Raw genomic sequence first — 115343 nt, forward strand, 5'->3', positions numbered from 1 at the left:
TTGTGAAGTTTGGACTGGGATTCCTCTTCTTAGGATTAGGTTTCTACGCACTTTACGCAACGAAATTCTTTGCCAACCTACAAGGCATCACCTCTCTTAACATCTTCGCCATTGCCCTACTTATCATTACTTTTGGTGAACTTTGCCTTTCTCCGATTGGGCTTTCCATTATGACTAAACTGTCCACCAAAAATTTGCAAGGGATGATGATGGGACTGTGGTTCTTAGCCTCTGCTTATGGTCAGTATGTGGCCGGAATCATTGGGTCAAAAATGTCTCAAGCAAAAGAGGGAGCCTCCAACTATGAAGCATTGATTACGTACACTGAAGGATACAAACAGCTTGGAATATATGCGATCATTGCGGGTGTGGTTCTTATTTTAATTTCTCCTTTAATTAAAAAATTAATGCAAGAAGTCCGCTAAGGACCTTTAACTTTCAGAGCTAAACTCTATCCAAACAACTATGGTACGAATCTTTGCTTTTGTTTTATTTTTCTTCTTCGCAAAAAGCTATGCTCAAGTGGACTGGGTTCCTATTACAAAAGCATTTGAGCTTCAACAAAAAGTGCCCAAAAAGATTCTGATTCTATTCTATGAGTCCGATTGCAATTCTTGCCAAATGCTTGAAAAGCAAACCTTTGGTTCGCTTGAGATTCAAAGCTATATCCGTGAGTATTATTATGCTGTAAAATTTGACATCCACAGCACGCAAAGCTTTAGTGTCTTCGGGAAAGACTTTTCTGGTGCGGATTCACGCGAGAAGAACCCTACTAAGTACCATTCTTTTGCTAGGTTTATGAACATCACCTCCTTGCCTAGTATCGCTTTTCTCGACGAACAGAGTATGCCCATCACGACTATTCAAGGTTCATGGAATGCAAAAGAATTAGAACCTTATTTGATCTTTTTTGGTCGAGGAGATTATTTGAAAATCACCTCCAGCGAAGAGTGGGAAAACTACCGAAAGAAGATCAAATCTAAAATTAAGAACTAGTCCTTCCCTAGTTTTCGTTTTCTAACTTTCTCTAAGTGCCAAAGGCTTTTGGTACTTGAAGTAAAATTTCCGAAATTCGAACCTTAATCTATGCCCTTGACTCTAGATACTTCCATTGAATACCTTAAAGGCATTGGCCCCGAACGAGCAAAACTATTGCACTCTGTTTTGGGGCTTCGAAGCGTGGAAGATTTTCTTCAGTATTATCCTCTTCGGTACATCGACAAAAGCAAAATTTACCTCATCTCGGAACTCACGGATAATCTTCCTGAAATACAACTGAAAGGAAAAGTTTCGGAATTAAGTGAAGTGGGTGTGGGTAGGGCCAAGAGACTTCGGGCCAAATTTCAAGATTCTACAGGCACGATGGAACTCATCTGGTTTCAATACTCCAAATGGTTGAAAGAACAAATACCCATCGGAAAGGAACTCTATATTTTTGGGAAAGTATCCAAATTCAATCAAAGCTATTCCATGGCTCATCCTGAAATCGAAATTCAAGAGAGCCAATCCAGGCCTTCCTATTTAATTCCAATTTATCCAAGTTCGGATAAGCTTACCAAACGAGGGATCACTCAAAAGTTCTTTCGAGGCATCCTTAAATCCATTTGCCAAGAACTCCCCACCCTTGTGGAGGAAAACCTTCCTACAAAGGTGCTTTCTCATTACGAATTGCTATCGCGCGAAAAAGCCTTTCGGCACATTCACTTCCCTACGGATCTAGAATGGCAGCTGAAGGCCGACAATCGATTGAAATTTGAAGAAGCCTTCTTTTTTCAACTGTCCTATGGACTGAAAAAGAAACATCATGATACCACTGCAGTAGGCCATGCCTTCACAAAGGTGGGCACTCATTTCCATAACTTTTACAAAAACCATTTGCCCTTTGAGCTCACCTCCGCGCAAAAAAAGGTTCTGAAAGAAATACGTTCTGATTTAAAAAGACCCATACAAATGAACCGTCTCTTGCAAGGAGATGTAGGTTCCGGAAAAACCATCGTCGCACTTCTCTCCATGCTTCTGGCCATGGACAATGGATTTCAAAGCTGTCTTGTCGCTCCTACAGAAATCCTTGCTCAACAACATTTTATAGGAATTTCTGAGCTCCTTAAAAACACAGAAATTAAAGTGCACCTCCTTACAGGAAGTACAAAGAAAGCACAGCGAGAAGTGATTCACCAAGATTTAAGGGAACAAACCGTAAGCATCCTAATTGGAACGCATGCCGTCTTTGAACAAACCGTGCAATTCAAAAATCTAGGCCTTTGCATTATTGATGAGCAGCATCGTTTTGGCGTTGCGCAGCGCGCCACGCTCTGGACAAAGAATAAAATCGCGCCGCATATCTTAGTAATGACGGCAACCCCAATTCCACGAACACTTGCCATGAGCTTTTACTCAGACTTAGATGTGTCGGTCATCGATGAACTCCCAGCAGGTCGAAAGCCCATTATTACAGTGCATCGCAAAGAAAAAGACCGACAAAGTGTATTCCAGTTCTGTCGAGATGAAATCCGAAAAGGAAGACAAATCTATTTTGTTTATCCCCTGATCGAAGAAAGCGAAACCTTAGCCTATAAAAACCTACAAGAAGGCTACCAGATTGTCACGGACTATTTTAAAGAGTATAAAGTGAGCATGCTTCATGGAAAACTCCTACCCAAAGAAAAGGAAAAGGCTATGGAGGTGTTCGCAAGCGGTGAAAGTCAAATCATGGTAGCTACCACCGTGATTGAAGTAGGAGTCAATGTACCCAATGCTTCGGTCATGGTCATTGAGAGCACGGAGCGCTTTGGACTTTCGCAACTACACCAGTTGCGAGGTCGTGTAGGACGAGGCGCCGATCAAAGTTTTTGTATTTTAATGAGCTCTGAGAAACTTAGCAGCGAAAGCCGCAAACGAATTTCCACCCTTTGTCAAACGAACGATGGGTTCAAAATATCGGAGGTCGATTTAGAAATTAGAGGTCCTGGGGATATGTTAGGCACGCAACAAAGTGGCGTAGTTGATTTTAAAAGACTAGACCTTTTGAAAGACTATCCCATTATCAAACAAACCAAGGAACTTGTCTCAGCCTTACTAAAAAAAGACCCTCAGCTACAGAGCCTTTCGAATCAATCGATGAAAGCCTTTTACTTGAAGAACTATCGAGACAAAACCAAATGGAGCAAAATCTCGTAAAAAGAAAATGCACTTGAGCCGAGAGTCCAAGTGCAAATTTCAATTTAAGTATAAGATTTAAAGTGAAGGCGTATTACGATCTAATTTTTATTTCCACCCCCTCTTGCGACAAGTGCAATGATCAGAATTAAGACAAGGGCTCCAATGACCCATACTAGAGGATTAGACATCCAATCTCCGCTTGCCAATTCATCCCCAGGTTTGTCAATATCGACATCTACTTTCAAATCTGAAGCTTCCTGAGCAAAACTGTACACACTCATCAAAACCGTGAAGGCAAACATTTGCAGCTTGCTAACTAAATTTAATTTTTTCATAATTCATTTATTGTTTAAGGTTGTATTAAAGATTTAATTTGTATTTCTACATTCGGAAACCAGCCTGTAGACAAGGACCAGTACTGCTAGCAAAAACACAAAATGAATTTCCTTGTCCACATCAAAAACCATGTAAGCTAAAAACCAAATCAAAAATAAAATACCCGCTATCCAAAAAGGAATATTTTTCTGATTTTCATCGTTATTTCCCCAGCCAAAATCCCCTAATTTCATGTTTTTGTACTTTTATTGGGTACTAAAAATTCCAAAAAAAAATTCTTCGAGATTTCCAGCGTTCAAAAGACTACTGCTTGCCCTGCCAGAGGTTAAGAGAATCTAAAATGATCCCATTGAACTAAACAAAAGTGATTAAAAAGAAGGGGATTTCCCTTACAGAATTTTGAGAATAACTTTCAATATTTGGGAAATTCGACACTTCCGCTAAGAAAATTACAAGAGAACTAAGCAGAAGAATGTTTTATTTTCAGACCTGCTCAGGAAGTAGTATTGTGAAAATTGAACCTTCTCCGGGCTCTCCCTGCGCATAAATATAGCCGTTGTGGTTCTCAATAACTTTCTTGCATATCGCAAGTCCTATCCCAGTTCCACGGTAGTCTTCACGCGAATGAAGGCGATTAAACAAGGTGAATATCTTCTCAGAATATTGATTTTCAAAGCCAATCCCATTGTCTTTAAAAACGAGTTTAAAATAATTGGTTTTGACTTCATTGCGAATCACAGGCTCTAGAGCGGAAGAGGTTTTTGTGCAGGTAATTTCAATAAGTGGTTTGCGATTTTCACTACTATACTTAAGGGAATTTCCAATTAGGTTCACAAACATTTGTTGGATTTGGAACGGAATTACATCTAAGGTTGGCAAATGCTCTGTGGTAATCACAGCTTTTTTTTCTTCCACCAGATGGGCAAGCTCTTCCTGGGCATTTTGCAGCAAAACATTCAGATCTGTAAATTCAAAACTCGCTTCTGAACGAGTGGATCTTGAAAAATGAAGCAAATCATCGATCAAACTTCGCATGCGATTGGCTGCCACAAGGGTACGATCCATGTACTGCTTGCCGTTCTCCGTTAAGTTCTCGTAATTGGTATCGCGAAGTCTAGAGAGGAAGGTTTCAATTTTACGTAGGGGTTCTTGCAAATCATGACTCGCCGCGTAATTGAATGCTTGGAGCTCACTGTTGTTCGCCTCCAAAACAACATTGTTTTGCTCGAGATCAAGTTTGATTAAAAATTCCTCGGTAATGTCTTGTGTAATCACAAGTAGATAATCTCCCGTGAAAGGATTTGAAATCCGTTTGCCTGTTGTAGAAAGATACCGCATTTGAGGATGGTCTTTGGGCATAATACGACTCACAAAAGGTTCAAATTCGTCGCCTTCGTATATCTTTTGAATGACTTGAGAAATAAGCTCTCGGTCCTCCGTATAAACGTAAGGAAGAAGATGCTTGATTTGCTGCGAAAATGTATCGGGTTCCACGCCGAAGAGACGTACTAAATTTTGTGAAAACACGAATTCCTTTTCATCGTAAAAGAACTGCCAAGTTCCAAAATAACCAATTTTCTCCGCTTCTAAGTAAGTCTCGTTTGCGACACTTAAATTTTTATTTCGCTCGGTGAGAACATAATTAATTCCTTCGAGTTTTAATTGATCTTCAATTTCGCGCGTCACATCGGTGGTCATTACAAGGAGGATCAGTTGGTTATTTCCGGTTCTTACAATACGACCTAAAGATTGAAACTGCCTTTGCTGTCCGTCAGGGTTCACTACGCGGTAACGAAACGAATCCACCTCTTTTCCTGATTTCAGACCCTCTATTTTTTCCTCGACAAAAGATTGATCCTCGGGGTGTAACTGACCAATGAATAGATCAAGTCCTGGTCTAGAAGACTCAGGCAGTCCGAGCAATTTAAAAAAATTGGTTGAAAATTTTAGCGCTCCTGAAAACAGATCAAGGGTCCAAATTCCGTTATTCCCTACGGTTTCCGCAAGCTCTAAAGTATCGATAGACAACTGAAGTTCCTGGTTGATCAGCTTTTGATTTTTAAAATCTTTATTGATTCGAAAGAAAGCAAAAGCAAGTAGACCCAGGGAGAAAAGAGAAATAATGTAAAGGTAAATCGGAGTGGATTTTTGACTAAAAAGAAGCTCTTCACGAAGTTCGCCCAGATGCTTATGCTCCAGCACCTGCATTTTTTCAATCTGCTCCACGATCTGGGACCTCATGTAGTTTCCCTCTTCTAAAACATCAGACAACTTTGTAGACGCGTCATTCTGCTCATTATGGTTTAGGGTCTCTTTTAATCGATTTAGATTTAAGAAAATCAAGCTTCTTAAATCCACCAGGTTTGTAAACTGGTGCTCATTCTCATAGGTGAGAACTGCAATTCGCTGCGTATACTTTCGAATACGGTCTTCATTTAGAGAAAAACTACGCTTGTATTGCTCCTGCCCAGTCAAGATGTAATTCCGCCGATCGACCTCCATCGAATTGACGCTTGACAAAAGTTCTTCTAATTTCAAGGAGATATCAAACGAGCGATTTACCTGAGAATTGGTTTGCCCGATTTGATCCATATGCTTATACGTTAGCCCCATCAAAAAGAATATTAGGGCCGTCGCAACGACAAAAATTAGTCTAAGTAAGTATAAAGAACGATCAAGGCGAATAGGCATTTTTAGAATCTAAGTAAAAAATTATCTTTGTTCATTCCTGACGTGTGAAATTGCCAATTCATAGTCACTACGTCGAGTAGAACTTTTTTTAGAACTTGAAAATCATTTGGTTTTTTTATGTAAATATTGGCTCCTTTTATGAATGTTTCCTCTATATGATCCTCTGAAGAAGAGGTAGAATAAATGGCCACTGCCATATCCGAAAATCGATTGGAGGCCTTGATTTCTCCTAAGCATTCCAGCCCGTTTTTTTTCGGCATATTTAAATCCAGAAACAAAATCTCTGGCAAAATCGCATTTTCGTCATTTAAATAGTCCATCAGTTCTGCACCGTCGTTAAAGGTTTTTACTTTGGTGGTGATTTTCAATTCTTCAAACGCATCTGTGAAAAGCAAACGATCATCTTCATCATCGTCCGCTAGAAAAATATAAGTGTACTCTTTTGTCATAATCTATTTTTGAATGGCGGCTTCCCTACGCTTGTTAATGATCTTTTGAAATTGGGAGGGGGTCATCCCAGTGGTATTTTTGAACTGTGTACTTAAATGGGCTACACTGGAATAATTGAGTCGATGGGCTATATCCGTTAAGGACAACTGTTCCAAAATGAGTAGCTGTTTCGCATATTCAATTTTTTGAAGGATAATGAAATTTTCGATGGACGTATAGGTCACTTGCGAAAAAATATTCGAGATATACCCGTAGCTATGTCCTAATTTGTCTGCTAAATAGACTGACACTTTCACGTGAACTACTTCTTCTGAGAAGATCATTTCCACGATTGCATCTTTTATTTTTTGTACCAAAAGTGTTTTTTGGTTTTCAATCACTTCGATACCGTACGTGCTTAGCACTTGTTTTAATTCTTCCTGCTTTTGAGGTGAGATTTTGTCTAAGAGTTCAATTTCACCGAAATTCAACATTTTGTACCTAATATCGAGCGAACTTAGCTTCTCTTCTAGAACCATTTTGCAAATGGTGTTAAAGTCGAACTTCACATTCATTTTCATTCCTATTTCTCTATTTTGATTAAGTAAATATACAAATACTTCTTTATAGAGGTGAATTTTTATTCATAATCCCTATTATCCCCTATTTCCTATCAGAATTTTCACAATTCCATTGCACAAAACTCAAAAGTGGTGCAATTCTCAAAAAGTATATTCCATCAAATAGTCGTCCATCACAAATCCGCTGCCAATGTCATAAACACCCTCTTCGTAAACCTGAAAGCCATTGCGCTGGTAATACTCTTTTGCGACATTATTCTTATTTACGTTTAAGACAATTCGAGAATCGTTATGCTTCTTTGTTCTATCTTTTAGAAACTCAAGTGACCTAGATCCATAACCTTTGCCCTGCATCGAGGGCAAAAGATAAATACGGTGGAGTTTGGTAGTCAATGGCTCATAATGGTGTTCAAACCCAAGAAATCCTACAGGAACTTTATCCTTGCGCAACACTAAATAATAACAATAGTTCTTTGCTACAAGCTGAGACGTAAGTACAGATTCGCTGTACATGGTTTCAAGCATATAGTGTATTTGCTCCTCACTTAGAATTGACTTGTACGCAGTTTGCCAAGATTCATGAGCTAACTCTTGAATTAAGGCAATATCGTTTAGATTAGCTTTCCTAAATTCCATGTCTTTTCCAATGGGAAAAAATTAGCTCGCTAATCCCTCCATTTGTTTTTTGATATCCGCTTGAAGCGAACTTGATGCTTCTACGAGTGGCAATCTCACAAAATTCTTAACCAGTCCTTTTTCTGCAAGGACGGTTTTTATCCCACAAGGATTGCCCTCAGCAAATATGAGACGTGTGATTTCTACAAGGCTATTGTGGATTTTATATGCCTCCTTTACCTTACCTTCCATTGCTAAACTTACAAGGGTTGAAAATTCTTTTGGATAGCCTTGTGCAATGACGGATATAACGCCATTTCCTCCGGCTAGTGTAACGGGAAGTGTATATTCATCATCTCCGGATACGAGTTCAAATCCTTCTGGTTTTTGCCTTATGATATCAAAATATTGAGAAATATTTGGAGAGGCTTCTTTAATCATGATTAAATTCTTGAACTCACGCGCTAAACGAAGGGTGGTATCCGCTTCTAAGTTTTGTCCTGTACGACTCGGTACGTTGTAAATAATGATGTTCTTGCCTGTCGAGGCAAGTGCTTTGTAGTGTTGATACAGCCCTTCTTGGTTTGGTTTGTTGTAATACGGAGAGACGGATAACACGGCTTCAAAACTAGACAAATCAGTGGATTCAATCTCCTCTCTAACAGCAAGAGTGTTATTCCCTCCAATTCCTAAGACCAGTGGTAGACGCCCTGCATTGACCTCAACAATATGATCTACAACCCTTCTTTTTTCCTCGGAACTCAAGGTGGCAGCCTCTGCTGTGGTTCCAAGTACCACCAAATAATTTGTTCCGTTTTCTATATTGTACTCAATGAGTCGGCTGAGAGAATCTAGATCGACCGACAAATCTTCGTTAAAAGGAGTGACAAGGGCCACTCCTACCCCTTTTAATCTATGCATTTTTTTCTTCGTTTAGAATTCAAATTTAGGAATAAATAAGCAAAGAATCGGGAATTTATTCTTAAGAATCTTTCGCTTTCCCTATCTTTGTCTAAAGCTTAAAGTTTATGAAAAACAAAATTTGGCTCTTTTATTTGCTCCCTTTCTTTCTAAGCAGTTGTACAAGTTCACTTGCCCTGGAAGAAATAAAGACACAGCCAAACTTAGAAATATCTTCCTCTTTACCGAGCGACTCGGCCATGGTTCGATTCATTTCACCCTACAAATCCGCTCTCGAACAAGAAATGAATGCCAAAATTGGACATACAGAGGTAGAATTAACCAAGACTGGAGAAAATAGCTCTCTAGGAAATGTCTTTGCTGATTACACCTTTGAAGGAGCAAAACAATGGGGGAAATCCCACGGTATTGCTGTGAATGCGGCTGTTATCAATATCGGCGGATTAAGAACATCCATCGGGAAAGGCGACGTGCTTTTAAAACATGTTTTTGAAGTAATGCCCTTTGAAAACGAACTGGTTGTGGTTAAAATGGACGCAAATGCGATGAAGGAACTTTTCGAGTACTATGCGAGCACTCAAACAAACAATCCGGTTTCCCATCTGTATATTGAAACTTCCAATTCCAAACTTGTAAAATCACTCGTGGATGGAAAGCCCCTTGATCCTAGTCAAACGTATTATATCGCCACTTCCGATTATTTAGCGTTTGGAGGAGACAATATGAATTTTTTTAAGAAAGGAGAAACCCTGCTAACAGGGATTAAACTTCGTGATCTATACATTGATCTGATTAAGCAAAATCCTGAAATCAAAGTACCCACAGATCTGCGATTACAATTTAACCCTAAGAAATCTACGGACTAATGCAAAGAAAAGAATTTCTAAAACTATCCGGAAAGGCGGCACTTGCTTTAAGTGTTGCCCCTCATTTATTGCAAGCAAAAAGCCCAGCAGACCTTTTTCAGCCTTCAGAAAAACGACTCACGATCCTGCATACCAATGATCAGCATTCGAGAATAGAACCTTTTGATCAAACCGGAGGTAGAAACGCAGGCAAAGGTGGGTTCGCACGCCGCGCTGCCCTTATTCAAAAAATCCGCGCCGAGCAGGCGCAAGTTTTAGTTTTGGATTCAGGAGATATTTTTCAAGGGACACCTTATTTCAACCTTTTTGGAGGTGAGCTCGAATTCAAATTAATGTCAATGATGGGGTATGATGCTTCCACCATGGGCAATCATGACTTTGACAACGGCCTCGATGGATTTCTAAAAGTCCTTCCCAATGCAAAATTCCCTTTCTTATGTAGTAATTATGATTTTTCAGATACAATATTGGAAGGAAGAACCACCCCGTATCAAGTATTCCATAAAGGAGGCATCCGCGTAGGAGTGTTCGGACTGGGAATTGAACTCGAGGGACTTGTAGGGAAAAAACAATATGCAGAAACCAAATATTTGGATCCCATAGAAATGGCTCACCATTACAGTGCAGTACTTCGAAAAGAGAAAAAATGCGATTTGGTAATTTGTCTCTCGCACCTTGGTTTTGATTATGGAGAAAAACCGAAAGTTTCCGATGTGGTACTCGCCCAGAAAACGAGCGGCATTGATTTAATTTTGGGAGGGCATACACACACGTTTTTAGAGCGTCCCAAAGAGTATCAAAACCTCGAGAATCAAAAAGTACTTGTGAACCAAGTTGGGTTTGCTGGACTTTTGCTAGGAAGACTCGATTTTATATTTGACGCCAAAAACAAAATAAAATCCATTGCCTCTAATGTGATTCCTATTGACCACACAAGTGATTCCTTCGTAGGGTAAAAGACAATAAACAATTGAAATAAGCCCCCATTTGCTCCCCTGAATCCTAACCATGCACATTGAAAAAGGGTATCTACTTTCCTACTTGAAATATTCTGATAAAGATGCAATATTGCACCTATTCAGTTTATCAGAGGGATATCAAAGTTATTATTTGCGAGGAGCCTACGCTCCTAAAAGCAAAAAAAAGGCCTATCTCACTCCACTAAACGAACTGCAAGTCACAGTCTTTCCGTCGAAATCAAACTCGGCACTGAAGCAATTGTCGAACATTGAAGGCCTCAAGTCCAGCGATTGGAGTGAAAACATAAAAGCTTCTTCTGTCGTATTCTTTGTCTCTGATTTCCTAAATCAAATCCTCCGCGAAGAATCTCAAAATCTTTCGCTGTATCGTGAAATTGAAAAATTCAATTGGGAATTAAGCCACGGCAACTTTCAAAGTCATCTCATTTTTCTAGCACGAATTCTTAAAATTCAAGGATTTTACCCGCTCGTAAATGATTTTCCTTACCTGGATCCAGAATCAGGCGCATTCGTGCAAAGGCAAACCCACCATTTATTTCACAAAGACCTTTCTGATTTATACCGCCAAATTCTCTTAAGCGAGTCGCCTTACGAAGTGAAAATTCCAACCTCCACTCGAAAGGAGTTTTTAGAAACGCTAATGGTCTACTATCAGTACCATCACGCTAACTTTAAAGTTCCTCGGTCGCTCGAGATTGTAAAAGAGTTATTTTAAGATTAATCTCTGAAAAATTACAGGGTGACCCTTAAAAATATACAGGCTCGTACATGACCCCTGCCTTAATTGAGATCGGCAATTTATTTTCTTCCGGCACAATGGGACAACTGTAATCGTATGCATTGTATGCGCAGTAGGGGTGATAGGATTTATTGAAATCAATTAAGATTTGATTTTTTCCGTCTTTTGGAATTCTTAAATCAATGTATTTGCCACCCCCGTAGGTGGTATCCCCGTTGGTTCCATCCCTAAAAGGCAAAAACAAATAGTCTTTGTATTCTTCTCTTTTCATAAGATCCATGCTTTGATAGAGAGTTAATTCTAATTCTCGTGCCTCAATTTCAAATTGGGCCACGGCATAAGGACGGTATACTTTTATTTTTCCGGAAGAGGTCGGAATTTCAAATGGCTTTGCGTCCTTCACTTTGGAAATCTTTGCAAGCACACGATACTTTAAATCCACAGGAAAGAAGGGATGAGCGGTAAACTTATCAAAATTTTCACCTCGCAGAGGCGTGGTGGCAGAATCTAAATATTCTTCATTTAAATCCGATTGAAAAGCGAGTACATCCTTCTCGATTTCCTTGCTATAAGCAGTTTGGCTAGTAGTACAAGAAATGAAAAGTGCAAAAAGCAAAAACAAAATTGGTTTCATAAGTCAATTAATTCTACCCGATATACATCGGACTTATTGCGTTTAATATTAGGAATTTCAAAGCCTCCGCTTTGGGGTATAAGTTCTAGAAAATCGAATTTATTGCATTCTTTGCTTAGTCCTGAAAAAACCAAAGTGAACTCATAATGAACAAAAGGTGGAATTTCGGTCCACACGGGATAAAAACTAATGTTTTCAGCATGAATAAGTTCGCTCCGATTTCCGGTGTCATGCTCTACTAGGTAACTCGACTTCCAAATGCGGATCAAACTACCAAAAAAAGCCGTATTTGCATAGCGCACATGCAGAATCACTTGCTTTTCTTGCTGGATGCTGCGGGAAAGGGACTCAAGTAAGTCCCTTTCTAAAAACGGCTTTTCTATACTAGGTTTCAAAACAGTAAATTCTGTTTAATACTCAAGTTCAAGTTTCTCCTTTGAGAAATCCCGAACCTGCTTAAGTAGTGCTGGATTTTCCGATAAGGACTGTCCAAAGGAAGGAATCATTTCTTCTAACTTATCTTTCCAAGGCCCTTTTACTTTCTCAGGGAAACATTTCTCTAGCACTTTCAGCATCGCGTGCACGGAAGTGGACGCACCAGGAGAGGCACCGAGTAGAGAGGCAATTGAACCACTTTCATTAACCACGACTTCCGTTCCAAATTCCAGTTTCCCTCCTTCCCTATCGTCCTTTTTAATAATCTGAACTCTCTGTCCTGCAATTTTAATCTCCCAATCTTCGTCTTTAGCCTCTGTAATAAAGAGTCTTAAATGACTCATCTTTTGCGCTTTTGTCATGGCTACTTGCTGAATCAAATACTTGGTTAATGGAAGGTTATGCCACCACGCGCCGAAAAGCGATCGAATGTTCTTGAAATTGATACTTTCCGGAAGATCCAAATAACTGCCTTCTTTCAAAAACTTTGTGGAGAACCCCGCAAAAGGTCCAAATAACAGCGCTTCCTTGCCATCTATAATCCGCAAGTCTAAGTGAGGAACAGACATCGGAGGCGCATCGACAGAAGCCAATGTATACACTTTTGCTTTGTGTTGCTGAATGAGCTCCTCGTTATGCGTAACGAGCCATTCCCCAGAAACGGGGAAACCTCCATAGCCTTCACTTTCTTTAACATCCGAGCTATCTAATAAAGGCAAAGCATATCCACCAGCACCGATGAACACAAAGTCAGCCGTAAGCTCATGTTTTTTATTCTTTAAGCGATCTTTCACTTCCACTTTCCACTGGTTGTTTTTTAAAGGATCAATGTCTTTTACCTCATGGTATAAAAAGACTTCTACCTTGGAATCCTGAATCAAAAATTGTCCCATTTTACGAGTTAGGGATCCAAAATTAACATCCGTCCCTAAGTCCATTTTGGTCGCAGAAAGCTTCTCGTTCTCTGGACGATTGGCCATAATTAGCGGCATCCACTTTTTTAAAGTCTCAAACTGCGAAGAAAATTCCATTTCTTCAAACAGCGGAGAGTTTACCATCGCCTTGTGTCGCTTCTCCAAGAAAACGGAGTCCTCTTTCCCAAATACTAAACTCATATGAGGACAAGACTTAATAAACTGTTTCGGATCTGAGATGTAATTTTTTGAAATTAAATAAGACCAAAATTGTTTAGAGATTTCGAATTGCTCTGCAATGGAAATAGCTTTGGATATATTCACATTTCCCTGAGAGTCCATGGGAGTGTAGTTGAGTTCACAAAATGCAGAGTGTCCTGTTCCCGCATTGTTCCAGGCGGCAGAACTTTCTTTTGCAAAGCGTCCTAGACGCTCAAAAATGGCAATATTAAGTTCAGGTTCTAGTTCATGCACAAGTGCCGCAAGGGTCGTACTCATGATACCGCCACCAATCAACACCACGTCGTATTTTGATTTAGGGGTCTTTGAAATTGACTTCATTTTGGTTTTTTTTCAGTTTTATCCTCTACGAAATTTTAAAAAGGATTAGCTCCTCCCCAATTCGTAGGAATCTCTTTTTCATTTCTTCTGAAATTGAGCAATTATCATGCAACTTTACGTAAGAATTGCAGTTAATTTTTTTATTTGATTCTCAGCACTTTTCTCTTCGTAGAGAATGTTGTAAATAGTATCTATAATCGGGGTGTTCATTCCTTTTTGCTTTGAAGTTGCAAAAATAGAATTGGCCGCGTAGTATCCCTCCGCTACCATCTGCATAGACTGAATGGCTGATTTTACGGTATACCCTTTGCCTATTAGATTTCCAAGATTTCGGTTTCTTGAAAAAAGAGAATAAGCTGTAACCAAAAGGTCGCCCAAATAAGCACTTTCGTTCACATCTCGAGGGGCTTGATATACAGACTCTAAGAACACTTCCATTTCGCGGATGGCATTGGAAACAAACACAGCCGTAAAATTATCCCCATAGCCTAGTCCGCTAGCAATCCCAGCACCAATGGCATAGACATTCTTTAATATGGCACTGTATTCATTGCCTAAAATATCTGTGGAATGGTTTACTTTAATAAAACGAGAGGTAAATAGTTGATCGAGAATGTTTGCTGTGGACTGATCCACCGTTGCAATGGTGAGGTAGGATAGTCTCTCCATTCCTACTTCCTCAGCGTGGCACGGTCCCGCAATCACGGCTTGATTTCGAAATCCAATCTCAAATTTATCACGAAGATAATGAGCCACGATGTCGTTATGCTCCGGAACAATTCCTTTGATGGCAGACACGAAAATTTTGTCTTCATAGCCACATGTAAGGTTTTCAAGTGCAGGCGCTAAATAAATCGATGGGGTTGCCAGTATGATGACCTCACAATTGGATACAAGCTCGTTCAAATCGGTTGTCACTTTCAAGTGCTTCGTATTGAAACTAACCGAAGTTAGATAAGAAGGATTATGTCCCCGTTGTTCTATAGCTCCCTTCACATATTCATTGCGAACACACCAATGAATCTCGGTGCAATTCTCCGATAACATTTTCACGATTGCTGTGGCAAAACTCCCACTGCCTAAAACACCCACGGAGGTAACTTGCCCTGTTTTTTTGGTAGATGTGGAGGTTTTTTTGTCTTTTGAATCTTTTGCTTTTGCTTTTGCCATGTCCAAAAAATGTCTTTTTTTCAATTGGTTATGGTAGCAAAGGTATTAAATTAATTATGCTGCCGCAATCTGCGCACTCTTGCTACTTCCAGCTTTGACTCTTCCCCTCAAGTCACGGGGACCAAGAGAATTCGAACTTTGAATTTTTTCCCATTGGGATTATCTTCCTCTGATCTAAGACTTCTTGATCTCTTTTTCGTAGGTAGTGAAAAACAGTCTCTCAAATTGATCTAAGAGCTTTTGGTGCAGTTCATTTTTCGGGTCGTTCACTCGAATTAAGGATTTATCTTTTCCATGGATCTCTGTACTCGATAGAGAAACTACGTACCCCTCTTTTAGAAAATCATATCGCACTCTGGTCGAAATCTCTCCTTTGTCGTAGGGTGCCATTAAATTCACATCGAGGTGATCATCCCCCGCTGAATTCGTCGTCATTTTGAATTTTTCAGAAGCGAGCACATTTAATAAAAACAGGTCGGTTTTCGCTTTAACAAGATCTCGGTCATTGGATGCATCGTAAGCGTATACGTGTCGAATAGGCTTTTCTTGAGCGGAGATCTTTGTACTTGTTCCAAGGCCAACGATCAGCATTATGGCAACAAGAAAAGTGGGTTGAATTTTCATAATTTAAAAATATCCTCATCTCTTGAAATTATTATGCCAAATCCTATGGTATCCCTTTCCCTAATAATAGATCCTCACAAATGTCTAAATTCTAGAGAGTATATTTTATATCGGATAAATTTGTCTTATTTAAAAATATTTTCTAAATTTGTATCCAATTCCAGACCGATATGCTTTCAAAAACCTGCGAATATGCTCTTAGAGCCCTTATATATCTAGCCAAACACTCCAATGAAAATGAGAAGATCAACATTAAAGAAATCTCTCAAAATATAGACTCCCCTGAGCTGTTTATTGCAAAAATTCTCCAACAACTATGTCGAGAGAATTTTGTGCAGTCCACCAAAGGACGCTCTGGTGGTTACTATTTAGCTAATCATCAGCTTGAAACCAATTTAGCACAAATTATTAAAGCTATAGACGGCGAAAAACTTTTTACAGGATGTGGACTCGGGCTATATGAATGCAGCGAAAGCTCTCCCTGTCCTATCCACCACAAATACAAAGGAGCTAGAGAAAAAATTTTCCTTCTCTACCAATCCACTTACTTAAAGGAATTTAAAGAGAATGAAAACTACTATGTCCTGAAGGTTTCCAGCGAAAAAAATTTGATCTAAAACAGGATATAAAAGTCCTGATATTAACTTAAGTATAATTTTTAATTTTATTATTATGTCAACAGAAAAAGTACTAGACGTCACCCAATTGGCTCCAAGAGAAAAACACCCTACCGTTTTTCAATATTTCGATGCCTTAACTAGCGGGGACACCCTTGTGATCGAAAACGACCACGATCCTAAACCACTTTATTATGAACTTCTTGCCGAACGTGGAGATATTTTCACTTGGGAATACCTAGAAAAAGGTCCTGAATGGTACAAAGTAAAAATGGCGCTTAAATCGAGCGACGATCAACCCAGCGACAAGGAAGCAGATTTAAAGAAAGCCCAGCTACTAAAGGACAAAGCGGTGCAATTTAAATGTGCAGAATAAATTCATGGCTCCATTTTACCAATAAAAATTCTTAATTTTAACGTAAAATAATATCCATATGATTGAGGGACCTATTAAAAGAGACTCGAACCTTGTACCTATTTCTAGAGAGCATCACGCCACACTTCTTTTTTGCTGGAAACTAAGATCCGGCGCAAAAAAAGGAATCGAAGTCGAAAGACTCAAGAGGTATGTTTTGTGGTTTTATCAAAACCACATAGTACCCCATTTTGATACCGAAGAGAGGCTTCTGTTTACCGACAGCACGGATTCTTTAGTAAATCGTGCTTTGCATGAGCATAAAGAAATCAAATGGCTTGTGGAGGCAATCGAGAAATCGGATGAGGATCCAAGTGAAAAAATTCAAGAACTGGCCGGTCTTGTGCACTCACATACCCGGTACGAAGAGAGAGAACTTTTCCCTTCGCTTGAAAAATCTCTCCATCGCAAGGATTTAATTCGAATTGGTAAAATCCTTGATCAGGAGGAGCATAATGCCGAAGAGAATTACGACGATCCCTTTTGGGAGATCGACAAAAAATAAAACTTTACAATGAAAGTAATTCTACCTTCAACAAAAATAGCAGAAGTGATAGCCCTCGATCCCAAAGCGATCGAGGCCATCGCTTCACTTTCCAAACCTTTAACTCGACTCAAAAACCCAATTCTTCGCAAAATCATGGCCTCTAGAGTAACCCTCTTAGAAGCTAGCCGAATGGGAAACGTCAGTTTAGAAGAATTCAAAACCGCCTTGCAGCCCTTGGGATTCGACCTCGACCTAGGAGACCCAAAGCAGGCAAACGAAATATCGCAAAAGCCCCAGTGGCTACTTTCTGCGAGCGAAAACGAAATCACCCTTTTCGATGTTCGAGATATCATTGAAAACGGAAGTGATCCCTTAAAAGAAATTCTAGGCAAATTTAAAACCATCGCTCCTGGAGAAATCCTGTGTGTTATTAATAAATTTATTCCGACTCCCTTAATTCATCTATTAAAGCAGCATAAGGCCCAAGATGGATACGTAGAAACCAAGTCCAAAGACCTTTTCTATACTTATTTCCTAAAGCAATCGGAAGGATTTTCGAATGCTCCTACAAACCCACAGGCTTCTACCCCTCAAACGAGCACGACTGAGTCAAATTCAAATGAGAATCTCACGTTCCATTCACCCGAATCGTTTGATGCTCTATTGGCAGATACTCCCCTATCTAGGCAAAAGCAGATTGATGTTCGCTCCCTAGAAATGCCAGGTCCGATGGAAGCTATCCTTCGTGAATTAAAAGAACTTCCCCCAACCCATTTGCTTTTTGTTTACCACAAACGTATTCCCATTTATTTACTAGAGGAATTAAGCGGACAAAATTTCAAAGTGCATGTACTTCAAAAATCAGAGTCAGACATTCAAATGATTTTCAAACATTCCCATGGCAGACATTAACATTGCAAAAGCGCCCAAAAATGTCGCAATCGCACCCTTTTATATTGCAGGAGCCCTCTGTTTCTTTACGCTTTGTGTAATGATGCTATTCTCCTCCAGGGTTTTCCTAGAACATTACTTCTCCCCACATCTCCTAGCCATCGTTCATATGGCCGCTCTGGGATGGGGAACCATGATCATCTTTGGAGCATCCTATCAGCTTTTGCCCGTTATTTGCGAAAGAAGCCTTTTCAGTGAAAAATTGGCCCTAAGTTCCTGGGCACTTCTTTTACTTGGTCTACTTATTCTGGTCTGCAGCTTTTGGCATTACCACACGGGATGGCTTATGGTTTCTGGTGGAAGCCTGGTCGTGCTTGCAGCCGTATGCTACCTCATCAATGTTTTGAAAACAGCATTGCTTTTCCGGACGTATTCCATTCAACGCCTATTCATGGCAAGTTCCGCATTTTGGCTTGTCTTTACAACAAGTGTTGGCGTACTTCTCGCGTACAACCTAGCCTTTCCCTATATTTCGAGAAGTCATTTAGACTTTTTAAAATTGCACGCGCACGCGGGTCTTGCAGGATGGTTTTTACAACTTATTACTGGGGTTAGCACCAAACTTGTTCCTATGTTTCTGCTCGGTAAATCTCAGAAAGACCGCTATCTTTTGGGTAGTTTTGTTTTGCAAAATTTAGCCTTAGTCCTTTTCCTAGTGGACGGGTTCTTTTTTGGAATCACCCTAAGGGTTTTGTTTTATGCAGCGATTGCCCTGCTGGGAATCATTTTTTGGATGCTTTACCTTTACGATGCATTTAAAAATAGACTTCGAAAAAAGATTGAGTTGCTAATGAAGCATACTTTTGTTTCCATGATGGTTCTACTACTTTCCGTAACCCTCATTCCTGTTATTTACTTTACGAGCTCTACCTCGATTGCCCTGCTTTACGGTACACTCCTTTTCATGGGCTGGATCACAGGAATTATTTTAGGCAAAACTTTCAAGACTCTTCCGTTCATTGTTTGGAACTCAAAGTATAAACATTTATCCGGCAAAAAGAACATCCCACTCCCCAAAACTCTTTATAGCGAGAAGCTCGTAAAATTTCAATTTATTCTTTATCTTGCGGCCCTTACGGTCCTATGTTTGGGGATACTTTTTAAAATCCACTTAATCGTTCAACTCGGACTCATCCTATGGGTAAGTGTCGCTGGAATTTATCTCGTAAACGTAAGTAAACTTTTTAACCATTTAATAATAACTACTCACCGATGAGTTCTCAAACTAACTTACCAAAAGACGAACGAGCCCTCAATGCTCTCTATGATGTTATAGACCCTGAACTTAATGTAAATATTGTGGATTTAGGACTTGTTTACGACATCACTTTTGCTCCCAGCACAGTTCATGTGCTCATGACACTTACTTCTCGTTTTTGCCCCATGGGGGATGCCATTAAAACCGGCGTAATCAATGCACTGGAGGCCGAGTTCCCAGGCGAGGAAATTGAAATCGAATTAACCTTTGAGCCTGCATGGAATATGGAGTTCGTTTCAGACCAAGGCCGTGAGGAGCTAAACAACCGCTAACCCCCAACTTTCCGCACAAAATGACAAAAGTCATATTCAAAAACTTTAGAATCTTACTTAAATCGGATAACTTTGTCCTATTAAATTAATCGTTATGAAAAAGACATTATTATTACTCGGTGCAAGTGCCCTACTTTTTGCGGCCTGCAAACAAAACATTGCGCAAGACGCAAACCAAATGACTGCCACGGAAGCACTCGAAATCAAAGCGACCGGAGCTCCAGAAACGCAGGCCATTACGAACCCTCCTTCCCTTCCTGCTCCTGTAGGAGATCGTGAAGCCAAAAAAGTAGTCGTCCACTTAGAGGCCACAGAAATTGAAGGGGAATTAGCGGACGGAGTAACGTACAAGTTCTGGACTTTTAACAACACCGTTCCAGGCACTTTTATTCGATTAAGAGTTGGAGACGAAGTGGAACTTCATCTTAAAAATGCCAGCAACAGTGTAATGCCTCACAACATTGACCTTCATGCTGTCAATGGTCCTGGAGGAGGAGCAGAAGCCACTAACGTAGCACCTGGGAAAACCGCGATCTTTAACTTCAAAGCGCTTCAACCTGGATTATTCGTTTACCACTGTGCGATGGCTCCTGTCCCAATGCACATCGCTAACGGAATGTACGGACTCGTACTTGTAGAACCTGCAGGTGGACTGAGAGAAGTAGACCGTGAGTACTACATTATGCAAAGTGAATTCTATACGACTGGAAAAACAGACGAAAAAGGACTTCAAGACTTTGACCAAGATAAGGGTATAGACGAAAACCCTACTTACGTCGTGTTCAACGGAAAGAAAAATGCACTGATGGGCCCTAATGCTCTTCAAGCAAAAGTAGGAGAAACCGTAAGACTTTTCGTAGGAAACGCAGGTCCAAACCTAGTAAGTTCATTCCACGTCATTGGAGAAATTTTCGACCGAGTGTACATGGAGGGCGGATCTAAAATCAATGAAAACGTTCAAACGACTGTCATACCAGCAGGTGGAGCTGCTATCGTAGAATTTAAAGTGGAAGTTCCTGGCGAATATGTACTCGTAGATCACTCCATATTTAGAGCGTTCAACAAAGGAGCCATTGGAAAACTTGTCGTGACTGGCGAAGAAAACCAAAAGGTATTTCATAAAGTACAATAACATTCATACCCTATTTAACTAACCTCAAAATGAGAAACCCAATGAAAACAATTACAAAATGGAGCTACATGCTAATGGGTTTCTCATTTGTCTTTCTCTCCTGCCATAAACCCTTGCAAAAAGAGGCTACTGAAATCAGTGCTGCCACTCATTCCCAAGGAATTAATCCCGCGGTAAAAATGGTTAAAATAGAAGGAGGACTTCTAGAGCCCTTCTATGGCGCTGATTCTACACTAGTGGAGGTTCAAGACTTTCTAATTGACGAGCGAGCAGTAACCCACGAGGAATACCTCGAGTTTGTTAGAAAAAACCCACAGTGGAGAAAAAGCCAAGTAAAAGCCCTTTTTGCGGATGAAGATTATCTTAAAGATTGGCCAGACGACTTAACTCTACCAAAAAACACCCACCCAAAATCCCCCGTGGTTTACGTTTCTTGGTTTGCGGCCTCCGCCTACGCGAAGAGTGCTAACAAACGCTTACCTACGCTGGACGAATGGGAATACGTAGCGATGGCGGACGAAACGTCAAAAAATGCAAGATCCAAACCGAAATACTCCGAACATCTCATTGAACTTTACAATCAGAAATACCGTCAAAAAGGCGAAGTCAAAAAAACTCGCCCGAATTACCACGGCGTCTACAATCTATTTGACCTTGTTTGGGAATGGACCAGCGATTACAATTCCATCATGACCACTTCTGATTCAAGAAAAGGAGCTTACGACGACAAAGGACTCTTCTGCGCAGGAGCTGCAACCTCTGCCGCCGACGTATTAAACTATGCTGCATTTATGCGCTATGCGTTTCGCGCAAGTCTTAAAGCAGATTATTCAATTGCAAACCTGGGCTTTCGCTGTGCGAAAGACATAAACCCTTAAATTATGAGAACCTTACTATTATTTATCACCTCCCTATTATTACTAGCCTGCCAGGACTCTGGAACTTCCAACACTAAAATAGATCCGCAATCTAATTCCGTTTTCTTACTGGATTCAGAGTGGCAGAATCAAAATGGTGAGACTTTCCAATTGGAACACTTAAAAGGCCAAAATACCGTGGTCGCCATGATCTTCACTTCATGCACCACCGCTTGTCCCATTCTCATTGCAGACATGAAAAAGATTTACAATGGAATAGACGCTAAACACCAAAAATCCACTTCTATGGTTTTGATTTCTATTGATCCCGAAACCGACACACCGGAAGTGCTTAAAGAATTTGCAAAGACCCAGAAAATGGATCAGGAACCTTGGCAGTTTTTAACCAGCGATAAGGAAAGCATCCGCAACTTAGCCAACGTGCTAGCCGTGAAGTATAAAGAAATATCTCCTATGGAGTTCTCTCATTCCAACATCATAAGTGTGTTTGATGAAAATGGAGTCTTAGTGAGTCAAGTAGAAGGTACGGTACAACACGAGAAAGTCATAAGCGCAGTGAATGCTTTGTAATTGGTACTGCCCCCCAACCGAGTAATTAATAACTCGTTTTTTTCATTTTTTTCAAGAGCAACTCTTAGACTCCTTCTAAGAGTTGTTTTTTTACGTGCAACTTTATTGATGACATCATTACAATAATCAAAAACGATTTATATATTAAATAATATCATAAATGTAAAGAAAAAATACATAAAAACGAATTAAAATTTTCTTATTTTAATTTAGAATAATTCTAATTAATTTCTAAATTTGCCACCGAAATAAGAAAACTATTCAGCTTTATGAGAAAAAAAATTCTTCCCGTTCTGCTTTTATTTGCTGTCATAGCGCAAGCACAAAAAGTGGACACGACACAGGTTCAAGACATCACCGAGGTCATTATCAACCAAACCAAATCCTATAAAAATGAAAATGCGTTTGCAGTTTCAAAACTCAATTTAAAAGACATTGAAAATCCACAAGTCTACATTAGCATACCGAAAGTGATGCTTCGAGACCAAGTGGCTACCAATTTCAAAAGTGTTCTCTCGAATGCAACCGGAATCACAAGGCTCTGGGAAAGCACTTCCCGCGGTGGCGATGGAGCTGAATACTACACTATGCGTGGGTTCTCCACTCAATCCCGTCTTGTGAATGGAATGGCCAGTTTTAACAACGGAGGACTAGACCCTGCGAACATTGAAAACATCGACGTTATAAAAGGACCCTCTGGAACCCTTTACGGCGGAAGCCTTGTTTCCTACGGAGGACTGATCAACATTCAGACGAAAAAACCAGAAGAAAACTTTAAGGGAAACATCAATTACATCACAGGAACCAATGCTCTGCATCGCGTTACCGCTGATATCAACACCTCCCTTGCAGAAGGACTATTTCTACGTCTTAACACCGCATACCATCAAGAGAATTCGTTCCAAGACGCTGGTTTTACTCGCTCCTTTTTTATCGCACCCTCTCTAAAATACAAAGCTAGTGAGCGGTTAACATTTCTTGTAAATACCGAGTTCAAAAGCAATGAGTCCGCGAATGCCCCAATGGTTTTTTTAAATCGCAATGCACCGCTCTCCTTCCATTCTATGGATCTTTTTGAAAAGAATTACAAAAAGTCCTACACAAGTAATAATTTGACCACTGAAAATCCTAGTTTCAACATACAGAGCCAGATGATTTACAAACTTTCTCCGAACTGGACCTCGCAGACGCTTGTTTCTTCGAGCTCGAGCAAAGCCCTTGGATACTATCACTATTTATGGGACAGTTCGAACGGTGATCAATTCAGTCGAATGCTCTCTAAGGCAAACAGTGAGACTTTGGCCACAGGAATCCAGCAAAACTTCATTGGAGATTTCTCCATTGGCACTATGCGAAATCGTCTAGTAGTCGGACTTGATTACTTAGGCACCAATGTTATAAATAACGACTCAGAATGGGTAGGGTATGGATTGGTCTCTTTAAAAAACCAAACGGACACTGGCATTCTAACTACACAAGGCGCTGATCAGGCATTAGCCAATGCGAAGGTGGTTCCGGCAGAAGCAAAAACAAACATTAAAAGCATTTACTTCTCAAATGTGCTGAATTTAACTCCAAAGCTTTCCGCTATGGTTTCCCTGCGTATGGATAACTTTAGTGGAAAACCGACCCAGTGGTCAGAGGATAAAATAGAAAACCAAACCTCATTTTCCCCCAAATTTGGAGTCGTGTACCAGCCCATTCTGGGCAAGCTTTCTCTATTCACTAACTACATGAATGGGTTTCAATACCTGACGCCAGTGAAAGTTACTGCACCTGGAGGAAGTACCCCGAGTCTGAAAATATTTGATCCCGAGCGAGCAAACCAATGGGAGGCTGGGGCAAAAGCAAACCTGGTTCAAAATAAATTATCCCTCACTTTAAGCTATTACCACATTAAGGTCAGCAACAAGATTATGACCGATCCAGAGAACATTAACAATTCTATACAAGGAGGAGAAGTCTTAAGCGAAGGAATCGAATTAAGCGCTGTGGGAAACCCTATCGAAGGACTAAGTTTAATTGGAGGATTTAGTAAAAACTATGCGACTCAGCTTAGTGGCGATCCTTCTTATGACAATCAGCGTCCTGAGGAAGCAGGACCCGAGCTTCTCGCTAATTTCTGGGCCCATTACAAAATTCCAGCCGGCTCACTTCAATACCTTTCGTTTGGGGCAGGGTTAAACTATGCAAGCGAACAACACACTTTAAATCGAACCACGACTGGTAGGTTTACCCTTCCAAGTTACACGGTTTTAAATGCAATGGTAGGATATTTTCCAGAGCGCTATAGCATCGCTTTGAAACTTGACAACTTTACAAACGAGCACTACTATTCAGGGTGGAGTACGGTTAGCCCGCAAAAACTGAGAACGCTTTCGCTTTCCTTAGGCTTTAACTTTTAGGTTTTAATTTTCACGTTGATTCTGGATGGTTAAACCATCCAGAATTTTTCAAACTTCCACCGTTCCCAAAAGCAAACTATTTCTCCGAAAAACAAAAACGAATGAATCCTCGAACCTCTAAAAAGAAAAAAAGTCGATTTAAATCCACTATCAAGCGCTTGCATTTATACTTCGGTCTCACCATTGGAGCGCTCATCCTTATTATCAGCCTTACCGGAGCGCTCTATGTTTTCAAAGAAGACTTTGAAAAAGTGCAGCGGCAAGAGATCACCTACCATGGGGAAGAAAACTATACCTCTAAAAACCCACTACCTATTGTCAACTTAGAGAAACAAATTGAATTGCAAGTGGGGGAGCCCTACCCTCTCCATTGGGTGGAAATCCCAATTAACAAAAGCAAGTCCTACAAATTCTTTTACTTCGAACGCAATCCTGAGGCTTGGAATTATTTTGATGAATACCCTATTTACAAATCCGTCTATATAAACCCCTATTCAGGAAAGGTACTTTCTGTACAGGACGAGAAAATGAATTTCTTCGCCCTAGTAAAATCCATCCACTGGAGTTATATGCTAAATTCCGACTGGGGCAAATATGTGGTTGGAATCCCCGTAATCTGCTTTTTGTTTATGCTTATTTCCGGTATTATATTATGGTGGCCGAAAAACAAAGCAGCACGTAAGCAGCGGTTTTGGTTTCAATGGAAAAACATGAAGAACTGGCGACGTAAAAACTATGATCTTCACAGTATTTTAGGTTTTTATGCCTCATTCATTGCCCTTGTCGTGACCATAACAGGCCTATTCTATAGCTTTTACTTTATTCAAGCTGCCCTCTACTTCGCCTTTTCAGGTGGTAGCACTGCCTATCCGGATTACTCGCATTTGAAATCCCTAGACAAACCGTTAGATACGACTGAGCATGTATTTGATCGAGTCGCAAGCCAGATCGATCAAATGTATCCAGAGGCAAGTGCCTACTCTTTTGACCTAGGACATGCCCATCCATTTGATCATGAAGACCCCGAGAACAACCTTGCGGTTTATGTTCGTGGATACGCTCAAAAATATTACAATTACAGTGAAGTTTTTTTTGACCAGAATTCAGGACGTTTACTGCTGAATAGACCCTATGAGACCCGAAACTTCGGCGAAAAATATATTGCTGCCAATTATGACATCCACGTGGGTGCTATCCTTGGTGTCTTTGGAAAAATTCTTGCCCTAATTTCAAGTTTGATATGTGCGAGTTTGCCCATTACCGGCTATCTCGTGTGGCGGGGTAGAACAAAAAAGAAGAAACGGACGTCCGATTTTCCAGTTTGACGAACTGAAGCAAGAATACACCCTCCCTTTGGAAACCTTATTTTCAAAGGGATACGACCGGCTTTTTTAAATCGTGATAAAAAAGGACCGTCCACTTCTTTTCATGGGCTTGCGCTTTCCATCTTTCTCGCAGATCGCTCGCGGTTTTCCCATCGTAATCCGACTTATACGCCACTTTGCGTCTCCAATAGCTATACTGAGGCAAATTGTCTCCGCCGTAAAAAACAATTTGCGAGGGAGAGACGATCCAAAATTCTTGATGATACTGCGTATGCCCCCCTGAAATCTCATAATAGATTTCCTTAGTGATCCAACCTTTTGGTTCTTCTAAAAACCGCACTTGGTCTGATTCCTTTAGAGCTTTTAATAATGGTAAAATATAGGAAGTACGGTCCTTACTTTGCAGCGCATTCTCTAAACCACCTCGTGATACATAAATCTCGGCCTTTTTGAAGTGCATCTCAAACTCTCCATGGGCAAAATGCCCTAGACCCATTACGTGATCTTTATGCAAATGAGAAAGTAAGACTTTGGTCACTTCACTTGGATTTATGCCCTGCATTTCCAACGCTTGCAGAAGTAGAGCGGAGGAAGAATCCTGCAATTGCACCCCCAAATCAATAAGAATTAAATCTAGCTTTGTTCTAATTAAAAAAGGCTGGACTGCCATCCTAAGTCCGGACCTTGGGGAATTCGAACTTAAAATAGAAAATTCGCCATTTAAATCCACATGAAAGTGGCCTAGAAGCAAGGGGATAATCTGCATTAGTTTAAACTATTTTCAGCGTACATCTTTGCAATTTACGACGAATTTTTGATCCTCAACGAAAGCGATACGCTTTCCTTTTGAACATCTTTTGGAACAATTCCGCAAAACTCGACTGTCTTCTGATGTATTCAGCTGAAAGCTGCTATTTAAAAACATCATATACCACTGATTATCAAGAAAATAATATTTACCATTTTATATCTTAATATTTTATATCTTTAATATCTCAAAATTAGACATTAAAACTTCTTAAATTTATTGACACTCAAACTTTTTAACGATAATTTCATGAAAAAACGATTATTGACGCTATGCTTTGCGGTCGGGTTCTTAGTAGGTGTAGGTGCACAGCAATCTCCAATTTACCTGGATTCCTCGCAACCTATCGAAAAACGTGTAGAAGATGCGCTCTCAAGAATGACGCTCGAAGAAAAAATCGGTATCATTCATGCCCAATCCAAATTTAGTTCTGCCGGCGTGCCACGCCTTGGTATTCCAGAGCTATGGATGACGGACGGTCCGCACGGAATTCGTCCAGAAGTTTTATGGGATGAATGGGAACAAGCCGGTTGGACCACTGATTCCTGCATTGCATTCCCTGCCTTAACCGCCCTAGCCGCAGGGTGGAATAAAGACCTTTCTTTGCTTTATGGGAAATCACTGGGGGAAGAAGCTCGTTACCGTAAAAAAGACGTTTTGCTAGGACCTGGGGTAAACATTTACCGTACGCCTTTGAACGGTAGGAATTTTGAATACCTAGGCGAAGACCCTTTTCTAGCTTCCCAAATGGTGGTGCCTTACATTAAAGGGGTACAATCGAACGGCGTAGCCACAAGTGTAAAACATTTTGCGCTTAACAACCAAGAAACCAATCGCCATGGATACGATGTCATTGTAAGCGACAGAGCACTTTACGAAATCTATCTTCCAGCCTTTAAAGCGGCTGTCCAAGAGGGAGATTCCTGGACTATTATGGGGGCCTACAATAAATACAAGGGACAACACGCTTCCCACAACAAATACCTTTTGATTGACATTCTAAGAAAAGAATGGAATTACAAAGGGGCAGTGGTCGCAGACTGGGGCGGAGCTCACGATACAAAAGAAGCAATTTATAATGGTCTTGACCTTGAATTTGGAACCTGGACGGACGGTCTTACCATGGGGCAAACCAATGCATACGATAATTATTACCTCGCAAAACCTTACCTTGATTTAATTAGATCAGGAAAAGTGGGCACAGAAGAATTGGATACGAAAGTTAGAAATGTCCTTAGACTGTCCTTTAAAACCACAATGGACCAAAACAAACCGTTCGGATCTTTTGGCACAGAGGAGCATGCCGAGGCAAGTAAGAAAATTGCTGAGGAAGGAATCGTACTTCTGAAAAACAAGAACAACCTCTTGCCACTAGATCTAAAATCCTCCAAAAAAATTGCCGTCATTGGAGAAAATGCAATCAAAATGATGACTGTAGGAGGAGGAAGTTCATCACTTAAAGTAAAATACGAAGTTCTCCCTCTGGATGGAATCAAAAACCGTGTAGGCTCGAATGCTACAGTAACGTACGCTCGTGGCTACGTAGGAGATCCCACTGGAGATTACAACGGCGTGGTTTCAGGGCAGAACCTAAAGGACGACCGCTCTGTAGAACAACTAACTAAAGAAGCAATCGATCTGGCCAAAGAATCTGACGTCGTTATTTTCGTTGGTGGACTTAACAAAAGCGATTACCAAGACAGCGAAGGATTCGACCGCAAAGAACTAGAATTGCCTTATGGGCAAAACGAACTTCTTGCGAAACTTGCCAAAGCAAATAAGAATCTAGTTTATGTAAATATCTCTGGGAACGCTGTGGCTATGCCTTGGGTAAATGAGGTAAACTCCATCGTACAAGGATGGTTTTTAGGGACAGAAGCAGGAAACGCCCTCGCGGCTGTTCTTTTCGGAGATGTGAACCCTAGCGGAAAATTGCCCTTTACTTTCCCTGTTAAACTGTCCGACAATTCAGCGCACGCCTTAGGCGAATTCCCTGGAGACGATACAATCCAGTACAATGAAGGCTTATTTGTGGGGTATAGATGGCATGACAAAGAGCATATTCGACCTCTATTTCCTTTTGGACATGGCCTTAGTTACACTAAATTCCAATATGGGAATGCTACGGTTGACAAAAAAAGCTTCACTCAAAACGAAACTTTTACGGTAACAACTACTGTTAAGAACACTGGGAAAAGAGCAGGATCAGAAATTGTACAGCTATATATCTCTGACCTTAAATCCTCCCTTCCCCGTCCAATTAAGGAACTAAAAGGATTTGAAAAGGTACAGCTTCAACCCGGCGAGCAGAAAACGATCACTTTTACGCTTGACAAATCCGCCTTAAGCTTTTTTGACGACAAAGAACACGAATGGGTCGCAGAGCCAGGGACATTCAAAGCCCTTATCGGTGCATCCTCCGAAGACATTCGTTCGGAAGTTTCATTTGATCTAAAATAAAAATCACTTCACAATTTCATATCAATTGAACCAGCTGTCATAGGCTGGTTTTTTTTATATGCTTTAATAGTTCAAGATAAGTTGCCTCACAAAGAAAAAAAAGGAAATTAAACAATCCCTTACTGAAGAAATCATTGGGATGGGACTACTTATATATGCTTGGTATTCATTGAATTAGATTAGAAAGCTAGAAATGCAACACTGTGGTTAATTGCAATTATTGGCCTTCCAGATTTAGGTTCTCTAGCTTATCATAGTTACAAACAAAATCGCAATTGCCATAGAAGTTAAACACCTATTCTCAAAGAAACCCAAAGCGCGTGTATTAATCTCGCTTACATAAGATTAAATTCTAAGACTTGCCCAATTTCTTCTAGAATATTCGTAGTGACATTTTACGTACCACTTAACCAATTCGCAATGGCTTTATTCTTTTGCCCCAATTTTTGGTTAGCTGGATTTTCGAGATATTTCAGTCTATCATTGCATCATCAACACCTGCAGCTAATCTCATACGTGCAGTCGTTTCATCAAGTACTTTCTGAGAAATTCCGGCAAGAAAATCAACCAGAAATCAGTAGTGTTAAGTTTTGAACTATTTCGATTCTTCATTCAGTTGATAAATTACTAATTTTTGATTTATTAAATAAAGTTCTTTTTGTCACTTGAAGGACAATACTCATTTCCGGTCTATATAGTCCTACTGAAAATTGAGACCTTAAAAAAAAAGCACTTACAGTGCTGTAAGTGCTTGATTTTCATGTAGTGGTCCCACCTGGGCTCGAACCAGGGACCACCTGATTATGAGTCAGGTGCTCTAACCAACTGAGCTATAGGACCTTAGTAATATATTACTTTTGTTGGATTGCAAAAATAACACTTTCCATCGACTTTTGAAAGAATTATTTAATTTCTTGACACAATTCAACGAGCACTCCTCCGGTTGATTTGGGATGAAGAAATACAACAAGCTTATTATCTGCACCTTTCTTTGGTTCTTCCGAAACGAATTCAAAACCTTCTTTTTTCAGCCTTTCAACCTCAGCCTCGATATTCTCCACTCCAAAGGCAAGATGATGGATCCCTTCCCCTCGTTTCTCAATAAATTTTGAAATTGCAGACTCAGGTTGGGTGGATTCTAAAAGTTCGATTTTACTCTCTCCTATTTGATAAAAAGAAGTAATCACTCCCTCCCTTTCCACTTCTTCTTTTTTGTAACTACCCTTCCCAAGGAGTCTTTCGAATAGTGAATCGGATTCTTTAAGCGATTTCACGGCAATTCCTAAATGTTCAATTTTCATGGTATCTAAGTTCTTAATGCTCCTTGACCAACACTTACAATAGAGTGCAGCCCAAGCGAGAGAATATTCAAACAAAAGTAGTAAATTTGCGCCATGAACGAAAGTAACAGACAAAGAAAAGTCGCCCAAATCATTCAGGAAGATTTTTCCGAATTATTTAGAAAACAAGCCTCTGAGAGCAAACAAAGTTTTCTTGTAAGTGTTTCGGATGTAAAAGTTTCTGCAGATTTAAGTATTGCAAAAATCTATTTAAGTATATTCCCGAACGATTACCGTAAAGCGATTATGAAAGAAATCGAAGAGAACAAGTCTCAATATCGAAATTTCTTAGGGAAGAAAATGGGAAAACAGGTACGTATTATTCCAGACCTTCAATTCTACTTAGACACTTCACTTGACGACGTGGAAAGAATTGAGAAAGAATTAAAGGGCGAAGGAGACAATCCCACACTATAAGGAAAGGTGGCAAGTACAGCATACTACATTGCAAAACGCTATTTAATAGCGAAAAAAGGCTCAACTGCAGTTACGTTTATTACGTGGCTTGCTGCTTTTGCAATGATGACCGCTGTAGCCTCCATGTTCATAATTGTATCGGTCTTTACTGGACTAGAAGACCTCAACAAAGCGCTTATTTCAGATTTGCATGCGGACATTACCATCTCAAGTTCTTCGGAAAAACAGCTTAAGGATCCCGTTTTAATTACGAAACTCTTAGAAAAACAAAAAGAAGTAGAAGCCTATTCCAAATTGATAGAAGAAAAAGTCTACCTCAACTACGGGGGTGTAGGCGAAATAGCCTACTTACGAGCGGTCGATTCAAATTACACAAAAGTAAATCCCATAGACAAACGAATTTTCTTTGGAAAACTGCCGGATCTCCGAAAAGGGAACGAAGTTATCTTAGAAAACAATTTGGACAACCGCCTAGCCATTCCTGTGGGAGAGACGCTAAAACCTGCGTTCATCTATATGCCCAAACCAGGAGTTGGACTCATCAATTCGGAGGCGGACATTTTTGAAAAACAAGAAATTATTGCCACGGGGGTATTCCCAGGAAACGATCAATTGGACAATTACATTATTGCCCCTATAAGTCTTGCTCAATCTCTTTTAGGAACTTCCAATGAAAGTGCTTATAAAATTGTCGCCAAACTCCACGATCCAACCCGGGCCTCAAGTGTAAAAGCAGCCCTTAAAAAACAAATGGGTAGCGAATACCAAATAAATACGAAAAACGAAGAAAACGCAGCCTTTTGGAAAATGATCAACACAGAGAAGCTTATGATCTATCTAATCTTTTCTCTTGTTATATTGATTACTACTTTCAACTTGGCAGGTGCGATCATCATTCTTCAACTCGATAAGAAAAGGCAAGCCATGTCTTTAATTTCTCTAGGCTTTCCAAGAGCGCATCTACGTAAAATATATTTCTATACAGGAGTACTTATTGTTGTGATTGGAATCCTCTTAGGACTAGCTATTGGGACTATTCTGTGTGTGATTCAAATGCAAACAGGACTTTTCAAAGCTGGCATAGAACTTCCATTCCCAGTGAGAATCACCCTCGAAAATTATTTTATAGTCGCGGGAGTCGCCCTTGTATTTGGTCTTTTGGTTTCTTGGTTGTTTTCAAAAATCAAGAAAGATCCCTTCCCAGCAGATTAACTTCAGCCCCAAGCCAAAGGTTCCAAAAAAAGCATTGAAACCATTCTCTTCGCGCAAATACGTGTGAAATTATGTATATTTGATTTATGGAATTACAGGCAAATTACGGACTCGTAGGAAAGGGAATCTCTTATTCTTTTTCACAAAAGTATTTTACCCAAAAGTTTAGAAAGTTATTTTTGAAAAATTACAATTATTTCCTACTAGACCTGGAAGACTTAAGCCATATCAAAGAGCGAATTCAAAAGGAAAACCTAAAAGGGTTTAACGTCACCATTCCATACAAAGAACAAATCATTCCCTTTCTTGATGGGCTAAGCCCAGAAGCGAAGGAAATCGGTGCTGTAAACACAGTAAAAATAACGGGCGGGCAATGGGTCGGATACAATACCGATGCTTACGGTTTTGAAAAAACGCTTGAATTGCATCGCAAAAAGCACCATAATTCCGCCTTAATCCTAGGCAATGGAGGTGCCGCGAAAGCGGTTAAATACGTTCTAGATAAACTTGAAATCCCTTACCAAGTTATTGAACGCAAATCGTCTCAAAACTTTGAATCCTTGACCAAAAGTCAAGTGGAGTCAGCCACTCTCATTGTGCAATGCACTCCCGTGGGTACCTATCCAGACCTAGAAAACAGTGTTCCCTTCCCCTTTGAAGCGCTAGGAACTAAGCATTTGGTTATCGATCTTATTTACAATCCAGAATATACGCAGTTTATTAAAAAAGCAAGCGATCAAGGAGCAAAATGCTTAAATGGCTATTTCATGCTGGAACAACAAGCAGAAAAAGCTTGGACTCTATGGAATAAGTCCCTTCCGTGAGCGAAAATAAGCCCAACTACGAAACAAATCGAAAAAATGTTTATATTTAACGGGCTATTCACACACGGCGCGTGAAAGAGACCACTAACATAAAGTCAGAAGTTATGAGTATGCAGGATTCCAATGCGACAAACCCCGAAAACAATACAAATCCGATCGAGCACACGCCTCAAAATTTAGATCCGAGCCAAAACATGGAGCAGCAAGAACCGTTCGAGATTCCAAAGGAAAAGGTACTTTCGGAAATCGACCCTAAAAAACAACAGCAGCTTACCGAACAGGTAGCCCCGGATTCCCCAAGTACCTCGCATACCGAGATCATGACTCAGCCCACTGCCAATGCCCAAAATGCAGAAACGCTTCCTTCCCTTGAAATTCCTGAGGAGAAAGTACTTTCAGAAATTGATCGTGAAGAAGAAAAAGACGCTCCGGCCTCCAAAATTAAAAAGCAAGATCCTATTGACAACAGAAAAAAAATTGGATCTCACGAATCGGACTCGGTCGAGCACCTTCTGAGCGACCTAGAAAAACTGGTGAACCTTCCCGATGCAGGAGAGAGAATTCGCGAATTCAATCAATTAAAAGACTGGTCTATTAAAAAAATATCGTTTGAAACAGATCAAAAACGAAAGCAGTTCCTTGCCGACGGAAGTCTTGAATCCGATTTTGATTATGAACACCCTTTTCAATCAAAACTCTCAGCCCTCACCTCCATTTTCAAAGAAAAACACGTAGAATGGGTGAAAGACCAAGAAAAACAGTTCGAAGAAAATCTAACTCAGCGACAAGCCATTCTAGAGAGACTTAAAAATCTATACACATCAAGCGAACCTGGAATTAACCTTTTTCATGAAATTCGCTCCATCAAAAAAGATTGGAATGATGCTGGGCAAGTGGCAAAATCTCAATTCAAATTACTGAATAACGATTATTACTATCATTTGAATCAATTTTATCAGGTTTTGGACCTGAACAAAGAATATTTAGAGCAAGAATATGTGCACAACCTTGAAAAGCGTCAGCACATCATTGAGCGCGCAAAAGATCTACTAAAAGAACCGGTTCAAAAAGCACTCAATGAGCTTCAGTATCTGCATAAATTATGGAAAGAAGAGGGCGAACCTGTCGCAGAAGAGTTCCGTGAATCTACATGGAATGAATTCCGAGCCATTTCCAATCAGATCCATGATCGACGCGTGGAACTTCACACCCAAATGGATGCGCTGCATGATGACAACTTAAAAAAGAAACTTGAGCTGATCGCTCAAATTAAAGGAATCACTACTACCATTGTTCCAGACAACAATATAAACTTCAAAGATACCTTGAGTAAGGTAGAACAAATACGATCTACTTTCTTGAAAATAGGATCCGTTCCAAAAGAGAATGTAAACGAAACTTGGTCCGAGTTTAAAGAAGCAGTACGTCAATTCAATTCAGCAAAAAACAAGTTTTTTAAAACCATTAAGAGTGCCCAGCAAGAAAACCTAGCGAAAAAATTATCGCTGATTGAAACGGCCAAGCAAAATATGAATTCGGAGGATTGGGACAAGATGGTACCCCTATTCAAAAACTTACAAAGTGAATGGAAGCGCATTGGACCTACCCCGCGCCATACCGTGCAGTCTACTTGGAATGACTTCCGTGAGGCTTGCAATATCTTCTTCACCAATTTCCGCACAAAAAGCCCTGCTGCTCAGGACAACTGGCTAGACAATTTCAAAGAGAAGAAATTGTTAATGGACGAACTCTCCTCGGTGACAAACCACGTGGACAGTGAGGCAAAAATAGAAGACATTAAAGCTCGCTGGAACGCCTTAGGCAAGGTTCCGAAAGACCGACTTTATATTCATAGTCAGTTCAACAAATTGCTACGTGAAAAGTTAAAGTTAAACAACTTAAATGAATACGATCTGAAGGATGAGAATCTATCCGAGAGCCAATTAACGGACAAAGCAAGAAAGATTAAAAATCAAATTGCCGACCTAGAAACACAAGTGACCAATTTAGAGACGAACCTAAGTTTCTTCAAGTCCCCAGGACGCGACAATCTTTTACTAAAAGACACGTACGAAAAGCTTGACGAGAAAAAAGAACAATTGGAACGACTTAAAGCAAGCCTCCATCATATCATCACAGGAGAATAACAACTACGATGGCGTCCCTTTTCCAAGGGTTGCTTTTTTGAATTACTATCATGACCGATCAAGCCTACATGACCCGATGCTTGGAGCTTGCCCGAAAAGCGCTAGGAGACACCTACCCTAACCCAATTGTTGGGGCCGTAATTACGCACAATGACAAAATTATAGGGGAAGGGTTTCACCAAAAAGCCGGATCACCACACGCCGAAATCAATGCCATTCGTCAAATTAAAAATTTATCCATTCTAAGGGACTCCACGATCTATGTTTCGTTAGAACCTTGCAGTCATTTTGGGCTTACACCGCCCTGCGCACTAAGACTAAAAGAACTTGGGTTTAAAAGAGTGGTGATCGCTGTTTTAGACCCCAGCGAAAAGGTCGATGGAAAGGGCGTCGCTCTTTTAAAAGAAGCGGGAATTGAGGTGTGCGTAGGAGTCCTAGAAGAAAAAGCGAAGGAGCTAAACAAACGCTTTTTTACTTCCCAAATCAAAAAAAGACCTTATATCACTTTGAAATGGGCAGAATCGGCAGACGGTTTTCTCGATGATCATTTAAAACCCACTCCCATTTCTAATTCACAGCTCAATCAATGGGTACATTTGCTACGGCATCAGGAACATGCCATCCTTGTGGGCACCCGCACAGCAGAAAGGGATCGGCCCAGTTTAACGGTACGGCACATAGAGGGTCAAAATCCCATTCGAGTGGTTCTTGATTTGGATTTAAAACTATCTACAGAATCTCCACTTTTTAATCTCGAAGCACCTACTCTTGTGTTCAACTCCAAAAAAGACCAATTACTCGGCCAGATCGAATACGTGAAAATAGATTCTTCAAATTTAATTCCGAACCTGTTGAAGGAACTTCATCGACGGGGTATCCAATCGGTTCTAGTCGAAGGGGGAGCCCAAATGCATAGACAATTCCTAGAGCTCGGTTTATGGGATACAGCCTATAAGATTCAAAACGCTGGACTCTATTTAGAAAAAGGGACTCCTGCGCCGCAGATAAATCATTCATCCACCCAAAAGTGGACCCTAGGCACAAACCTTTTGACCGAATACAGAAACGATTAGTTCTCTTTTATAAGCTTCTCTAGTAGAGCATATCGCTCCCCTAGTTTCTTTTTAAGTCGTTGAGCTGATTTTTTCACTGCCTCTTGGGTCACACCAAGAAGCTGCGAGATTTCTCGTGAAGACAGACCTAATTTACGTAGAAATACAAATCTTTTATTCGACTCGGTTAAATCTGGAAAATCCGTTTCGATGTCCTTGTAAAACCCTTTATGTACGATCATAAATTCTTGCTTGAACATTTCCCAATTTTCATGGGTCATAAGGTGGGTACTTAGCAAACTATCAATTTTCTTTTGACGGTCTACTAAGAGTTCATTTTTCGAATTATGTTCATTTTGAAGTTCACGACGTAAGTTAATGACGTGTATGTTCTTGTTTTTTAAATACCGACCGTGCAAAGTAAGATTCTGGTTTGCTTTAAAAAGTTCTGTTTCGGTCTGAAGGTTTATTAATTCTAAACTTTTCACTTTATCATCATAAACTAGCCGCTCGTTCTTCACCTTATTCCTTTGGTATTTCACAATATACATAGCCAAAAGGGACATGAGGGCAATAATGACACTATAGAAGAAAATCGTTCGTTTCAGCAAAACCTTCTTTTGTTCCGACTCACTGATGGCACTTTGCAAATTTAGTTTTTGAAGCAAAAGATGAGTGTTGTCCAGCGCTTTGTCTCCATCCAACGTCTCGACGAATTTCTCCAACTGGGATATGACTTTATACGTTTTTAATTGCTTGTCTTCTTGGCCTATCTCTTCGTATACACGAAGCTTTAATTTTTCTATATCAAGTCCATTGGTCGCATAATAAGGCTTCGATTTATACACCAAAGTGGCTAGTTCTAAGTTTTGCTCTGCCTTTTCTAAATCACCTAACTCGAAATACAGTTGGGCCAGTATCGTTCGGGCGAACATCAAATTCATCGACTCCTTAAAACGAATTGAGATGGCAATGTCTTCTTCTAACAAATTCATAGCCCGAGGAAAATTCTGTCGCTTCATTTCCACTCTTGCTAAATTTCCTAGGACTTTGGCATATCGAATTTCCTGCTTAGATTTTAAAGCGACTCTTTTGGCATCTTCAAAAAACGACTCTGCTTTGCCTAATTCTCCCGAATTCAAATAATAGTTTCCTAATGCATCGAGCACTGCGGCACGCTCTTTCCAATCGTTGGAAGAAAGCATAAGTGCCTCATTCAAATAATGAAGTTCCTCTCTACTCGCCCCGATCGTCCCATAAAAATAGCCTAAAGATCTTAAAGTGTACCGATATCGGATGGGATCTTTCAATTCCCCTTTCTTTATTGTCCGATCAATAGTAAGATAATACATTAGCGCCTTGGACATATTGCGATAACGATAGAGGTAATTTGCGTATTCGAGCTGGGAATAAATCCACAATTCATCAGAAATATTTTGACTTTTTCCAATCGCCTCGTGAAACAAAACCTCACTTTGTGAATTTATCCGATCGTAGCATTGCGAGAAGTCATCCGCTCTAAAGAGCAAAGAAAGAACTTGCAAATGGGGTTGATTTGAATCCGCAAGATTCTTATAATAGGTCTTATTCTTCTGGTCTTCGCAAGGTGTAGCCTTTTTTTCTTTAATTAAACGCTCCAAATCTTTGGTTGAATAACTCACCTGATTCAGAATGTGCAAACTCTGTGAAAAAAGAGGGGTTCCCGCGAGTAGGAATAGCAACAAAATTCTAAACATGTTCGTTGGTATTTAATGGCTTAGTTTTAGCTATGTAAAATAATCAATTTTACTAGACGAAGCATTATTTTATAAAGCCCTAAGTATTATTTTTTTTTGTTACCCGAGTGTACAGCCTTAGAAGCGGGTTTTGACATAATGTCCCCCCTTTGTCCCCTTCTATTTTAAGAGCTGTCCCCAATTCCTGCGTACATTTGAACTACTTGTAAAAGAGAATTGCTGATGACCTGCACCTTTTTGAACAGTTCAAAAACGATACGATACTCGACTCCTTTTGAACTAGTTAAGAAATTACGAACAAAGGATTTTCCCGAGCTTATTAGCAACGGAGAATGCATGAGGCATTTTGCTATGGAGCTAAACATCGAGGTCAACACCCAAAACGAAATGCAATTCCTTCATGATCTTGAACGATTAGGTCTGATCCAGATCAAAATGAGTTTCTTTGAGCGATACCTTAAAAAACCAAGCACTATTTAAAAAAAAACAGCCACCATGATTTACACATTACTAAGAAGAAGCCGAAGTGTCAAACGAAAAAGCAACTTTGATTTCGTTACCTGGATGCGCAACCATGACATGCAACATTGGGACAACAATCTAGACTTTATGCATGCCTACTCGCATCGCAAATCAACATTCGAAAAAATCTATTTGCGTTTTGAAAATGAAAATGATTTTACAGAAGATTTGCAACGTGCGAATTTACTTCGTATAGAACCTTCTCTTACCATTTGGAAACAATTTCAAGCCAAGGTTTTAGCGGCTAAATAATACACTTTGCACGACCGTGCGAAACAAAAACCAGGCTATAAAAACACCAAGTTAGTTAATAAATGATTTAGCCTTTCTCTGCCCTTTTTAAGGGCAGTTTTCTTTGGTCAAAAGTTTTCTTATTTTCGCAGTATGATCACGGAGTTTAAAACAGCAGCCTCAAAGGTCGAAAATATTTTAACAAAAGAGAGAGGAAGTAAATTCATTGGTTATTTGTTTCCTGTTGAAAACGAAGAAGAAGTACAAAAGGCCCTCAGTGAAATTAAAGCGGTCCATCCGAAAGCGACTCACCATTGTTATGCATATCGTCTTGGACTTGAGGGACAAAACCACCGCGCGAACGATGACGGCGAACCCTCTGGAAGTGCAGGACTTCCTATTTACAACCAATTGCTCTCCACGGAGCTAACCAATGTTGTCCTCGTCGTCGTACGTTACTACGGAGGAACAAAACTGGGCGTCTCTGGTCTTGTCAAGGCTTATAAGGAGTCGGCTATTTTAACTCTAGAAGAATGCAAAGTCGTCACTAAGGAATTGGAATCCCTTATACAAATCACATTTCCATTCGCTACTCAAAATGTAATATTTACAGTCTTAAACAAACTGCAAGCAAAAGTTCTTCAATTTGATGCAGACCAAAGCTGCCAGATCATGGCTAGAATCAAAACTTCACAAAAAGACGACATTTCAAACCAATTTGCTGAAATGCCGTCTGTTCAATTTGAGATAGAGGAACTTCTCTAAATTCAGTATAATTTTTTTTCTAATCATTACTTCTTCCGCCAAAAAGCAGAGAGGCAAAATAAATCAGTTGAGCAAGAGAGCCTAAGGCAGCAACCACATAGGTTCTTGCGGCCCACTTAAGGGAATCTTCAGCTCCTTCGTATTCCGTTTTGTTCGCTAAGGTTCCACTGCTTTTCAGCCAGGCCAAAGCGCGATTGCTTGCATCATACTCCACAGGCAACGTCACAAATGCAAAAGCAGTAGTTACCGCAAACAAAATTACTCCGACTAGAAGTACGGTTTTGTTTCCGCTCATCGCAAGAACCACAAGTCCAGCCATCAGGACAAACTGAAGTAGTCTTGAGGATATGTTTACCATGGGTACCATTTTAGAGCGAAGAGTAAGCATTGCATAAGCCGTCGCGTGCTGAACCGCATGGCCAGTTTCATGGGCAGCGACCGCCGCTGCAGCCGCATTACGTTGCATATAAACGCCTTCGGAGAGATTGATTGTTTTGTTCTGCGGATTATAATGGTCTGTCAATTGACCCGGCACAGAGATCACTTGCACGTCGTGAATTCCACTGTCTCGAAGCATTTTCTCTGCAATTTCTTTTCCAGAAAGTCCGTTTTGCAAATGAACCTTACTGTAGTGTGCAAACTTAGATTTTAGCTTATTTTGCACAATCATGCTGACAATAAACACCAGCCCTATAATCAAATAATAACTACCCATATTTCTTATTGTATTGCTTCATTATTTTCGAATGCCGAATATACTAAAAAAGAAGGAAAAACCGTGCCAAATACGTCCACTAAAAAATTAATAATTATCTTTGCCAATTCAATCTAGAAAAATGCCACAACTCTCTGTACAAGAAGTTAAATCTGAAGATGACTTGATGAAATTCATTCAATTCCCAATGGATTTATATCGAAATAACCCAAATTTCGTTCCTTCTTTAATTCAGGATGAAAAATCAATCTGGGATCCCGCCCAAAATCCGGCCCTCGCATACGCAGAAGCTAAGCAGTTCATTGCCTTAAAAAACGGTAAAGTCGTAGGTCGTATTGCCGTGATGATCAACCACAAAGAGAGAAAAGAATTGGGGGTAGAAAAAGTGCGTTTCGGATGGCTGGATTTCATTGATGATCTTGAGGTATCAAAAGCATTGCTTGACACCGCTGCTCAATACGCGAGGCAAAAGGGAATAAACACAATTGAAGGCCCAATGGGGATCACAAACCTTGACAAAGCAGGAATGCTTACCATGGGATTTGACCGTCTAGCCACTATGATTGGTCTCTATAATTTCGAATACTACCCTCAACATTTGGAGAGCCACGGCCTTCTAAAAGAAAAAGAATGGGTTGAATACGAACTAACTTTTCCGGAAATCCTTCCCGACAAGGTAGTCCGTTTTTACAACCTTGTCATGGAAAAATACGGTTTAAAAGTTTTAGAATTCCAATCCAAAAAAGAGCTGATTCCTTTAGTGGAGCCCATGTTTGAACTTCTTGACGAAACGTATCGAAATTTATCTACCTATACTCCTATCTCTCCTGAGCAGATCAAAATGTACAAGGAGAAGTATTTCAATTTCATCCACAAAGATTATGTAGTCTGTGTTTGCGATTCAAGTGGGAAATTGGTTGCATTTGCTATCACAATGCCCTCCTATTCCAGAGCATTGCAAAAATCAAAAGGGAAAATGTGGCCTTTCGGATGGATGCATTTTCTTTCCGCAGGACGCAAAAACGAACGAGCCAACTTTTACTTAATTGGCATCCACCCTGAATACCAAAGACGAGGAATCACCTCCATTATTTTTACAGAAATTTACAAATCGTTCAAAACGAAAGGAATCAAATTCTTAGAAACCAATCCTGAACTAGAAGAAAACAAAAACATTCAAGTTTTGTGGCAAGATTACCATCCCGTTAACCACAAACGAAGAAGGACATATAGCAAAAAACTTTCCTAGATGAAAAAGCACCTTCTCGTATATGCTGCTCTGGTCATACTTTACATTGCATACAACCTCTTTTTCGAGGTGGAGGATCCAAGAACCAATGCGGCGATCAACATTTTAGCCACGAGCGTGCTGTTTTTATACATCGCTATTCTCGCATTCGTTTTGATCACAAAGTTGAAAAAAAACAAAAAAGATTAGTTATTTATAACAATTCTAAATTGAACACCCTCTGTTCATTTAAAAAGTCTTTTCTATACCTCTTATTTTTTTTCTATCATTAATTCATTAAATTTGCATCTACTATTTAATGCAGTTGCTATGAATTTACCTGAAAATTATATCCCTATACTCTTCCAAGGATTGATAGGACTTAGTTTCGTGCTCTTATCTCTTCTCGGCACCCATTTTCTTGGACCCAAACAAGTAAAGGGCAATACGAAGAAAAACGAAAGTTTCGAATGCGGTGTGGATGTCGAAGGAAATGCAAGAACACCCTTTTCTGTTAAATATTTCTTAACCGCGGTTCTATTCGTTCTTTTCGACATAGAAATCGTATTCTTTTATCCTTACGCGGTGAATTTCCGCGAGTTTGGAATCGAAGGCTTTTTAGCCGTACTTACGTTTGTCTCTATTTTCTTCTTGGCCTTTCTTTACGTTTGGAAACGTGGGGCCTTAGATTGGGACCGGTAAACATTAATTATTAAAACAAACATTATGTCAGATAACAAACCCGTAATTCGAATGGACGCAACTCCACCGGAAGGACTTGAAGGAGAAGGTTTCTTCGCTACCCAGCTTAGTAGTGTGGTGGGACTTGCAAGAAAACACTCCCTTTGGCCTCTTCCCTTTGCGACCTCTTGTTGTGGAATTGAATACATGGCGTTTCTGAACCCCACTTACGACGGAAGTCGTTTTGGTATGGAACGTAACTCCTTTTCTCCACGCCACGCGGATATGCTAATGGTCTGTGGAACTATTTCTAAGAAATTAGGCCCCGTGCTTAAGCAAGTATACACTCAGATGGCAGAACCTAGATGGGTTGTAGCAGTAGGTGCATGCGCCTCTAGCGGAGGAATTTTTGACACATATTCTGTGTTACAAGGAATCGACAAGATCATTCCTGTGGATGTCTATGTACCCGGTTGTCCTCCGAGACCAGAGCAAATCATTGAAGGAGTCATGCAGGTACAAGCCTTGGCAGAAAGTGAAAGCATTCGAAGAAGAGATTCGGACCAGTACAAAGCTTTATTAGAATCGTACGGAATCAACTAAACTATTTGAGGGCACAATAAAGCAGACCTCTTTAGGGAAGCCTGCGCAAATAAAGAAACAACATGAATAACGAATTCGTTTTAGAAGCTCTGCAAAGAGAATTTCAAGATAGCATACTCTCCTTTAGTGAACCCTACGGTATGTTAACGCTAGTAGTAAAGAAAGGGGATTTAAAAAAAATCGTCCATTTTTTACGCGATTCTTCGCTCGAGATTAACTTTTTAACGGACATTACGGGCATTCACTATCCAGAGGATACCGACAATGAGCTGGGTGTAATTTACCATCTTCATAACATGAAGGAAAACTTTCGTTTACGACTTAAATCCTTTACCAAAAAAGAAGGTGCCGAGTTTGAAACCCTTACTGATCTTTACGCAGGAGCCAACTGGATGGAAAGAGAGACCTATGATTTTTTTGGAATCAAATTCTCAGGTCACCCTGACCTTCGCGTGATCTTAAACATGGAGGATTTGGGATACCACCCTATGCTAAAAGAATACCGTCTCGAAGACGGAACCCGAAGCGACAAGGACGATAACATGTTTGGTAGATAATGCCTACCCATTAACAAGAGCCTATTATGAAAGACAATCAACTCTCCAATATAATTAACCAATTCGATGCCAAGGAACAAATAGACGGTCAACTCTATACGCTGAACCTCGGACCTACTCACCCGGCAACGCACGGTATCTTTGAAAACGTGCTTACAATGGACGGGGAACGAATTGTCCACGGTGAACAAACCGTTGGGTATATTCACCGCGCGTTTGAAAAAATTTCAGAACGACGGAATTTCGCACAAATCACGACCCTCACCGACCGAATGAATTATTGTTCGGCACCTATTAACAATATAGGTTGGCACATGACGGTGGAGAAACTAATTGGATGCAAAGTATCCAAACGTGTCGATTACATGCGAGTGATTATGATGGAACTCGCCCGAATTGCAGACCATATGGTTTGCAATGGGGTTACTGCAATGGATGCAGGAGCGATCACTGGACTTACCTACCTCTTTAGAGAGCGTGAAGCCATCTACGAAATGTACGAGCAAATTTGCGGAGCAAGGATGACCACTAACATGGGTAGAATTGGTGGTTTTGAAAGAGATTTCACTCCTAAATTCCACGAACTTCTTCAGACTTGGTTAAAAAAATTCCCAAAAATTTGGGGTGAATTTTGTGCCTTGAACGAAAGAAATAGAATCTTCATGGACCGAACCATTGGAACCGGACCCATTTCGGCAGAACGTGCCTTAAGCTATGGATTTACGGGCCCCAACTTAAGAGCGGCTGGTGTCGATTACGATGTACGTGTAAACTCTCCTTATTCTTCGTATGAAGATTTTGACTTTATGGTGCCGATAGGTTCCGCAGGTGATACGTATGACCGATTCATGGTAAGGCAACACGAGGTCTGGGAAAGTTTAAAAATCATTGAACAAGCTTATAAAAATCTACCGGAAGGAAACTTCCATGAAGATGTACCTGAATTTTATCTTCCAGAAAAAGCAGAAGTCTACAACAGCATGGAGGCTCTTATCTACCATTTCAAAATTGTCATGGGAGAAACAGAAGTTCCTAAAGGCGAGGTATACCACTGTGTAGAGGGAGGAAATGGAGAACTTGGATTTTATCTTGTGAGCGACGGCGGCAGAAGCCCTTACAGACTTCACTTTAGACGTCCTTGCTTTATCTTTTACCAAGCTTACCCTGAAATGATTAAAGGTCAAATGATTTCGGATGCCATTGTCACTATGTGTTCAATGAATGTCATTGCCGGAGAACTTGACGCCTAATAAAACGACGTATTTGAAAACCGTTTTGCTTTGAAAAACAAAGTCTTTGACTCCAAAGTAAAACACTATAGAATTCTATACCATGAGCGAAACAATTGCTTTTAAACCCGAATCTTTAGAAAAGGTTCATAAAATAATTGCCCGTTACCCTGAAGGGAGACAAAAATCGGGATTGATTCCAATTTTGCATCTTGCCCAAAAAGAATTTGGCGGATGGTTGGATGTTCCTGTAATGGACTACGTGGCAAGTTTACTTCAAATCAAACCGATTGAGGTGTACGAAGTTGCCACTTTTTACACGATGTTCAATATGAATCCAATGGGTAAGTATGTACTCGAAGTATGCAGAACAGGTCCTTGTTTAACAAGAGGAAGTGAGAAAATTTTAGACCACATCCGTACCACCCTGCAAATTAAAGACGGAGAAACTACGTCGGATGGAATGTTTACTCTTAAGCCTGTCGAATGCTTAGGTGCATGTGGGTATGCCCCAATGCTTCAGCTTGGCAAGTTTTATCATGAAAATTTAACTACTGAAAAAGTGGATGAGATTCTTGCTCTATGCAGACAGGGAGCCCTCGCTTTGGATTAATTTATAGAAGGAGAAATGGGTAAAAAACTTTTACTTAAAAACGCACATATAGAAGGAATTAGAAACTTCGACGTCTACCGCGAGCACGGAGGCTACGAAGCGGCTGAAAAAGCCTTCAAAATGACCCAAGAGCAAATTCTCGAAGAAGTAAAAACTTCGGGACTGCGTGGACGTGGAGGAGCCGGATTTCCAACCGGCTTAAAATGGAGCTTTTTGGCTAAGCCCGAAGGAGTTCCAAGACACCTTGTGGTTAATGCAGACGAATCTGAGCCCGGCACCTTTAAGGACCGATACCTCATGGAATTTCTACCTCACCTACTGATCGAAGGAATGGTTATCTCCTCCTACTGTCTGGGGGCCAACGTTTCCTATATCTACATTCGTGGAGAATACTCTTGGATACCTGACATTTTAGAACAGGCAATAGACGAGGCGAAAGCGGCAGGATTCCTGGGCAAAAACATTTTAGGTTCTGGATTTGATTTGGAAATCTATGTTCAAAGAGGAGCAGGAGCTTACATTTGTGGAGAAGAGACTGCCCTTTTAGAATCCTTAGAAGGAAAAAGAGGAAATCCAAGACTGAAACCTCCTTTCCCGGCTGTGAAAGGCCTTTGGGAAAGACCGACTGTAGTAAACAATGTGGAGTCCATTGCAGCCGTTGTTCCTGTTATTGAAATGAGCGGCGCGGAATACGCGAAAATTGGAGTGGGACGTTCCACGGGAACCAAGCTGATTTCAGCTTGTGGAAATATAAACAAACCCGGAGTCTACGAAATCGACATGAACCTTTCAGTAGAAGAATTCATCTATTCAGAGGAATACTGTGGGGGCATTAAGGATGGAAAAAAACTAAAAGCCTGCATCCCTGGTGGATCCTCCGTTCCTATTCTTCCAGCCAATCTACTTTTGAAAACCATCAACGGCGAACCCAGACTCATGAATTACGAATCTCTTGCGGACGGCGGATTTGCGACGGGTACTTCCATGGGGTCAGGAGGATTTGAAGTACTGGACGAAGATCAGTGCATCGTAGAGCATACCATGACCCTATCCCGGTTCTATGCCCATGAGAGTTGTGGACAGTGCACACCGTGCCGTGAAGGAACTCCATGGATGTATAAAATACTTAAGAAAATTGAACAAGGACAAGGAACCATGGAGGACATCGATCTTCTTTGGGATATTCAAAGAAAAATTGAAGGAAATACGATTTGCCCTCTAGGCGATGCAGCCGCATGGCCTGTTGCAGCTGCAATCCGTCATTTTAGAGACGAATTCGAATGGCATATAAACAATCCGGAAGCCCTAACAAAAAATTATGGACTTGCAAATTATGCAGATCCAATTCCAGTAGCGGCAAGTGCCGAATAAAATGAAGAAGATCTTTCAAATTTTTGTAATTCTTTTTGGAGCTGTGCATTTTGCTTATGCCCAAGAAACCGACACTCTGCAAAACCAAAAAGAATTGGATCTCGAGATTCAACCTTTATCCAAAAAAGGACAAATGTTTGTCTTTTGGGGGTGGAATCGAGCAGGATTTACCGATTCTGACATTCGATTCAAAGGAGCAGACTATAACTTCACTTTAGAAAATGTCGTGGCGCACGATCGTCCTTCGAAGTTAAGTTTAGATTATATCAATCCCGGAAAAATTTCCATTCCTCAATTTAATTTTAGATTGGGATATTTCCTCAAGGATGATTTGGCGCTTGTGATTGCTCAAGACCACATGAAATATGTGATGGACCAAGACCAAACCGTAGGATTCAAAGGAGAAATCACAGATCCTGTATATGCGGCAAAAGTGCAAAATGGAGAGGTTAATTTAAGCGACAGCGAATTTTTAACCTTTGAACATACAGACGGGTTAAATTACATCAATTTAGGTTTGGAGAAATACAAACCAATCCTCAAAAAGGAAAAGATTGATATCTTATGGAGTTACGGGGGTGGAATTGGAATGCTAATGCCCAAGAGTAACGTAAAATTGTTCGGAAACGAAAGAAGCGATCGTTTTCACGTGGCAGGTTTCGGTCTTGATGCGAGAACCAATATCAATGTCATCTTTTGGAAACGATGGATGGCCAGAGTAGAAGGCAAAGTCGGTTATATTAATATGCCCGATATAAAAACCACCTTAAACAACAAACCCGATAAAGCCTCACAAGACTTTATGTTTGGGCAACTTAATTTTGGGGTTGGCTATATTTTTAAAGTAAAATAATAATTAATTCATTTTAGAATTCAACTATAATGAGCGAAGAAGTTAAAAAATTCAAAATCACCGTAGACGGACAAAGTGTCGAGGTAGATCCTGGAACCACTATTTTAGAAGCGGCCAGACTCATTGGCGGCAAATCCGTGCCTCCGGCGATGTGTTATTATAAGCCCCTTGAAAGCAGTGGAGGGCGTTGTAGAACCTGTTTAGTAGAAGTCTCCAAAGGCTCCGATGCAGATCCTAGACCCATGCCCAAACTGGTTGCCAGTTGTAGAACCACCGTCATGGATGGGATGGAAATTAAAAACCTAACGTCGGAAAGAACCCAAGAGGCTCGAAGTGCAGTAACCGAATTCCTCCTTGTTAATCACCCTTTGGACTGTCCTGTTTGCGATCAGGCCGGAGAATGCCACTTGCAAGATTTAGGCTATGAACATGGAGTCTCACACTCTCGAACTGAATTTGAAAGACGCACGTTTGAACCCGAGGACATTGGACCTAACATCAAACTGCACATGAACCGCTGCATCCTTTGTGCACGTTGTGTACTTGCTGCAAACCAATTAACGGAGGGAAGAGAACACGGAATTCTATTCCGTGGCGAGCATGCAGAAATATCGACCTATCTAAACAAGGCCTTAGACAATGATTTTTACGGAAACGTGATTGATGTTTGTCCAGTAGGAGCCTTAACGGACCGTACCTCGCGCTTTGCTTCACGCGTTTGGTTTACCAAACCTATGGATGCATCATGTGATTGTGAGAAATGCTCTGGAAATGTAGTATTGTGGATGAAGGGAGAAGAAGTAATCCGTGTGACGGCTAGACAGAATCAGTATGGCGAAAGCGAAGAATGGATCTGCAACACGTGTCGTTTTGAGAAAAAAGACCTTAAGTTTTGGAAGGTAGAAGGACCTAGAGCTATCGATCGTCATTCGGTAATTTCACTCAACCATTACCAAAAACCGCAAGACGAACATCTTTTGTTAGACAATCCAGGAGCAAAAGAACTTAGTGCAGAAGACAAGAACTCCTCCTCTCACACGTAAATAGAAAAAAGAAAAAAATCCAATTGATAATTAATTGGTAAGTAAAGTACAGAACTATGGATTTAATCACCTTTAAGATCATACTAGTCGTCAGTCTCTTTGCACTTTCCTTGGGGATTGCAGCATATTCTACTTGGGGAGAAAGAAAGTTGGCCGCTATTTTACAAGACCGAATTGGCCCTAACCGTGCGGGTCCCTTTGGACTCTTGCAACCTTTAGCAGACGGAGGAAAACTCTTCTTTAAAGAAGGCTTTATTCCGCAAAATGCAGAACGCTTTCTTTTCATCTTAGGACCTTCTATTACCATGTTTATCGCCCTAATTACAGGAGCGGTTATCCCTTGGGGGAAAACACTAAACATCGGGGGAGATTCCTTTGCCTTGCAAGTCGCTAACATTGATGTCGGAGTTCTGTTTCTGATTGGAATGGTTTCCATTGGCGTCTACGGAATGATGATTGGAGGTTGGGCCTCGAATAACAAATATTCTCTTATAGGTGCCATTCGTGCTTCTTCACAGATGATCTCTTATGAGCTCGCCATGGGACTATCTCTTCTCTCCATTATTATGATGAGTGGAAGTTTAGATCTAATGAAAATAGTAACGGATCAAGGGACTGGAAAGCTTTGGGGACTTTTTTCCGTGGACGGCCTTAATTGGAATATCTTTTATCAACCCTTAGCCTTTATTATATTTTTTGTAGCGGCTATGGCAGAAACCAATCGACATCCTTTTGATTTGCCAGAATGTGAATCCGAACTTGTTAACGGGTACATGACGGAATACTCCTCGATGAACTTTGGGATGTACATGTTTGGAGAATACGTAAACATGTTCATTTCCAACGCTTTAATTGCCACCTTATTCTTCGGAGGATTTAATTATCCCGGAATAGAATGGGTCACTCAAAATTGGGGTGAAAACGTCGCGGGAATCTTAAGCATCGTATCCATTCTCGCAAAATCTGTGATTGGTATTATGATCTTCATGTGGATTCGTTGGACCATTCCAAGATTCCGCTACGATCAATTGATGCACCTGGGATGGAAATCATTAATCCCACTTGCCCTTTTAAACCTTGTTGTAACAGGAGCTGTAATTTTACTTGCAGGCGCTTAAAAAAAAATAACATTTTGTAGATCTAAGGGAGAAAGCCTCAGGATCCAAACCAAAATAGAATCAGATGAAATTAACAAACAGATCCAAAGTAGTTTCCAATAAGGAAATGACTTTTATGGAGAAGCTATACCTCCCGGAAATTGTAAAAGGAATGGCAATAACGCTGCGCCACGCAATTGAAGGTCCAAAGGGAAAAGTCTTTTCATATCCTGAGGTAGAAAAGCCTCGTGCGAAAGTATGGAGAGGTCTTCATGTCCTGAAAAGAGACGAACAGGGAAGAGAACGTTGTACCGCTTGTGGTCTTTGCGCTGTGGCCTGCCCAGCAGAAGCCATTACGATGACAGCCAGTGAACGTACCCAGGACGAAAAAAATCTTTACCGCGAAGAAAAATATGCTTCGGTTTATGAAATCAACATGCTGCGATGTATCTTTTGTGGTATGTGTGAAGAGGCCTGTCCAAAATCTGCCATCTATTTAACCGATCGACTCGTTGATGTGGAATTGAACCGTGGATCTTTTATCTATGGCAAAGAGAAACTAGTGGAGGATATCAACAATCGCATTGATATCACGGAGCGTCAAAGTGAACTTCAAAAAAAGGCCGTCAAGTAATGGAACAGTTTTTATTTTTCTTAGTGGCAGCAATTGCCCTAGCGAGTGCCTTCTACTTTGTCTTTGCTAAAAGTCCAATGTACGCGGTTCTTTCTTTAATCGTTACAATGTTCTCTATTGCTGGTATGTATGTGCTTCTAAACGCACAATTTTTAGGGATCGTTCAAATCATCGTGTATGCAGGCGCCATTATGGTCTTGTTCCTCTACATACTTATGATGCTTAATTTAAATGAGATGGACGAAAGTAAAAAGCAAAATACTCTTAAATTTATTGGGGTCTTTGCAGGAGGAATCCTGCTTATTGGAATGCTAGGCGCATTTAGAGGTGTGAGTGAAAACATTTATGCGGCCGAAGGAACTGACTACACGGTAGGACTTACAAAAAACCTAGGTCGATTGCTATTTAATGAATATGTACTGCCTTTTGAATTGGCCTCTATTTTAATCCTAGCTGGGATTGTAGGAGCGGTATTAATCGGTAAAAGAGAATTATAAGTTATGGGAGACGTTAATACATTTATTCAAACCGTGCCACTGAACTATTTCATAGTTCTATGCACACTGCTTTTTTGCTTAGGAGTTACAGGAGTGCTTCTGAGAAAAAATGCCATCATTATTTTAGGATGTGTAGAGCTGATGCTAAACTCAGTAAATCTTTTGCTTGCAGCCTTCTCTAGTTATAGTGGAGACGGACACGGTCAAATACTAGTGTTTTTCATCATGGTTGTAGCCGCTGCCGAAGTAGCTGTGGGACTCGCCATTATTTCTATGTTGTATCGAAATACAAAATCGGTAGACATAAGCATCTTTAACAAACTAAGAGGATAACAAACAATGGAAAATTTGGTTTACGCAATCGTTTTATTACCTCTCATTGGGTTTGTTTTTAACGGACTCTTTGGAAAAAACTTACCCAAAATAGTTGTGGGCACCCTTGCCTCACTCATGGTTTTAGGTTCCTTTTTAATAGCGGGGTATCTCTTTTTAAACTTCCAAGCGGACTCAGCGCCTGTGATTGTACGCGCTTTTGAGTGGTTTACCATTCATGGAATGCAAATTAATTTTAGCTTTCAAATAGATCAACTTTCCTTAATGATGATCTTAATCATCACAGGAATTGGATCTCTTATCCACTTGTATTCTATCGGATACATGCATACAGACAAAGGGTTTCATCGCTTTTTCGCGTATTTGAACCTGTTTATCTTTATGATGCTGCTGCTTGTCATGGGATCCAATTATGTAATTCTATTCATTGGATGGGAAGGCGTAGGACTTTGTTCTTACCTACTCATTGGATTCTGGTACGAAAACAAAGAATTTGGGAAAGCGGCACGAAAAGCCTTTATAATGAACCGTATTGGAGACTTAGGTCTTCTAATGGGTATTTTCATGATTGCCCAACATACCAATGCACTTGATTACCTATCGGTGGCTCAAAATGCATCCCTATTTCAACTCGATTCAGGTGTAATCATATTCATTTGTGCCTCATTGTTTATAGGTGCCGTAGGTAAATCCGCTCAAGTTCCTCTTTACACATGGTTACCCGATGCGATGGCAGGACCTACCCCGGTTTCGGCTCTAATCCATGCTGCAACGATGGTAACTGCCGGAATCTACCTAGTGGTTCGTTCAAACTTTCTGTATGTCCTTGCCCCTACTGTAATGGATGGAATCCTTTTCATAGGACTTCTCACCGCGTTACTTGCCGCGTTCTACGCATTGAGACAAAATGATATCAAAAAGGTTCTAGCCTATTCCACAGTTTCACAACTTGGATTTATGGTCGTTGCCTTAGGAGTCGGAGCTTACTCTGCTGCTATGTTCCATCTAATGACACATGCCTTTTTTAAAGCCCTTTTATTCTTAGGTTCAGGTTCCGTAATTCACGCGATGAGCGGAGAGCAAGACATGCGCCTAATGGGAGGACTTAAAGACAAAATTAAAATCACGCACATTACCTTCTTAATCGGTACGTTTGCTATTTCTGGAATGCCTCTTTTCTCAGGAATGATTTCCAAAGATGAAATCCTTGTGGCTACTTGGGCGAAAAGTCCACTTTATTGGGTACTACTCTTCGCCATTGCAGCGATGACCGCTGCCTATATGTTCCGTCTTTATTACTTGACCTTCCATGGAAGCTTTAGAGGAACAAAGGAACAAGAAGCGCATCTTCACGAAAGTCCTTTGAATATGACTTTACCTCTTGTGGTCTTAGCGGTCCTATCTGTAGTGGGTGGATTCTTAAACCTACCGCATCTCATTGCTGAGGGTAAATTTGCAAACCTAGAGCACTGGCTTAGCCCCGTTTTAACCGATACGGTCAAAAGCCAAATTCAGGCAAATTTACAGGGACTGAGTCATACCACTGAACTGATTCTTCTAGCCCTTACTATCGCCATGTTCTTTATTGTATGGATGGTCGTTAGACACCTGTATGTAACGAAGAATAAACTAGCCTTAGAAGATTCAAAATACACAGGCTGGGAGAAACTCTCTGCTCGGAAACTATACATAGATGAGCTATACAATGCCCTAATTGTACGCACGGTCGAGGGACTGGGTCGTGCAGGTAAAATGTTTGATGTTTCCATCCTGGACAAAGCGGTAGATTTCGTAGGAGAAGGTGCCGAAGAAAGTGGAAAATCCATGAAACGTCTACAAAACGGAAACGTAGAGAACTACGTACTCGTGATGGCTCTTGCCGTCGGACTTATTTTGATCGTTAACTTTATATTACAATAGTAATGTCGTATCATTTATTAGCATTATTACTGCTGCCCCTATTAGGCGCTATCGTTCTGTTTTTCTTGAAAGGAAAAAGCAGTAAGTTTATTGCCTTAGGCCTTTCCATCGTTCAATTAATTGTGACCTTGTGCACCTTTAGTGGTCTGGACTCGTCTTTAACGGTGAACCAAGTATTGCAGCATGAAATTAACTACCCGTGGCTGCAATTTGTAAAGAGTACCCTACATTTCGGGATCGATGGTATGTCTATGCTGTTGCTCTTACTTACCAACATTTTGGTGCCGCTGATTATTTATTCTTCGTTCAATGAAAAAAATCCGTACCGCTCTAGCTTCTATGCATTAATCCTATTGATGCAGTTCGGACTCGTTGGTGTGTTCACATCGTTGGACGGACTTTTATTCTACATCTTTTGGGAAGTTACTTTAATTCCGATTTGGCTCATCGCGGGTCTTTGGGGTCAAGAGGACAAAAAGCTTAAGTTTACCACGAAATTCTTCGTGTACACTTTTGTGGGCTCTTTGTTTATGCTTGGTGGATTTATCTACGTGTACCTCTACTCTCCTTCGTTTGCCTTAACCGACATGTACAATGCAGCTCTGAACTTAAATCAGCAAACCGTCGTTTTTTGGTTTATTTTCTTTGCTTTTGCCGTCAAATTACCGGTTTTTCCGTTTCATACATGGCAACCCGACACCTATACCTATTCTCCCACTCAGGGAACCATGCTTCTTTCTGGGATCATGCTTAAAATGGCGATTTACGGTATTTTACGTTATCTACTCCCGATCGCGCCGGACGCAGTTGCAGGTATATCCGGAACCATCGTTCTGGTTCTTGCCATCGTAGGAGTCCTCCACGGTGCCTTAATTGCTCTCATACAAACTGACATCAAACGAATTTTCACATATTCCTCGTTCTCTCACGTCGGCCTGATGGTCGCAGGTATTTTTGCCTCAGCCCTACTCGTACTTAAGGGTACGTGGACAATTGAAGGAGGAGAAGGAGCTTTGGTGCAGGCTTTTGCTCACGGATTCAATATCGTGGGACTGTTCTACTGTGCGGACATCTTAATTAAACGATTCCAAACCAGAGACATTCGCCAAATGGGTGGCCTTGCCAAAACGGCCCCTAAGTTTGCGGTGCTCTTTATGATTGTGCTACTTGGATCAGTAGGACTACCCTTGACCAATGGTTTTATCGGAGAATTTATTCTACTAAAATCCATCTTTGATTACAATGTCCTAGCAGCCATTATTGCGGGAATCACGATTATTTTAGCTGCGGCATATCTCTTTAGAGCCTACGGTCATACGATGTTAAATTCAGGAGACCCTTCTATCCTGGAGAGTACAAAAGATTTATCCACCTCTGAATTCATCGTCATGGCTACCCTTGCAGGGTGCGTGATTTTCTTTGGTGTCGTACCCGGACCCATCCTTGATTTGGTCGGAAGTTCATTGACGTTTATCTACCAATCCATGGTAAACTAATAAGTATAAAATGAGTGTATTAATTATTGTTTTCATAAGCGCAATTGCAGCCCTATTTTCTGGAGTTTTTAACCAAGGAAAATATGCACGTTACCTTGGAATCGCGGGACTTCTAGTCGCCCTCTATGTAAGTTATTTACCGGAACCTTCGTTCTTTCTTAAGTACCATTCGATGTACGAATACGGAGCCAATACGGCCCTGTTTACAAAACTTACCCTAGTCATTACCCTATTAATCTTCTTCTTAGGAGGTTTCTCCTTTAACAACCACCGCTCTCATCAATCTGAGCTATATGCATTGATGCTATTTTCGGTTTGTGGAGCTATTGTACTCTTTGGGTATCAAAACTTAGTTACTATATTCTTAGGAATTGAAATTCTCTCCATTCCACTTTATGTTCTGGCGGGAGCAAGCAAAACCAACTTACGATCCAACGAAGCCTCGGTTAAATATTTTTTAATGGGTTGTTTTGCAACCGGATTCCTACTCTTTGGTATTGCTTTAATTTACGGAACTTCCGGAAGCTTTGATCTCTATCAGATTCACCAATATGCAATTGAATATCCTTCGAACTTAATGCTTATCATGGGCGTGATAATGATGATTGCAGCGATGGGATTCAAAGTTGCACTCGCTCCTTTTCATATGTGGAGTCCGGACGTTTACCAAGGTTCTCCTTCGCTCGTCACCACTTTTATGATGAGTGTCGTTAAAATTGCAGGATTCTATGCCCTCTTTAGATTGATGACCATTGCCTTTATTGGAGTCTACGATCAATGGTTCAATATTTTAGGAATTATGGTGATCATCACCTTGTTACTGGCCAACACCATGGGTCTTGCTCAGACCAATGCAAAAAGAATGCTTGCCTACTCTTCTGTTTCCCACGCCGGGTATATAGCACTCATTTTTTATGGGCTCAACTCTCTCTCTACTTATAATTTGGCTTTCTACCTATTTGTTTATGCAATTGCATCGGTAGGGGTAATGCTCTGTCTAATCTGGGTCGAAAAACTAAAAAGAGAGACCTCGTACAACGCCTTTAAAGGCTTGGCGAAAACCGAACCTATCCTAGCCGTGGTTGCGACTGTTTCCCTACTTTCGATGGCAGGAGTGCCATTAACGGCAGGGTTTATGGGGAAATTTAGTCTCTTTGCTCAAGCCATGGATGGCGCAGTCTTTTTGGTGCTTGTCGCCATTCTAGGATCTGCCGTTTCGATTGCCTATTACCTTCGATTGATTATGGCAATGTTCTTCTTTAAAGAAACTACTTTCAAGACTTCCGAGACCTCCTCTTTGACGTACAAAATCGTGGCCTTATTTGTAATTGCTGTGCTCATTGCTTTAGGAGTCTACCCTGATCTCTTTGCCATGCAGTTTGCAAGCTAATTGGCTTACATAAAAGAAGAAATGGCCTTTCCAGATTGGAAAGGCCATTTTACGTCAAGAAGTACTGCGAATTTGAAGGGATTCCTCACTTAAAATTTGTAACTTTATCCTAGTTATAACCTAAAAACAAATCCCCATGAAAAAACTATTTCTACTAGCGATTAGTGCATTCTTTACGCTTAACGCTTGTCAAAAAACAGAATCCACCTCCTCTGAGCACATGCATGAAGCGGCGATGTCTCATGCACAAGATTCCTTCCAGGATCTAAGGACAATTGAACAGCAAGCCAAACTTGAATTAAACGGCACAGATCGCTGGGAAACCAACCCTGAAATGCTTCCCTTCATCCAAAAGCAAGAGACCCTGCTTGCAGATTTTAATGCCTCAGAAAAATCCTATTCTCAACTTGGGAAAGAAATGAATGAGGCCAACGAAGAACTCATCAAAAGTTGCACGATGGAGGGGAAATCTCACGAGGTTCTTCATGTATGGCTTACAGAGCATATGCATGGCTTGGAAGCGCTCGCTGGAAGCACAGATCAAGAGCAGGGAGAAAATGCTCTTAATAGCTTAAAAATATCGATGAGCACTTACCATAAGTATTTCAATTAAAATTTGAGTTTGAAATTGGAGTCGAAGCAGGATTCCTCTTTAAAGTGAAAGCCGTCCCGATAGTAGGTATCGAAACGGCTTTCTTTTTTGCTTTGTATGATTAATTTACCTTTCGAAAACAAGGTAACCAGAGACCGGTAAATCGAACTTGACTTTTCCAGTAAGTTCCTTTTGGCTTTTATCAAATACATTCGTAAATGTTCCCTTCACATTTGGATCCTCGAGTTCGAACTGAACCGGTTCCTTAGAAAAATTTAAAAGCGTAAGAACCTCTTTTTCCCCATTCACTCTTAAATACGCTAGGACTTTCTCTTCCTGCGTCGTGTTTAACCAAAAGGTTTTCACTTTTGGATCTCCCCCGCGAAGTGCAGGATTCGAAGCTTTCAACTCTAATAGCGTTTTATAAAAGCTATGTAGTTCGGGCTGAGAAGTCCAAGGAATTGGATCTTTCTCGAAAAACTCTAATCTTTTGGTTTTAAGTGGTAACTCTTGTCCGTTGTAAATTAACGGAACTCCGTTCCATGTGACTGAGAAGACGGCAAGCGGTTTGGCAAAAACACCGTATTTTTCGTATTCTGTTCCGTTCCAAGTATTTTCATCATGGTTGGATGTGAACCAGGCCCGCATAGAGTTATCTCCAATATCAGAGTAGCGCTGTAAAAGTGATTTCAGCTCACTTAGAGGTAAGTCTTTCTCGTTAAAATCTTTTGTTTTGTGCATCCAATTCCAAATGTAACTGGCATCAAAAACTTTTCCATATTCAGGCGTGTCTAATTCATCAAACTCTCCAAGCCAGAAAAGAGGTCTTACCTGATCTAGTTCCGCTCTAGCCTCCTGCCAAAAATCCACTTCAACCCAGGATGCGAGGTCGCATCGGAACCCATCAATGCCCGTGTTCTCTACCCAAAACTTCATTGCATCGATCATTGCTCTTCTCAACTGAGGTTTGCTATAATCTAACTCAATAATATCCTCCATACCGGAAGCGATTTGAAACGTATCCGTTTTAGGATCTATCAAATAATATTCGGGATGAGTTTTAGTCCACGTATGGTCCCAACCTGTGTGGTTTGCTACCCAATCGATAATTACTTTAAAACCCATGGAATGCGCCTCATCCACGAGATGCTTAAAATCTTCAAGACTCCCAAATTCAGGATTAATCGACGTGTAATCGGCTGCTGCGTATTGGCTTCCTAAAGTTCCCTTCTTTTGCTCCTGCGCAATGGGAGTAATTGGCATGAACCAAAGCGTCTTCACACCCATATCCTTTAGTCGTGGAAGATGCTTTTCAAAGGCTTTAAAGGTCCCCTCAGGAGTATATTGTCTAATATTTACTTCATAAATCGTAGTTGTGTGTTTCCACTCACTTGGTGTCTCACTCATGGTCATACTGTTTTTAGGGCTGTTGCAGCTTAAAAGCAAAAGGCTTAGTGCAGCAAAAAGGATCAATTTATTCATAATACATTTATTAAGTTTAAGTCGCTTAATTGCTTCTTCTTGGCGCAATCCGGCCAAAGCTTAACGCGCAAATCTACGGATTTGAAGCGAAAGTTACCCAATTAAAAAGCTGCACTCTTTAAAAAAGTGCAGCTTTATTTATGCTTGTGTTTATAGGCCTCTTAATCCAAATCCTCCTCAAAAGAGGAATCAGAATACCCCTCAGCTTCATCGTCTTCAAAGTCGAGCGAATCGTCATCAAAATCGGCATCCCCAAAATCATCGTCAAAACCGAATTCATCGTCTTCTCCACCTACCTTCGGACTTCCTTTTGCTTTGGCTGGACCCTGCTTACTCGGGGCTTTGAGAGGCACATTTCCAAATCGAAATACCGTTATGGGGTAGTTAACCGAAGGTTTCTCCTCGTTAATTTCAATGAGTTCCAAGAAAAACTCCCATAAATCTAAGAGTCCATATTGAAACTGTACTTTATCGCCCGCTGTTTCAAAGGCTTCACTTACGTAGATATCAGACATAATTTCCCCGTCACCTAAATCACTCATGTCTTCTAAAGGAACGCTTTTATAAACAGTCCCGTCGGATTCTAATAAGTTGAAATTGGACAGCTCTTCGCCTTGAAGAGAAAATGCACTTTTGATTCCTAAATGCAAGTTCCATAGAGTTTGTTTCCCTTTGATTTCAATATCGCGAAAGATGTCTTCCCTTGTATCTAAAATAATACGGATTTTGTAAACCATAGTCTTTTCAGCACTTTAATTTTTATTGATTCGTTTGCTCTGATTAGAGCTGCAAATATATAACAATTGCAAAATCCTTTTGGAGAATTTTGTAAAAATAAATTCAAAAAAAAGAATTAAATTCCGACCCTACACCGGGGCTTTTTCGAGAAAGAAGCCAAACTTAGTGCCCTCTAGATATACGCTTTCCACGTGAATCGACTCGTTATGAGCCTCCAAGATATGCTTCACGATTGCAAGTCCAAGTCCGCTACCGCCTTCGCGGCGATTTCGGCTGGATTCGACGCGGTAAAACCTTTCAAAAATACGAGGAAGAGCCTCCGGCTTGATTCCCATCCCATTGTCCTCGACCTCGATTAAAACTTTGCTTTTTAAAACGGTCGTACGGACACTAATTTGAGGTTTTTGGCGATTTGCGTAATGAATCGCATTGGAGATTAAATTGATCAGCACCTGCTCGATTTTTTGCTTATCGGCGAGCACATAGACCTGGGGTAAGGCTCCTGTAATACTTAATTTCGCATTGCGCGACTGGGCATCTAAATCAAGCATATCAAAGACTTCACGCGTTAAGCTATGGATTTCAAATTTAGACACCTTTAACTTTATCTCTCCCGCCTCAAAACGGTTAATCATGTCTAAATCATTCACAATGGTCAAGAGTCGCTCTACTGATTTCCCTACACGGGTTAAATACTTATCGCGAATACTTAAGTTCTCTACGGCACCATCAATCAAGGTCTCAATGTATCCTTGAATAGAGAATAGCGGGGTCTTAAGTTCGTGCGAAACATTTCCGATATATTCCTTTCGGTAGGTTTCCATCTCGTTAATCATATCGAGTTCACTCGCGCTGCGATTGAGCTTTTCCGAAAGCTCTTTAAATCCAATGTTATTTGGATCGGCAAAAAAATCCTTCGGAAGCTCTGTGGCCATTTTTTGAATTTGCTTCCGAGAATAGTAACGAACCAAATAATCCACACCTACATAGGTGATAAAGAATATGAGCAAAATACTGATAATAAAAAGCAGAATATTATCGTTAGGACCATCATAGGCACCTTTATAGTAATCATACATCAGCACGATAGCCGTAATAGCTAACGTCATGAAAAGGGCCGCGATGGAGGAGAGACGGTTCAAAACAGAAGTTGAAATTTAAATTAGACCACTAACTTATATCCAATTCCTTTTAGGGTTTGGATACGGCGGTCACCTAATTTTTCGCGTAGTCGGCGAATGTGCACATCAATAGTACGTTCCCCAACGATCACATCATTTCCCCAAACTTTCTCCAATATTTCTTCTCGCTTAAAAACCTTTTGTGTGTTAGAAGCCAGAAGGTATAGCAGATCAAATTCTTTCTTAGGGAGTAGAAATACTCTTCCTTCTTGCGTGACTCGGAAGTTATCCTTGTCAATAATTAAATCCCCTACTTCCAGTACATTATTCACCTCCTCACTTTTGCTTGTGAGTTGCAAAAGAGCATTAATTTTTGAAATAAGAATCTTTGGTTTTATGACTTTGACGACATAATCGTTTGCGCCAGCTTGGTAACCTGCTAGTTGGGAGAACTCCTCTCCTCGTGCTGACAAAAATACAATTAAGGTCGACTCTAATGATTTGATTTTTCGAAGTTCTTGGCAGGTTTCGATCCCGTCTTTCTCCGGCATCATCACGTCAAGTAAAATTAAATCTGGATTAATTTCCCGCGCCTTTTCAATCCCTTCGGTACCGTTATCGCAAGCAAAGACCTCGAAGCCTTCCTTTTCTAAATTATACGATAGAATTTCCAAAATATCGTGCTCGTCGTCAATTAAAAGAATTTTTTTTCGGCTCATTTTTAAAGCGGTGATGTATTAAAGAGGTAAAGTTAGCTAATTTCATTGAGTTGGGACACTGGCCTCGCCGTGTGTTTACAGAAACTTAACATTGCCCTAAATCTCGTAAAGGTTTATTAAAGATTATTTAAACATTCGTAAACCGCCTCAGACCTCCAAGTTGAGTTCCTTTGTGGCGAATTATAACAGAAACGAAAAGCAATGAAAAGAAGTACAATAAGTATCGCGGCGTTTTTTCTATCCGCCTCCTTTACTTACGGGTTTGCACAAACCCAGGACACAATCAGAACCGAAAAGAAAATTGAAGGGGTTGTGATCCGTGGAACCACGAACAAAGGCGCAGAAGCAAACCTTATTCAAACCCAACGACGCTCTTTAGAAGTCATCGAACGTGTAGGCTCCCTACAATTAGAGAAACAAGGAATTGGGGATGTTTCCCTTGCGGTAACCAAAGCAACAGGAACTCAAAAACAACAAGGATCTGGACAGATCTTCATCCGTGGACTAGGAGACCGTAGCAATGCAACGACCATCAACGGACTTTCGATTCCTTCAAACGATCCCTCTTTCAAAAACATCGATTTGAGCATTTTGAAAACGGACATGATTGATTACCTTTCCCTAGACAAGGTCTATCATCCGAAACTTTGGGGCGATGTCTCTGGAGCCACTGTCGATATAGTATCTAAAATTCATACGGGAAAACCTTATTTTAAAGTAAGCCTTTCCAGCTCTGCAAACCTCTCAACGCTTAAGCAAAATACATTCTACAAAGCACAAGGACTTAATTTCTTTGGCTGGAATGGCGCGACCAAGCCTACTGATAATGCTGTTTTAGCCCAAGGATTTGCCTTTACAAAAGGAACTCAAAACCAGGAAACCTTCACCCCTATCAATTCCTCATTGGCTGTCGACTTTGGTCGCAACTTCAAAATAGGATCAGAGGGCAGACTTTCCGTCTTTGGATATGGTGCTTTTGAAAATGATCATCAATATGCTCAAGGTACTTTCGGAGGCTCATACGATAGTGGCACTTCCTCCAACAAACTTTACTCTCGAAGCGAAGAATTCAAATATACGACAAACACTACGGGCCTTATCAATTTGAACTACCGTATGAATTCGAGAAACTCTGTTAATTTCACAGGGAATTACATCCACACAACAGACCAAAAATTAGGATTCTATGAAGGACACAACCGAGATTTCTTGGACGATCCTTCCGAAACCACAGGCTATACGCAGATGCGTCGTGCGGCTACGAAAGTCAACGACCTTCTTGTTCTCCAACTTAGAGGCGAGCATGCGCTAGCAGACGATTTAAAATTGAATTGGAATTTAGGATATAACAACCTAGACAGTAAACATCCAGACCGTCAACAAAACGTATCTGTATTTGATCGCGCAAGCTCCCAAAGCTATTTCGCGAGTAGTAACCCAGGTGTAAATCACCGATACTTTGACTCCTTAATTCAGTCTGACTACGTTGGAAACCTATCACTTGACTACCAGCTTAGCGACAGAGCAAAGGTATCCTTAGGATACAATACAAAATATCAGGACAGTGATTTCCAAGCTACGCAGTACAACTTCCGAGTGAAGCTTGCACCTTTCAACTACTATGTTGACCCTGGCAATTACGACTCGTTTTTCAATCTAGGGAATTACCAGACTGGCGCTTATTTTGACATTGTTACCTTTAGGGGAGACATCCTACACAATGGGCAGGCGGCTCTTATTCCTCAGTTTTACCAATCAGAAGTATTCAACAATGCTGGATATGCCAATTTAGACTATGAAATAAGTGATCGTTTCACTGGACAATTGGGAGTTAGAGTGGATCACCTGGACCAGCACATGGTTTACAACACCGCAATCTTTTCCAACGGAGGTGAAGTTCAAAAAAACTACACAAAAATCTTACCTGCACTTAACTTAAAGTATGTCCTAAACGATACGCAGAACTTACGATTTTCCGCTTCCAAAACCTACACATCCCCACTATTGCTGGAACTAGCCCCGTTTGAATATGAAGACATTGACGATTCTAGCTATGGAAATATCGATCTCTATCCTTCTGACAATTACAACGTGGATTTGAAATGGGAAATGTTTCCTAAGAAAAGTGAGTTAATTTCAATTACTGCTTTTGCGAAACTCATTCAAAATCCAATTGCGAGAGTGACGGTAGCCTCTTCGGCGAACTTATCCTCTTTTGTTAACGTAGGAGATACGGGGAAAATCTTCGGTTCCGAAGTAGAAATCCGTAAGGATTTGTATGAAAGAAATGGAACGAGGTTGTATGCTTTTGCCAATGCCACCTACCTCCACACCACGCAAGATCTTGATGCGGCCAAAGTGAGCAGGGAAAACACAACTGTTGCCGTGAACTTCATTAAAGACCAAGACAACATGACCGGCGCTTCTGATTTCCTTGCCAACGTAAATCTAGGATGGCAACAAAAAGGAAACCGTGGTGAAACTCTTGACTTTGTAGTATCCTACTCTCATATTTCTGACAATGTCTACGCTTTAGGTTATGAAGGACTTGGAAACCAAATCGACAAGTCAATCAATACTCTGGATGCGGTCGCTAAAATTAAATTCAACAATGGAATTGGATTAACCTTTAGTGGGAAAAACCTATTAAACCCTACTTTCTCGAGAATCCAAAGAAACACGACGGTAGACCACACCATCCGAGAGTTCAAAACAGGAATTTCTCTAGGCGCAGGCGTTTCTTATGAATTCTAACCCCCCTTTAATACAATCAATCAAACAAATAATTAATAAATCAAAATTTTAAAGTAATGAAAAAAAATCAACTAAAAGTATGGACCCTTGGCGCACTAATTGCCTCAGGTCTTGCCCTTCAATCTTGTGACAATTCAAACGATCCCGTAATTGCTCCCCCAACAGGGATTGCAACGAATCCAAGTGACTTTAAAGGAGAAGTTAAATCAGGAGAAACAGTAACGCTAGACGCTAGCCAAACCTATACAATTACAGGAGCTATTCACGTAAAAGAAGGTGGAAAACTTGTCATTCCTGCAGGAACTCAATTCAATGCAACCGCTGGAACTGCAGCATACCTAACCGTTGAGCAAGGAGGACAGATTTTCGCAAACGGTACAGCGACACAACCGATTGTCTTCACGTCAAGTGCAAAAACACCAGGAAGCTGGGGAGGTATCGTTTTAAGCGGCAGAGCACCAATCAACAAAGGAACTATAGCGACGGCAGAAGTTGGAAATACACAGTACGGAGGAACCAATGCTTCGGATAACTCAGGTTCATTGACCTATGTGAGAATCGAATATGCAGGAGCTTTATTTACCGCTGAAAAAGAATTTAACGGACTTTCTCTTTTCGGAGTAGGTAACGGAACCAAAATCGACAACGTATCTTTAATCAACGGATCTGATGATGGAATCGAATTCTTCGGAGGAACTGTGAATGTATCGAATATTGTCTCTGTTTACAACGAGGACGATGCCTTTGACTGGACAGAAGGATGGAACGGTACTGCTACGGGGATCTATACCAAAAGAAGAGCAGATAAAATCGGAAACCGTGGGATTGAAGCGGACAACAATTCTAACAACAACGATGCGGATCCAAGATCAAATCCTACTATCAAAAATGCAACCTTTATTGGATTTGCAGGAGTTGGAGAATCTGATGGAATTAAATTAAGAGTAGGTAGCCATGGAACCTTTGACAACATCGTACTAGACGGATGGAGCACAGGATTCAACTTTGAACACGACTCTACCTTAAGTCATTTCCTAGGAGGTAGCAAAATTACCAACGTAAAATATGTGAACATTGGAAAAGAAGCTTCTGCTAAAACTTCACTTGGAATATCTATGGACATTCCTGCATTAACCATTGGCGTGAATGCAAGCGCAACGGGCGCAGGTGCAGGTTCTGCAACACCAACTTGGGCTACCGGTTGGTCTGGACTTTAATCAAACTGTTATAATTCAAATGGTTTAGCCGTTGGAGCAATCTGGCGGCTTTTTTTGTGCCTTTGGATAAAGGCTCAATTTAAAGCCAAAACAAATAGGGAAAACCCTTTCGATCTTCCCTCCATTCTAAACTTAAAAAAGAATTCTCTTTAAAGCTAGTCTTCGTCCGAATACTGCTCCAAAAAATAGGAAAACTCGAAGTCATCTACTTCCTCCTCCAGATCTTCAAGCGTCTCAATAAGCCCTTCAAACGTCTCAAGCTGATCCACACTCATGTTGACAAACTCAATATGAAGAGGAAGCTTTACCTCGCTTGAAATGGAATCGTGGAGTGCATCTAAATTGTCCCCAAAATAATCTGGAAGAGTTAGTTTTTCCTTCAATTGACTATAGAATTCACTTTCTTCTCCAATGATGCTGAAGTCGATAAAGACTTGGTTTGTGTCCATAACTTAAAAAAGATTTTTGGCTTATTGTTTTTGAAATGATCTGTAATGGTCTTTGCTTAACCAAACCTCTCCTTTCTTGGTAAAGACAATCCGATCCTTCCCTCTTTGGCCACAGTTGTAGTTTACATCTGCTTCCATGTAGGTATTTTCAATCGGCAAGAGTTTTTCGCGGTTGCCAAATATGTCTCCTCCGATGGCCTGTCCAGGTAAAATTTCACAAAGGTTTCCCTCGCTGGCAATCCACCCTTTATGTTTTGCTTGCGATTTCGTGAGATAATAAGAGGGCAGCTGCCCATTTTCTTTCACATAAGAAATCACTAGGTCTTGCCGGGTTAATTCCTTTATGTCCTCGTTGGATTTTAAAACAACATCCTTATTTTCCATCGCGCTTTGAACGGGTTCAATTTGCTGTGGGCTTGCGTCGGGCACAATTATCGTCCCACTACTTTGGCCTGTAAGATCTCGAAAATCTCCAGAATTAATAAAAAACAGGGCGATGAACATGGTCATGGCTCCGATAAAGAAAAAAAGTATTTTTTTATTTCGATCTGATTTCATTTGTCAATTTATTTTAATCTCTCCACTGTTCCGGGATATCGCAAACAGGAATTGGATTCATTTTATGTTGCGCTTGAGAATTCATGCGCTTAAAAATCTGGTAGACTTCGAGCATTCGTCCCTGATAATCGTCTTGCGACTTTTCTCCCCATTCTTTTTGAATGGCTTCAAGCTCCTTGTAAGTAGCTCCAATTTGGTCCTCATCGGTACGCTCCACGTCCCATAGCCCATCAGTGGGAATGGCATTTTGAATTGAATCTACCAAATCCAATTCTCGCGCCAAGTTGTAGACTTCTGTTTTATAAAGATCTCCTATGGGAGAGACATCCACACCTCCATCTCCGTATTTGGTATAAAAACCGATGCCAAAATCTTCCACTTTGTTTCCTGTACCACAGACGAGCAACCCTTGAGTTTGTCCATAATAATAAAGCGTTAGCATTCTTAACCTCGATCGGGTATTGGCTAAGGCTAGGCGGTTGTCGCTTACCGGAAGATTCGATTCAAGCGTGCCCTCCAAATTCTCAAAGGGATCGGTTAAGTCCACTTTCAAAGCTTGCACATGACTATATTTCTTCTTTAAATCTTCTATATGCTCCCAAGCTCGGTTCACCTCAGACTCTTTCTGACGAATGGGAATTTCTAAAAGCAAAAGTTCAAGTCCCGTTCTTGCGCATAGTGCAGAAACTACGGCGGAGTCCACTCCCCCTGAAATACCAACCACATAGCCTTTCACACCCGCATTATGAGCGTACTCTTTTAGCCAGTCCACGATCCGATTAATTATTTTTTCGCTTTGCATCTTTTTTATTTGAACTTCGAACCTTGCGACGAGGCAAGTCCTTTTATTTTACTTAATTTTGTAAATTATATTACGTGGTAAAGATAACAAATGACATGCAGAGATTGGGTGGGATGTCTTATTTTTTTAATCAGAAATTTTGAATCTCTTGATTCTCATTTTGATTAAACTAATGGACAGAAATAAAAAATCCACATTTCCCAAGCAAGCCCACTTACTCTCACTAATCCCTAAGCAAATGCTTAGCAGAGAATTTTAATAAAATGAAAAAGACGCAAATCACACTTGATGTAGAACTAGACGAAAACAACGTGCCAGAATCCATCTTATGGAATGCCCAAGACGGCGGAGTTGAAAAACAGCCAACCAAAGCGACAATGATCTCAGTTTGGGACGATCGTACGATGGAGGCTTTGCGGATCGATCTGTGGACGAAAGATATGCCGCTTGATCAAATGAAGATGTTTATCCATCAGGTTCTAATTTCACTTGCTAGTACGTATTCGAGAGCTTCTGGTGAGGAAGACGTAGCCGCATGGATGGAAGAAATGGCCGAAGAATTCGCCAACAAATCAGCAATTAAAATGTAAAGAACGATGAAATTTAATACCAAAGTTATTCATGGCGGTCAACAGCATGAACCGCATACCGGGTCGGTAAATGTACCCGTTTTCTTAACCTCCACTTTTGCCCAGGAAACTCCTGGAAAATTAAAAGCAGGATATGAATACTCACGAGGCGCAAATCCCACAAGACAGGCCTTAGAAGATTCTCTTGCAAGCATTGAAAATGGCCACACGGGTCTAGCCTTCGGTTCAGGACTTGCTGCCATCGATGCCGTGTTAAAACTTTTAAATCCAGGCGATCACATTGTGGCTGTGGATGATTTATACGGCGGCACTTATCGATTGTTCACAAAATTGTTTTCTAAATACCAACTAGAGTTTTCTTTTGTAAGCTTCGAGAACGCAGAGAATTTAGACTCAGTGATTCAAGAAAACACAAAGCTTGTTTGGCTCGAGACTCCCACCAATCCGCTAATGAAGTTAGTGGACATTAAAAAAGTGGCAGCTCTTGTGAAAGGCAAAAATATTTTGGTAGCCGTGGACAATACCTTTGCTACGCCTTACATTCAGCGCCCACTTGATCTGGGTGCCGACATTGTAATGCATTCGGCTACCAAGTATCTAGGAGGGCACTCCGATGTGATCGCTGGAGCCTTAATTACCAAGACCAAAGAGCTTGGAGAAGAACTGCATTTCATCCAATTTGCAAGCGGAGGGATTTTAGGACCTCACGATTCCTATTTAGTTTTGCGAGGAATCAAAACGCTTTCCCTTAGAATGGAACGTCATAGCGAAAACGGAATGAAAGTCGCCGAATTCTTAGCGCAGCATCCCAAAGTAGACAAGGTATTTTACCCCGGACTGAAATCAAATCCTCAGTACGATCTTGCTCAAAATCAAATGAATGGTTTTGGCGGAATGGTCTCCTTTACTTTTAAATCCAATGACAAACAGCAGGCTGTGAAATTTTTAGAATCTATCAAGGTTTTCACCCTAGCAGAAAGTCTTGGCGGTGTGGAATCTCTAGCCAACCACCCTAGCACCATGACCCATGCCTCGATTCCTGCAGAAAAAAGACAAGAATTAGGTATTACAGACGATCTCGTGCGACTAAGTGTCGGTATTGAAGATGCAGATGATTTGCTAAGCGACTTAGAAAACGCTTTATCCTTTTAAAGTAAAAAGAACGGCCTTGCCGTTCTTTTTTGATCTAATTTTAGTACCATGACAGACTTTACTCAATATTTAGAGAACTATATTTCTTTAACCTCCAGTGAAAATTGGCAGCAACAACTCCTTCTTTCTAAACAAAAAACGCTAGACTTGCTTAGTCCACTTTCCGACCAGCAGGCCCTGTTTCAATACCAAGATGGCAAATGGAGTATCAAAGAAGTCTTGCAACATCTTATCGATGCCGAAAGGATTTTCCTTTACCGTGCCCTACGCTTTTCACGTAAGGATACGCAGCCACTGCAAGGATGGGACGAGGAACTTTATGCCCAAAATGCGGCGGCAAATGCTCGCCCTCTCTCTGAGATGCTAGAAGAATTTAAGTGTGTACGAAAATCTACTTTCCTATTTTTTCAAGCACTCCCAAAAGAGAGTCTGCATTTTTCCGGCGTAGCAAACGGCCACGAAATCCAAGTCGAACAACTTGGCAAACTCCTGTTAGGCCATCATTTGCATCATCATGAAATTCTTAAAACTCGCTATTTTCAAAAGGCACCATGGAACAAGTAATTGAGGTTTTAAATAACGACGGGGTCATTCTTTACCCCACCGATACAATTTGGGGTTTAGGCTGCAAAGCTACTAGTCTAGAAGCCATTCTTCGCATCTACGAGATTAAGTCTAGAGAAAAGAGCAAATCCATGATCATCCTAGTGGAAAACGAGAAAAGATTGATGGACCTCGTGGAAGTACCCTCCATTGCTTGGGAACTCATCGATCTTGCGGAGAAACCACTGACCCTAGTCTACGACCAGCCGAAGGGCCTTCCAAAAGAGCTTTTGGCACCCGACGGGAGCATAGGTATTCGCTTAACCAAAGAGCCCTATTTGAAAAAACTAATCTCAAAAATAAATTGCCCTTTGGTTTCCACTTCAGCCAATTTAAGTGGCGACAAAAGTCCTCTGCAGTTTTCGGACATCCATAAAGACATTGTCTCTAATGTTGACTTTGTTGTCAATCAGGACCAAGATCGCGTTTCTACGTTTTCAGGTTCTTCCATCATTCGCATTTGGAGTGACAATCGAATCCACGTGATACGTGAGTAATTTTCTAAAGGATTCGTATCTTTGCCAGGAAGGGAACTTTGCCACACCTGGAGCACCCATTGTCCTTACTAAATCCAAGGATTTTTGTCAATATGAAACTCAATTTAGTACAAAATAAAAATTTCAAGCTTTTCAAAACGATCTCGCAAATCGCCGAGCAACGGGGCCAATCCGCCTATATTGTGGGAGGCTATGTGCGTGATCTTTTATTAAAAAGAGACACACCTACAGATATTGATTTTGTCACGGAAGGCTCTGGTTTAGAACTTGCCACGGCCGTGGCATCGGAACTTGGACCCAATCTTAAGGTTTCACTTTTTAAAACCTATGGAACGGCTATGTTCAAGCACAAGGGGCTTGAACTTGAATTTGTTGGCGCAAGAAAGGAAAGTTATACGGAAAACAGCCGCAATCCCAATGTCGAATCTGGCAGTTTAAAAGACGATCAGATGCGTCGCGACTTCACCATCAATGCCATGGCGATCTCGCTTAATCCTGAGTCTTTCGGAGAGCTCATTGATCCATTCTTTGGCATTGAAGATCTTGAAAACAAAATCCTTCGAACCCCTTTAGAACCTGAGCAAACCTATAGTGACGACCCCCTTCGAATGATGCGTGCGCTCCGATTTGCTTCTACCTTGAATTTCACGATAGAACCCAAATCCCTAGCCGCCATTACGACGCAAGCAGAGCGAATAAAAATAGTCTCCATGGAAAGGGTCATGGTGGAATTCAATAAAATAATGCTTTCACAGAAACCGTCCCTTGGCCTACGCCTTATGGAAGAAACGGGTTTATTAAACCTAATTATTCCCGAACTTGTTGCGCTAAAAGGAGTAGAAGAAATTGAGGGACAAACCCATAAAGACAACTTCTACCATACCCTTGAGGTAGTGGACAACATTTCCTTGTTCACAGAGAATTTATATTTGCGCTATGCCGCTCTTTTCCACGATGTGGGAAAAGCACCCACTAAAAAATTCGTCGATGGAATAGGCTGGACTTTTCATGGCCATGAATACCTAGGTTCAAAAATGGTAAGAACGCTCTTTCAAAGACTTAAACTTCCACTAGGTTCAGACATGAAATATGTGCAAAAACTTGTCAAACTATCCTCTCGACCTATTTCACTGGTTACCGACGATACTTCTGACAGTGCCCTTAGACGTTTGCTATTTGATGCGGGGGAAGATATGGAGGATCTATTCACTTTATGCAAAGCCGATATCACCACCAAAAATTCAAAAAAACAGCGTAACTTTAAAAAGAATTTTGATTACGTGGCTAGCAAAATCAAGGAAGTCGAAGAGAAAGATCAGATTCGAAATTTTCAACCTCCTGTTTCTGGAGAAGAAATCATGGCACTTTTCAATCTATCCCCCGGACGTGAAATTGGAATCCTAAAGGAGAAAGTCAAAGAAGCTATTTTAGAGGGTGAAATTGAAAATGAAAAATCCCAGGCGATTTCCTATGTGATTAAGGAAGCTGAAAAACTAAATGTAAAACAGAAATAAAACAAACAAAACCACCAAATCATTTGATTCTGGTGGTTTTGTTGTTCTTCTTTATACTTCTTAAAATTGATATTCAACCCCTAGCATGTAGGAACGAGGAAGCGTCGTGTAGCCTGCAACGTCCGTGTAGGACTTATTAAAAAGATTTCCAATATTTAAATTCGCTTGTAAGGCCTTCGTGATCTTCTGATTCGCGCTTAAGCGAAACACGTGGTAGCTTTCCAAATTCACATCTTTCACACTTGCACTTTGATCATCCCAGTAGGAGTCACTGCGGGAGGAAACGAATTGATGCGAGAGAGCTAGTGAAGTGCTTTCAAAAGGATCGTACTGGATATAGGAATTTACCCTCTGTTTAGGTTGACGCAAACGAGTAAGCTCATTTTCTTTCTCAACAAAACTGAAATTGGCACCTAGTCTCCATTTCTGTTGCCATTTGGTGTCAAATCCCAATTCAAATCCGTTCACTTTGTTTTCATTCACATTAATAAATTGTCCTGTGAAATCAGGATTGTTCACGTAGGCGAAAACATCTTGTTCGTTTCGCATAAAGAAAGATCCGTTTAATACAAGAGACTGGTCCTTGCGACCTACACTAAAATTCACCTCGTGCGTGGAATTGGTTTCCGGTACGAGTTCTTTGTTTTCTACTGTATAGGGTAAGCTTCCATAAAATTGGTAGAGCGTAGGTGCAATGAATGCAGTGGCGTAAGAATATCCTATTTTATAATAGTTTGAACCAAATTCTTTGAGGACAAATGGATTTACACTGTATACCAAATGATTTCCAAATTCAGAATGGTGGGTGTTTCGGGCGCCTAGGTCCAAATGGAACAAACCCCAGTTTAAATTGGCATTGGCAAAGACATCAAAATTCGAAACCTTCGTTTCTTTCAAAACAAGGACGTCTTCCATCGATTCTCCACCCCAAGGAAGAGCTTTGGATCCCATTTTCTGAGTCTCGTAGGAAACTCCTGCACTTAGAGAAATGTGCTGATTAAATGTATAGTGATTTAAAAGTTCTACAAAGCTATTCTCACCCTTGTAAAAATACTCATCACGGTAGTGGTCCGAATTCCAATTCTGAATTGTTCTTTCAGAGCCAGACAAACGTGAATTGAGCACGAGTTGTCCACCTTTGTATTTGTAATACCCTCCAACACCCACGAATTGTTGGGAGTCGTCTCCTCTTCCTTTACCATCCGAAAAGGCCCCCTGATCATCCTCGTGGAAATGATGAGACATATTGCCTTGCGCATAGAATCCAAAAGAATCTCTGTCATAGCCGATTCGAGCCCCCAGACTTTGTCTTTCGCTTCCATCTTTATCAAACCCCTCTCCTTTTGCAGAAGAAAGTCCGTCCTGTTTCTCATTTGTTCCATTCAGATTGTAGCTCCAAGCCCCTAGTTTCCCACGAAGAGCTAGCTGTTGACCAAAATGACCAAATGAACCTCCTTTTAAACCTGCGACTCCCTGCAGTTTTTTCTGAGCGCTTTCAAGCGTTCGAATATTAATAACCGATACGGTCGCATTCGATCCATACAGAACGGAAGAAGACCCGTTAAGAACTTCGATACTTTCTATGGTCTCCAAAGGAATCAGACGAAGATCCGTAGCGGTATAGTCGTTTCCTGTCACATCTTTTAGGGGTACTCCATCGATTAGGATGAGTACATTGGCAAGTTTACCTCCTCGCACTTTTGGGAATTTGGGTTCTTGCGAGTTGTTCGAGGCACCAGTGAGTTGAATGCCGCTCACACTTTGAAGTACCTCGCCTAAGTCACTTCCCTTAAAGCGCTGTAAATCTTGGGAAGTTAAAAGCATCACGTTCTTACCGGTAGCATAAAGTTGCTGCTTCTGTTTACCTGCAATTGTTACCTCTTGAATTTCGCCAATTGCGGGTTGTTGTTGGGCATGCACTACTGATTGTACGACAAGCAGCGCTCCAACAAAAATTAATCGTTTTCTCATAATTGAAAAATTTTGGTTAAAGTTTACTTACCGGAAAAAATAAAGTCTAAGTCCTTTGCCGTAATGCAAGGGATATTCAGGCTTTTCCTCCGAAAGCGATAATAATTCGAGTGCTCTTAGATAGGTTTCCTGACTTTCACATTTTTAGGCCTTCTCCTTACGGGATGTAAAAATGGCTCTTCTAAAAATTAGACGACGGTGATTTACAGTTGCGGGGACAGTTGGTGAATTGCACACCATTCCCTGTTCTAGGAACGAGGCGAAGATACGAATAAAGAAAGAGTCTTACTTTAAAAAATTATAGGAAGCTGGAGTCAAATGAAAACGGAAGCAAATCCCGAATGGAGCGTGTTTTGCAGACCTCTCCAGTAGTGGACGCAAAATACACTTCAATCTCTTGTTCCTGCTTGCTTTCATATTCAAGAATGCTTTGTCGACAAGCGCCGCATGGAGGGGCAAGTACAGGATTCTCTACAGACCTTTCTGGACCGCCGATGACAAACAATTTAAGAATTCTTTCACTCGGATAGTTTGCCGAAGTCCAAAAGATGGCTGTACGTTCTGCACAAAGGCCAGAGGGATACGCAGCATTCTCTTGGTTATTCCCCAAAACAATCTCTCCATTTTCGAGTAAAAGTGCACAGCCCACTAGGAATTTAGAATAAGGGGCATACGCGTTTTTGCGAGCTTTTTGGGCCGCTTCGTAAAGTTTCTGTTCCATCGCATCTAGCTGCTCAACGGAATCGAAATATTCATAGTCGATGGTCAATTCTTTGTTCATCTAAAACATCTATAAAGTGGGAGTAAATGTAGGACTTTTTCTTCGAGAGTAAAGCCCAAGCCTAGGTTAATGAACGAAAAAAGGTTAATTTTACCTCTTATACAATCAAAAAATAGTACGAATGAAACTTTTCACTCCCTTAAAGCTACGAAATTTAGAATTGGAAAATCGCTGGGTGATGTCTCCCATGTGCATGTACAGTTGTGAGCATGGAATGCCCAATGATTTCCATTTTGTTCATTATGGATCTAGAGCCATGGGAGGTACAGGACTTTTAATTATGGAGGCGACCGGCGTTTTACCAGAAGGTAGGATAACTCATAAATGCCTTGGGCTTTGGAACGATAAGCAAAAAGTAGAGCTAGAAAAAATCGTTTCTTTTATTCATAAAAATTCGAATTCAAAAGTAGGCATCCAACTTGCGCATGCGGGAAGAAAAGCCTCCACTTGGGAAGGTGTTCAATTGCCTGCTTCCGAGGGCTGGATTCCTGTCGCACCTTCTCAAATCCCCTATAAAGACTCGGAACAGATTCCACACGAATTAAATGAACAGGAGATCAAAGAGATCGTTCAGGCCTTTAAAAAAGCAGCAGAGCGTGCGCTTGACGCGGGGTTTGACCTTCTTGAAATTCACGGTGCTCATGGATATTTGATTCATCAATTCCTCTCGCCTTTGTCCAATCAAAGATCGGATCAGTACGGTGGCTCCTTTGAGAACCGGATTCGTTTTCTACTTGAAATTATAGACCAAATCACTCCTTTGCTAGATCAGAAGCATCCCCTTCTTGTTCGGCTATCTGCGGATGAATATGCGCAAGAGGGTTGGGATGTATCGCAAAGCATTGCCCTTTCCAAAATTCTGAAATCGAAAGGGGTGGATTTAATTGATGTCTCAAGTGGTGGGAATATTCAGGGGGCTAGAATTTCCGTATTTGATTCTTACCAGGTACCCTTTGCAGAAGCCATTCGAAGTGAGGCATCGATTAAAACAGGAGCCGTGGGACTTATTCACAATGCATTGCAAGCAGAAGAGATTTTAATCCAAGACAAAGCAGACCTTATTTTTGTAGGTCGAGAAATCCTTCGAAACCCATATCTCGCAAGCCAAACGGCCATGGAGTACAATGAAAACTGCAGTTTTCCAGTGCAATACGAACGAGCTAAACGAGGATGAAATTAGAAGATTTTTTCTGGAGTTGTCCCTATAAAACTTACCTAGGCATTGAGTGCTATGGGTGTGGAGCGCAGACTGCCCTTGCTTTACTTTGGAAAGGAGAATGTGCCGAATCGTTTCGCACCTATCCCGCGCTCCCCACTCTACTACTACTTGGACTCGTGTTTCTTTTCTTTGTCATAACAAAAAAGAGGAAGCTACAAAACTTGCTGCTTCCCCTTGTGATCCTTAATGTGGTCCTTATTCTAGGCTCTTATTACCTACTCTAAGTTTACGATTTAAACTTACTTATGACCTCTAATGTTTTTTCAAGTTCTTGTTCTTTTATTGCATCGGAAATAAACCAAGTTTCAAAACCACTCGGTGGTAAATAAATACCGTGGCTCAATAAATGGTGAAAGAATTCATTGAACATCTCGTGATTCGCTTGAGCCGCCTGATCGAAATCTTTCACCTCTGAGGTTTCGAAGAACAAAGACATCATAGAGCCTTTGCGGTTGATCAGATGAGAGATCCCTTTTTCATTTAAAATAATGGAAATTTCACGGTCTAAAATTTCAGCTGTACGGTTAATTCTTGTATAAAACTTCTCGTCTCCTAGAATTTGTTCTAAAGTCACTAGCCCGGCTCTCATCGCTAAAGGGTTCCCACTCAACGTACCGGCCTGATAAACGGCACCCTTAGGTGCAAGATGATCCATAATTTTATTCGGCCCTGCGAAAGCGCCCACCGGCATTCCTCCTCCTATTACTTTTCCAAACGTGACGAGGTCTGCACGAACACCAAAAACCTGTTGCGCTCCCCCGAAAGCAAGACGAAAGCCTGTCATTACTTCATCAAAAATCAAAAGTGCACCGTGTTGGTCGCATAGGTCTCTAAGGGCTTGCAAGAAATTGTCTTCGGGTAGAACACATCCCATATTCCCCGCTACCGGTTCAATAATGATTGCGGCAATATCGCTTCCTTCTTTTTCAAAAAGTGACTTTACGCCCTCTAAGTCATTATACTTTGCAAGTAGAGTGTCTTTCGCTGTTCCTTTCGTCACTCCTGGAGAATTCGGATTCCCGAAGGTCGCAGCTCCACTTCCTGCTTTAATTAGGAACGAATCCGAATGACCGTGGTAACATCCTTCAAATTTTACAATTTTATCTCTCCCAGTACATCCTCGAGCTAACCTCACGGCGCTCATGCAAGCCTCAGTCCCTGAAGAAACCATACGAACTTGGTCTATATTGGGTACTTTGGAGACGATCAATTTCGCGATTTGAGTTTCAAGTTCGGTGGGAGTACCAAACGAAAAACCACTTTCAGCCTGCTGTTGAATCGCTTCTAAAACTTTAGGATGTGTATGCCCTAGAATTGCGGGCCCCCAAGAATTAATATAATCAATATATACTCGGTTGTCTTCGTCAGTTAAATAGGCTCCCTTCGCCGACTTCATAAACACGGGTACTCCCCCTACGGATTTGAAGGCACGTACGGGTGAATTCACCCCGCCAGGAATGTATTTTTTCGCCTCATCGAAGAGTTCTGAACTTCTTTGGTATACCATAATAAATCAATTTAAGAACGAAAAAATCTCTTCGTTCAAGGTGTGCAAATTTACGAAATTAGAAGGAGACTTAGCGTCTCGGCTTGCGCTTTTGGAGATAAATCAGCTGGCCTACACGGGGCTGTTCGCCGTAAGACATTCTATTTTTAGAATAAAGTTGGGAGAGCTTCACGCCAAATTTCTGAGCGATGTCATGCATGGTTTCACCTACTTGTACCTCGTAGGTTGCAACTAGGGCTTTGGAAGATTTGGCTTCTAGGAACAAAACATCGTTTTTCTGTAGCTCTGGACCAGAAAGCTCGTTCCATTTCATAATCTGCTTCTCTCCAATATTAAATTTATTGCTGATAAATGCAACGGTAGTGGTGGCAGGAATGATAACAAATTTCTTTCGAGAATTGGGATGGGTTTTAATGAGAATTCCTTGAAGGAGTTCCGCTTCCGAACGCAACTGCTGAACATCCTCCACTCTTTGCGCATAAGAAACTTGCTTATAAGGAACAGTTAAGGTGACAGGTTCCGTTTTCGCATTGGTTTGATCTAATTGCGCCATGAAAATCTTATCCTCCCGCAGTTCCGGATATAGCTTTAGAAGTGTAAAGTAAGTCTCTTTCGAACTTGTACGATCGAATTCGTACAGTTTTAATTTTTCAATCTTATCAATTAAAATATAAGCATACCTAGGATTCGTTGCGTACCCTGCTTTTTTAAGTCCATGGGCCCATGCTTTGTAATCTTGCATGTCTAGCGTGAAAAGATTCTGATAGTATTTTCGAAACCGTAAAAATTTAGAATGATCTTCGTAGGATTCACGCGGATCTTCATACACTCGAAAGCATTCATTGGGCGCATCGTCCGTATGGGACATGGTTTTCCCAGTCCACTCTTCCTTGCATTTAATTCCAAAATGATTGTTGCCCATTTGCGCGAGACGGCTCTGGCCTCCTCCGGTTTCTAATAGACCTTGAGCTAAGGTTATTGACGCGGGAATTTGGTACTTCTCCATTTCCTCCACCGCATAGGGTGCGAATTTTTGGATGTATTGATCTTCTGTCTTCCAACTTTGACCATTCAAAAATGTAATTATTAAAAGCGTAAAAGCAACCAAGCTCTTTTTCATGTCTTATCTATTTAAACTAAATTAGTTTTGCTCTAATTCTCTACAGGTTGAATTAACACTCTGCCCTTTGATTGCAAAAATTCATTTGCGCCTGCAATTCCTTGCAGACCACCCGTGTGAATGGCTAAGATCCTGGTTCCTTTTGGGAAATAATCTTTCTCGATTAACCCGAGTAAACTCTGCATCATCTTCCCCATATAAAGAGGGTCTATCGCCACCGAAAACTGACTCGAAAATGCATTCACAAACTCAATGAGTTCGACCGACATTTTTCCATATCCGGCTTCCGCCGCCTCGATCAATTCAAAATTCTCTCGTCCTGAAAGACGACTAATAATCGCATCCAAGCTTCCATCCTTAACGACCTTAAACCCTAGGATTTTCTGATTTGGACCCGCAAATTTGGAAAGCCCTGCAAGGGTTCCCCCCGTGCCTACGGGCGCACAAATATAATCAAAACTTTGAGTTTCAACCCCTAGAACATATTTAAAGCCTTCCACTGCCAATTCACTCGTGCCTCCTTCCGGGATTAAAATTGCATCTTTCGCTAGGGCTTTCACAAGTTGCACAATTTGTCCTTTCTCTCGGTAAACCTCTCTCGAAACAAAACTAAATTCCATTCCATTTTGGTGGGCAAAACGAAGAGTGGGATTTTGCATCCAACTGTCTTTTAACTCCTCTCCACGCACAATTCCATGGGTGGCAAAACCAAAGCGTTTTCCCATCGCAGAAATTGCGGCAATATGATTGGAATAAGCACCTCCAAAGGTATAGATTACCGGTTTTTTTGTTTCATTTTCCAGTAAAGTTTTGATGGGATAGAAAAGTTTCCAGAATTTATTCCCCGAAATCTCAGGATCTATCTGATCCTCTCTTTTCAAAAAGAGGCGCACCTCCTTTTTTATCGGAAGCTCAACAATAGGAGCGGTATTCAATGGCAGTTCCATATAGGTTTCAAAATTAAAACATTTCCCACAACTTCGTCCTATTTTGCCAGCCGAATTCAATAGCCCCCGCGCACAAAGCCTCTATTGGGTAGCAAACAAAAATTTAATAAAACTAAATAGAGCCTTCTATTTTATGCTAAGATTTTAATATCTTCGCCATCAAAACGACGCGAGGTGGGCGAAAAAGAGCAAATCTTTTCCAAATTAATAAAAGATAATCAAGGTTTGATTATCAAAGTCTCACGCCTCTATACAAACTCTTTGGAAGACGAAGAAGACCTTTTCCAAGAAATTGTGTTACAATTATGGAGAAGCTACGACACATTTAAAGGACAAAGTAAAATTTCGACATGGATGTATCGCGTCGCACTGAATACCGCTATTACGCTATTTCGAAAGAAAACAAAATCGCCGAAGACAGATGAACTCATGGAATACCACCAAAGAGATTATCTGGAAGAAGACAACGATGAGAAACAATCTCAGATAGCCCTACTCTACAAAGTAATTAAATTACTTCCAAGAGTAGAACGAGCCATCGTTGTCATGTACTTGGACGATCAGCCCTACCGAGAAATTGCAGAAACGTTAGGTATCTCCGAAGTAAACGCTCGGGTCAAAATGAACCGTCTAAAAAAGACACTTAAAGAATTGATGGAAAAGCATGCCTGAATTTGATCTTGATAGCCTGAAAGAGCAGTGGCAAACACAGCCACTTACTCAAAAATACGGAGCGCCAGAAATCCTTGAAATGCTCAATAAGAAGTCACGTAATTATGTGAAATACATTTATTATATAAGCATCGCAGAGTTCACCCTTTTTATTGCCATCGCTTTGTATTACATCCTAAGTGGAGACGATTTGGGTGATTTCATGAAAACCATTGGAAAATTAGGAATTGAAAATCCCGATCAGTACCGCGAAATATTCTCGGTGTTGTATACGGTAATGAAAGTGTCAAGTCTCCTCGTGAGCAGCCTGTTTGTGGTGCGCTTCTACAGGGCATACAAAAAAATCAAAGTTGAGGAAAATCTAAAAAAATTCATACTACAAATTGTAGCATTTCGAAAAACAGTGAATTTATTTATACTGGTAAACATTTTATTAATCGTCCTGTTTATTGGAATGATTATTACTTTCCTCTTTGCTCTTTTATACCAAGAAAACGTTCAAATAGACAGTCCGACTCTTTATGGACTTGCTACAGGTATGATCGTCTCAACGATCCTGAGTGTGGTTCTAATCTGGGGGTACTACCGTCTGGTTTATGGCATATTAATGGGTCGCTTAGGTAGAAACTTAAAACAACTTCAGCAGATTGAAAATACAAACGAAAATTAAAATAGGCGTACTTTAAAAAGTACGCCTATTTTAATTTCGCATAAGATGCTTTTCTTTGTTAGAAAGCAGAATGCTACAATTCCTTTCTTAATCTAGCTACGGGAATACTTAACTGTTCACGATATTTAGCAATCGTTCTACGAGCAATATTATACCCCTTTTCTTTTAACAAACCGACCAGCGCATCGTCCGTATAAGGCTTTCTTTTGTTTTCATTATCAATCACTTCCTGCAAGTGCATCTTTATCTCTTTGGTAGAAACCTCTTCACCATCGTCGTTGGTTAACGAATCTGAGAAAAGATCTTTTAGATAGACAATACCATTGGGCGTATCTGCATATTTACTTTTCACAACCCGCGAAATGGTCGATATATCAAACCCAGTGATGTCAGCGACATCTTTCAGAATCATGGGTTTAAGGGATTTATCATCTCCAGTCAAAAAGTATTCCTTCTGCAATTTCACAATCGCAGTAATGGTTTGAAGCAGTGTATTCTGCCTTTGGTTAATAGCATCAATATACCATTTTGCAGCGTCTAGCTTTTGTTTAATAAACAGTGCTGCTTGCTTGTGCTCACTCGAAGTTTTGTCATGGGAATACGTAGAGAGAATCTCCTTGTATTCATCAGAAACCCTTAGAGTAGGTGCATTTTTGCTATTAAGCAAAGGAACTACTTCGAATTTTCCTTTGGCTAGTTCCTTGATTTGAATTACAAAATCCGGAATGATTTCCTGGTTGATTGTGATTGTTTGGGTATCAAAATTCCCACCAACTTTGGGAGAAAGTTTTGATATTTCCTCTAACGCATCTTTGAGATCCTCCTCTTCCACATCGTACTTCTGCATGATCTTGCTATAGTGCTTATTGGTCAGAGCATCAAATTGATTGCGAAGGATATTTGCAGCTAAACTAACAGACTTATCGCGTGTGACTTTCTTTTCAATTTGAAGCAGAAGACATTCCTGCAGGCTTCTTGCCGCCACTCCCGGAGGATCTAGTTTTTGCAAATAGTTCTCCAGGATATTTTCAACCTCTTCTTTGGTCGTGTAGATCCCTTGAGAAAAAGCCAGATCGTCTACAATCGCCTTAATTTCACGTCTTAAATAGCCGTCTGTATCTAGGTTGCCAATTATATATTCCCCTATTTTTAGTTCATTTTCTCCGATATTAATTAGGCGAATCTGTTCGATCAAGTAATCGTACAGGGTCTGCCCTTCCGTGAGAAGACTTTCATTGTCAAATTCTTCGTCATCCGCTGAATAATTGCTTGAAGCGGTTTTATAGGAGGGTTCATCGTCGAAAAGATATTCATTCACATCAAAATCCGTATCGATTGTCTCGGTCCCTTCCTCTTCATACTCCGCACCGTCCTCAAAATCGTCCCCTTCCTTTTCCTCTTCACTCGTCCTTTCAAGGGCAGGATTTTCCTCCAACTCTCGCTCCAACTCTTCTTCAAATTCAAGTGTATGAAGCTGAATCAGTTTCATCAATTGAATCTGTTGAGGAGCCAGTTTCTGGCCTAGTTTAAGTTGTAAATTTTGTTTTAACATATATCAGTTCAAGCTACAAAAATAACGGCTATTCTATCGGGGGATTCTATAGGCTTTCCGAAATATTTTATATAATTATTAAAATTCTGCGCTTTTTGGGGTCCTAGGGAACGGAATCACATCTCTAATATTGGTCATTCCGGTCACAAATAGAACGAGTCTTTCAAGACCCAATCCAAATCCAGCGTGGGGAACGGATCCAAACTTTCGAGTATCTAAATACCAATAAAGCTCCTGCTGATCCACTTCCATTTCCTCCATCTTTTTCTTAAGCACTTCAAGACGTTCTTCTCTTTGGGATCCCCCAATGATTTCGCCTATGCCTGGGAATAGAACATCCATTGCAGCCACCGTTTTCTCCTCTTCATTCAGGCGCATATAGAACGCTTTGATTTCTTTCGGATAATCGAAAAGGACTACTGGGCATCCAAAATGCTTTTCCACTAGGAATCGTTCGTGCTCACTTTTTAAATCGGCACCCCAACCCTCGACCGGGTATTGGAATTTACCCTTCTTATTTTCTTTTGAGTTTAGTAGAATTTCAATGGCCTCTGTGTAGGAAACCCTTTTAAATCTCTTCTCAATTACATTTTCTAATTTTTCAATGAGTCCTTCCTTTGCACGGTCCTTCTCAGGCTTTTGCTTTTGATCCTCTGAAAAACGTTTGTCTAGAAAAGCTAAGTCTTCCTTGCAGTTCTCTAATACGTACTTGATTACATATTTCAGGAAATCTTCGGCTAAATCAATGTTGTCCTCAAGATTGTTGAATGCAACCTCTGGTTCCACCATCCAGAATTCCGCTAAATGCCGAGTAGTATTGGAGTTTTCAGCCCTAAAAGTAGGTCCAAAAGTGTAAACACGGCCCAGCCCCATCATCGCTGTTTCTGCCTCAAGTTGACCCGAAACCGTCAGTGAAGTCTTGCGACCAAAAAAGTCTTGTTCAAAATCGACTTGTCCTGCATCGTCTTTTGGAAGGTCGTTTAAATCTAGCGCCGTGACGCCAAACATTTCTCCCGCACCTTCTGCGTCTGCTCCCGTAATTATAGGCGTATTAATATAACTAAACTGATTTCTATTGAAATACTCATGTATAGCAAAGCTCACTGCACTTCTTACTCTGAATACTGCGCTAAACAAATTGGTTCTAAATCGCAAATGCGCTTCTTCCCTTAATTTCTCAAGAGAGTGTTTTTTGGGCTGTAGGATCGTCTTTTGCAATTCCTCATAGAAATTGTCGCCTAAAATTTCAATTTTTTTTGCGATGATCTCAACGTTTTGACCGGCTCCTTGGCTTTCCACCACTTCACCTGTGATCTTTAGAGAAGATCCAATATTAATTTTCTTGATTAAATCTTCGCTGAACCCGAGTTCTGGATTCACTACGATTTGCAAATTGTTGAGTGTCGAACCGTCATTCAATGCGATAAAACGGTTAGAACGAAAAGCTTTAACCCATCCGTACACGGTAAGGTCATGATGAAGTACTTTCTTGTACTCTTGTAGAATGTCGTTTAGGGTACTCTTTTTCATAGATACATCTGTTGAGGACAAAGATAATAAAAATTGGCTTAATTTTTGATAGCGCAAAAATAAATCCATCGTGAAAAAAGAATATTTTTCCGAATGAATTGGACTTACTGCCTACTAAAAACCACCAAAGTCCTATATTTTTCGAAACTTGTAAAAGCTCCAAAGTTTTCGTTTTTGAAGATATTCCCTATCGTGCTCCATAGCGTACGCTTCTCTTTCAAAAGAAATACGCCTATACGCTTGAGGACCATTTTTCAATTTATAAAACCAATAATAGTATTCAATCACATACCATAGGTAAAAAAAAACGACCAGAAGTTCAAGTTGTTGCCGCAGATGAATTCGTTCATGATTAAGCAACACAGAATCTTCTAAATCCTGTTTAGAGCGCAAAATCACAAATGGAAATAGCGTGATGCCATTTATTTTCGTATTTTTGAGAAGTATTGAACAGACCACAACCATAGTTCAAAACTAATCAAAAAAAATGTAGTTTAAAATTTAACTTATGTCTCGTCTACCTATCAAAGAAAATGAAGACTATTATTATAACGAGCAAGGATACAGAGTTTTTACGGAAAACTACCATTTGAAAAGAGGGTTTTGTTGTAAAAACGGATGCAAGCATTGCCCCTATGGCTACGACAAGAAAACGGATACCTTTAAAAAAAACCAAGATAAAAACAAATCAAAATGAAAAAATACACGTTCCTTTTATTCATAGCGGCGAGTTTAGTAGTGGCCTCTTGTAGCCCCTTCCAAGTTCGCTCTGATTATGCAGAAACTACCAATTTCAATCAATACCGTACTTACCAACTTCGGATTCAAGATTTGAAATTAAATGACATTGACAAAGACCGAGTTTTGAATGAAATCTCGAAGCAACTTCAAACCAAAGGACTTACACCTTCACAAAATCCTGAACTTATCATAAATGTAAAGGCAAGGCATAAAAATGTAAATGACATCCACACTTCAAACCCTTACGGCCTATACGGTTGGGGTAGCCCTTGGGGCTGGGGCTTTGGAATGCAAAGAACTTGGAGCACCAATTACAACCGCGGGGGCCTTGTCATTGATCTAATCGATGCAAAAACCCAGAGATTGGTTTGGCAAGGAATCGGCGACGGAATCTCCGTGGATTCTCCAAAACAAAAGCAAAAACAGATCCCACAAATCATCGAAGAAATGATGGCAAATTATCCGCCGAAAGCAAATTAACCCACTGTCTATCTACTATACAATCAACGAGACTAAATGCCTCGTTGATTTTTTTTACGCGATATTTAAACAATCGAGCGAAGGAATGGAATGTTGCACATTACGCCTACACGTCACCTTCATTCGACAAAAAATTCCGAGTCGAATAGACTCGGAATTTTTGTTTATCAGGCGCAATAACGCGAGAAGATTACCCTAATCTAATAGTTCTGAAATAGGATTCCCAATAGTTCCACTTGGATTTTCTATTTTTAACATCTGCGCTAACGTAGGAGCAATATCGGACATATGATAAGGCTTTGAGCTAGACCCTTTTTTGACCCCAGTTCCCATGAAGAGTAGAGGTATGTGCGAATCATAAGAGTTCCAAACAGTATGTGTTGTCCCTGTTTTTGAATAGGAAGGCAAAAGACCATCTTGTGGAATAATCTGAATATCGCCACTCCGCTGCCAATGATACCCATTGATCATTCGAGTCTTTATCGGTTCTGGAATTGCTGCCTCTGGAAGTTCCCTTAGCTCAACTGCGTAGAGAACACCTTTCTCCTGATTCAGCCAGTCGACCACATGGTTTGCCACATCATCGTATTCTAGATCTGCAGACTTAATTGTTTTTTTATTTAAGTACACTTGGTAGTTTTGAAAACCTAAAACTAAATCTTGCTTTCCAAATTCCTTTTTCAACTCCTTTTCTAAATCTGCGATAAGTTCTGGGGCAAAAAAGCCACTTTTCAGCTTGTTTTCTTTCATGTAACCTTCAGAATGAGCCGCTCCATGGTCGGCGGTCAAAAAGACCAGGTAATTTCCTTTGCCCACTTTCTGATCTAAAGCCTTGAAGAATTCAGCTAAGTCACGATCTAGCCTGATATAAGTGTCTTGAACTTCAATGGAATTGGGTCCAAACTTATGCCCCACATAATCCGTGGAGGCAAGGTTTACAACCAAGAAATCAGGATCTGCATCTTTTCCAAGTCCATACCCATCCACAGCCGCTGTAGCAGCCATAAATGTAAGGGTATTTCCAAAGGGTGTACTGCGTATTACATTTTTGTCTTTATCAAAATCAGCAAGTAAATTTTTATACGGGAAAGTAGGAGTAGTCGCACTTCCTAAAAGTCCTTCCCATGGAACATCATCTCGTGTACTTTCTTTATACTCTTTTGGATTTAAAACCAAATCCCATCCTTTAGAAACGAGAGATCTAGCATGGTTTTTAGCATTAAAGTCTTGTAGCCATTTAGGGAGTTCATTCATATAATAGGAACTCGTCACAAAATGTCCATTCCCTTCATCAAACCAAAAGGCTCCTAAGGGATTATGTCCGGCCGGCAAAATGGAGGCGCGGTCCTTTAACGATACTCCAACCACTTTTGAACGAAAGCTAGTGGCAATACCCAATTGATCTGTGATCGTGCTACTATTCAAATTAATTGGCGAATGGCTTCCAATTTTGTTTGAACTTGCCCCCACACCTTTTACTTGCGTATCGGTAGTGCAATAGACACTCTCTCCGGTCTCACGATCAAGCCAGTCATTTCCGGCAATTCCATGAATCGAAGGAACGGATCCAGTATACACAGAAGTATGTCCAATAGCGGTGACCGTAGGAATGTAATCAATCATTACATTGCTAAAGTTATACCCCTCACGAATCATACGATTAAAACCCTCATTCCCATAATGATCTTGGTAGCGATTTAGATAATCCCATCTCATTTGGTCGACCACAAGTCCGACCACAAGTTTAGGGGTTTGATTCTTGGAAGACGTCGCCGTTTGCGCGCCTAGACTAAGGCTTATGAACAAGCCAAGAAATAATAATCTCAAATTATTACGCATGCTTTAATATTTTAGACAAATTTACTATAAATAGACGATTTAAAGGCCCAACGAAAAAAATTCACATTTTATTAATATTCCATAAGCCCGATCTTTACGCTGCTTAAATTCCAATTAAGATAAAATTCTTACCTATGGAGATTTAATAATCTGGATATTGAACCGCTCTTTGATAAGATCTTGGTGGTATAGGCCTAAAAAAACCTCGCATAAGCGAGGTTCAAGATCATGATATCTTTTATTAAAATTTAAGATCGTTATTGACTGCTTTAACAGCCTCAGCAGCGGCATTAAATTTCTCTTTTTCTTTGTCGCTAAGTGGAATATTGACAATTTCTTCTACTCCATTTTTTCCGATGATAGCCGGTACGCCTAAACAAATGTCATTTTGCCCGTATTCGCCCTCTAAAAGAAGGGAACAAGGAATCATCTTTTTCTGATCGCAAGCAATCGCTTGTACCATGACGGAAACTGCAGCCCCTGGCGCATACCATGCAGAAGTACCTAACAATTTGGTTAATGTCGCACCGCCCACTTTGGTTTCTTCTACCACGTAATCAATCTGATCTTGGGTTAAGAACTCATTTACTGGGACTCCATTTCTTGTTGCTTTACTTATCAAAGGAAGCATACCCGTGTCGCTATGTGCAGCAATCACCATTCCGTCTACATCGGAAATTGGCGCCTCTAACGCTTCTGCTAACCTATACTTGAATCTTGCGCTATCCAGAGCTCCTCCCATCCCAATAATACGGTTTTTAGGAAGTCCTGATGTTTTATGGACAAGATATGCCATGGTGTCCATTGGATTGGATACGATAATAATAATCACATTTGGGGAATGCGCTACTAGATTTTTAGTAACCTCACTTACGATTCCAGCATTGATTCCGATGAGTTCCTCACGTGTCATTCCTGGTTTGCGTGGAATTCCTGAAGTAATTACAGCAATATCTGAATTTGCAGTTTTGCTATAATCCCCTGTGGTTCCCACAATTTTTGTGTCAAATCCGTTCAGTGAGGCAGTTTGCATTAAATCCATAGCCTTTCCTTCCGCAAATCCTTCCTTAATATCGACTACGACGACTTCCGAACAAAAATTCTTCATGGCAATATATTCTGCACAACTAGCTCCTACAGCGCCTGCTCCTACGACGGTTACTTTCATAATTTTATTTGATTTTTAATAGATTTTAAATTTCGAATTGATTCTCACAAAAGAGAGATTTGTAAAGTATTCAAATTTACAAATAAGTTCGATTTTACACAATTCCAAGCGACATATTTTAATTTCAGGCCAGCCCTTAAAAAAACAACCTATTTTTCTTCTTCAAAATAAAGTCGATAGTATTTTCCTTTTTCGTCTTGTCCCGTTTCAATTAACTTGCGATCTCCATGCACGTATATGTGAAAATTCTTATCGAGTTTGATAACACTCTTAAAATATCTAGCATTCTTTTTAACCGCGGATTCATTTATTACAAAATCTTCCGCAATGGAAACTTGCATATCTTGCTCATAGTCGGTTTTGTAATTGACAAAACTTTCGATTACATTCTGATCCTCTAAAACGTTGGATGTAAAGTCCTCGAACTCGAACTGATCTCTATCTTTAAAAAAGGAAATGGATTTGTTTAAAAAATCAGCCTGGTCTGCCTTAGAAATTTCAAACTCTTGGGGCAGTTGTTTGGTTATAAAATCTTTATAGACAGCTAAGGTCTCTTGTGTATGAAAATAGGCATCATTTCTTTGCTTCACTTTCAAAAAATCTTCAAACCAATAATACTCATCTCCATTCTTGTTTTGGTCTATTACCGAGACTGCGTATCCAAGATCTGAATCTACATTATAAATCACACAACCTTTGTCAAGTTTTGTAAGTCCAATTCCGTAATCCTTGTTAAGATCAAATGACTCCTCTGAGGGTTCAATTTTCAAAAAGGGAAGTTTGGTTTCTGTTTTAAAAAGGCCCACTTTTGCCACCGAAGTTTCATCTCCTTCTTCTGGTTCAAAATAGCACACAAACAAATCTCCTCCTTGCACTCTTGGATTTTGCGTGATTTCAAACAAATGGGTCGCAATGTTCTCACTTTCAGTCAAAAACACACTAGGATCCTCAAATATCTGGTTAACTGCCTGATAAATGGGATTTTGATTCAAGTAGGTATCGCTATAGAATTGAAACTGCTCATCACTTTTAAACCCTTTTAAGAAAAAATCAGTAAGCGACTCCTTGATGCCTTCCTCTACTTCCAACTCTTCAGAGGAAATACGTAGACCTTCCCCATTAATTTTATTACCTACACGGTGTACTATAATTTTTGAAAACATTTCTTAGATTTTTGTTGAAATGCAAAAGTATCTAATTCCTTCTAATTCCAAAGCTCTAAATCTCTTCATAATAACAAAAAATGCATTTTACCCACTAACAGTTCCGTCCCCAGGCTTGTAATGGTGCTGCCAAACTCATTATTAAAATGAACTGCTAGATTTTCTCCAACGTCTTATTTAGAAATAACATCTACCGAACTCAATACTTTAGTACTACAAATATCAAGGATGTTCTGCTCACAACTGCAGGATTAGTACGTTTTCCTAAATTTTTTGATTTTTTGTTTTAACTCATCAGGTAGAGCATCTGACAAATTCCTCAACTCTCCAGATAAAGAATCGAACTCCACTGATAAGCGCACTTGTTGGTGCACCTCCATAGATGCTAAAAAGTGTTTTCCTGGAATGTAATAGGTATAATTTTTCGAGTTTACTATTTGCTGCAAACCTTTAAAATTTACCATTCTTCCAAGATCGCTACTGGATTGAAAAAGATAAACACCGATTAACTGCCGATATGCCTGATTGTCAAACGCTCATACCGTTAAAATATAAGTTTAGTTTATTACTCGTCATTGAGTGGAAACTCCGCAGTAATAACCGCAACCTAAAACTGTTTGACCCTTGATAAACAAAAAAAATCGCTGCAAACCATACGTTTGCAGCGATTTCATTTTATATTTCAATCGATATTAATCGATGATAATTACTAATTATTTGACTTCTTCGAAATCTGCATCTTGCACATCATCAGAAGCAGGCCCTTGGTCTTGTTGTGAATCCGCACCTTGCCCTGAAGCAGCAGCCTGTGCACTGTATAACTCTTCAGAAGCTGCTGTCCATGCAGCATCTAAAGCTTCCGTCTTCGTCTTAATAGACTCTAGATCTTTGGTTTCATAAGCCGCTTTCAACTCTGTTAAAGCCGTCTCAATTCCCGCTTTTTTATCTGCTGATAATTTGTCTCCGAATTCTTTCAGTTGCTTTTCCGTTTGGAAGATAAGTGCATCCGCTTTATTAATCGCTTCGGCTTCTTCTTTACGTTTCGAGTCTGCAGCTGAGTTTTCCTGAGCCTCTTTCTTCATTCTTTCAATTTCGTCTTCTGATAAACCTGAGCTAGCCTGGATTTTAATTGTTTGCTCTTTTCCAGTGCCTTTGTCTTTTGCAGATACACTTAGAATCCCGTTCGCATCAATATCAAAGGTTACTTCAATCTGAGGAACTCCTCTAGGTGCAGGTGGAATATCTTGCAAATCAAAACGACCAATTTCTTTGTTATCGTTAAACATTGGGCGCTCGCCTTGACCTACTCTAATACTTACCGCAGGTTGGTTGTCTGAAGCGGTTGAGAACACTTCCGATTTCTTTGTTGGAATCGTAGTGTTGGCCTCAATTAGTTTCGTGAAAACAGAACCCATCGTTTCAATTCCCAAAGAAAGTGGAGTCACATCTAAAAGAAGTACATCTTTTACATCTCCTGTAAGTACTCCCCCTTGAATGGCAGCACCAATCGCTACAACCTCATCCGGGTTCACTCCTTTTGAAGGTTTTTTACCAAAGAATTTTTCTACTTCTTCCTGAATTTTAGGAATTCTAGTAGAACCCCCTACTAAGATCACCTCGTCAATATCACTCGCTGAAAGTCCAGCATCGGATAGAGCTTTTTTACAAGGTTCCATAGAGCGTCTTACTAGATCTTCAGAAAGTTGTTCGAATTTCGCTCTAGTTAAGGTTTTCACTAAGTGTTTAGGACCACTAGCCGTGGCTGTAATATAAGGAAGATTTATTTCTGTCTGGGTAGAGGCTGAAACTTCAATTTTCGCTTTTTCAGAGGCTTCTTTCAGTCTTTGTAAAGCAATCGGATCTGCTTTTAGATCAACTCCCTCTTCTGCTTTAAATTCGGAGGCAAGCCAATTGATAATCACGTTATCAAAGTCATCCCCACCTAAATGTGTATCTCCGTTTGTAGACAACACTTCAAATACTCCATCTCCTAAATCTAGGATTGAAATATCAAAAGTTCCACCTCCTAAATCGTAGACCGCAATTTTTTGATCTTTGTGGTTCTTATCAAGACCATAGGCTAAAGCAGCAGCTGTAGGTTCGTTGATAATTCTCTCAACTGTAAGTCCTGCAATTTCACCTGCTTCTTTGGTCGCTTGTCTTTGTGCATCGTTAAAGTAAGCGGGAACGGTAATCACCGCTCTACTCACTTCCTGTCCAAGATAATCTTCTGCTGTCTTCTTCATTTTTTGAAGAGTCATTGCAGAAATTTCTTGTGGTGTGTATTCTCTGTCGTCAATTTTCACTTTCACAGAATCGTTCGCTCCTTTGACAAGGTCGTACGGCACGTGTGTGTCTTCTCCTTCTAAATTAGAGAAATGCGTTCCCATGTAACGCTTGATTGAACTAATGGTTTTTGTTGGGTTCGTCACTGCTTGTCTTTTGGCAGGATCCCCTACTTTTCTTTCTCCATCCTCTGTGAATGCTACAATGGATGGCGTTGTTCTTTTTCCCTCTGCGTTAGGAATAACCACGGGGTCTTTTCCTTCCATTACTGCAACGCAAGAGTTCGTAGTCCCAAGGTCAATACCGATTATTTTACTCATTGTCTGTATATTTTTTTGTTAAATTAAATTTTCAAGGTCTCAATCTCTAAAAATATACCAAGCTAAAAAATATGACAAATTGACAGAGAAAATAACACAAACGGTTGAAATCACACTTGAATTCTACCCTAAGTTTTACGCCTGACTCTAGGATTAGGACATTCTTTGCTTCAAGCTAGAGAACCAAAATCCTGCTCCCTAACGAGCACTCTACCTTTTTGCCTAAAAACAACAAAACGGCCAAAGAAAAACTTTGGCCGTTTTATGGATATCAAATTTTATCTATTTAAGGGTCAAGATGTATTCTACCATCTTAATTGCATTCTCTTGGCTAAGTCCTGCGTGAGGGGTCATTGGGATTTGTCCCCAAACTCCTACACTTCCCTCAATAATGTGTTTTGCGAGAACGTCTTTGTCTGCGTCCGTATACTTCGCAGCGACATCTTTATAAGAAGGTCCAATTAGGGTTGCGTCCTCTTTGTGGCAGGTTAGGCAGTCCATACCTTGAATCAAAGTAAGGCCTTCATCTTGCGCTGGAGCTGCGTCCGCTGAAGCGACAGGTTCCTCAAGCATCACATTGGATTCTACTCCTGAATCTTCTCCCTTTTTGGAACAAGCAATTACCACTGCGCCCATTAAAACTAGCATTGCGATCTTTTTCATAGTCTTTTAAATTAAAGTATTAGTTATAGGTTTTACGTATGTTTGATTGCAAAGATAGAAATTAAATGAATGCAATGACAGCTAACAAAAATCATTTTACACCTATGACCGGGGTCATAAACCTTCTATTGAAAAATTCACTAAATTTGAGACGAACCAACGAAATTTATTATGAAAAGACGCCGATTACTCGAATTATCGTTACTAGCATTTGCCCTAATTTCTTGCGGCAGTGATAAAAAAGAAAGTTCGATTCCAGCGGGTTCCCAAACGACCTCAAAAACGGAAAAATCATCAGGGGCGAACTCGTACGATCCGACGAGAGGAATTGGACAGTACGATGTTAGCAACGTAGATTTAAGCACATTTGATCCTCAACTCGCTGCAAAAGGCAAAGGCATTGCAGATGTAAAATGCATGACTTGCCATAAAACAACGGATGAAAAACTCGTTGGTCCAGGCTGGAAAGGGATCACAAAAAGACAGACTCCCCATTGGATTCTAAATTTTATTTCCAACCCTGACCCTATGCTCGATGTCGATCCCGAATTGCAAAAACAGCTAGAACTCTGTCTTGTTAGAATGCCAAATCAGGCTCTTGCGGACACAGAAGCGAGGCAGCTCCTTGAGTATATGCGTGAGATCGATGGAGCTAAATAACTTATTTGAATTCCTCTAAACCCCCTAAAACAGTCTCTTTTTTCAGGGGACTATTTTCAAGACTGGTCTTGCTTTTAGGCTTAAAAGAAGGGCAAGAACACTAAGACAAATCCCGATAGAGATTGCAACCAAAATAGGAGCTGTAAATGGGATCCCAATGTACTTCACCGAGAAGACTCCCGTCAGTCCTAAAACTGTCTGATTGAGGAAGATGAAAAGAAGAACACATTGAAGTGATCGAGTGACTCTTTTCGTCATAAAAAACCGGTTGGTGGCTAGAATCTGATTGACTAAAAACATGGAAATGCACATCAACAAAACCAAATGAAGGTAGGCGATCACAACGTTTCGAAAACCAAAGGCAAATTGACTGATTTGAGGCACCACGGAAAAGAGTTGCAATAAGATTTTCACTGCAAAAGCAAACCCTACATACCAAAGAGTAAAACGGTGCATAGGCGAATAAGCCAAAACTAGTTTAGACCAATTTAATTTCACTAATCGCAGGAGTCGAAAAGCTCCATACGTCTGCGCCACTGCAGACAAAACGATAAGAGCATACAGGGTAGAATCTAAATCCATCCACAAGATGGAGAGTCCAAATCCAAAAACAGCACCGAGAAGCATCGGGTAGAAAATCAGGTGGTTCTCCTTGGACGAAATTTCTACGCCAATTCTCTTTAAGGACTCTAAGAAAAGACCTATTGCCACAAATAGAAAACAGCCGTTGTACTGAAAATGCAGATAAAAATAACTAGAAGCTAAATAAAGTTCCTGATCAACAAGTCCCGTCGCTTTGCTAAAGCTCAAATAAAAAATACCAAGCGAGGAAAAAGCGGCGAGGCCCAGACCGACCTTAAACCATCGAACTACAAGAGAAGGGTCCTTCCAAAAATCCTTTAAAAGAAAAGCAAGGAATGCAAAGCCCGTGAAAAGACAAATGCTACAGGCCACTATAGAGAGCCAATAGTACCCTGCGTAGAGGAAAGTCGGGATCATTAAAAGAGCGCCGATCGCATTCAATACAAGGAGCACTCGGTACTTTCGAAGCTTGGCTAAAGCCAAATGCTTTTGAATGTAAATCAACATCAGTACGTAGAGTACTTGGGTTATCCATCCGTAGAATGCAAAATGAGAATGGGCCTCTTGAAGAAATTTTTGGTCCAATTGAGGCAAAGAAAATGCAATCTTATAGCGCATTATAGTGCCCAATACAGCGACCAGAAAAAGATTCAGAATAGAGAACTTTAACCAGAACACTTGATTTTTCATAGTTGAATTTGTTTTTATTGCTTCTTTTTGATGAGATACTGTGAAATCCTATCGGTAGACTTTAGACAAATATTTTTCCTTTTACAATTGCAAGTCGGCCGCTTCTCTCCATTCTTTTGACAGTCCGAATGACCGTCTCAATTCGAAGTCCCGTCATGAGCGAAAGTTCTTTGCGCGTCAAATCGACCCTGGTTTTGCTTGCTTCCTCACCGAAGTGCTCTTTCTTATAGTCAAGCAGATGGTTGTAAATCTGTTCTTCGGGGTTTAAAAACACGAGATTCTTCATCGTTAGACTTTTACGAAGGGATTTCTCCGCCACCGACATGGTAAAGAAAAGCATTTGATCGGGTCTACTTTGAAGGTACTCTAAAAAGAGTGTTCTTTTTAACCGAAGTACACGGGCACTTTGTGAGTACACCTCCACATGACCCGGAAATGGCTTTTGAAGAAGAACTGCGGGCTCCGCGAAAAAACTCCCCTCGCTTACGCGGTGCTGCAAAAACTCCTTTCCATCTTGTGTTAAGTTAAAAACGAAGAGCTCTCCTTCCATTAAATAATAAAAGCAGTCCGAGCAGTCGCCTTCCTTTAGGATAAGGTCCTTTTTTCGGTATATCCTCTCTTCACATAAGGCTGCATTTTCAATACAATCGTCGATTAAAAAAGCCATAAGATATAGGGTTAGTGGAATTCAAAGGTAGGAAGATTTTTTTTACGAAACCTTGTGACTTAGCCCATATATATCATCTTTTCGAGCATAAAATTTCTTATTTTTGACAAAAGAACACCCATGTCGGCACCATTTAATCCTCGGGACATCACCTGGCTCGCTTTTAACGAAAGAGTCATGCAAGAAGCGAACGATCCGAGTGTCCCTTTACCGCTACGAATTCGATTTCTAGGAATCTTTTCAAACAACCTAGATGAATTTTTCCGGGTCCGTGTTGCAGGTCTTAAACGAGCCATGGATTTTAAGGACAAATTCATTACGGATTCCTTTTTCCAGCCTCCTTCCAAGATACTCTCCAAAATCAATGAAATTGTAATTGATCAACAAAGAGCCTTTGACCGCACCTGGGAAGAGATCCAAAAAGAAATGGCCCAAGAGGGTGTATACATTAAGTCTCCCCATGAGCTCAGCAAGTCGCAGAAAGAATTTGTCGCGGTCTATTTTGATCAGGAAGTGGAAAGCAACGTAATTCCAATTCTGTTAAATGAAAACACAACGATGCCTTATTTACGCGACAAAAGCTTATACATCGGCATTGCGATGCGAAAGAAAAAACATCAATACCAAAGCCATTATGCAATTATAGAGGTGCCTTCTCGTATGCTGGGCCGTTTCACACTCCTGCCTTCCAAAAAAGGACATCAGGATGTAATGCTGCTAGAGGATGTAATCATTGCAAACCTCCCGCACATTTTCTCCTATTTTGGATTTGACGAATTTGAAGCGCATTGTTTCAAAGTCACAAAGGATGCCGAATTTGATTTGGACAACGATATTAAAACGACCCTAGCTGAAAAAATTGACAAAGCGGTGAAGTCTAGAAGAAAAGGCAAACCCACTCGTTTTGTGTTTGACCAGGATATGGACAAAGCGCTGTTAGAGTTTTTGATTCGTAAGCTTCATTTGACTTCGAAAGACAGCATTATTCCAGGGAAAAAAATTCACAACTTTAAGCACTTCATGGATTTCCCTGCGGTCTTTCCAGCCGTGAAAACTCCGGAGCAAAGAACGAGTTTTACTCATCCTGAATTCGCATTGGGACAAAGGGTAACGGAAGTAGTGTTAAAAAAGGACGTTCTTTTTACATTTCCTTATCATAGCTTCACGCCCGTCATTGATCTTTTAAGAGAATCTGCAATGGATCCCCATGTCCAGACGATTCAAATTACAGCCTACCGTCTCGCAACCAATTCCAAAATTGTCAACGCCCTAATTAACGCAGCGCGTAATGGCAAGCAAGTAACCATTATGCTTGAACTTCGTGCTCGTTTTGATGAAGAAAACAATTTGAAATGGAAAGAAAGACTAGAACTAGAAGGGATCAAGGTACTGCTTGGCATTCCAAACAAGAAAGTCCACGCTAAATTATGCGTGATCAAAAAACGATTAAACAATAAGACTTATCAGTATGGTTTTATTAGTACAGGGAATCTGCATGAAAAAACTGCTAAAATTTACTCCGACAACCTTTTAATGACTTCTGATCGAACAATCATGGCAGACATCAACAAAGTTTTCGAGGTATTAAAAAAACCAAAGTCTGATTTGGAGCTCTCTCTAAAAAATTGCAAAAAATTACTCGTTTGTCCCAAATACATGCGTGAAAAGATTGAGTGGCATATTGCCCGCGAAATTTCCGAGGCGAAAGCAGGTCGAAAAGCCCTTATCATTGTGAAGGTCAATTCCCTTAGCGACCGTGAAATCATACAACATCTTTACGAGGCTGCGAAACTGGGGGTCGTGATAAAGCTGATTGTAAGGGGAATCTACTGCCCTGTGAATCAAAAGGAATTTGTAAAACCTATTGAAGCCATAAGCATCGTAGACGAATACCTTGAGCATTCTCGTCTCATGTATTTTTTCAACAAAGGATCGGAAGATGTTTACCTTTCCTCTGCCGATTGGATGACAAGAAACCTCGACTATCGTATTGAAGCGGCGGTCCCGATCAAAGACAAAACTTTAAAACAAGAAATCAAAAACATCTTGGAAATTCAACTTAAAGACAATGTGAAAAGCCGAATTTTAGACAACAAATTAAAAAACAAATACAAAACTACAGACGACAAACCTTTTCGTTCACAAATTGAAATCTACAAGTATCTGAAAGCCAAACTCCCAACCGATACACTCACTTAAAAAGAAATAATTTAAGACTGTCTTCCATTGAAAAAGAAAAGCTAACCACGAATTCTCTACTTTTGTATAAAATCCAGACCCAATGAAGATTGCCGCCATAGACATAGGAAGTAATGCCGCTAGACTCTTAATTAATGAAGTTCTTTCTACTGAAAACGAAGGAAAAGCAGAATATGTTAAACTAAATCTACTGCGCATTCCTCTACGTCTTGGAATGGATGTCTTTTCCTACGGAGAAATCCGAGAGGAGCGAGAGAAAATGATCTTAAACTGCATGAAGATTTTTTCGCAACTGATGAATATGTATGGAGTGGAGCATTACCGAGCTTGTGCCACGAGTGCGATGCGCGATGCGCGCAACGGCGAACAGATCATTGAAAAAGTCAAAGAATCCTCTGGCATTGGAATTGAAATCATTTCCGGAGACGAGGAAGCAAGCTTAATCTACGAAAATCATATTGCAGAGACACTCGATACCCATTTTGGCTATTTATACATTGACGTGGGAGGAGGTTCCACTGAACTTATGTATTTTGAGAACGGGGAACTTCTTTATAAACGTTCTTTTAACATAGGCACCATCCGACTTCTGAACGGTCTGGTGGAAAAAGAGCAGTGGGATGAAATGAAAACTGCCATTAAAAGTAGCATCCTGTCTGACAAACCAAAAGTAGCAATTGGTTCCGGAGGAAACATCAATAAACTTTTTTCCCTTAGTAAAACAAAAGATTCGAAACCGCTTTCGGCTCAAACTCTAAAAAAATACTACAAAGAACTCTCTGCTCTCTCGGTGCAAGAGCGAATGAGCCAATACCATCTTCGAGAGGACCGAGCCGATGTTCTAGTTCCTGCCTTAGAAATATTCAACAAAGTGATGAATTGGAGTCACATCAATAAGATTTACGTCCCTAAGATTTCTGTGGCTGACGGATTAATTCATAGTATTTATGAAAATTTACAAACTGATCAGAAATAACTATCTTTATCCAGGCTGCAAATAAGCAGCGTCCATTAAATAAAAAAATAAATCCCATGAAGAAAACGCCTTTATCTACCCTTATATTACCCGCTATCCTTGCTGTTGTATTTATATTAGCCATTCTATGGGCCTATCCAATGTACAGAGTCTGGTCTCAAGAAATGGCTGGGAAAGCGGAATTCGCAAAGGCTGAACAAAACCGAAGAATCAAAATTGAAGAAGCGAAAGCAAATCTTGAAGCCGAAAAACTAAATGCACAAGCGGAAGTCGAACGTGCAAAAGGAGCCTCTGCTGCAATCAAAATTGAAAACGGTGCCCTATCGGACAAATACATCCAGTACCTGTGGGTTCGCCAACAAAACAACCTCAATGACAAAACGGTCATTTACATTCCTACCGAAGGAAACCTTCCTCTTTTAGAAGCAGGTCGAAATGCAGGGCCAAAAACGAACGGAGCTGCTAGCGAATAACGCTTGCAGCTCCATATATTACTTTTTTTCTAGACTTAATCCGCAATATTAACGACTTCTTTAATTTCAGGGGCAAATTGCTTAATTGTATTTTCCACGCCTAATTTCATAGTCGAAAAGCTCATCGGACAACCGTTGCAGTTCCCATGCAATTTTACAATCACTTTCTCGCCTTCTACATCGACTAGTTCGATATCGCCTCCGTCACCATTAAGAAACGGACGAATGCTTTCCAGTGCTTCAAGCACCTTGGTCACTGTTTGTTCATGAACTCTATTTTCTTTCATTGTGTCTGTTTTATTTCTTTGGTGAACACCCCGCCATGGTGGTGATTTTCACCGCTTCGGTTGGAGGTAAATTGGTATTCCGCTCCACTAGACTCTCGATCATAGCTTGCGCAGTTTTAATATAAACCTCTTCTATTTTTGAGCCTTCTTGCAACGCAGCAGGTCTTCCGACGTCACCGGCTTCTCTAATACTTTGAATCAAAGGTATTTCCCCTAAAATCGGAATATTTAAATCTTGTGCTAAATACTGTGCTCCTTGATTTCCAAAGATATAGTATTTATTGTCTGGCAATTCTTCCGGTGTAAAGTAAGACATATTTTCAATCAAACCAAGGACTGGAATATTGATACTTTCCATTGTAAACATAGCAATTCCCTTTCTTACATCTGCAAGTGCGACATGTTGAGGAGTACTCACAATCACAGCGCCTGTTACAGGTACTTCTTGAATGATGGAAAGGTGAATATCTCCTGTTCCCGGAGGAAGATCCACTAATAGGAAATCTAGCTCTCCCCAATAGGCATCCCGAATCATTTGATTTAACGCTTTTGAAGCCATAGGGCCTCTCCAAACCACAGCTTGGTTCGCCCCAGAAAAATAACCAATGGAAAGCATCTTCACGCCATAATTTTCCACAGGCTTCATTAAATTTTTCCCATTCACCTCGACAGAAATTGGTTTCTGACCTTCTGTGTCAAGCATAGTGGGAACGGAAGGACCGTAAATATCTGCATCTAGTAAACCTACCTTAAAGCCCATCTTGGCTAAAGTGACGGCTAGATTGGCTGCCACAGTAGATTTCCCTACTCCCCCTTTCCCAGAGGCTATTGCAATAATATTTTGAATACCTGGAATGGTTTTTCCTTTAATCTGGCTCTGTTGAACCTCAGAGGGCTCTGGTGAGGAGATCTTTAAATTTAATGAGAGGTTTTCGCCAAATTGAGAAGCAAAGGCCTGCTTCATGGCAACTTCTAATTTTTTCTTCTCATGCATCGCGGGAGAATGCGCTTTCATGTCGATATAAACATCGTCTCCCATCACTTGCAAATTGGTAACTAAATCATCAACTTCGATCTCATTGAGGAAGTCTTGAACTTGTATTTTTGTTGGCATATTTACACTTTCTAATACCACAAAATTACGGAATTTAATCCACAATTTAGAATCAGTAAAATTAAGAGAGGCTGATATCAATCATGCTGCTCGTGAGAGCTCGATTTTTGATTTTTACCACGGAATAACAAAGCAATTAAAAAAGCGGTAAAGGAAGGGATAACCCACTCTAAACTGTGTTCAAACAAAGGAAGAGAGGATCTAAAAGATTCGATAGACTCAGAAAACAATCCCAAGTGCTGCAGCACCGCAAGCAAAGCTAAAATCGTGGAGACTCCTATGGCGACAAGATATGGGAGTTTCGAAAAGACAAATTTCCCAAAAAGCAAAAGGGTTAGAATCAGCGTAAAGGTAATTGGATAAACAAAGCCTAAAATAACTACGGCATATTCAATAATTTCGTCGACTCCTTGAACCGAAAAGAAGGCCGACACTAAACAAGTCGCAAGCACCCCTATACGATAAGGAATCGTTCCTTTAGTGAAATCTTCAGCAAAACCTCCCATCGCTGAACTAAGGGCTATCGCTGTGGTAAGACAAGCAAAAGCAACTGCAACAGAAATCACATAAGTACCACTGGAACCCAATAGGTCCGTTGAGATCTGCAATAGAAGTTCCGTTCTTGAAAGATTCTCAGATAGGGAAATACCCGAATGGGCTCCTAAAAAAATCAGTCCTCCATAAATAAAGAGAAGTGCTAGCATGGAAATAAGACCTGCACTGAGGGTAACCCGAAATTTTGCAAGCGGAGAAACAAATCCTTTTTGTTTCGCAGCTGCAATGATAATTCCCGCGAAAATCACGGAGGCAAGTACATCTAAGGTTTGATACCCTTCATGAAAAGCAGACACAAACGATTTGGTTTGACTTAGTTGAGTCTCTACACTTGGAGCAAAGGGACTCACCATCCCAACCAGGACTAGTAAACCTAAACTGAGGATGAGTAGAGGCGTCAGTACGTTTCCAATAATATCAACAATTTTGGATTTGGACGAAGAAAAAAAGTACACGATTGCAAAAAACAAAACGGCAAAAACATACTTATTAAAACCCGGCACAATAGGGAGGACTCCGACCTCAAATGTAGTCGCACCTGTTCTGGGAATTGCAACCAAAGGCCCGATGCACAGCATGATCAAAAGCCCGAGCAAACTCACCACCATAGGGTGAATTCGTCTCCCTAGGTCCGTAAAGTTATTTCCGTAGAGTACGACTGTTAGCACCCCTAAGAAAGGCGCAATTATTCCAGTAGTAAAAAATCCTGCAATCGCCATGGGCCATTCTTGCCCGGATTGAAGTCCTATAAAAGGCGGGAGAATTAAATTTCCCGCCCCAAAAAACATTGCAAAAAGCGCAAACCCAAGGGTAATGGAAGCGCCAAAATATTTCTTCATCTCCTTTCTTAGTTTCTTAAGTCTTATCGCATGCCAAAGGCTGCTATTTAGAGGTCTCCTCCATGGTTATCAAGTTGTCCTTCCCACTTAGATACGGCGGCCGTAGAAAGTGCATTTCCAAGGACATTGGTCATACTTCTCCCCATGTCACAAAAATGGTCAATCGGCAGTATTAGGGCAATTCCTTCTGGAGGAATTCCAAACATGGAACACGTGGCCACAATAATCACGAGACTGGCTCTGGGAACCCCTGCAATACCTTTCGAAGTAAGCATGAGCACAAGTAACATGACAATCTGTTCGCCAAGTGTCATTTCAATCCCATAAATCTGCGCAATAAATATAGAGGCGAAAGTCATGTACATCATACTTCCGTCCAAATTGAAGGAATATCCCAGAGGCAAAGTGAACGAAACAATTCGATTGTTACACCCAAAGCGCTCTAACTCCTCCACTAACTTTGGAAATACGGCCTCCGAGCTTGTGGTTGAAAAGGCAATTAATAAGGGCTCTTTGATGCGACGAAGTAATTCGAAGAGTCGATTACCAAGGATCATATACCCCACAAGACATAGCACCAGCCAAAGAACGAGTAAGGCGAAGAAGAAATCTCGCAAATACACGGCATAGACTGTGAAAATATCAAATCCTTTGGTGGCTACAATTGCGGCAATGGCACCAAATACACCTAGAGGAGCTACCCACATAATGTACCCTACCATCTTTAATACGGCATTCGCAATGACATTAAGTCCATTGACTATAGGTTTCGTATAAGCTTCTCCCATGTTGGCAAGAGCTACCCCAAACATAACCGAGAAGACTACAATCTGAAGAACCTCATTAGTTGCAAAGGCTTCAAACAAACTTTTCGGGACTACATGGTTCACGAAATCTGCCATGCTGAAACTTTTCGTCGTACTAAGGAGTTCTCCAGCAGAAGAGGTGTCGGTTAAATCAAGTTCAATTACATTTCCTGGAGCTAGCCAGTTCACAAAGACAAGACCAATAACTAGGGACACCAAAGAGGCTGTTAAAAACCAAAGCATCGCTTTGGTCCCGACGCGTCCGATCATTTTCATATCACTCATCTTCGCAATTCCTACCACAAGGGTAGTAAAGACTAAGGGGGCAATAATCATCTGCACCAAACGAATGAATATGGTGCCTAAAAGTTTAATGTTGTCAGAAAATCCAACGGCGTTTTCTGGATAACGAAAATGCACAATCGCGCCCGCCACAATCCCCAAAATAAGGGCAATAATGATGGCGAAAAAGAGTTTATTTTGTCCTTTCATAGGTTTATTTTTCAAAGATTTACAAATATAGTTTTTTTTACCAAACTAGCACCCTATGAGACTTGAGGACAATTTACACCCCTTAAGACCTATCAAGAACCTGAGGACCACTTCGTTAATAGAAAAATAAAAAATTCCTCTTTAAACAAAAGAGGAATTAAGAAAATCATTTGAAATTAAATTTAGGCTTTTAGATAGCGTGCGTATGCATAGCCTTCCACTCCTGCGGAAGTTCTAATTTTCCACCAATCGTCTGAGCTCTGCTCGACCAAGGTAACGAGTTCACCTTTTGCCGCTTTTCCAACTACTGCAGCATCCGTCGATGGTTTCTGTCTTACGTTAAGATTGGATTCTTCCGTGGCAACCGTAAGGTTAACCCCTGCGCTTAGTCCAGAGACTTGTACATCAATATTGATATCCGAAGCGGTATAAGAGGGATCGATTACGCCCAAGGCGTTCCACACCTCGTCTTTCACAGCAGTAGTACCTGCGGTACCGCTGATATATAGAATTCCATTTTGTTCTTGAACTTGCAAATTGGAAACACCTGCCGTTTGAGCAGCCGAAACCACGGTGGCATATTTGTCTTGTAATGTGCTCATATTCTACTCTATTTTACAGTTAAATTGTTATTGTAGGCACCTACATTTAAAGCGTCTACAGATTCTTTAATCTTTCTTGCTTGCGCTGAAGAAACTTGTCCAGAAAGGGTCAGTTGTCCGTTTACAACCTCAACAGTGACAGAAGGGAAATCTTTTGTTGCATCTTGTACTTTCTGAAGAACAACCGGATCTACGGAGTTTACAACCACTGGAGCTGCCACAACTGCCATATCCATTACTTCTTTAATTCCAGGAATCGCCTTTAGCGACGCAATCATTGCATCTTTAGATTCTTGGTCGGCGAAAGAACCCCCGAGGTGGGCGACACCTTCATTGACTTGAACGGTTGCGGTTGGATTCGCTGAAACCACCGTTGTTGCTTGGGTTTGAAGTTCTTGATCTGTTACTTTCTTTTTACAGGAAATGGAAGCCATCGATACACAAATCGCAAGGGCGGCCATTGCAAATGTCTTTTTCATAGTATTATTGATTTAATGTTACTCAAAAGTAAACAATAAATACTGTGCCGAATCACTCGTTTCTATTAAACTTTTCTTAAATCTTTCCCTTTCGATTTTCTTTTTTGCCATTTCGTGGTGCCGTTAACAGTTTTAATTTCAAGTTTATTTTAACTAAAAAAGCCCTAGAGCGCGGATCTCTAGGGCTTTTTATAATGTTAACACTCGGTCTATTTTGTCAAATGGTAATAAGCAAGCATTTTATAATAAAGCTTTGCGGCAAGGAAGGCTGTCGGTTTAGAGTATGTACTTTCCATAAGTTCAACAATATCAAAAGCCACTACATTGCATTTTTCAAACACTTTTTTCAACAGCTCTAGTGTAGGATACCATTCGAGTCCACCCGGTTCTGGCGTTCCTGTGGAGGGCGCAATGGACGGGTCAAAGGCATCTAGGTCAATCGTAATATAGACATTCCCTGATACTTTCTCTAAAACCTTTTCGATCCAATTTTCATCGCTGTGGATTTCATGAGCCCAAAAACATTGTCCTTTCGGTACATGGACCATTTCTTCTTGATCCATCGAACGAATCCCAACTTGAACCAAATTGTGGTCCTTGCTTGCTTGGTAAACTGCGCAAGCATGGTTACAAGCTGAGCCATGAAATTCGGGCCTTAAATCGGTGTGGGCATCGAGTTGTAGTACCGTTAGGTTCTCGAATCTCTCCCCTACCGCTTTGATGGAACCAATAGATACCGAGTGTTCACCCCCAAATAAGGTGAAGAGTTTATCCTCTTGCTTCAAAAGCTCTTTGGTTCTTTCATACACTGCCTGCGTCATCTTCTCTGGCGTTGAATTTTCCGTAATTTCTCCAGCCATCCAGACCCCATGTAGGAAAGGTTCGGTTCCCGTTTCTATATCGTAAAGTTCCATATTTTCTGAAGCATCTAGAAAAAGTTCTGGGCCTTTGTCTGCCCCTTTGCCCCAAGTGGACGTGCCATCGTACGGAACGGTTAAAAGCATCACTTTAGAAGTTTCTTTCGCTGCATTTTCTTCTGGAATTCCTGCGTATGTATTCATTTGTTTCAAGTTAATTGATAAGCTTGGCAAAGATAAGAATTTTCAAAATCGTAAATTTGCTGCAAACCAAATTAAATGCCATTAAAAGCAATTCTTTTTGACATGGACGGTGTGATTGTAGACACAGAGCCCCTGCATCGCAAAGCCTACTACAAAACCTTTGAAGAGTTAAACATCGAGGTAAGCCCGGAGCTATATTCATCCTTTACCGGCTGTTCCACGCAGAAAGTCTGTGAAAGTCTAATTGCCAATTTCAACTTAGACCATTCGTGGAATGAAATCGCAGCTTTAAAGCGGGCCTATTTCAAAAATCTTTTCGACCATGATCCCCATTTCGATTTACTTCCTGGAGTCAAAAGCTTAATTCAGCATTATCATGAGAATGGCCTCACCTTAATTTTGGCTTCCTCTGCTCACATGAACACAATCAATTGGGTATTTGAGCGCTTCAATCTCGAGAGTTATTTCCAAGGAAAAATAAGTGGTGCGGATTTAAAAGCTTCAAAACCTCATCCTGAGATTTTCGAAAAGGCTGCTCAAATGGCCAAAGAAGAAAAATCCAATTGCATGGTAATTGAAGACTCCACCAATGGAATCCTTGCGAGTCAGCGAGCAGGAATCTTTTGTGCTGCTTTTAAAAGCCCTCACAGCGAAGGGCAAGACTATACCCATGCCAAACTCGTGGTTAGCGATTTTGAAGAATTGCGCTTGGAGAAAATCACTCCGCACTTTGCATAAAAAAGAGCTGCATTTGCAGCTCTCTATTTAATACCCAAGAAGTTTTAAAACATCTTGCGGCTCTTGTTTTTCACGGAAAATCTCATACTGAAACTCTCCATTTTCGTCTTTCTGAATCAGCACGTGTCTTGGTTGAGGCATTAGGCAGTGATGCACTCCTCCATACCCGCCAATGGTTTCTTGGTAGGCTCCTGTATGGAAAAACCCGATATAAAGTGGTTTGGTGTCACTAAAAACAGGTAGATAGATCGCATTTGTATGCTGTTCAGAATTGTAATAATCGTCTGAATCGCAGGTCAGCCCGCCTAAAAACACTCTCTCATACGAGTCATCCCAACGGTTAAGGGGAAGCATAATAAAATGTCTTGAAATAGCCCACGTGTCAGGAAGAGTGGTCATAAAAGAGGAATCAATCATATTCCATCTCTCTCTATCGTTCTGTCTTTTTTGAGAAATGATCTTGTACAAATTCGCGCCGCTTTCCCCAACTGTGAAACTTCCAAATTCGGTATAAATATTTGGCTCTTCTACTCCTTCTTCCTCACAAAACTTCTTGATTTGAAAAACAATTTCCTCCACCATATATTGGTAGTCATAATCAAAATTTAAAGACGTTTTAATTGGAAATCCACCTCCAATATTTAAGGAGTCTACTTCAGGAGCAATCTTTTTCAGTCTTGCGTAAACTCGCAGACATTTGTAAAGCTCGTTCCAATAGTAGGCCGTATCTTTTATTCCTGTATTGATGAAAAAGTGCAGCATTTTCAACCTTGCATTAGGATGCTCTGCAATTTTCTGAGAATAATACGGGATGATATCCTTGTACCCAATGCCGAGTCTTGAGGTATAAAATTCAAACTTAGGTTCCTCTTCCGAGGCAATTCGGATTCCAATATTAAACGTGGAATCAATACTTTCCGTTAGTTTATCCAGTTCACGGTAATTGTCCAGAATGGGCGTAATGTGTTGAAACCCACTATTAATCATTTCTGAAATTTTTTGGAGATAATCGTCCGTTTTAAAACCGTTGCAGATTACTTCAATGGATTTGTCTGTTTTTTTATTTTCATAGAGTGCCTTTACGATATCCATGTCGTATGCAGAGGATGTTTCAATGGAAATATCATTTTTCAATGCCTCTTCTAAGACAAAGTTAAAATGGCTACTTTTTGTACAGTAACAATAGCGATATCCTTTTCGATATTCATGTTTTTCGAAGGCTTCCTTGAACCAACCTTTCGCCCTTTGGATATTGTATGAAATCTTGGGCAAATAACTAATCTTTAAAGGGGTACCAAACTGTTCAATCACGTCCATTAAAGGAATGTCGTGAAAGGAAAGGTTATTTTCAGAAACATTAAACTCTTCCGTAGGGAAGAAAAGTGTCTGATCGATTAGTTCCGAATACTTTATTTTCATGTCTTTTTAAAAAGCCTATTTGGGGTTAATTTCTTGTGCAAAATTGCGAAAAAAAAGCGATATAAATATCTAAAATTCGAAGTGCCCTCAAAATTTAGATTTTGGGTTGATTCCCATACTCATTGCCGAGGAAAAGTAAGAGATCCCCTGTCGAATATTCAATCGATATTTTTGATTCTTCTGCAAAATTTCTAGTTCCTATTCGCCCTAAAATGGAAAGTGACTCTTTCTTTAGCTCCCAATGGAGTCCTGTAGTTTGAATTCCATGCGCCTCAGGAAAAGGGTAAAGAGAAACAAGTTGTCCTTTGTCCACTTCTACTTCATAGAAAGGTGGAATAAAGCAGTACGTCGAATAAGAATCAAAAAAACGAATCTCTAACTTCTCCTTAAATTGATATGCCACCGAAAGGTTGCCTAAAAAGTGGTCCATCTCTCCGCCACTTCCTCCGTACACATCGACCTTTACTACGTCTCTTCCTTGCAAGATTTCCAAGGCTTTATAAAAGTCTGTATGTTCTTGGTCTGGAGTATAAATATGTTTATCAAAAAATTCCGATTGCGAATCGATGGGTCTAGAATCAAAATCCCCCGATATAAAATCAAGATCGGAAGGATTCACCTTTAGACCGGGCAAATAAAAATAGGCACCGTCCGTACAAGCTACAAGATGATACTCCTCTAAAGAAGGAATGCTCTGTGGGGGCTCACCATTGATAAACAAAAGGGCTTTCTTTTCCACGACTTAGCGATTGTTAGGATTCCAGTACGACTCACTTTGTCCCGATTCATGCGCTACAAAGCGGGCCGCGATAAAAAGATAATCGGAAAGTCGGTTTAAGTACTTTATGAGTTCAAGTCGTACCTCTTCTGTTTGGCTTAGTTCCACCAAATTCCGTTCTGCACGACGACAAATGGTTCGTGCAACATGGAGTGCACAAGCTCCTTTGTCGCCAGAGGGAAGAATAAAATATTCTAGTGGCCTCAGATTTTCATCTAGCTTATCCATCCACTGCTCTAATTCTTCAATTTCTTTATCCGAAATCACAAGAGGCAGTCTTGACTTTCCATTTGCCAAAAATAATTTATCCACAGGGGTGGCCGATTCTGATCCTACAGTAAATAAATCGAACTGAATCTTAGACAATTGTTTAAGCAATTCCTCGTTTTGGATTTCTGATTTGGCAAGACCTACAAACGCGTTTAACTCGTCGATGGTGCCGTAACTTTCGACCCTTGGATCCGACTTCGAAACTCGGGTTCCTCCGTAAAGAGCCGTTTGGCCTTTGTCACCTGTTTTTGTGTAAATTTTCATATGCAGTAACTTCTAATCCTAACTGATCGCTACCAAAACCCTTAGGTAGTGGCAAGCTTCAAATGTAGCAAAAACAAAGCTATTCCTTATAGGATTCGACTAATTTATCTAAATTAAGACTTCGTGCAGAAGCATCAAAGATCTTTTTGTATGTACCATGGTTTTCTAGTAGTTCGTGATGAGAGCCGGATTCCACCACGCGACCTTTTTCCATCACATAGATTTGATCCGAATCTAAAATCTGAGACAAGGAATGGGATATAATCACGACCGTACGTCCTTTTTTAATGGCATCGAGCGAGTTTTTAATCTGCTGAGTCGCAATGGCATCTAGGCTCGCTGTTGGTTCATCCAAAAGGATAATGGGTGGGTCTTTCAAAAAAAGTCGCGCAATAGCGATTCGCTGTTGTTGTCCCCCGGAAAGTTGCGTCGCATCGTGGGCATATCCTTGAGGGAGTTCCATGATTTGGTCATGCAAGTACGCCTTCTTTGCGGCATTCTGGACCTCTTCTAACGTGGCATCCACTGCCCCATACCGTATATTGTCCTCAATTGAGCCTTGAAAAATATGGTTGCGTTGAAGCACCAGCCCAATTTCATTTCGCAAATGGGCATTGTCGTATTGATCTAACCCCACAGAATCTAGACAAATTTTTCCCGAGGTCGGCAAATAAAATTTACATAATAAATTGATCACGGTTGATTTTCCAGCTCCACTTAATCCCACGAGAGCCGTAGTTTTGCCGCTTTGAATTTTCATGGAAACCTCTTTTAGCGCTTGCGCTCCACTTGGATAGGTGAAATCCACGTTCTTCAGCTCAAAATCTCCTTTAATCGCTGGCGTTTGAGAACCACTAAATTCTGTCTCCTCGTCCGCATTTAGAATCTCAAAATATCCTTCTGCGTAGATAACCGCATCGTTCATATCGTCGTAAATTCGATGCAATTGACGAATCGGAGCGGAAACATTGCTAAAGAGCATAATATGAAGCATGATCGCCCCCAGAGTCATTTGTTGATTTAAAACTAGGTACACAGTGAGTAAAATAACCATCACCAAACCAAACTGTTCAATAAAAGTTTTAAGTCCGTCGTATATAAAGTTGGTTTTTCGAGTATACAGCTGACTCTCCATTAATTGCATTTGCAAATCATACTGCTTTTTGCCTTCAAAGCCTTCTTGAACAAAGCTTTTAATCACCATGATGGAATTAATAAGGTTAAGAAGTCCTGAGTTCTTTTTCTCTCTTTGATTTCGAAGCTGTCTTCGCACCCCACTCAAGCGTTTGGCTTGCTTCGCACTTACAAAAAAGTAGATTGGAACCACGACACTCGAAACAAGTCCTACGTATATATTTTGCATGTACATCACCACCAAAGCGATGGCCGCATTCGCGAAAAGAGGCAAAATGTCAATAAAGAAATTTTGAACCAATCGAGTTAAGCTCTCAATTCCTCGATCGATTCGAGTTTGTAGTTTCCCGGATTGATGATTTTCATCATTGAAAAAGGAGACGCGGTAGGTTAGAATCTTATCTATTACGGTTTGTGCTAAAACCGAGCTCGTATTAATTCTGATTTTTTCACCGTAGAATTTCTGTCCGAAATTAATAAAGATATTGGCTAGTTCCTTCCCTAACAAGATTGCGGAAATGACCACCAAAACATGAATTCCTTCCACCATGGGGCTTGGCAGCTTTAAAAGCGCTTCCACTTGGTCCACAGTATATTTGAGCACAAGCGCATTCACCTGTGCCATCAGAGCTCCGATTAGTGTCAGAAAAAGGGTACCGATGATCATAAAACGATACGGTCGAATAAACGGCTGCACCTGCTTATAGATCCCTAATACAGTAATTGTTTTTCGAAAAGGTTTTACCACCTTCTTTGCCAAGCAAAAACAATGCTAAAGCTCACTGCCTTAAGAGAATTCAGAGGAAAAAGTAGTCAAATAATGCAATTGGGCAGAGGACAGATTTTTCGCTCTTTGAATTTCATTTTCTAAATAGGAGGAGGAAGGAAGGTTGATTTTTTGAAACAAAAAGGAGTTGTTTGCCTCGCGATCTACTACGTTTTTAAAGATATGTTCAAAGTCTTTATTGGCTAAAGAAGCAAAAGAAATATCTTCAAAACCTTGGACGAGTCGCAGGTTTTCCTCGTTTTTATAATGAGAATCCACGAAATTTTGGAATTCTACTCGATCTGCAAAATTCCCAGCCCAAATATGATATCCGAACGCTTTTTTCTTCGGTTTGTCTTCAATACTTTGGTAAACAAAGTTTTCCCCTAAATACGCTTCTCTAACTTGGGGATCGTGCGCCAAGTCCGACGGAAGCCCCTCTTTAAGAATCCTTCCTTCAAACATAATATAGGTCTTATGCGTAATGGCAAGAGTCTGCTGCACATTGTGGTCTGTGATTAAGATCCCAATGTTTTTTTCTGTTAGACTTCTCACAATCTTTTGAATGTCTTCAACGGCAATGGGGTCAACCCCGGCAAAGGGTTCGTCTAAAAGAATAAAATTAGGACTCGTCGCAAGACATCTTGCGATTTCTGTGCGTCGTCGCTCTCCTCCGGAGAGTAAATCCCCTCGGTTGGTTCTTACATGCTCTAAGGAAAACTCTTCAATCAGTTCATCGCATTTATACTGCTGCTCTTTTTTAGAAAGTTTAGTTAATTGCAAAACTCCTAAAATATTTTCTTCTACAGAAAGTTTACGAAACACAGACGCCTCCTGAGCCAGATATCCAATTCCCTTTTGAGCCCGTTTATACATGGCATCCGAAGTGATGTTTTTGTCGTCTAAGAAAATCGTTCCCGCAGTAGGTTTTACAAGTCCCACGGTCATGTAGAAAGTAGTCGTTTTTCCAGCACCGTTAGGTCCTAACAGCCCCACAATTTCTCCTTGAGCTACCTCTACCGAGACCCCTTTGACCACTCTTTTCGGTCCGTATTCCTTTACTAAATTTTCCCCTCGTAAAATCATAGCTACAAATATAATTATTTTGTGAATAGTGGGCACTATCTTCCTTAACGCCAGCTGCCCGTAATTTGACACTTAGTTCTGGTTGTCTCTACTTCTTGATGAGGCGAAATGCGACTAGTTAAGAGGGAGAATGCCTGCAAATTTCCACGTGGCAAAGGAGAAAGAAAACATTAAGACAAAAAAAAAGAAGCAAACTAAAAAATGTTTACTTCTTATTTTCTACCAATGGTAATTTTAAGCCAGTAAAAGAGTGGCTACTTCTTTTGCTGCATAGGTGAATATCATATCGGCACCTGCTCTTTTGATGCATGTTAAACTTTCTAGTAAAGCTTTGTCATTGTCAATCCAGCCGTTCTGTGCGGCTGCCTTGAGCATGGCATATTCTCCACTCACGTGGTATACTGCGATCGGAAGGTCAATGCTATCACGCACTTTGGAAACAATGTCCAAATAAGGCATCCCTGGCTTAATCATAATGATGTCTGCCCCTTCGTCCACGTCTTTCAAAACCTCATCAAGTGCTTCTCTGGAGTTCGCAAAATCCATTTGGTAGGTCTTCTTGTCCTTTGGAACCAGCGCAGATTCTTTTGGTGCACTATCTAATGCACTACGAAACGGACCGTAAAACGCACTTGCATATTTTGCAGCATAACTCAAAATTCCAACCTCAGGGTAGGAATTTTCCTCAAGGGCTCCTCGAATCATGGCCACTCTTACATCCATCATATCGCTAGGCGCAAGGACATCGGCTCCTGCCTTGGCCAGAGATAGGGACATTTTCACGAGCGCATCGTTAGTTGCATCGTTATCAATTTTCCCCTGGTTTACAATTCCGTCATGTCCATAAATCGAATAGGGATCGAGCGCTACGTCCGGCATAATCACAAGACCTGGAACCGCATCTTTAATGGCTTTGATGGAAGTTTGCATCAAACCGTTCTCATTCCAAGACTCCTTACCTGTATTGTCTTTAAGATTCTCAGAAACTTTCATATAAAGGTTAATCCCTTTGATTCCCATACTGTAAATCTCTTGGCATTCCTTTACGGTAAGATCGAGGCTTCGCCTAAAAACCCCTGGCATAGAATCGATGGGTTCGATTTTGTCTTTCCCTTCCATCACAAACATGGGTAAAACGAGATCGTTTACACCTAATACCGTTTGTTGCACGAGTTGTCTTAGGGACTCCGATGTGCGAAGTCTTCTATTTCTTGAATATACTATCATGATACTAAATTAATAAGAGGGCTAAATCGCTCTCATTTCGACGGCAAATTTACGGATAAAATACGAGAGCTTTCCTTTTGAGAGCGTCTTAGAAAACAGATTTAAATCAGGTATAGGAGGTTAATAACCTGCTTCTCCCTTTTTCCCTTCTAATAGAGCTAAGGCGGAGGAGGTTCCGATTCTGGTGACTCCAAGTTCAATCATTTCTTTTGCCTCCTGCGAACTGCGAACGCCTCCTGCAGCTTTAATAGGCAAATCTCCAGCGTTTTCTTTCATCAGCTTGATTCCCTCGACGGTGGCTCCGTTAGGCTCTCCATTCGGCGTTTTGAAAAACCCAGTTGAGGATTTTACAAAAATCTGAGCTCTTTCCGATTCTGAAAAATGACTCTGAGCTAAAGAAGAAAGCAAAGACGTAAGCTTCGCGACCTGAGTGGAAGTAAGGGCGGCTATTTCAATAATCCATTTTACGATTTTACTTTGGCCTAGCGCGAGTTTGGACCCTTCGATAAATTCACGGCTTACCAAATCCACATTCCCATTTATGTATTCGTTGTAGTTGATCACGAAATCGAGCTCGTCTGCCCCGTCATCGATTGCCTTTTTTGCTTCTTTCAATTTCTCCTCGATCGAATAATCCCCCTCGTGGAATCCTATCACGGTCCCGACCTGCACCTTACTAGACTTGGAAACAAGGTATTCTTTCACTTCCTTCACGAACTCAGGACGGATCATTACAGCAAACAGCTCATGCTGCACTGCTTCCTTTGCAAGTGCAAGAACAATCTCTTGGGTTTGCTTTTGGGTTAGTCCTGATTGCGCAGGCGTTTTAAGGTATGTGGAATCTAAATAAGTAGCTATATTCATGGTTTTATACTTTAAGTTGTCGGTTAATACTTTGTTCCAAAGATATTAAAGTTTCGGTTCTTGTTACGCCTTTAAGTTTTTGAAGTTGATTTAAAAGGCGCATCAAATGGTCATTATCACGGCAGTACACTTTCAGAAATATCGTGTAATTCCCTGTCGTATAATGCGCTTCCACTACCTCGTCCACGTGCTGCAATGCGGCAACACAATCTTTGTAGTGACTTGGCTTTTCCAAATACACACCAATGTAGCAAACAACCTTATATCCCAATTTTTTGGGATTGATTAGAGACACCGAGGATTCAATAATGCCCGCAAACTCAAGTTTTTTAATTCGTTGGTGCACCGCTGTCGTGGAAATTCCAATTTGTTTTGCAATTACAGCAAGAGAGCTTTTTTCCGAATTGGTCAACTGCTCAATAATCCGCCTATCAGTGGCATCTAAATCGTATTCTTTTTCTGTATTGGTTTTCATCGTGTCGATTTTTTTAGGATACGTTAAATTCTACGAGGACGGGAAAGTGATCGCTGTACCCCCCGAGGTAGCGACGTCCCGCATAAGTGCGGTAGGGTCTTCCCGAAAACTTCCGATCCCAATTCGAGATTTTCGCATGGTTAAAAACACTTGCTTTCGAAAATTTTAACTTTTGCCTAGACTCTCCAAAAAACGAGGTGGAGAGTAATATTTGATCAAAAAGTAGGCCTTGTTTCTGGTGAAAGGTTGAATAATTACCTGATTGGTAAAGCTCGAGAAAGGGATTTTTAACCACTTCTTCTCCCGCTTTCTCAAAGCGCAAATGATCGATCACTTGGCTCGTTGGGTCTTCATTAAAATCACCCATAACAAGGATGGACTCTCCCTCTAAGCGATGACTTTCCATTGCTTTGGCAAGATCAGTAAGAATAAATTCTCTTTTTGGTGCATTGATTTGATCCTCTCTTTTCGAAGGCAGATGCAGAACGTATACATTTACAATTTGCTCCTTGTATTTGACCTTGCAATACAAGATGTCACGTGTCGTATCATAGTTCTCAGGATCCTTATCGGGAATTTCAAAAAAATAAACCATCGGTCTCGATTCTAAAATCTCCACTTGAGATCGATCATACAAAAGTGCTACATCAACACCCCGTTCGTCCAAGCTTTCGTAGAGTACATAATCAAAAGAATCCGTAAAAGGCTCATACTGCAAAAGTGCTTTTAAGGGCTCTTTGCCCTGCACCTCACTTAGCCCCACAAACAAAGGCATCTGCCCACATTCAGTTTGCACCAATTCAAAAACGCTCGCTAGCTTTTTGAGTTTCGTTTCAAAACGCTCTTTGTTCCAATTTGGAAGCCCAGAGATTCGTGGGTCGAATTTATTCCTTGCCACAGGATCCGGCGGAAAAAGATTCTCCACATTGTAAAACATGACAAAGGCTTTATCTAAATTTTCTAGTGAGCTAGAGGCGTTCATTAAAATCAGTATTTAAACAACCAAAGGTTAATTCGTTTGCGTATTATTCAAGTAAATCCGGACGTTTTTCCGCCGTGATGCGCAGAGCCTCGTCATGACGCCACTGCTCAATTTTCGCATTGTGTCCACTAACTAAAATGGAAGGAACTTTTAATCCTTTGTACTCCTCCGGACGCGTATAAATTGGAGGTGCCAAGAGATCGTCTTGAAAACTATCACTAAGGGCACTTTGCTCATCGTTTAAAACTCCGGGCACCAAACGAATAATACTGTCCGCTAAAACGCAGGCGGCAAGTTCCCCACCAGTTAAGACATAATCTCCAATGGAAATTTCCATCGTAATATGAAGATCTCTAACCCTCTGATCGACTCCTTTGTAGTGTCCACAAAGAAAAATAAGATTTTTTTTGAGTGATAGATGGTTAGATAAGGACTGCTTTAGAGTCTTTCCATCTGGAGTCAAATAGATGACCTCATCGTATTCTCGCTGCGACTTAAGCTCCGTTATGCATTTGTCTAAAGGCTCGACCATCATGACCATACCTGCTCCGCCCCCGTAGGGCATATCGTCCACTTGTTTATGCTTCCCTACGCTCCAATCTCGCAATTGGTGAAAATGCACCTCCACGAGTCCTTTCTCAACAGCACGTTTCAGGATCGAAGTTTGGAATGGGCTTTCCATGAGTTCGGGAAGTACACTTATAATATCAATTCTCATTGTTCAGTTCGATTGTTTTTGTTGGGGATTATAATGAGTCTTAAAGAGCTGTCTTTGTTAATATAGCTCCACATCCAATTGAAAAATATAGCAATTTTATTTCGAACGGATAAAATAAGCATCAAATGCAGGAACATCCATAAGTACCAAGCAAAAAAGCCTGAGAATTTAAACTTGGGAAGATCGACCACCGCACGGTGCTTACCGATCGTGGCCATACTTCCTCTGTCAATGTATTCGTATTCCACCCAAGAACTTTCGTCCTTTTTCAATATATTTTTTCCAAGTCTTTTCCCTTGATTTATAGCAACATTGGCAACCTGCGGATGCCCCTGAGGGTAAAGTGGAGTTTCCATGTAGGCAATGTCCCCGATCGCAAATATATTATCATATCCTTTCACTCGATTGTAACGGTCGGTCACATAGCGATTGCGTACCATCGACTCAGGCGCTAATCCTTCAAGGACATTGCCTACAACGCCTGCCGCCCAGATCACATTGTTGCTTGGAATCTCGAGGCCACTTTCCATATAGACGCGGTCTCCGTCGTAATCCACTACTTTTTCCCCGCTTAAAAGTTTTACACCTAGGTTTTTCAAGTATTCCTCAGATTTGTCTTGCGCATGATCGCTCATCACACTTAGAGGCTTATCGGTCGCACTAATTAAAATTACATTTAAAGAATCGAAATTCATATTGGGATAATCCCGAGGTAAAATCTCTCTTTTCATCTCTACAAAGGCTCCGGCAAGTTCAACTCCCGTCGCCCCACTACCTACAATCACGAGATTCCAATTGCCATCATCAGATCGACTTCTTTCCATAATGAGCTTCTCAAAAGTAAGCAGCACATGATTTCGAATTGCAATCGCTTCTTGCGTATTTTTCATCCCAAAGGTCAGGGACTCCATTTTATCATTCCCAAAGAAATTCGTTTTGCATCCCGTGGCAATGATAAGTTTATCGTAGTGAAACTCCGCATCC

Annotated in this window: 116 protein-coding genes, 1 tRNA gene, 2 pseudogenes and 1 riboswitch (2 of these 120 cut by a window edge); of the genes and pseudogenes, 61 read left to right on the forward strand and 58 right to left on the reverse strand. The window is 40.6% G+C overall.

The window, feature by feature from the left end; genetic code table 11:
* The 3 genes from ACX3PZ_RS00265 to recG all read left to right on the forward strand — a co-directional run.
* On the forward strand, positions 1–425 hold the end of the coding sequence (locus ACX3PZ_RS00265; RefSeq protein WP_459084555.1) for a peptide MFS transporter. Its footprint begins 1087 nt before the window's first position; 425 of the gene's 1512 nt are visible here — the last part of the coding sequence; the start codon falls outside the window, past its left edge; its stop codon occupies positions 423–425.
* Between the two features lie 40 nt (positions 426–465).
* On the forward strand, positions 466–996 hold the full coding sequence (locus tag ACX3PZ_RS00270; protein ID WP_459084554.1) for a thioredoxin family protein: 531 nt from the start codon (positions 466–468) through the stop codon (positions 994–996).
* A gap of 96 nt (positions 997–1092) precedes the next feature.
* Entirely contained in the window at positions 1093–3177 is a 2085-nt protein-coding gene (gene recG / locus ACX3PZ_RS00275; RefSeq protein ID WP_459084613.1) for an ATP-dependent DNA helicase RecG, read from the forward strand.
* Positions 3178–3257: 80 nt separating this feature from the next.
* Here the strand turns inward: recG and ACX3PZ_RS00280 are convergent, their stop codons facing one another.
* From ACX3PZ_RS00280 to dapA, 7 genes are all read right to left on the reverse strand, one after another.
* The gene (locus tag ACX3PZ_RS00280; protein ID WP_459084553.1) at positions 3258–3494 is read right to left on the reverse strand and encodes a hypothetical protein; all 237 of its coding nucleotides are present in this window, start codon (positions 3492–3494) and stop codon (positions 3258–3260) included.
* Positions 3495–3527: 33 nt separating this feature from the next.
* Positions 3528–3728, reverse strand: a complete 201-nt coding sequence (locus ACX3PZ_RS00285) for a DUF5670 family protein (protein ID WP_459084552.1) — start codon at positions 3726–3728, stop codon at positions 3528–3530.
* 250 nt (positions 3729–3978) lie between these two features.
* Positions 3979–6186: an ATP-binding protein gene (locus tag ACX3PZ_RS00290; RefSeq protein WP_459084551.1), complete on the reverse strand. Its 2208-nt coding sequence runs from the start codon at positions 6184–6186 to the stop codon at positions 3979–3981.
* 2 nt (positions 6187–6188) lie between these two features.
* Complete coding sequence (locus tag ACX3PZ_RS00295) at positions 6189–6635, reverse strand: response regulator (protein ID WP_459084550.1); 447 nt, start codon at positions 6633–6635, stop codon at positions 6189–6191.
* A 3-nt stretch (positions 6636–6638) separates the two neighbouring features.
* Positions 6639–7196, reverse strand: a complete 558-nt coding sequence (locus ACX3PZ_RS00300) for a helix-turn-helix domain-containing protein (protein ID WP_459084548.1) — start codon at positions 7194–7196, stop codon at positions 6639–6641.
* Between the two features lie 141 nt (positions 7197–7337).
* Complete coding sequence (locus ACX3PZ_RS00305) at positions 7338–7832, reverse strand: GNAT family N-acetyltransferase (RefSeq protein WP_459084547.1); 495 nt, start codon at positions 7830–7832, stop codon at positions 7338–7340.
* Between the two features lie 21 nt (positions 7833–7853).
* Positions 7854–8732: a 4-hydroxy-tetrahydrodipicolinate synthase gene (gene dapA / locus ACX3PZ_RS00310; protein WP_459111742.1), complete on the reverse strand. Its 879-nt coding sequence runs from the start codon at positions 8730–8732 to the stop codon at positions 7854–7856.
* 107 nt (positions 8733–8839) lie between these two features.
* On the opposite strand from dapA, the gene ACX3PZ_RS00315 reads away from it, so the two are divergent.
* The 3 genes from ACX3PZ_RS00315 to recO are packed head-to-tail and all read left to right on the forward strand — an operon-like array spanning position 8840 to position 11293.
* Entirely contained in the window at positions 8840–9598 is a 759-nt protein-coding gene (locus ACX3PZ_RS00315; RefSeq protein WP_459084545.1) for a 5'-nucleotidase C-terminal domain-containing protein, read from the forward strand.
* Entirely contained in the window at positions 9598–10554 is a 957-nt protein-coding gene (locus ACX3PZ_RS00320; RefSeq protein ID WP_459111743.1) for a bifunctional metallophosphatase/5'-nucleotidase, read from the forward strand. The genes ACX3PZ_RS00315 and ACX3PZ_RS00320 overlap by 1 nt, the downstream gene beginning before the upstream one ends.
* Positions 10555–10606: 52 nt before the next feature.
* Positions 10607–11293 carry a DNA repair protein RecO gene (gene recO / locus ACX3PZ_RS00325; RefSeq protein ID WP_459111744.1) on the forward strand — a complete coding sequence of 229 codons (687 nt, stop codon included), beginning with the start codon at positions 10607–10609 and terminating at the stop codon, positions 11291–11293.
* A 31-nt stretch (positions 11294–11324) separates the two neighbouring features.
* Here recO and ACX3PZ_RS00330 read toward each other — a convergent pair whose 3' ends face one another.
* From ACX3PZ_RS00330 to ACX3PZ_RS00350, 5 genes are all read right to left on the reverse strand, one after another.
* Positions 11325–11951: a DUF1684 domain-containing protein gene (locus ACX3PZ_RS00330; RefSeq protein ID WP_459111745.1), complete on the reverse strand. Its 627-nt coding sequence runs from the start codon at positions 11949–11951 to the stop codon at positions 11325–11327.
* Complete coding sequence (locus tag ACX3PZ_RS00335; protein WP_459111746.1) at positions 11948–12346, reverse strand: hypothetical protein; 399 nt, start codon at positions 12344–12346, stop codon at positions 11948–11950. The genes ACX3PZ_RS00330 and ACX3PZ_RS00335 overlap by 4 nt, the downstream gene beginning before the upstream one ends.
* Positions 12347–12361: 15 nt before the next feature.
* A complete protein-coding gene (mqo, locus tag ACX3PZ_RS00340; protein ID WP_459111747.1) occupies positions 12362–13861 on the reverse strand; it encodes a malate dehydrogenase (quinone) in 1500 nt (499 codons plus the stop codon).
* Positions 13862–13975: 114 nt separating this feature from the next.
* On the reverse strand, positions 13976–15031 hold the full coding sequence (locus tag ACX3PZ_RS00345) for an NAD(P)H-dependent glycerol-3-phosphate dehydrogenase (RefSeq protein WP_459111748.1): 1056 nt from the start codon (positions 15029–15031) through the stop codon (positions 13976–13978).
* Positions 15032–15205: 174 nt separating this feature from the next.
* The gene (locus tag ACX3PZ_RS00350) at positions 15206–15655 is read right to left on the reverse strand and encodes a hypothetical protein (protein WP_459111749.1); all 450 of its coding nucleotides are present in this window, start codon (positions 15653–15655) and stop codon (positions 15206–15208) included.
* 170 nt (positions 15656–15825) lie between these two features.
* Here ACX3PZ_RS00350 and ACX3PZ_RS00355 point away from each other — a divergent pair, with 170 nt between their 5' ends.
* The 11 genes and pseudogenes from ACX3PZ_RS00355 to ACX3PZ_RS00405 all read left to right on the forward strand — a co-directional run bounded on the left by ACX3PZ_RS00355 (position 15826) and on the right by ACX3PZ_RS00405 (position 25965).
* On the forward strand, positions 15826–16272 hold the full coding sequence (locus ACX3PZ_RS00355) for an RrF2 family transcriptional regulator (RefSeq protein WP_459111750.1): 447 nt from the start codon (positions 15826–15828) through the stop codon (positions 16270–16272).
* A gap of 55 nt (positions 16273–16327) precedes the next feature.
* Positions 16328–16648 carry a DUF2249 domain-containing protein gene (locus tag ACX3PZ_RS00360; RefSeq protein WP_459111751.1) on the forward strand — a complete coding sequence of 107 codons (321 nt, stop codon included), beginning with the start codon at positions 16328–16330 and terminating at the stop codon, positions 16646–16648.
* A 58-nt stretch (positions 16649–16706) separates the two neighbouring features.
* Positions 16707–17192, forward strand: coding sequence for a hemerythrin domain-containing protein (locus ACX3PZ_RS00365; RefSeq protein WP_459111752.1), 486 nt, complete (start codon positions 16707–16709; stop codon positions 17190–17192).
* Between the two features lie 9 nt (positions 17193–17201).
* Complete coding sequence (locus tag ACX3PZ_RS00370) at positions 17202–18086, forward strand: DUF2249 domain-containing protein (RefSeq protein WP_459111753.1); 885 nt, start codon at positions 17202–17204, stop codon at positions 18084–18086.
* Complete coding sequence (locus ACX3PZ_RS00375; RefSeq protein ID WP_459111754.1) at positions 18073–19341, forward strand: hypothetical protein; 1269 nt, start codon at positions 18073–18075, stop codon at positions 19339–19341. The genes ACX3PZ_RS00370 and ACX3PZ_RS00375 overlap by 14 nt, the downstream gene beginning before the upstream one ends.
* Positions 19338–19655 carry a metal-sulfur cluster assembly factor gene (locus ACX3PZ_RS00380; protein WP_459111755.1) on the forward strand — a complete coding sequence of 106 codons (318 nt, stop codon included), beginning with the start codon at positions 19338–19340 and terminating at the stop codon, positions 19653–19655. Before ACX3PZ_RS00375 ends, ACX3PZ_RS00380 begins: the two co-directional genes overlap by 4 nt.
* A gap of 94 nt (positions 19656–19749) precedes the next feature.
* Positions 19750–20772: pseudogene (gene nirK / locus ACX3PZ_RS00385) on the forward strand (copper-containing nitrite reductase); the annotation flags it as partial.
* 56 nt (positions 20773–20828) lie between these two features.
* A complete protein-coding gene (locus tag ACX3PZ_RS00390; RefSeq protein WP_459111756.1) occupies positions 20829–21665 on the forward strand; it encodes a formylglycine-generating enzyme family protein in 837 nt (278 codons plus the stop codon).
* A gap of 3 nt (positions 21666–21668) precedes the next feature.
* Positions 21669–22235, forward strand: coding sequence for an SCO family protein (locus ACX3PZ_RS00395; protein ID WP_459111757.1), 567 nt, complete (start codon positions 21669–21671; stop codon positions 22233–22235).
* A 269-nt stretch (positions 22236–22504) separates the two neighbouring features.
* Entirely contained in the window at positions 22505–24640 is a 2136-nt protein-coding gene (locus ACX3PZ_RS00400; RefSeq protein WP_459111758.1) for a TonB-dependent siderophore receptor, read from the forward strand.
* Between the two features lie 101 nt (positions 24641–24741).
* Entirely contained in the window at positions 24742–25965 is a 1224-nt protein-coding gene (locus ACX3PZ_RS00405) for a PepSY-associated TM helix domain-containing protein (RefSeq protein WP_459111759.1), read from the forward strand.
* A 43-nt stretch (positions 25966–26008) separates the two neighbouring features.
* Here ACX3PZ_RS00405 and ACX3PZ_RS00410 read toward each other — a convergent pair whose 3' ends face one another.
* The gene (locus tag ACX3PZ_RS00410; protein WP_459111760.1) at positions 26009–26731 is read right to left on the reverse strand and encodes an MBL fold metallo-hydrolase; all 723 of its coding nucleotides are present in this window, start codon (positions 26729–26731) and stop codon (positions 26009–26011) included.
* Positions 26732–27022: 291 nt separating this feature from the next.
* Here ACX3PZ_RS00410 and ACX3PZ_RS00415 point away from each other — a divergent pair, with 291 nt between their 5' ends.
* Positions 27023–29233, forward strand: coding sequence for a glycoside hydrolase family 3 C-terminal domain-containing protein (locus ACX3PZ_RS00415; RefSeq protein WP_459111761.1), 2211 nt, complete (start codon positions 27023–27025; stop codon positions 29231–29233).
* Positions 29234–29999: 766 nt separating this feature from the next.
* On the opposite strand, the gene ACX3PZ_RS00420 is transcribed toward ACX3PZ_RS00415, so the two are convergent.
* Together ACX3PZ_RS00420 and mce are read right to left on the reverse strand one after the other, a co-directional pair.
* Positions 30000–30073, reverse strand: a tRNA-Ile gene (locus ACX3PZ_RS00420).
* Positions 30074–30135: 62 nt separating this feature from the next.
* Positions 30136–30534 carry a methylmalonyl-CoA epimerase gene (mce, locus tag ACX3PZ_RS00425; protein WP_459111762.1) on the reverse strand — a complete coding sequence of 133 codons (399 nt, stop codon included), beginning with the start codon at positions 30532–30534 and terminating at the stop codon, positions 30136–30138.
* A gap of 93 nt (positions 30535–30627) precedes the next feature.
* Here mce and rbfA point away from each other — a divergent pair, with 93 nt between their 5' ends.
* The 5 genes from rbfA to ribD all read left to right on the forward strand — a co-directional run bounded on the left by rbfA (position 30628) and on the right by ribD (position 36246).
* Entirely contained in the window at positions 30628–30990 is a 363-nt protein-coding gene (rbfA, locus tag ACX3PZ_RS00430) for a 30S ribosome-binding factor RbfA (protein ID WP_459111763.1), read from the forward strand.
* A gap of 6 nt (positions 30991–30996) precedes the next feature.
* Positions 30997–32202, forward strand: coding sequence for an ABC transporter permease (locus tag ACX3PZ_RS00435; RefSeq protein WP_459111764.1), 1206 nt, complete (start codon positions 30997–30999; stop codon positions 32200–32202).
* Positions 32203–32288: 86 nt separating this feature from the next.
* Positions 32289–33026, forward strand: a complete 738-nt coding sequence (locus ACX3PZ_RS00440) for a shikimate dehydrogenase family protein (protein WP_459111765.1) — start codon at positions 32289–32291, stop codon at positions 33024–33026.
* A 104-nt stretch (positions 33027–33130) separates the two neighbouring features.
* Positions 33131–35173, forward strand: a complete 2043-nt coding sequence (locus ACX3PZ_RS00445) for a DUF349 domain-containing protein (protein ID WP_459111766.1) — start codon at positions 33131–33133, stop codon at positions 35171–35173.
* A 50-nt stretch (positions 35174–35223) separates the two neighbouring features.
* Complete coding sequence (gene ribD / locus ACX3PZ_RS00450) at positions 35224–36246, forward strand: bifunctional diaminohydroxyphosphoribosylaminopyrimidine deaminase/5-amino-6-(5-phosphoribosylamino)uracil reductase RibD (RefSeq protein WP_459111767.1); 1023 nt, start codon at positions 35224–35226, stop codon at positions 36244–36246.
* Here ribD and ACX3PZ_RS00455 read toward each other — a convergent pair.
* Together ACX3PZ_RS00455 and ACX3PZ_RS00460 are read right to left on the reverse strand one after the other, a co-directional pair.
* Positions 36243–37961, reverse strand: coding sequence for a helix-turn-helix transcriptional regulator (locus ACX3PZ_RS00455; RefSeq protein WP_459111768.1), 1719 nt, complete (start codon positions 37959–37961; stop codon positions 36243–36245). The two genes, ribD and ACX3PZ_RS00455, sit on opposite strands and share 4 nt — an antisense overlap.
* A gap of 164 nt (positions 37962–38125) precedes the next feature.
* Positions 38126–38299, reverse strand: a complete 174-nt coding sequence (locus ACX3PZ_RS00460) for a hypothetical protein (protein ID WP_459111769.1) — start codon at positions 38297–38299, stop codon at positions 38126–38128.
* Between the two features lie 157 nt (positions 38300–38456).
* Between ACX3PZ_RS00460 and ACX3PZ_RS00465 the strand changes: the two genes are divergently transcribed.
* Positions 38457–38735, forward strand: coding sequence for a hypothetical protein (locus ACX3PZ_RS00465; RefSeq protein ID WP_459111770.1), 279 nt, complete (start codon positions 38457–38459; stop codon positions 38733–38735).
* Between the two features lie 132 nt (positions 38736–38867).
* Positions 38868–39479 (forward strand): IMPACT family protein, encoded by a 612-nt coding sequence (locus ACX3PZ_RS00470; RefSeq protein WP_459111771.1) that lies wholly within the window; start codon positions 38868–38870, stop codon positions 39477–39479.
* A 19-nt stretch (positions 39480–39498) separates the two neighbouring features.
* Here the strand turns inward: ACX3PZ_RS00470 and ACX3PZ_RS00475 are convergent, their stop codons facing one another.
* Positions 39499–40194 (reverse strand): zinc metallopeptidase, encoded by a 696-nt coding sequence (locus ACX3PZ_RS00475; RefSeq protein ID WP_459111772.1) that lies wholly within the window; start codon positions 40192–40194, stop codon positions 39499–39501.
* Positions 40195–40315: 121 nt separating this feature from the next.
* Here ACX3PZ_RS00475 and ACX3PZ_RS00480 point away from each other — a divergent pair, with 121 nt between their 5' ends.
* The 18 genes from ACX3PZ_RS00480 (at position 40316) to ACX3PZ_RS00565 (ending at position 56352) form a co-directional block, all read left to right on the forward strand.
* Positions 40316–41443: a GNAT family N-acetyltransferase gene (locus tag ACX3PZ_RS00480; protein ID WP_459111773.1), complete on the forward strand. Its 1128-nt coding sequence runs from the start codon at positions 40316–40318 to the stop codon at positions 41441–41443.
* Entirely contained in the window at positions 41444–41632 is a 189-nt protein-coding gene (locus ACX3PZ_RS00485; RefSeq protein ID WP_459111774.1) for a hypothetical protein, read from the forward strand.
* A 120-nt stretch (positions 41633–41752) separates the two neighbouring features.
* Positions 41753–42124, forward strand: a complete 372-nt coding sequence (locus tag ACX3PZ_RS00490) for an NADH-quinone oxidoreductase subunit A (RefSeq protein WP_459084510.1) — start codon at positions 41753–41755, stop codon at positions 42122–42124.
* Positions 42125–42148: 24 nt separating this feature from the next.
* Entirely contained in the window at positions 42149–42706 is a 558-nt protein-coding gene (locus ACX3PZ_RS00495) for an NADH-quinone oxidoreductase subunit B (protein ID WP_459084509.1), read from the forward strand.
* Between the two features lie 62 nt (positions 42707–42768).
* Positions 42769–43263 (forward strand): NADH-quinone oxidoreductase subunit C, encoded by a 495-nt coding sequence (locus ACX3PZ_RS00500; RefSeq protein WP_459111775.1) that lies wholly within the window; start codon positions 42769–42771, stop codon positions 43261–43263.
* Between the two features lie 26 nt (positions 43264–43289).
* Positions 43290–44513 carry an NADH-quinone oxidoreductase subunit D gene (locus tag ACX3PZ_RS00505; RefSeq protein WP_459111776.1) on the forward strand — a complete coding sequence of 408 codons (1224 nt, stop codon included), beginning with the start codon at positions 43290–43292 and terminating at the stop codon, positions 44511–44513.
* An 82-nt stretch (positions 44514–44595) separates the two neighbouring features.
* On the forward strand, positions 44596–45105 hold the full coding sequence (locus ACX3PZ_RS00510) for an NADH-quinone oxidoreductase subunit NuoE family protein (protein WP_459084506.1): 510 nt from the start codon (positions 44596–44598) through the stop codon (positions 45103–45105).
* A 15-nt stretch (positions 45106–45120) separates the two neighbouring features.
* Positions 45121–46476 (forward strand): NADH-quinone oxidoreductase subunit NuoF, encoded by a 1356-nt coding sequence (gene nuoF / locus ACX3PZ_RS00515; RefSeq protein WP_459084505.1) that lies wholly within the window; start codon positions 45121–45123, stop codon positions 46474–46476.
* A gap of 1 nt (position 46477) precedes the next feature.
* On the forward strand, positions 46478–47329 hold the full coding sequence (locus ACX3PZ_RS00520) for a hypothetical protein (RefSeq protein WP_459111777.1): 852 nt from the start codon (positions 46478–46480) through the stop codon (positions 47327–47329).
* Positions 47330–47358: 29 nt separating this feature from the next.
* Positions 47359–48372 carry an NADH-quinone oxidoreductase subunit G gene (locus ACX3PZ_RS00525; protein WP_459084502.1) on the forward strand — a complete coding sequence of 338 codons (1014 nt, stop codon included), beginning with the start codon at positions 47359–47361 and terminating at the stop codon, positions 48370–48372.
* A gap of 56 nt (positions 48373–48428) precedes the next feature.
* Complete coding sequence (nuoH, locus tag ACX3PZ_RS00530) at positions 48429–49490, forward strand: NADH-quinone oxidoreductase subunit NuoH (RefSeq protein ID WP_459084501.1); 1062 nt, start codon at positions 48429–48431, stop codon at positions 49488–49490.
* Between the two features lie 64 nt (positions 49491–49554).
* Complete coding sequence (locus ACX3PZ_RS00535; protein ID WP_459084499.1) at positions 49555–50103, forward strand: NuoI/complex I 23 kDa subunit family protein; 549 nt, start codon at positions 49555–49557, stop codon at positions 50101–50103.
* Positions 50103–50600, forward strand: a complete 498-nt coding sequence (locus tag ACX3PZ_RS00540) for an NADH-quinone oxidoreductase subunit J family protein (protein ID WP_459084497.1) — start codon at positions 50103–50105, stop codon at positions 50598–50600. The genes ACX3PZ_RS00535 and ACX3PZ_RS00540 overlap by 1 nt, the downstream gene beginning before the upstream one ends.
* Before the next feature lie 3 nt (positions 50601–50603).
* Positions 50604–50933, forward strand: coding sequence for an NADH-quinone oxidoreductase subunit NuoK (gene nuoK / locus ACX3PZ_RS00545; RefSeq protein ID WP_459084496.1), 330 nt, complete (start codon positions 50604–50606; stop codon positions 50931–50933).
* 6 nt (positions 50934–50939) lie between these two features.
* Positions 50940–52853, forward strand: coding sequence for an NADH-quinone oxidoreductase subunit L (gene nuoL / locus ACX3PZ_RS00550; RefSeq protein ID WP_459111778.1), 1914 nt, complete (start codon positions 50940–50942; stop codon positions 52851–52853).
* A 2-nt stretch (positions 52854–52855) separates the two neighbouring features.
* Positions 52856–54349: a complex I subunit 4 family protein gene (locus tag ACX3PZ_RS00555; protein WP_459111779.1), complete on the forward strand. Its 1494-nt coding sequence runs from the start codon at positions 52856–52858 to the stop codon at positions 54347–54349.
* A gap of 10 nt (positions 54350–54359) precedes the next feature.
* Positions 54360–55739 (forward strand): NADH-quinone oxidoreductase subunit N, encoded by a 1380-nt coding sequence (locus tag ACX3PZ_RS00560; protein ID WP_459111780.1) that lies wholly within the window; start codon positions 54360–54362, stop codon positions 55737–55739.
* Positions 55740–55875: 136 nt separating this feature from the next.
* Entirely contained in the window at positions 55876–56352 is a 477-nt protein-coding gene (locus ACX3PZ_RS00565; RefSeq protein WP_459084490.1) for a hypothetical protein, read from the forward strand.
* A 105-nt stretch (positions 56353–56457) separates the two neighbouring features.
* On the opposite strand, the gene ACX3PZ_RS00570 is transcribed toward ACX3PZ_RS00565, so the two are convergent.
* The 4 genes from ACX3PZ_RS00570 to ACX3PZ_RS00585 form a co-directional block, all read right to left on the reverse strand.
* Complete coding sequence (locus tag ACX3PZ_RS00570) at positions 56458–57813, reverse strand: alpha-amylase family glycosyl hydrolase (protein WP_459084489.1); 1356 nt, start codon at positions 57811–57813, stop codon at positions 56458–56460.
* A 161-nt stretch (positions 57814–57974) separates the two neighbouring features.
* A complete protein-coding gene (locus ACX3PZ_RS00575; RefSeq protein WP_459084488.1) occupies positions 57975–58550 on the reverse strand; it encodes an IS1096 element passenger TnpR family protein in 576 nt (191 codons plus the stop codon).
* A 129-nt stretch (positions 58551–58679) separates the two neighbouring features.
* Complete coding sequence (locus tag ACX3PZ_RS00580) at positions 58680–59660, reverse strand: sensor histidine kinase (RefSeq protein ID WP_459084612.1); 981 nt, start codon at positions 59658–59660, stop codon at positions 58680–58682.
* Positions 59661–59713: 53 nt separating this feature from the next.
* Positions 59714–60391 (reverse strand): response regulator transcription factor, encoded by a 678-nt coding sequence (locus ACX3PZ_RS00585; RefSeq protein WP_459084487.1) that lies wholly within the window; start codon positions 60389–60391, stop codon positions 59714–59716.
* Positions 60392–60592: 201 nt separating this feature from the next.
* Between ACX3PZ_RS00585 and ACX3PZ_RS00590 the strand changes: the two genes are divergently transcribed.
* Both ACX3PZ_RS00590 and ACX3PZ_RS00595 read left to right on the forward strand, forming a co-directional pair.
* A complete protein-coding gene (locus tag ACX3PZ_RS00590) occupies positions 60593–63145 on the forward strand; it encodes a TonB-dependent receptor domain-containing protein (protein ID WP_459084485.1) in 2553 nt (850 codons plus the stop codon).
* Positions 63146–63201: 56 nt separating this feature from the next.
* Positions 63202–64362 (forward strand): hypothetical protein, encoded by a 1161-nt coding sequence (locus ACX3PZ_RS00595; protein ID WP_459084484.1) that lies wholly within the window; start codon positions 63202–63204, stop codon positions 64360–64362.
* Between the two features lie 155 nt (positions 64363–64517).
* Here ACX3PZ_RS00595 and ACX3PZ_RS00600 read toward each other — a convergent pair whose 3' ends face one another.
* Genes ACX3PZ_RS00600 through nadE form a run of 3 tightly spaced genes read right to left on the reverse strand, consistent with a single transcriptional unit; the run spans position 64518 to position 66171 of the window.
* Positions 64518–64811, reverse strand: coding sequence for a barstar family protein (locus tag ACX3PZ_RS00600; protein WP_459084483.1), 294 nt, complete (start codon positions 64809–64811; stop codon positions 64518–64520).
* 21 nt (positions 64812–64832) lie between these two features.
* Positions 64833–65369, reverse strand: coding sequence for a ribonuclease domain-containing protein (locus ACX3PZ_RS00605; RefSeq protein ID WP_459084482.1), 537 nt, complete (start codon positions 65367–65369; stop codon positions 64833–64835).
* A 13-nt stretch (positions 65370–65382) separates the two neighbouring features.
* A complete protein-coding gene (gene nadE, locus ACX3PZ_RS00610; protein ID WP_459084481.1) occupies positions 65383–66171 on the reverse strand; it encodes an NAD(+) synthase in 789 nt (262 codons plus the stop codon).
* 263 nt (positions 66172–66434) lie between these two features.
* On the opposite strand from nadE, the gene gldC reads away from it, so the two are divergent.
* The 5 genes from gldC (at position 66435) to ACX3PZ_RS00635 (ending at position 70527) form a co-directional block, all read left to right on the forward strand.
* The gene (gene gldC, locus ACX3PZ_RS00615; protein WP_459084480.1) at positions 66435–66761 is read left to right on the forward strand and encodes a gliding motility protein GldC; all 327 of its coding nucleotides are present in this window, start codon (positions 66435–66437) and stop codon (positions 66759–66761) included.
* 6 nt (positions 66762–66767) lie between these two features.
* Positions 66768–67913: a cystathionine gamma-synthase gene (locus ACX3PZ_RS00620; RefSeq protein WP_459084479.1), complete on the forward strand. Its 1146-nt coding sequence runs from the start codon at positions 66768–66770 to the stop codon at positions 67911–67913.
* 48 nt (positions 67914–67961) lie between these two features.
* The gene (locus ACX3PZ_RS00625; RefSeq protein ID WP_459084478.1) at positions 67962–68477 is read left to right on the forward strand and encodes a DinB family protein; all 516 of its coding nucleotides are present in this window, start codon (positions 67962–67964) and stop codon (positions 68475–68477) included.
* Positions 68465–69013, forward strand: coding sequence for an L-threonylcarbamoyladenylate synthase (locus ACX3PZ_RS00630; RefSeq protein WP_459084477.1), 549 nt, complete (start codon positions 68465–68467; stop codon positions 69011–69013). The genes ACX3PZ_RS00625 and ACX3PZ_RS00630 overlap by 13 nt, the downstream gene beginning before the upstream one ends.
* Positions 69014–69105: 92 nt before the next feature.
* Positions 69106–70527 carry a CCA tRNA nucleotidyltransferase gene (locus ACX3PZ_RS00635; protein ID WP_459084476.1) on the forward strand — a complete coding sequence of 474 codons (1422 nt, stop codon included), beginning with the start codon at positions 69106–69108 and terminating at the stop codon, positions 70525–70527.
* Positions 70528–70587: 60 nt separating this feature from the next.
* On the opposite strand, the gene ACX3PZ_RS00640 is transcribed toward ACX3PZ_RS00635, so the two are convergent.
* Positions 70588–72498 (reverse strand): TonB-dependent receptor, encoded by a 1911-nt coding sequence (locus ACX3PZ_RS00640; protein ID WP_459084475.1) that lies wholly within the window; start codon positions 72496–72498, stop codon positions 70588–70590.
* 102 nt (positions 72499–72600) lie between these two features.
* A riboswitch (cobalamin riboswitch) is annotated at positions 72601–72790 on the reverse strand.
* Between the two features lie 6 nt (positions 72791–72796).
* A complete protein-coding gene (gene cdd, locus ACX3PZ_RS00645; RefSeq protein ID WP_459111781.1) occupies positions 72797–73279 on the reverse strand; it encodes a cytidine deaminase in 483 nt (160 codons plus the stop codon).
* Between the two features lie 121 nt (positions 73280–73400).
* Between cdd and namA the strand changes: the two genes are divergently transcribed.
* Complete coding sequence (gene namA, locus ACX3PZ_RS00650; protein WP_459111782.1) at positions 73401–74453, forward strand: NADPH dehydrogenase NamA; 1053 nt, start codon at positions 73401–73403, stop codon at positions 74451–74453.
* On the forward strand, positions 74450–74722 hold the full coding sequence (locus tag ACX3PZ_RS00655) for a DUF2752 domain-containing protein (protein ID WP_459111783.1): 273 nt from the start codon (positions 74450–74452) through the stop codon (positions 74720–74722). Before namA ends, ACX3PZ_RS00655 begins: the two co-directional genes overlap by 4 nt.
* Before the next feature lie 2 nt (positions 74723–74724).
* Here the strand turns inward: ACX3PZ_RS00655 and hemL are convergent, their stop codons facing one another.
* From hemL to ACX3PZ_RS00670, 3 genes are all read right to left on the reverse strand, one after another.
* Positions 74725–76005, reverse strand: coding sequence for a glutamate-1-semialdehyde 2,1-aminomutase (gene hemL, locus ACX3PZ_RS00660; RefSeq protein ID WP_459084470.1), 1281 nt, complete (start codon positions 76003–76005; stop codon positions 74725–74727).
* Between the two features lie 70 nt (positions 76006–76075).
* Positions 76076–77125 (reverse strand): glucosaminidase domain-containing protein, encoded by a 1050-nt coding sequence (locus ACX3PZ_RS00665; RefSeq protein ID WP_459111784.1) that lies wholly within the window; start codon positions 77123–77125, stop codon positions 76076–76078.
* Between the two features lie 32 nt (positions 77126–77157).
* The gene (locus ACX3PZ_RS00670; protein ID WP_459111785.1) at positions 77158–78072 is read right to left on the reverse strand and encodes a 1-aminocyclopropane-1-carboxylate deaminase/D-cysteine desulfhydrase; all 915 of its coding nucleotides are present in this window, start codon (positions 78070–78072) and stop codon (positions 77158–77160) included.
* Positions 78073–78246: 174 nt separating this feature from the next.
* Here ACX3PZ_RS00670 and ACX3PZ_RS00675 point away from each other — a divergent pair, with 174 nt between their 5' ends.
* Both ACX3PZ_RS00675 and ACX3PZ_RS00680 read left to right on the forward strand, forming a co-directional pair.
* A complete protein-coding gene (locus ACX3PZ_RS00675) occupies positions 78247–78744 on the forward strand; it encodes an RNA polymerase sigma factor (RefSeq protein ID WP_459084466.1) in 498 nt (165 codons plus the stop codon).
* On the forward strand, positions 78737–79414 hold the full coding sequence (locus ACX3PZ_RS00680; RefSeq protein ID WP_459111786.1) for a beta-carotene 15,15'-monooxygenase: 678 nt from the start codon (positions 78737–78739) through the stop codon (positions 79412–79414). Before ACX3PZ_RS00675 ends, ACX3PZ_RS00680 begins: the two co-directional genes overlap by 8 nt.
* A gap of 73 nt (positions 79415–79487) precedes the next feature.
* Here ACX3PZ_RS00680 and rpoN read toward each other — a convergent pair whose 3' ends face one another.
* The 3 genes from rpoN to ACX3PZ_RS00695 form a co-directional block, all read right to left on the reverse strand.
* A complete protein-coding gene (rpoN, locus tag ACX3PZ_RS00685) occupies positions 79488–80966 on the reverse strand; it encodes an RNA polymerase factor sigma-54 (protein ID WP_459084464.1) in 1479 nt (492 codons plus the stop codon).
* Between the two features lie 78 nt (positions 80967–81044).
* The gene (gene asnS / locus ACX3PZ_RS00690) at positions 81045–82496 is read right to left on the reverse strand and encodes an asparagine--tRNA ligase (protein WP_459111787.1); all 1452 of its coding nucleotides are present in this window, start codon (positions 82494–82496) and stop codon (positions 81045–81047) included.
* 132 nt (positions 82497–82628) lie between these two features.
* Positions 82629–82961, reverse strand: coding sequence for a hypothetical protein (locus tag ACX3PZ_RS00695; RefSeq protein ID WP_459084462.1), 333 nt, complete (start codon positions 82959–82961; stop codon positions 82629–82631).
* 43 nt (positions 82962–83004) lie between these two features.
* On the opposite strand from ACX3PZ_RS00695, the gene ACX3PZ_RS00700 reads away from it, so the two are divergent.
* Positions 83005–83193: a DUF5522 domain-containing protein gene (locus ACX3PZ_RS00700; protein WP_459084461.1), complete on the forward strand. Its 189-nt coding sequence runs from the start codon at positions 83005–83007 to the stop codon at positions 83191–83193.
* Positions 83190–83717: a DUF4136 domain-containing protein gene (locus ACX3PZ_RS00705; protein ID WP_459084460.1), complete on the forward strand. Its 528-nt coding sequence runs from the start codon at positions 83190–83192 to the stop codon at positions 83715–83717. The genes ACX3PZ_RS00700 and ACX3PZ_RS00705 overlap by 4 nt, the downstream gene beginning before the upstream one ends.
* A 195-nt stretch (positions 83718–83912) precedes the next feature.
* Here ACX3PZ_RS00705 and pafA read toward each other — a convergent pair whose 3' ends face one another.
* The 5 genes from pafA to ACX3PZ_RS00730 form a co-directional block, all read right to left on the reverse strand.
* Positions 83913–85556 (reverse strand): alkaline phosphatase PafA, encoded by a 1644-nt coding sequence (pafA, locus tag ACX3PZ_RS00710; protein ID WP_459111788.1) that lies wholly within the window; start codon positions 85554–85556, stop codon positions 83913–83915.
* A 241-nt stretch (positions 85557–85797) separates the two neighbouring features.
* Positions 85798–86724: a malate dehydrogenase gene (locus ACX3PZ_RS00715; RefSeq protein WP_459084458.1), complete on the reverse strand. Its 927-nt coding sequence runs from the start codon at positions 86722–86724 to the stop codon at positions 85798–85800.
* Positions 86725–86873: 149 nt separating this feature from the next.
* Complete coding sequence (locus ACX3PZ_RS00720; RefSeq protein WP_459111789.1) at positions 86874–87887, reverse strand: nucleoid-associated protein; 1014 nt, start codon at positions 87885–87887, stop codon at positions 86874–86876.
* A gap of 713 nt (positions 87888–88600) precedes the next feature.
* On the reverse strand, positions 88601–90493 hold the full coding sequence (dnaK, locus tag ACX3PZ_RS00725; RefSeq protein ID WP_459111790.1) for a molecular chaperone DnaK: 1893 nt from the start codon (positions 90491–90493) through the stop codon (positions 88601–88603).
* Between the two features lie 282 nt (positions 90494–90775).
* Positions 90776–91156, reverse strand: coding sequence for a c-type cytochrome (locus tag ACX3PZ_RS00730; RefSeq protein WP_459111791.1), 381 nt, complete (start codon positions 91154–91156; stop codon positions 90776–90778).
* Positions 91157–91327: 171 nt separating this feature from the next.
* Between ACX3PZ_RS00730 and ACX3PZ_RS00735 the strand changes: the two genes are divergently transcribed.
* Positions 91328–91816 (forward strand): c-type cytochrome, encoded by a 489-nt coding sequence (locus ACX3PZ_RS00735; RefSeq protein ID WP_459111792.1) that lies wholly within the window; start codon positions 91328–91330, stop codon positions 91814–91816.
* Between the two features lie 42 nt (positions 91817–91858).
* Here ACX3PZ_RS00735 and ACX3PZ_RS00740 read toward each other — a convergent pair whose 3' ends face one another.
* A complete protein-coding gene (locus tag ACX3PZ_RS00740; protein WP_459084453.1) occupies positions 91859–93088 on the reverse strand; it encodes a hypothetical protein in 1230 nt (409 codons plus the stop codon).
* Between the two features lie 61 nt (positions 93089–93149).
* Positions 93150–93755 (reverse strand): Crp/Fnr family transcriptional regulator, encoded by a 606-nt coding sequence (locus ACX3PZ_RS00745; protein WP_459111793.1) that lies wholly within the window; start codon positions 93753–93755, stop codon positions 93150–93152.
* Between the two features lie 120 nt (positions 93756–93875).
* Between ACX3PZ_RS00745 and ppk1 the strand changes: the two genes are divergently transcribed.
* From ppk1 to ACX3PZ_RS00760, 3 genes are all read left to right on the forward strand, one after another.
* Positions 93876–95954, forward strand: a complete 2079-nt coding sequence (ppk1, locus tag ACX3PZ_RS00750) for a polyphosphate kinase 1 (RefSeq protein ID WP_459111794.1) — start codon at positions 93876–93878, stop codon at positions 95952–95954.
* An 82-nt stretch (positions 95955–96036) separates the two neighbouring features.
* Entirely contained in the window at positions 96037–96930 is an 894-nt protein-coding gene (locus ACX3PZ_RS00755; RefSeq protein ID WP_459084449.1) for a Ppx/GppA phosphatase family protein, read from the forward strand.
* Between the two features lie 56 nt (positions 96931–96986).
* Positions 96987–97403 (forward strand): hypothetical protein, encoded by a 417-nt coding sequence (locus ACX3PZ_RS00760; RefSeq protein ID WP_459084448.1) that lies wholly within the window; start codon positions 96987–96989, stop codon positions 97401–97403.
* Between the two features lie 35 nt (positions 97404–97438).
* On the opposite strand, the gene ACX3PZ_RS00765 is transcribed toward ACX3PZ_RS00760, so the two are convergent.
* The 7 genes from ACX3PZ_RS00765 to speB form a co-directional block, all read right to left on the reverse strand.
* Positions 97439–97690 (reverse strand): NifU family protein, encoded by a 252-nt coding sequence (locus ACX3PZ_RS00765; RefSeq protein WP_459084446.1) that lies wholly within the window; start codon positions 97688–97690, stop codon positions 97439–97441.
* 10 nt (positions 97691–97700) lie between these two features.
* A complete protein-coding gene (locus ACX3PZ_RS00770; RefSeq protein ID WP_459111795.1) occupies positions 97701–98804 on the reverse strand; it encodes an Mrp/NBP35 family ATP-binding protein in 1104 nt (367 codons plus the stop codon).
* Positions 98805–98881: 77 nt separating this feature from the next.
* Positions 98882–100198 carry a branched-chain amino acid transport system II carrier protein gene (gene brnQ, locus ACX3PZ_RS00775; RefSeq protein WP_459111796.1) on the reverse strand — a complete coding sequence of 439 codons (1317 nt, stop codon included), beginning with the start codon at positions 100196–100198 and terminating at the stop codon, positions 98882–98884.
* Positions 100199–100245: 47 nt separating this feature from the next.
* Positions 100246–101496: a dicarboxylate/amino acid:cation symporter gene (locus tag ACX3PZ_RS00780; RefSeq protein ID WP_459111797.1), complete on the reverse strand. Its 1251-nt coding sequence runs from the start codon at positions 101494–101496 to the stop codon at positions 100246–100248.
* Between the two features lie 182 nt (positions 101497–101678).
* Positions 101679–102098 carry an SH3 domain-containing protein gene (locus ACX3PZ_RS00785; protein ID WP_459111798.1) on the reverse strand — a complete coding sequence of 140 codons (420 nt, stop codon included), beginning with the start codon at positions 102096–102098 and terminating at the stop codon, positions 101679–101681.
* 8 nt (positions 102099–102106) lie between these two features.
* Complete coding sequence (locus ACX3PZ_RS00790; RefSeq protein WP_459111799.1) at positions 102107–102577, reverse strand: BON domain-containing protein; 471 nt, start codon at positions 102575–102577, stop codon at positions 102107–102109.
* 209 nt (positions 102578–102786) lie between these two features.
* A complete protein-coding gene (gene speB, locus ACX3PZ_RS00795) occupies positions 102787–103638 on the reverse strand; it encodes an agmatinase (protein ID WP_459111800.1) in 852 nt (283 codons plus the stop codon).
* Between the two features lie 75 nt (positions 103639–103713).
* On the opposite strand from speB, the gene ACX3PZ_RS00800 reads away from it, so the two are divergent.
* On the forward strand, positions 103714–104376 hold the full coding sequence (locus ACX3PZ_RS00800; RefSeq protein WP_459084439.1) for an HAD family hydrolase: 663 nt from the start codon (positions 103714–103716) through the stop codon (positions 104374–104376).
* A gap of 27 nt (positions 104377–104403) precedes the next feature.
* Here ACX3PZ_RS00800 and ACX3PZ_RS00805 read toward each other — a convergent pair whose 3' ends face one another.
* The 11 genes and pseudogenes from ACX3PZ_RS00805 to ACX3PZ_RS00855 form a co-directional block, all read right to left on the reverse strand.
* Positions 104404–105795 (reverse strand): type III PLP-dependent enzyme domain-containing protein, encoded by a 1392-nt coding sequence (locus ACX3PZ_RS00805; protein WP_459111801.1) that lies wholly within the window; start codon positions 105793–105795, stop codon positions 104404–104406.
* Between the two features lie 94 nt (positions 105796–105889).
* Positions 105890–106534 carry a thiamine diphosphokinase gene (locus ACX3PZ_RS00810; RefSeq protein WP_459111802.1) on the reverse strand — a complete coding sequence of 215 codons (645 nt, stop codon included), beginning with the start codon at positions 106532–106534 and terminating at the stop codon, positions 105890–105892.
* Between the two features lie 3 nt (positions 106535–106537).
* Positions 106538–107107 carry a cob(I)yrinic acid a,c-diamide adenosyltransferase gene (locus tag ACX3PZ_RS00815; protein ID WP_459111803.1) on the reverse strand — a complete coding sequence of 190 codons (570 nt, stop codon included), beginning with the start codon at positions 107105–107107 and terminating at the stop codon, positions 106538–106540.
* Between the two features lie 79 nt (positions 107108–107186).
* Positions 107187–108908 (reverse strand): ABC transporter ATP-binding protein, encoded by a 1722-nt coding sequence (locus ACX3PZ_RS00820; RefSeq protein ID WP_459112740.1) that lies wholly within the window; start codon positions 108906–108908, stop codon positions 107187–107189.
* A 459-nt stretch (positions 108909–109367) separates the two neighbouring features.
* A pseudogene (gene lptB / locus ACX3PZ_RS00825) lies at positions 109368–110093 on the reverse strand (LPS export ABC transporter ATP-binding protein); the annotation flags it as partial.
* A 234-nt stretch (positions 110094–110327) separates the two neighbouring features.
* Entirely contained in the window at positions 110328–111320 is a 993-nt protein-coding gene (gene hemB / locus ACX3PZ_RS00830; protein ID WP_459111804.1) for a porphobilinogen synthase, read from the reverse strand.
* A gap of 120 nt (positions 111321–111440) precedes the next feature.
* Positions 111441–112184, reverse strand: coding sequence for a deoxyribose-phosphate aldolase (deoC, locus tag ACX3PZ_RS00835; RefSeq protein WP_459111805.1), 744 nt, complete (start codon positions 112182–112184; stop codon positions 111441–111443).
* A 4-nt stretch (positions 112185–112188) separates the two neighbouring features.
* A complete protein-coding gene (locus tag ACX3PZ_RS00840; RefSeq protein ID WP_459111806.1) occupies positions 112189–112659 on the reverse strand; it encodes an Lrp/AsnC family transcriptional regulator in 471 nt (156 codons plus the stop codon).
* A gap of 13 nt (positions 112660–112672) precedes the next feature.
* On the reverse strand, positions 112673–113641 hold the full coding sequence (locus ACX3PZ_RS00845; RefSeq protein WP_459111807.1) for an endonuclease/exonuclease/phosphatase family protein: 969 nt from the start codon (positions 113639–113641) through the stop codon (positions 112673–112675).
* 43 nt (positions 113642–113684) lie between these two features.
* Positions 113685–114359, reverse strand: coding sequence for a tRNA (guanosine(37)-N1)-methyltransferase TrmD (gene trmD / locus ACX3PZ_RS00850; protein ID WP_459111808.1), 675 nt, complete (start codon positions 114357–114359; stop codon positions 113685–113687).
* Positions 114356–115343, reverse strand: partial view of an NAD(P)/FAD-dependent oxidoreductase gene (locus ACX3PZ_RS00855; RefSeq protein ID WP_459111809.1) — the 3' portion only. Its footprint extends 275 nt past the window's final position; the window shows 988 of its 1263 coding nt (coding positions 276–1263); the start codon falls outside the window, past its right edge — the gene reads right to left on this strand; its stop codon occupies positions 114356–114358. The genes trmD and ACX3PZ_RS00855 overlap by 4 nt, the downstream gene beginning before the upstream one ends.

Source organism: Chryseobacterium sp. A321, assembly GCF_054489265.1.

Coding starts and splice junctions, on each gene's coding strand:
- ACX3PZ_RS00270 (WP_459084554.1), top strand. CDS start 466: ATGGTACGAATCTTTGCTTTTGTTTTATTTTTCTTCTTCGCAAAAAGC.
- ACX3PZ_RS00280 (WP_459084553.1), bottom strand. CDS start 3,494: ATGAAAAAATTAAATTTAGTTAGCAAGCTGCAAATGTTTGCCTTCACG.
- ACX3PZ_RS00285 (WP_459084552.1), bottom strand. CDS start 3,728: ATGAAATTAGGGGATTTTGGCTGGGGAAATAACGATGAAAATCAGAAA.
- ACX3PZ_RS00290 (WP_459084551.1), bottom strand. CDS start 6,186: ATGCCTATTCGCCTTGATCGTTCTTTATACTTACTTAGACTAATTTTT.
- ACX3PZ_RS00295 (WP_459084550.1), bottom strand. CDS start 6,635: ATGACAAAAGAGTACACTTATATTTTTCTAGCGGACGATGATGAAGAT.
- ACX3PZ_RS00300 (WP_459084548.1), bottom strand. CDS start 7,196: ATGAAAATGAATGTGAAGTTCGACTTTAACACCATTTGCAAAATGGTT.
- ACX3PZ_RS00305 (WP_459084547.1), bottom strand. CDS start 7,832: ATGGAATTTAGGAAAGCTAATCTAAACGATATTGCCTTAATTCAAGAG.
- dapA (WP_459111742.1), bottom strand. CDS start 8,732: ATGCATAGATTAAAAGGGGTAGGAGTGGCCCTTGTCACTCCTTTTAAC.
- ACX3PZ_RS00315 (WP_459084545.1), top strand. CDS start 8,840: ATGAAAAACAAAATTTGGCTCTTTTATTTGCTCCCTTTCTTTCTAAGC.
- ACX3PZ_RS00320 (WP_459111743.1), top strand. CDS start 9,598: ATGCAAAGAAAAGAATTTCTAAAACTATCCGGAAAGGCGGCACTTGCT.
- recO (WP_459111744.1), top strand. CDS start 10,607: ATGCACATTGAAAAAGGGTATCTACTTTCCTACTTGAAATATTCTGAT.
- ACX3PZ_RS00330 (WP_459111745.1), bottom strand. CDS start 11,951: ATGAAACCAATTTTGTTTTTGCTTTTTGCACTTTTCATTTCTTGTACT.
- mqo (WP_459111747.1), bottom strand. CDS start 13,861: ATGAAGTCAATTTCAAAGACCCCTAAATCAAAATACGACGTGGTGTTG.
- ACX3PZ_RS00345 (WP_459111748.1), bottom strand. CDS start 15,031: ATGGCAAAAGCAAAAGCAAAAGATTCAAAAGACAAAAAAACCTCCACA.
- ACX3PZ_RS00350 (WP_459111749.1), bottom strand. CDS start 15,655: ATGAAAATTCAACCCACTTTTCTTGTTGCCATAATGCTGATCGTTGGC.
- ACX3PZ_RS00355 (WP_459111750.1), top strand. CDS start 15,826: ATGCTTTCAAAAACCTGCGAATATGCTCTTAGAGCCCTTATATATCTA.
- ACX3PZ_RS00360 (WP_459111751.1), top strand. CDS start 16,328: ATGTCAACAGAAAAAGTACTAGACGTCACCCAATTGGCTCCAAGAGAA.
- ACX3PZ_RS00365 (WP_459111752.1), top strand. CDS start 16,707: ATGATTGAGGGACCTATTAAAAGAGACTCGAACCTTGTACCTATTTCT.
- ACX3PZ_RS00370 (WP_459111753.1), top strand. CDS start 17,202: ATGAAAGTAATTCTACCTTCAACAAAAATAGCAGAAGTGATAGCCCTC.
- ACX3PZ_RS00375 (WP_459111754.1), top strand. CDS start 18,073: ATGGCAGACATTAACATTGCAAAAGCGCCCAAAAATGTCGCAATCGCA.
- ACX3PZ_RS00380 (WP_459111755.1), top strand. CDS start 19,338: ATGAGTTCTCAAACTAACTTACCAAAAGACGAACGAGCCCTCAATGCT.
- ACX3PZ_RS00390 (WP_459111756.1), top strand. CDS start 20,829: ATGAAAACAATTACAAAATGGAGCTACATGCTAATGGGTTTCTCATTT.
- ACX3PZ_RS00395 (WP_459111757.1), top strand. CDS start 21,669: ATGAGAACCTTACTATTATTTATCACCTCCCTATTATTACTAGCCTGC.
- ACX3PZ_RS00400 (WP_459111758.1), top strand. CDS start 22,505: ATGAGAAAAAAAATTCTTCCCGTTCTGCTTTTATTTGCTGTCATAGCG.
- ACX3PZ_RS00405 (WP_459111759.1), top strand. CDS start 24,742: ATGAATCCTCGAACCTCTAAAAAGAAAAAAAGTCGATTTAAATCCACT.
- ACX3PZ_RS00410 (WP_459111760.1), bottom strand. CDS start 26,731: ATGCAGATTATCCCCTTGCTTCTAGGCCACTTTCATGTGGATTTAAAT.
- ACX3PZ_RS00415 (WP_459111761.1), top strand. CDS start 27,023: ATGAAAAAACGATTATTGACGCTATGCTTTGCGGTCGGGTTCTTAGTA.
- mce (WP_459111762.1), bottom strand. CDS start 30,534: ATGAAAATTGAACATTTAGGAATTGCCGTGAAATCGCTTAAAGAATCC.
- rbfA (WP_459111763.1), top strand. CDS start 30,628: ATGAACGAAAGTAACAGACAAAGAAAAGTCGCCCAAATCATTCAGGAA.
- ACX3PZ_RS00440 (WP_459111765.1), top strand. CDS start 32,289: ATGGAATTACAGGCAAATTACGGACTCGTAGGAAAGGGAATCTCTTAT.
- ACX3PZ_RS00445 (WP_459111766.1), top strand. CDS start 33,131: ATGAGTATGCAGGATTCCAATGCGACAAACCCCGAAAACAATACAAAT.
- ribD (WP_459111767.1), top strand. CDS start 35,224: ATGACCGATCAAGCCTACATGACCCGATGCTTGGAGCTTGCCCGAAAA.
- ACX3PZ_RS00455 (WP_459111768.1), bottom strand. CDS start 37,961: ATGTTTAGAATTTTGTTGCTATTCCTACTCGCGGGAACCCCTCTTTTT.
- ACX3PZ_RS00460 (WP_459111769.1), bottom strand. CDS start 38,299: ATGCATTCTCCGTTGCTAATAAGCTCGGGAAAATCCTTTGTTCGTAAT.
- ACX3PZ_RS00465 (WP_459111770.1), top strand. CDS start 38,457: ATGATTTACACATTACTAAGAAGAAGCCGAAGTGTCAAACGAAAAAGC.
- ACX3PZ_RS00470 (WP_459111771.1), top strand. CDS start 38,868: ATGATCACGGAGTTTAAAACAGCAGCCTCAAAGGTCGAAAATATTTTA.
- ACX3PZ_RS00475 (WP_459111772.1), bottom strand. CDS start 40,194: ATGGGTAGTTATTATTTGATTATAGGGCTGGTGTTTATTGTCAGCATG.
- ACX3PZ_RS00480 (WP_459111773.1), top strand. CDS start 40,316: ATGCCACAACTCTCTGTACAAGAAGTTAAATCTGAAGATGACTTGATG.
- ACX3PZ_RS00485 (WP_459111774.1), top strand. CDS start 41,444: ATGAAAAAGCACCTTCTCGTATATGCTGCTCTGGTCATACTTTACATT.
- ACX3PZ_RS00490 (WP_459084510.1), top strand. CDS start 41,753: ATGAATTTACCTGAAAATTATATCCCTATACTCTTCCAAGGATTGATA.
- ACX3PZ_RS00495 (WP_459084509.1), top strand. CDS start 42,149: ATGTCAGATAACAAACCCGTAATTCGAATGGACGCAACTCCACCGGAA.
- ACX3PZ_RS00500 (WP_459111775.1), top strand. CDS start 42,769: ATGAATAACGAATTCGTTTTAGAAGCTCTGCAAAGAGAATTTCAAGAT.
- ACX3PZ_RS00505 (WP_459111776.1), top strand. CDS start 43,290: ATGAAAGACAATCAACTCTCCAATATAATTAACCAATTCGATGCCAAG.
- ACX3PZ_RS00510 (WP_459084506.1), top strand. CDS start 44,596: ATGAGCGAAACAATTGCTTTTAAACCCGAATCTTTAGAAAAGGTTCAT.
- nuoF (WP_459084505.1), top strand. CDS start 45,121: ATGGGTAAAAAACTTTTACTTAAAAACGCACATATAGAAGGAATTAGA.
- ACX3PZ_RS00520 (WP_459111777.1), top strand. CDS start 46,478: ATGAAGAAGATCTTTCAAATTTTTGTAATTCTTTTTGGAGCTGTGCAT.
- ACX3PZ_RS00525 (WP_459084502.1), top strand. CDS start 47,359: ATGAGCGAAGAAGTTAAAAAATTCAAAATCACCGTAGACGGACAAAGT.
- nuoH (WP_459084501.1), top strand. CDS start 48,429: ATGGATTTAATCACCTTTAAGATCATACTAGTCGTCAGTCTCTTTGCA.
- ACX3PZ_RS00535 (WP_459084499.1), top strand. CDS start 49,555: ATGAAATTAACAAACAGATCCAAAGTAGTTTCCAATAAGGAAATGACT.
- ACX3PZ_RS00540 (WP_459084497.1), top strand. CDS start 50,103: ATGGAACAGTTTTTATTTTTCTTAGTGGCAGCAATTGCCCTAGCGAGT.
- nuoK (WP_459084496.1), top strand. CDS start 50,604: ATGGGAGACGTTAATACATTTATTCAAACCGTGCCACTGAACTATTTC.
- nuoL (WP_459111778.1), top strand. CDS start 50,940: ATGGAAAATTTGGTTTACGCAATCGTTTTATTACCTCTCATTGGGTTT.
- ACX3PZ_RS00555 (WP_459111779.1), top strand. CDS start 52,856: ATGTCGTATCATTTATTAGCATTATTACTGCTGCCCCTATTAGGCGCT.
- ACX3PZ_RS00560 (WP_459111780.1), top strand. CDS start 54,360: ATGAGTGTATTAATTATTGTTTTCATAAGCGCAATTGCAGCCCTATTT.
- ACX3PZ_RS00565 (WP_459084490.1), top strand. CDS start 55,876: ATGAAAAAACTATTTCTACTAGCGATTAGTGCATTCTTTACGCTTAAC.
- ACX3PZ_RS00570 (WP_459084489.1), bottom strand. CDS start 57,813: ATGAATAAATTGATCCTTTTTGCTGCACTAAGCCTTTTGCTTTTAAGC.
- ACX3PZ_RS00575 (WP_459084488.1), bottom strand. CDS start 58,550: ATGGTTTACAAAATCCGTATTATTTTAGATACAAGGGAAGACATCTTT.
- ACX3PZ_RS00580 (WP_459084612.1), bottom strand. CDS start 59,660: ATGACGTTAGCTATTACGGCTATCGTGCTGATGTATGATTACTATAAA.
- ACX3PZ_RS00585 (WP_459084487.1), bottom strand. CDS start 60,391: ATGAGCCGAAAAAAAATTCTTTTAATTGACGACGAGCACGATATTTTG.
- ACX3PZ_RS00590 (WP_459084485.1), top strand. CDS start 60,593: ATGAAAAGAAGTACAATAAGTATCGCGGCGTTTTTTCTATCCGCCTCC.
- ACX3PZ_RS00595 (WP_459084484.1), top strand. CDS start 63,202: ATGAAAAAAAATCAACTAAAAGTATGGACCCTTGGCGCACTAATTGCC.
- ACX3PZ_RS00600 (WP_459084483.1), bottom strand. CDS start 64,811: ATGGACACAAACCAAGTCTTTATCGACTTCAGCATCATTGGAGAAGAA.
- ACX3PZ_RS00605 (WP_459084482.1), bottom strand. CDS start 65,369: ATGAAATCAGATCGAAATAAAAAAATACTTTTTTTCTTTATCGGAGCC.
- nadE (WP_459084481.1), bottom strand. CDS start 66,171: ATGCAAAGCGAAAAAATAATTAATCGGATCGTGGACTGGCTAAAAGAG.
- gldC (WP_459084480.1), top strand. CDS start 66,435: ATGAAAAAGACGCAAATCACACTTGATGTAGAACTAGACGAAAACAAC.
- ACX3PZ_RS00620 (WP_459084479.1), top strand. CDS start 66,768: ATGAAATTTAATACCAAAGTTATTCATGGCGGTCAACAGCATGAACCG.
- ACX3PZ_RS00625 (WP_459084478.1), top strand. CDS start 67,962: ATGACAGACTTTACTCAATATTTAGAGAACTATATTTCTTTAACCTCC.
- ACX3PZ_RS00630 (WP_459084477.1), top strand. CDS start 68,465: ATGGAACAAGTAATTGAGGTTTTAAATAACGACGGGGTCATTCTTTAC.
- ACX3PZ_RS00635 (WP_459084476.1), top strand. CDS start 69,106: ATGAAACTCAATTTAGTACAAAATAAAAATTTCAAGCTTTTCAAAACG.
- ACX3PZ_RS00640 (WP_459084475.1), bottom strand. CDS start 72,498: ATGAGAAAACGATTAATTTTTGTTGGAGCGCTGCTTGTCGTACAATCA.
- cdd (WP_459111781.1), bottom strand. CDS start 73,279: ATGAACAAAGAATTGACCATCGACTATGAATATTTCGATTCCGTTGAG.
- namA (WP_459111782.1), top strand. CDS start 73,401: ATGAAACTTTTCACTCCCTTAAAGCTACGAAATTTAGAATTGGAAAAT.
- ACX3PZ_RS00655 (WP_459111783.1), top strand. CDS start 74,450: ATGAAATTAGAAGATTTTTTCTGGAGTTGTCCCTATAAAACTTACCTA.
- hemL (WP_459084470.1), bottom strand. CDS start 76,005: ATGGTATACCAAAGAAGTTCAGAACTCTTCGATGAGGCGAAAAAATAC.
- ACX3PZ_RS00665 (WP_459111784.1), bottom strand. CDS start 77,125: ATGAAAAAGAGCTTGGTTGCTTTTACGCTTTTAATAATTACATTTTTG.
- ACX3PZ_RS00670 (WP_459111785.1), bottom strand. CDS start 78,072: ATGGAACTGCCATTGAATACCGCTCCTATTGTTGAGCTTCCGATAAAA.
- ACX3PZ_RS00680 (WP_459111786.1), top strand. CDS start 78,737: ATGCCTGAATTTGATCTTGATAGCCTGAAAGAGCAGTGGCAAACACAG.
- rpoN (WP_459084464.1), bottom strand. CDS start 80,966: ATGTTAAAACAAAATTTACAACTTAAACTAGGCCAGAAACTGGCTCCT.
- asnS (WP_459111787.1), bottom strand. CDS start 82,496: ATGAAAAAGAGTACCCTAAACGACATTCTACAAGAGTACAAGAAAGTA.
- ACX3PZ_RS00695 (WP_459084462.1), bottom strand. CDS start 82,961: ATGGTTGTGGTCTGTTCAATACTTCTCAAAAATACGAAAATAAATGGC.
- ACX3PZ_RS00700 (WP_459084461.1), top strand. CDS start 83,005: ATGTCTCGTCTACCTATCAAAGAAAATGAAGACTATTATTATAACGAG.
- ACX3PZ_RS00705 (WP_459084460.1), top strand. CDS start 83,190: ATGAAAAAATACACGTTCCTTTTATTCATAGCGGCGAGTTTAGTAGTG.
- pafA (WP_459111788.1), bottom strand. CDS start 85,556: ATGCGTAATAATTTGAGATTATTATTTCTTGGCTTGTTCATAAGCCTT.
- ACX3PZ_RS00715 (WP_459084458.1), bottom strand. CDS start 86,724: ATGAAAGTAACCGTCGTAGGAGCAGGCGCTGTAGGAGCTAGTTGTGCA.
- ACX3PZ_RS00720 (WP_459111789.1), bottom strand. CDS start 87,887: ATGTTTTCAAAAATTATAGTACACCGTGTAGGTAATAAAATTAATGGG.
- dnaK (WP_459111790.1), bottom strand. CDS start 90,493: ATGAGTAAAATAATCGGTATTGACCTTGGGACTACGAACTCTTGCGTT.
- ACX3PZ_RS00730 (WP_459111791.1), bottom strand. CDS start 91,156: ATGAAAAAGATCGCAATGCTAGTTTTAATGGGCGCAGTGGTAATTGCT.
- ACX3PZ_RS00735 (WP_459111792.1), top strand. CDS start 91,328: ATGAAAAGACGCCGATTACTCGAATTATCGTTACTAGCATTTGCCCTA.
- ACX3PZ_RS00740 (WP_459084453.1), bottom strand. CDS start 93,088: ATGAAAAATCAAGTGTTCTGGTTAAAGTTCTCTATTCTGAATCTTTTT.
- ACX3PZ_RS00745 (WP_459111793.1), bottom strand. CDS start 93,755: ATGGCTTTTTTAATCGACGATTGTATTGAAAATGCAGCCTTATGTGAA.
- ppk1 (WP_459111794.1), top strand. CDS start 93,876: ATGTCGGCACCATTTAATCCTCGGGACATCACCTGGCTCGCTTTTAAC.
- ACX3PZ_RS00755 (WP_459084449.1), top strand. CDS start 96,037: ATGAAGATTGCCGCCATAGACATAGGAAGTAATGCCGCTAGACTCTTA.
- ACX3PZ_RS00760 (WP_459084448.1), top strand. CDS start 96,987: ATGAAGAAAACGCCTTTATCTACCCTTATATTACCCGCTATCCTTGCT.
- ACX3PZ_RS00765 (WP_459084446.1), bottom strand. CDS start 97,690: ATGAAAGAAAATAGAGTTCATGAACAAACAGTGACCAAGGTGCTTGAA.
- ACX3PZ_RS00770 (WP_459111795.1), bottom strand. CDS start 98,804: ATGCCAACAAAAATACAAGTTCAAGACTTCCTCAATGAGATCGAAGTT.
- brnQ (WP_459111796.1), bottom strand. CDS start 100,198: ATGAAGAAATATTTTGGCGCTTCCATTACCCTTGGGTTTGCGCTTTTT.
- ACX3PZ_RS00780 (WP_459111797.1), bottom strand. CDS start 101,496: ATGAAAGGACAAAATAAACTCTTTTTCGCCATCATTATTGCCCTTATT.
- ACX3PZ_RS00785 (WP_459111798.1), bottom strand. CDS start 102,098: ATGAGCACATTACAAGACAAATATGCCACCGTGGTTTCGGCTGCTCAA.
- ACX3PZ_RS00790 (WP_459111799.1), bottom strand. CDS start 102,577: ATGAAAAAGACATTTGCAATGGCCGCCCTTGCGATTTGTGTATCGATG.
- speB (WP_459111800.1), bottom strand. CDS start 103,638: ATGAATACATACGCAGGAATTCCAGAAGAAAATGCAGCGAAAGAAACT.
- ACX3PZ_RS00800 (WP_459084439.1), top strand. CDS start 103,714: ATGCCATTAAAAGCAATTCTTTTTGACATGGACGGTGTGATTGTAGAC.
- ACX3PZ_RS00805 (WP_459111801.1), bottom strand. CDS start 105,795: ATGAAAATAAAGTATTCGGAACTAATCGATCAGACACTTTTCTTCCCT.
- ACX3PZ_RS00815 (WP_459111803.1), bottom strand. CDS start 107,107: ATGAAAATTTACACAAAAACAGGTGACAAAGGCCAAACGGCTCTTTAC.
- ACX3PZ_RS00820 (WP_459112740.1), bottom strand. CDS start 108,908: ATGATCATCGGTACCCTTTTTCTGACACTAATCGGAGCTCTGATGGCA.
- hemB (WP_459111804.1), bottom strand. CDS start 111,320: ATGATAGTATATTCAAGAAATAGAAGACTTCGCACATCGGAGTCCCTA.
- deoC (WP_459111805.1), bottom strand. CDS start 112,184: ATGAATATAGCTACTTATTTAGATTCCACATACCTTAAAACGCCTGCG.
- ACX3PZ_RS00840 (WP_459111806.1), bottom strand. CDS start 112,659: ATGAAAACCAATACAGAAAAAGAATACGATTTAGATGCCACTGATAGG.
- ACX3PZ_RS00845 (WP_459111807.1), bottom strand. CDS start 113,641: ATGAACGCCTCTAGCTCACTAGAAAATTTAGATAAAGCCTTTGTCATG.
- trmD (WP_459111808.1), bottom strand. CDS start 114,359: ATGAGAATTGATATTATAAGTGTACTTCCCGAACTCATGGAAAGCCCA.